Below are 115,343 nucleotides of genomic sequence, written 5' to 3' on the forward strand. Positions count from 1 at the left end.
TTCCCGAACTCAGAAGTGAAACCTCTTTGCGCTGATGGTAGTGTGGGGTTACCCATGTGAGAGTAAGTCATCGCCAGCTCATTATTCAAAATCCCCCTGCTAAAAAGCAGGGAGATTTATTTTTTTATAAAAAGAAAAATAAAAATCAATCTGCCAGGTCTTCTAATTAACGTTCTCGCTGCTCTTTTTTTATTTTCAGTGTTAAGTTAAAAGCCAAGATAAAAACTAAAAGAGGGAATATAAAATGTCGGTACAGGTTTACAGAAAATGTCTGATCAGTTGCTGTGCTTTAGTATTGGTAGGCTGCCATGCAGAGAATCCTTCACCTTCAGGCAGAGCTACTGATTCTGCTACCGTAAGGTCCAATGCTGCTCAATCTGCTCATCCCATTACGGTTTCCCCGTCCTACACAGTCGAAAAAATTGCGGAGTTTAATGAACCTTGGGCCTTGGTTGAATTGCCCGATCAGCGTTTATTGATCACTGAAAAAGCAGGACAATTAAAGCTGTTTAATCCAAAAAATCGTAACAGCCAAACGATTCAAGATCTTCCCAAGGTCGCTTATGGTGGACAAGGTGGTTTGGGCGATGTTGCCTTGCATCCTGATTTTGCCAAGAACCAGTGGATATATCTCAGTTATGCCGAGCATGGACAGGGCGGATATGGTGCAGTGGTGATTCGTGGCCGGCTGGATTTAAATCAAAACCGGCTGACAGAAGTGAAGCGTATCTGGACTCAAGTACCTAAATTTAAAGGACAGGGGCATTATGCGCACCGTCTGTTATTCGGATCGGATGGTAAACTCTGGATCAGTTCTGGTGAGCGCCAGCAATTTGATCCCGCACAGGATCTGCAATCCAATGCTGGCAAAATAATTCGCCTGAATGATGATGGATCTATCCCTAAAGATAATCCATTTATGAGTCAGGGAACGATTGCACAACAAATTTGGAGCTTAGGGCATCGTAATCCCTTAGGTATGGCATTTGACCCACGAGGGAAACTCTGGGTGATTGAAATGGGACCTAAGGGGGGAGATGAGCTGAATAAAGTGATCAAAGGTAAAAACTACGGTTATCCTCTGGTCTCGAATGGCGACCATTATAATGGTAAGCCGATCCCTGATCACCATACCCGTCCGGAATTTGAAGCCCCTGTGCTGGACTGGACGCCTGTGATTTCTCCTTCAGATCTGCTGTTTTATACAGGCAATATGTTTCCAGCCTGGAAAAATAAAGCCATTATTAGTGGTTTGTCTTCTAAAGCCATTATTGTGGTAGATACTGCACAGTCTCCAGTGAAGGAAGTCCAACGTCTGGATATGAAACAGCGTATACGCGGTGTTATTCAGGCTAAGGCAGGTCATTTGTGGGTAATTGAAGATGGTCAGCGAGCGGGCCTGCTCAAGATGAAAACACCTTAATTTTTTTAAAACTAATGATATTTTCGATACTCAAGTATCAGCTATCTGCTTCACCACTCAACTTATTCCTGTTGAAGGCGAAAATACCTTTTCTACTCTCAAGATCAAAGAAAAAGGCCCTTACTGTTGTTAGGGCCTTTTCAGATTTTGAAGGATCACTGCTGTGATACTGCATAGCCTTTTGCTAGTGCTATTTTTATTGTTATTGCAAGACGCCTTGTCTTGGTAGGTTCTCAATATAAGTCTCTGCTTACTCTGCTAAATACTGCAGTTTGGTAAATACTGTGGTAGGTCAGAGCAGAGTTCGGCATCGACCATTCACTTAAGCACTGACATATTGAATCAGCTTATCCAGTGCAGATTTCAGGTTTTTAGTATCAAACTGATTGCCTTGGAAAGAATAATCCTTATTTCGGTTAAAGATGTCACGGATTTCGATCACAGCATTGGTATCTATCATACCGAGCTGGGTGGCCACTTGGCGAATCTGGTCAATCGATCGTGAACCATTGGTGGCACCATAACTCACGTAGGCAGCAGGTTTGCCTTGCCATTCTTTAGCGAGATAATCCAGTGCATTTTTCAGGGCAGGGCTATAACCATGATTATATTCCGGACTAATAAAAATAAAGGCATCAGCAAGTGCAATCTTATCGGCCCAATCCTGCTGTTTAGGCTGGTCATAAATTCCGGTCAAAGGCAGATTGGCACCAGCAAACAGAGGTAAATCCCATTCTTTTAGATCGACAATTTCAGCTTCTACCGTGCTAAACCCTTGGCTTTTAATTTCCTCTAAGGCCCAGTGAGCGACTTTAATGGCGGTACGGCTTTCACGAATGCTGCCCACAATAATATAGATTTTCATGGTTTTTCCTTTTCTTATGAGGAGAGAGTGCCACCCTAATCGATTTTACCAAGATGCAGTAGCAGAAGTTTGTATGGATTTTAAAAAAAGCTCCTTCAGGAGCTTTTTTTAAATATTAGAGAAGGAGGGAAGTTTTACATCAATTTGACACCCTGCTGGCCTGCAGGTGTGACCTTGAATATTTCCACTTCAAACGTAATATTTTTGCCAGCCAGTGGATGGTTGAAATCCACCTCGGTAATATCATCATTGACCGATTTTACTACACCGTACAGGGTAGTTTTAGCCTTGTCTTCAAACTCGATCATATGGCCTTCGATTGGACGTTCGCCAAACTTGACGGTATCGAATTTTTGTACATTTTCCGGGTTCCATGGACCAAAAGCATCCTCTGGTGGCAGACTGACCGTACGGCGGTCACCGGCACGCAGACCAAACAAGGCCTTTTCAAAGCCTGGTAACAGATTGCCATCTCCAATCGTTAGGCTTACCGGTGCTTCACGGCTGCGGGTATTGTCAATTTCTACGCCATTTTCAATAGCGACCGAAAAATGAAGCTCGACTTTAGAGCCGTCTTCAACACGAGTTTCCTCGTTAGGATGAATAAAATCAGTCATGTTGCGCCTGTGCACGTTGAATTCGGTGTTTTTCCAGGAAAAACGTATCGATCAGCATCAGAATCGTGCCCAAAGTAATGGCACTATCTGCAATATTAAAAGCAGGGAAATGGCTATTTTGGTAATACACGTGAATAAAATCGACCACATAACCCAAATAGATACGATCAATTAGATTCCCGATGGCACCGCCTAGAATCAGGGCAATAGCCAAGGGTAATACCTTCATGTGTTTAGGCATACGCATCAGCCAGAACACGAAAATGATAGACACCAAAGCTGCCAGTGAAGTAAAGAAATAACGTTGCCAACCACCTGCATCGGACAGAAAACTAAAGGCAGCGCCATAGTTATGCAGCAATGTCCAGTTTAAAAAGGGCAGCACCGGAATCGGATCTGCGTAATTCAGATGCGTAACGGCAATCCATTTAGTCCATTGATCCAGAATAATGGCCAGAATTGCCAGTCCGATCCACCACAAATTGTGCGGATAGAACTGGAATAAGCCCTTTTTATGCTGTGGATTAGGCATATTTTCTCTCTTCGCCTTGGCCTGTTGGAAGGTTAATAATACAACGACCACAGAGACCTGGATGTGACGCATGGGTATTCACATCAGGCAGTACATGCCAGCAGCGTACACATTTCTCTCCATCGGCAGCTGAAACTTTTACATTCAGCCCTGCCAGATCAGAAGCTTCGCCCTGTGCAGCATCAAAGTCGTTGACGATCACTTGTGAGGTAATCAGAACAAAACGCAGTTCATCATCCAGTTTATCCAGGACCGCTTTCAGTTCATCATTGGCCCACAGCTCAACTTTGGCCGACAGGTTTGAACCTACAGTTTTCGCGCCGCGTGCAGCTTCAATAAACTTGTTCACCGCAGATTTTACTGAAATCAGGGTCTGCCATTCTGCTTCTGTTATCAGGTTGGCAGTTGATGCCACTGGAATCTTATACCATTCCGCTGTAAACACATATTTTTCTGCCTGCTCTGGAATCAGAGGCCACGCTTCTTGCGCAGTAAAGCTTAAGATCGGTGCCATCCAGCGTACAAAGGCTTGGACCAGATGATACAACGCAGTTTGCGCCGAATGACGGGCCTGTGAATCAGCTTTGGTGGTGTACTGACGATCTTTGATGATATCGAGGTAGAAACCACCTAAGTCATTGATACAGAAGTTAGTCAATGCACTGGTCACGATATGGAAATTCATATCTTCATAGGCTTGCTGAATAGTTTTTTGCACGTCCGTCGCACGTTGCAGAATGTATTGATCCAGCGCGATCAATTGATCAATAGGCAAGGCATCCGTTGACGGTTGAAAGCCATTCAGGTTGGCTAATAAGAAACGCAGGGTGTTACGGATACGGCGGTAACCATCAGATGCACGGCTAAAGATTTCTTTACCGGCAGTCATTTCATAACGGTAGTCGGCAGAGGCAATCCAGAAACGTAAACCGTCTGCACCCATATCTTTAATGATGTCTTGTGGGGTAATGATGTTGCCCAAAGATTTGGACATCTTGCGGCCTTTCTCATCAACCACGAAACCATGCGTCAACAAACCTTTGTAGGGTGCACGTTCATTGATGGCAATCGAGGTCAGCAATGAAGACTGGAACCAGCCACGATGCTGGTCTGAACCTTCCAGATACAAGTCAGCAGGATCAGTCAGTTCTTCGCGTTCACGTAGCACGGCAAAGTGCGTTGTACCAGAATCGAACCACACGTCTAGGGTATCGCGAACTGCATTGTAATGTTCTGCATCGGCGCCGATGAATTCAGAAGCATCCCGGTTATACCAGCCATCAATGCCTTCTTTTTCGATCAGTTGAGCCACTTCCTCAATCAGCTCAGGCGTACGTGGGTGCAGTTCATTGGTGTCTTTATGCACGAAGAATGGAATTGGCACGCCCCAGGTACGCTGACGTGAAATACACCAGTCTGGACGGCCTTCAATCATTGCTTCAATCCGGTTCTTGCCCCAGTCCGGCACGAAACTGATTTCATTTTCAATTGCATTCAATGCTTTTGAGCGCAAGCCTTTGGCATCCATGCTGATAAACCATTGCGGTGTAGCACGGAAGATAATTGGGGTTTTATGACGCCAGCAGTGCGGATAGCTGTGTTTGATCGGTACATGGGCCCACAGTTGCTGGCTCTCAGCAAGGGCAGCAATAATTTTTGGGTTGGCCTTATAGATGTGTTCACCTGCAAAAATAGGTGAAGTAGGTAAATACACACCATTGCCGCCCACCGGGTTATCCACTTTCAGATTGTATTGCAAGCCGACTTTATAGTCGTCTACACCGTGGCCAGGCGCAGTATGTACTGCACCGGTACCGCTGGTGGCAATCACGTGTTCACCTAAAATAACCGGTACTTGGCGTTCAGCAATTAAAGGATGCTGTAATTGCAGGTTTTCCAGTTTTGCACCGGCAAAGTCTGCCAGAACTTCCACTGTGCCAAAGCCATAACGTTCTGTTGCAGACTCCACCAAGTCTTTTGCCAGAATGAAGTTTTGATCTGCTTTTTCTTCGCCGCGGGCTTTGACCAGTTGATATTCAATTTCGGCATGCACTGCCACCGCCTGGTTGGCCGGCAGTGTCCAAGGTGTGGTGGTCCAGATGACGATATCAGTTGTATCAGCAACTTCAATGCCTAAACGTGCAGACAAATCCGCTAAATCCACTACGGTAAAACCGACATCAATGGCGTCAGATTTTTTATCTTCGTATTCAACTTCAGCTTCAGCCAATGCTGAGCCGCAGTCCAGACACCAGTTCACCGGTTTCAGACCCGGTTCGATGTGACCGGCTTTGGCAATCGCACCGAGTGAACGAACAATATCGGCTTCCTGTTTGAAGTTCATGGTCAGGTACGGATTGTCCCAGTCACCAAACACGCCCATACGGATAAAGTCTTTTTTCTGTAATTCGACCTGGGTATACGCATATTCACGGCAGTGTTTACGGAAGGTTGCCGCATCAACTTTGACGCCGACTTTTCCGACTTTTTCTTCGACTTTGAGTTCAATCGGCAGGCCGTGACAGTCCCAGCCCGGTACATACGGTGCATCAAAGCCGTCCATTACACGGCTTTTAACGATAATATCCTTCAGGACCTTGTTGACCGCATGGCCCAAGTGAATTTGGCCATTGGCATAAGGAGGGCCATCATGAAGCACATATTTTTTCTTGCCAATACGCGACGCACGAATCTGCTGATAAATGTTGTCGGCATACCACTCTTCTAACCATTTCGCTTCACGTACTGCCAGATTTGCCTTCATTGCAAAGTCAGTACCTGGGAGGTTTAGCGTGGCTTTATAATCCACTGCATTTTCAGGAGTTTGCTTATCGCTCATGCAAGTTGTCTTCCAATTTAATCCGTTGTTTTAACAGACACGTTTTACAATAAAAATATGAGATATTAAAAGGAAAATGTGGGGTGATTTCGACGAAACTCAAGCAGTTTCTCGACATCATCATCAATTCCAGCTTTTAGGGCTTCAAGCGAAGGATAATTCTTTTCGCCATGTAAATAGGTTAAGAATGTCACCCGCATTAACAGGCCATACAGATTAGCAGAAACATCAGGGAAATGTACTTCTAATCGCCATTCCGGATCTGCTTGCTGGATGGCTGGACGGGTGCCGACATGACCTGCGCCAAACAGAGCTGTCGGGTTATAGCCGGTAATACCGGTTTTGCTGGCATCTGCTGCCTGGACTCTGGCTTTCAGGGATTCTGTTTCACACACCACCTCTACACCATAAATACCATGCAGACACGGCTTATGCCGATTCAGGCGGACATTAATCGTGGGAAAATCAATGGTACGGCCGATTTGATCGCCATATTGCACCCGTCCGCTAATGCTATAGGGACGTCCCAAGAGTTTGGCTGCCTGTGCCAGATCGCCAGCTTGTAGCCTTTGACGGATGCGGGTGGAACTGACACGTTCACCATCCAGCACGACGGTATCGAGATTGCTTACCTCAAAACCAAATTCACGTAAAAACTCACTATTACCTTGACGGTTTTTACCAAAATGGAAATCATCACCTAAGACCAGATGATCGGCATTGAGTTTGTCTTTTAAAATCGTGGCAAATTCTTCTGCACTCAGGCTGCGAAAGCGTTCATCGAATTTCGCCACCGCAATATAGTCGACCCCAAGTTCAGTTAGATACTCAACCTTTTCACGTAAGGAGGAAATACGCGGTGGAGCCTCATAACCTTTAAAAAATTCAAGAGGTTGTGGCTCAAAAATCATTACCACTGTTTTAAGCTGGTGCTGTTCTGCGACAGCTTTGAGCTGCCTGATCATGACCTGATGCCCCAAATGCACGCCGTCAAAATTACCAATGGTCACGGCAGTTTTGGCTAATTCAGTTCGAGGCGTTAAGGCATTAAGACGGAGCAGCTTCATGGGCAAATCAGGTGCTTAAAATGTGAAGAGGCTATATATTGCCATAATCTTTAGCTTTCGTCTTGTTGTGTTTTTAGGCAAAGTTTTTCGTTAAAATTCTTTTGAAATAAGTTAAATCGCTGTATTTCAACAATCCACTCCATTTTTCTTAGAACGGATGATGCTGAAAATAATCTCAATGCCCATATATAGCCCTTCAAATATCACGCTTGCTTCAACCGATAGCATCAGCGATTAAGCGGATTTTTATTCTGACCTGTTGAACATCTTTAGACAGAATATTGCGCCTGCTGCTATGACGCTGGCCTGAGAGTAAGTCTGCTTTACCCGGGTCTAGATGTGATGGCTGAACATTGCATTAAAAGAGGATCAGGAATCACACATTTTGGTCTCCCCAAGCGTTCATTCATCTCACCTGACCCAAATATAAAAAATGGTCTGGAAAAGGTGCAGCTTTTTTATTTGCAGCGTTCAAGTATTTACTTTTTAATAGCGGCCATCTATAGAAACTGAAATTGAGTGTTTTATGTCCGAGCATGCATTGGTTATGGCCTTGCCAAGCGAATCCAAGGGTTTGTTTGAGGCAGAAGGAATTGAGGTGCATTACAGCGGTATTGGTAAGGTCAATGCGGCATTTAAAGCTTTTGAGGTGATTCAGACAACCGGCTGCAAGACTTTAATCAATTTGGGGACAGCGGGCAGTTCCCATTTTGATGCCCATGAACTGGTGGAAGTCAGCCACTTTGTACAGCGCGATATGGATGTATCGCCACTCGGGTTTGAAGTGGGCATTACCCCCATGGATCAGCACTTTCCAGGTGCAATCAAGCTGGCACCTTTTTTCACCGATTTACCGCAGGGCATTTGCGGAACCGGAGACAGCTTTGCAACAGGACAGCCTAAAGTTGCCTGTCAACTGGTCGATATGGAAGGCTATGCCTTGGCCAAAGTGTGCAAAAAACTGGACGTACGCCTGATTTCGGTGAAATACATTACTGATGGTGCCAATGACGCAGCACCGCTCGACTGGGAAGACAACTTATTGCTCGGTGCTCAAAAGTTATTATCTTTATATCAAAAAATCAAATAAACGGCAGGTCGGCGACCATAATTATTATGGTCGTATGCCAATCAATTCAAGCCCTGACAATCAGGCTTCATTACGGGGAATTACGCCATACAGCATCATGTGGACAGTATGCTGGACCACACGCTGGTGCATGCTACGATTCCGCAGGGTTTTGCCTGTGATCATTTCTATCTGGGTGGCAAAATCAGCATAGTTTTGCGTCAAGGCCCAAATATTCAAAATCAGTAATTCAGGATCAATATCTTTAGAAATTTTGCCCTGTTCCTGCCAGTTTGAAATGACTTTGGCTTTGCGCTTGACCAGCTTTTTTAGCGGTCCTTTCAGAATTTCCAGAATATGCGGCGCTCCCTGAATAACTTCCAAGGCAAATAAGCGCGAGGCTTTGGGTTGAGTACGCGATACCTCAATTTTTTGCATCAAATAATTGGTGATCGCTTCTTCTGGCTCCAGATCAGCCTCCAGCATTTGCAGGGGTGCGAGCCATTTTTGTAAAACTGTAGTTAACACCTCAACATACAGTGCTTCTTTATTTTCATAATAGTAGAAAATATTCGACTTATGCATTTCCGCAATTTGTGCGATTTCATCCAGACTTGCGCCATTGAAACCATATAAGGAAAAGACATCGAGTGCAGCATTCAGCAGCTGGTTGCGTTTTTGAGTACTCTTTTTTTGTTCCATCAGTAATATTAAAACAATTAAAAAGGGGGATTTTTCATTGTACGTCAAATCATCAGATTTGTGCATCAACTACAATGCTAATTTTTTGAATCATGATGATTTATTCTGTAGATAAGCGATGTAATCAGCATTGACTCGCGCGCCAATGATTAAAATACTAAGGGTATGAAATTATTTAAATTATCACTTAATTAATATAATAGTTTGATTTAAGCCGCTATGGGAAAGATTATTTAAAATTAATTAAGAAAAAAGTGCAAATCAAATCATGAAACCTGTTTAAAATACTCGGCCAATATTATTAAATACTCTCTTAAAATACATTTAAACACTCAACATCAGTTTGAATTTTAGGACAGAAACTCGGGTTAAGAAGATCAGCAGCATATGTGGTATCCACGGTTCCAGTTTAGTCAGCCAGATACTTTTTTGGGGGGTGGCTGGCGCCAAAGCTCGACTATTCGCTTCTGTCATTTAATAACAGATCATGGACTTCAGCCTTGATACAACTTTAGTTCCTAAACTGACCGGATGCTAACGCCTTTTCGATACCAAAACTAGCTTAGCTTTGAGAGCGTTTGACTGATTTATCCCCCTAGGTCTGTGAGCAAAATAGGCCGTGCTTGAGCGACAGAGAAGCTGACGACATTGAGACCTGTTGGCTGTTGGTCGTAGTCGAGAGTTCAACTCTATTTTCCGGTGTTCTTTTGAATGAAAATGCGATTTCTTGCTGGTTATCCTAGAAATAAAATGATGACTAGCAGTCAATAGCCTAGGGGCTGTCCTCATTTGATAAATAGTTCAAAAAATGACTATTTAGATGCTTAAAATTGAATGTTTAATGAAGGAGTTGCTGATTTATTAAACAAGATACAGAGTAATTTGCTTCGTTAAATGAAATGAGGACACGCCCTAGTGGATAGCCGCAATAAAAAAGCCACTTAAAGTGACTTTTTGCAAACAATGGAGCTACGCTGATAATTATAAAAAGCCTGCCGTGCGTCCGGTAAATCATCCACTGAGGCCGGTTCATAACCGTGTTCCAGAAACCAGTGGGCTGTACGGGTGGTCAGAATAAACAGCTGCTGGATTCCGAGGGCTTTGGCTTTACCTTCCAGATAATGCAGGATCTGACTGCCCCGGTTGGATTGCCGGTACGCTGGATCTACTGCAACACAGGCAATTTCTGCAGAACGTAATTCATTGCCTGTGGTTGGAATCGGATACAGGGCTGCACAGGCCAGAATCATGCCATCCCGTTCAATCACGGCAAACTGTCCAATTTCATTTTCCAGACGTTCGCGGGAACGATAAACCAGAATCCCTTCTTCTTCCAGGGGGCGTAGCAGGCGAATCAGACCACCAACATCCTGAATATTGGCCATCCGAACCTCTTCATAATGTGCATCGGTAATCATGGTGCCCGAGCCATCCCGGGTAAACAGTTCTTCCAACAGGGCACCATCATAACTATAGGAAATCAGATGGACACGCTTGACCCCATTTCTGGAAGCTTCCTGTGCGGCTTTTAATTGCAGTACCATGGCCATACTTTGTTCATCCTGACTGGCCGGAACAAGGTAGTCATCTAGCTGCTGCGGAGTGACTTCACGTTTCAGCTGACCCTGGCTATCGAGCAGACCATGCTGTTTCCCCAGAATAATCAGTTTGTCCGCCTTTAAACGAATAGCAGTGTTAGTGGCGACTTCTTCAGCCAGCAGATTAAAGACCTCGCCTGTGGTGGAATAACCGGTTGGGCCTAGAATCACAATATTATGATTATCCAGATGGCGTTGCAGGGCATCAGTATCGATGGCACGGACTTCACCGGTCAACTGAAAATCGACCCCTTCACGAATACCATAGGGCTTGGCGGTCACAAAGTTACCTGACACCGTGTCAATCCGGGCACCATACATAGGCGAGTTGGCCAGACCCATCGACAATAGAGCTTCAATCTGTAAACGGATCGACCCCACCGCATTCAGGACACAATTTAAGGATTCGCGGGTGGTGACCCGGCGCTGCTGATAAAAAGGTGTGTGCAGGCCACAGCTGGCCAGATTCTGGTTAATCTGTGAACGTGCACCATGTACCAGAATCAGACGGATGCCCAAAGAGTGTAAGAGGGCAATATCATGAATAATATGCTGGAAATTTTTATCCAGAACTGCTTCGCCATCAAACATGATCACAAAGGTCTTGTTACGATGGGCATTGATATAAGGCGCAGAATGGCGAAACCAGTGCACATATTGCAATGTAGTACTTTGCGAAGTGTCTGCTGAGTTCATGCCCGGGCCTATTTCAATATACAATTCTCTTTGATTCTAATGAAAAAAAAATGAAGTGGAAGTAGAGAGACAAAAAAACACCTGAAGCCAGGCTTCAGGTGTCTGCAAGACGAGCAGAAAATGGAGCGCGTTTAGCCAATAATTCGGACGATTTTGTTATTGCGTTCGTTCACCAGTACATAGTCATTATTTACTTTGTACCATTGCTGGTAACGGCCGGTATTAGGCAGACGGCGTGCTTCACGGTCGCTGATCTGGAAACGTTTTGAATCGTATTGACGTGGCAGGGTTTGACCTACACGCCAGTCACGGCTCGGGTTGACCATACGGTTATGGTGACGGCGATCATCCTGCCATTTTCTATGGTCTTTTGAATTCCAGTGCGGTGCCGGTTTAGACGGCTGCGAATGGTAAGGTGAATCATAATGGGATGGTGCTGCCATTGCAGAAGTTGCAACCAGAGCACTAAGGGATAACGCGAGGGTAGTTAAAACTTTTTTCATGGCTTTTACCTAAAGAATTTATATCTGTTTTCGATGAAGTTAAATTAACGAATAAGTGGATAGAAAGCGTGAGGCTCATTGAGTGAAATTGTTAAATTGATGAAGAAATTTAGAAGAAAAACAGATAAAAAACCGGCAAACCTTACAGCCCCTCAAAATATAAGCCCAATCAAATAAAAAAATCCCAACAGGGTTGGGATTTTTAGAAGATTAATAGGCTATCTTCGATCAGTCAGTAATGATCCGGATAATATTGTTGGTTTCAGAGTTTACCAAAATATAATCGTCATTTACCTTGTACCATTGTTGCTTGCGGTCCGGTTTGGGCAGGCTATGATTTTTGTATTCAACTTTATAACCATTACCCCGATAATGCTGCGGCATCACATAACCCGGTTGCCAGCGTAATTGCTGCAGGCGTTGTACGCCACGCTCTTCACGCATACGGCGTTTATCATACTGGTCATGCTTATCTTGACGCGCCTTTTTGCCATGACCGCGTGATTCTGTCCGTGGTTCATCATCAAAATGAGGGGCTGCATGGGCAATATTGGTCAGCATGAATGTACAGCAGGAGATCGCGAACGCTACCAAAACCTTTTTCATGTTGAACCCTCACTTAATTTGTTCATTTTCTATAGTGACTAATGTACGGAAAAATTGCAGAGAAACTGTGAAGACCTGGCAGATGTTTTATAACAAATGCTGAGAAATTATGATCATGCCGTGATTTTGCTTCATGTTAGAATAGCTTATAGTTGTCTGATAGCTCAGATATTCACACCCTAACATCTCCTTTTGAACAAGGCAAATGTGCATAGATCCACTCCTTCTATCTGCTGATTCAACCCAGTAAAATCTAGCCAGGGGACTTCGATTTCGTTGCATTTAATTCATTGAGCTGATCAGTTCCATTGTTGGCTTAAACCTCGCAGAAACTGCACTGCTTCCACAATCGACTCGGCCTGTCTTGTATCTTCTAGCGCCACAATCAAGGCGTCAGATAATTGTAAGCTTTCAATATGACGAATCATCTCGATCTTCGATTTTTGATCTTTCATCTGCTTTGATCTCTTAACTAATTTTCAATAAAAACAGTGTATAAGGTCTACAGTTATTTGTAAAACCATTTAAATTTATAAAATTAATTCAAAAATACGATTTATATGTAAAAAAATAGGAAAGCAAAAAAAAAGAGTCCTTATCGGGATAAGTACTCTTGTGTTAACTCAGGGTTGATCCGGCTCAATAGGCATAGTTTAAATCGGTATAATCATTCAGAGATTTCTGAATATGGGCCTGAATAAAAGTCCGTACATCTTCCGCCGTCATGGCCTTGCCCTGATTGCTGATCACATGCTCAATGTCCGGTTGACCTTCAATTTTAATGCGGTACACAAAATGCTTGGCCACCTGATAACGCTCCTCCTGTTTTTCGAGGCCAGTGACGTAATGATAAGAATGTTCAAAATTCAGGTCGGTATGCGAGAACACAAACTGGTCGAACAGTTTCAGCTTTTGGCCGTTTTGGAGCGCCTGAATATCATCAACAATACTGGCTTCAAACTTCATGCCATATTTGGCAGAAATTGGCTGCTGGTCAATCAGGAGAGTGACCATGCCATCTTCCAGGGGGGTCACGGTAATATTGCTTAAGTCAGTCATGGAATACTCACATCAGAATCTGTTCGGCCTAGTATAGGGGAATTTGCAGCAAATCGGCGTCAGGATACTGCTCAGAAGATCGGGTGTTCCGGATCGACTTCCTGTTGTAGGGCAAGGTTTGGGTAGAAATATGATGCAAGTTTCGACTTAATTTGAAAAAACAGGTCAGAGGAGGATGCTGCCAGACCGGTCAATAAGATAATCGCCCGAATGTGGGGGAGCTTAAATTAAGCTCAGAAGCAGGCTAAGTTTAAATACTCATCTTAGAATAAAAAAAGCCAATGCAGGCATTGGCTTCTCAGAAAATAGCTATTCCTGCTCAGTCCTGGGCATCAATGCTTTGACCGTTCATGTGCAAGCTGTCATCACCCATCAGATACAGATAGGCCGGCATGATAGAGTCCGGTGTAGGTAAGGTCTTCGGATCTTCATACGGGTAGGCTTTGGCGCGCATTGCAGTGCGGGTTGCTCCCGGGTTGATGCAGTTATAGCGGATATTGGGATGAACCTGTTCCTTGGCAAATAGCTGGCTGACCGCTTCAATGGCAATCTTGGAGACTGAATAAGCGCCCCAGCGTTCACGTGCCTCACGTCCCACTCCTGAACTGGCAAAGACCACAGAAGCATGTTCGGATTTGGCCAGCAGCGGCAGCAGCGCCTGAGTCATGACAAAAGGCGCACGCAGATTCACGGCCATCAGGTCATCCCAGACTTCTTGCGGATAGTGCGCCAGTTCTACCCGTTCACCTAGAATACCGGCATTATGCAGAATGCCGTCGAGACGTCCAAACTGGCGGTCCAAGGTATTGACCAGCACTTCATAATCCCGTTCGGAGGCACTGGATAACTGTAGGGGCAGGATGGCTGGCTGTGGTGCACCCAGGCTTTCAATCTCATCATAAATGACTTCAAGCTTGTTCAGGGTACGTCCGTGCAGTACCACCGTCGCGCCATGCAAGGCATAGCTGATTGCGGCTGCACGACCAATGCCATCGCCCGCACCTGTAATCAGGATAATACGATCTTTCAGCAGATCGGGGCGAGGTTGATATTCTGAATATTTCATGATCTACCTCCTTATTTGTTATTGTTCAGCGTTTTAGAGATGTTTAGCCCTCAGGACAGCACACTGGGCTGTTGCAATACCAGTTTCTGGATATGCTGATGTAATTCAGCTACATCCTTCACTATATAGTCCGCCTGCCAGGCTGTTAAGTCATCTTTGTATTGCAGTGGTAAATAGCCATAGGCCGCCAGAATAGTATACATTCGGGCATGACGGCCAGCATCAATATCACGAGGATGATCCCCGACATAGATACAGTCTTCAGGCGCAATATTAATCTGCTGGGCTGCCAGATACATCGGTTCCGGATCCGGTTTGGTCCGGGTCACATCTTCCGGGCAGACCAGTACGGCACAGCGTTCAGTCAGATTGAGTGCCTTGAGCAGCGCTTCACTTAGCCAGCGCGGTTTGTTGGTCACAATGCCCCAAGGAATCTCATGTTCTTCTAGCTCTTCCAGCAGAGCATACATGCCTGCAAACAGATCGGTGTCGACGGCAATTTCTGCACCATAGCTGTCCAGAAAATGCTGGCGATGTTGCTGAAGCAGTGGATCTTCCACTTGCAGTTCCGGATAAACCAGCTTGACCATGGCCCGAGCGCCTTCTGATACCTGCGCCCGGATCAGCTCGGCATCGACCAATGGACGGCCTGCCTCATGGCACATCTGCTGGATAATGCGGATAAAGTCGGCAGCTGTATCAATCAGGGTGCCATCCAGGTCAAATAAAACTGCTTTCATGGGGTCGCCTCAGCCGCTTCTTTCACTGTATATACCATGTAGTTCACATCGACATTTGGTGCGAGCCAGTAGCGCTTGGTCAGCGGATTATAGTGCAGACCGGTCATGTCTTTGAGCTTTAAGCCCGCGTTACGAATGTCATGAGCCAGTTCAGACGGCTTGATAAATTTACTGTAATCATGGGTGCCCTTGGCCAGCATACGCAGGATATATTCTGCACCAATGATGGCAAACAGATAAGATTTCGGATTGCGGTTAATGGTCGAAAAGAAGACATGCCCCCCTGGTTTGACCAGTTTGTGGCAGGCCTGAATAATCGAAGCCGGGTTCGGCACATGCTCCAGCATTTCCATACAGGTCACGATGTCGTACTGACCTGCCTGCTCATCGGCCAGCTGTTCCACCGGAATCTGGCGATATTCAATATTGCTGACACCTTCCTGCTCGGCATGAATGCGCGCTACATTTAGCGGTGCTTCGCCCATATCAATTCCCAGCACTTCAGCACCACGGCGTGCCATGCTTTCGGACAAAATTCCGCCACCACAGCCCACATCCAGCACTTTCTTGCCACTTAGTCCGCCCGCATGTTCATCAATCCAGTTCAAACGTAGGGGATTGATCATATGCAGCGGGCGGAACTCGGAATGCTGATCCCACCATATAGCTGCAAATGCTTCAAACTTGGCAATTTCTTGTGGATCAACATTCAATTGCGACATCGGTGTTACCTCAATCAGTTGTGATTATGTAAAAATTTAATTCGCCATAGGGCCAGATAAACTGATTTAAATTCTTGTAAATCAGTACACTTGTTTAGTGTAGCGTTTCTGGCAAAAAAAGCGATAAAAGCCGTAAAAAAGTTCACAGAATAAAAACGAACACGGCATAATTGCTTTATAGTGAACCCATAAACTAAAGATAATGATTTAGAGGACGATAATCCCAATGAAAAAATTTATTTTAGGTACTGTAGCCGCATCTGTTTTGGCATTTTCCGGCAGTGCCATGGCCAATTTTGTGGCAGGTCAGGACTATCAAGTTCTGGCAAATCCAGTCAAAGTTGAAAAACCGGGGAAAATTGAAGTACGTGAATTCTTCTGGTATGGCTGCGGTCACTGTTATACGCTTGAGCCGCATCTGCAAGCCTGGTTGAAAAAACTACCTAAAGATGTGCGTTTTGTGCGTACTCCGGCGGCCATGAATCCGCTTTGGGAGCAGGGCGCACGTGCTTATTATACCTCTGAGGCTTTAGGGGTTCGCCAGAAAGCGCATTTGCAGCTGTTTCATGATATTCACGCCAAGCAGCAGCCAATTCTGGAACAGGCACAGCTGGCAAAATTCTATACCCGTTATGGTATTCCTGAAGCAAAATTTAACAGCACTTATAAATCATTCCCGATCTCATCAAAAATCGCTCAGGCTAAAAATCTGGCTGCTGCTTACCAGTTGAGTGGTGTGCCTGCCGTAACCGTGAATGGTAAATATGTGGTGCAAGGCGACAGTGAAAAAGTGGTTCAAGTGGTGAACTATCTGGTAGACAAGGAACGTAAGGCCAAATAAGCCGGCCCTGATTGAATTGAAAAACCTGCATCCAGATGCAGGTTTTTTTAGATCTTCCAAAATTTATATTTTATTGAAGGTCTGTTGTGCGCGTAGACGGACTGGATAAAACGCCACAGAACAATAACTGCAGCTGTGTCAGGCATTGGGCTTTAAAATGCGCGAATGCTGCCTGATCTGATGCTGGATGGATCTGGGTCTGAAGATGAATCCAGTCCATGGCCCAGTTGAGTGCCAAAGGCAGCAGAATCTGGGCCAGCGCCCTCAGTTCAACCGGAGACTGGAGCGGCTGCAGCGCTGGGATCTGTTGCAGGCCATGCAGCAAATCTTCTACCAGATAATGAATTTCGCGTTCGATTCCCTGACGTAAAAACATACAGCCCCCCCAACGTTCTGCACTTAAAAATATCCAGGCTTGGGGATACGCATCGACCTTCTGAAAAAACAGTTCGACTTTGTCAGCTAGCTGGTTCAGGGAAAAATCAGTCGGTCCGAGCTGGTGCAGCACCCCTTTAATATGCAGTGCAGCCTGATCCAGCAATTCCAGTCCGAGCTGATCCATGTTTTTGAAATGTCGATAAAACGCGGCCGGAACCAGTCCCACAGCCTGCGTAATTTCACGCAAACTGATACTGCTAAAAGCACGGCCTTGACTGCTCAATACTAAGGTGGCGTCCAGCAGTGCCTGACGACTTTGCTGCTTGCGTTCTTCACGTAAAGACATAGAAAACTTCCTGGGCGGATCGTGCAGTGTAGCAAAAATAAAATTCAATCATAGGGTTATCCGCATCTGTCAGATCAGAGCCAATTCAGGCTGAAATACTGCTAATAATTTGATTTTGTAAATGATTACTTTGCTGTCCTGATCTTGGGAGAAGGCTTCTGTTATACTGGACCCCCATTATTTTTAGCCAACAGCAGGACTTATTATGCGTATCGACCAGCGAGCATTAGATCAATTACGTGAAGTAAAAATTACCCGTAACTATACACGTTATGCGGAAGGCTCCGTATTGGTTGAATTTGGTCATACCAAGGTGCTGTGTACGGCCAGTATTGATAATTCAGTACCTCGTTTCCTGAAAGGCAAGGGACAAGGCTGGGTCACTGCTGAATATGGCATGTTGCCGCGTTCGACCCATACCCGTAGTGACCGTGAAGCAGCCCGTGGCAAGCAAAGCGGCCGTACTCAGGAAATCCAGCGTTTAATCGGACGCAGTCTACGCTCTATGGTTGATCTGAAAAAGCTGGGTGAAAATACCATTACTCTGGACTGTGACGTGATTCAGGCGGATGGCGGTACACGTACAGCTGCAATTACCGGTGCTGCAGTTGCCTTGGTGGATGCCATGAATGTTTTGCTGGAAAATAAAAAAATCAAGCAAGATCCGCTCAAAGGTTTGGTGGCTGCCATTTCAGTGGGCATCTATAAAGATGAAGTCCTGCTCGACCTGTGCTATGAAGAAGATTCTAACTGCCAGACCGATTTAAACGTGGTAATGACTCAGGCTGGTGAGTTTATTGAGATTCAGGGAACTGCGGAAGATAAACCGTTTACCCGTGCACAATCCAATGCCATGCTGGAAATGGCCGAAAAAGGCATCCAGGAGCTGGTCAAGAAACAGCAGGAAGCGCTGGGCTGGTAAGTTATTTATTTTATTCATTAAAAAGCACATCTTCGGGTGTGCTTTTTTTATCTGTCATGGTTCTGTAAGCAAAGTATCATCTTGGGGTCACAATTATTGTTTATCTCTGGGGGCGCATAAAATATAAGGAATTTTCCATGCGTTTACTTTCTCTCACTTTTTTGCTGAGTTTGGGCTTCCTGCTCAGTGCCTGTAATAATGATGAAGACAGTCAGAGCAACTCTCCTCCATCACCGCAACCAAGCTGTAAAGTGCATTGCGCGCCTTAATTAAAATAAATCAGAGGAAAGTGAAAATGAACCGTCGTGACTTTATAACTCATTCAGCAAAAACATTATTAGGGGCAACTGCCTTATCCAGTTTTCCTTTAAGTATTCAAAAAGCATTGGCGGTAGATGCCAAAGTTGAAACCGGAACCATTCAAGATGTGAAACATGTGATCATTTTGACCCAGGAAAACCGTTCATTTGACAACTACTTTGGTACCTTAAAAGGCGTCAGGGGATTTGGCGACCGTTTTACGATTCCACTGGCGGATGGCCGTAAAGTCTGGGAACAGTATGACAAGAAAAAAAATAAAGTATTGCCTTATCATCTGGATAGCAGCCTGGGAAATGCACAGCGGGTTTCAGGCACACCACACTCTTGGGTAGATGGTCAAGCGGCATGGGATACAGGCCGGATGGGCAACTGGGTAGAACATAAACAGACCCAGTCAATGGGCTACTATAAAAAGGTCGAGGTGGAATACCAGTTTGCTTTGGCGGATGCTTTTACTCTGTGTGATGCTTATCACTGTGCCATGCATGCGGGAACCAATCCAAACCGTAAGTTTATCTGGACAGGAACCAATGGGCCTACCGGGGCAGGGGTCGCCAGTGTAGTCAATGAATTTGATGGGATAGGTTCATCTGCACAGGGTTATGACTGGACAACCTATCCTGAGCGCCTGCAAGAAGCCGGAGTGAGCTGGAAAGTCTATCAAAATATGCCGGACAACTTTACAGACAACCCGCTGGCCGGATTTAAACAATACCGCCGCGCCAATGAGCAGTCGGGCAAGCCCGTCAGCCACTCCGATCCTGTCTGTCCTGCCTATGATGAAGCCATTGATGCCAAGGAGCCGTTATATAAAGGCATTGCCAATACCATGCCCCATGATGGAGGGTTACTGGGACAATTGAAGCAGGATATTGTGGATGGAAAGCTACCCCAGGTAAGTTGGGTCGTGGCACCGGCTGCATATAGTGAACATCCGGGGCCTTCCAGCCCAGTACAAGGGGCATGGTATATTCAGGAATTGCTGAATGCTTTGACTGAAAATCCTGAGATCTGGAGTCAAACCGTACTGTTGGTCAATTTTGACGAAAATGATGGTTTTTTTGACCATATGCCTTCGCCTTCTGCGCCTTCACGTGAAATTAATGAGCACGGGGAAATTATTAAAGTCCATGGTAAAACTACCCTAGATGATGATCTGATTTCTTCTGAATACTTCAACCATCCACGCATTGAAGGTTCAACCCGTCAGCCGCTGCTGCAATATGTAGATGGTGAAAATAAAAACTTTTGGCATGGCGTCTATGGACCTGGGGTTCGTGTGCCCTTGTATGTCATATCTCCATGGAGTCGAGGAGGATGGGTAAATTCCCAAGTTTTTGACCATACTTCGATTATTCGTTTTCTTGAAGAGCGTTTTGGGGTAGAAGAACCCAATATCAGTCCTTACCGCCGTGCGGTGTGTGGAGATTTGACCTCTGCATTTAACTTTAAAACCCCGAATATGGATATTTTGCCGAAATTGGCTGGGCAAAAGACCAAGGCGGAAGCAGATGCGATTCGGGCAATACAGCAAAAATTGCCGCAAGTTCCGGTGCCATCTACACAAAACTTCCCTCAGCAGGAGCTGGGTATCCGCTATTCTCGGGCATTGCCTTATATTTTACACAGCAGTGCCAAAGTCCTGGCCAGTGAAAATAAAGTGAAACTGCTATTTTCCAACACCGGACAGCAAGCGGCAGTATTCCATGTCTATAACAAACTGGATTTAAACGCGATTCCACGACGTTATATGGTCGAAGCAGGCAAGCAGCTGGATGATGACTGGGCGCTGGTCGATGGAGCATATGACTTGTGGATCTTGGGGCCAAATGGTTTCCATCGGGCCTTCGTGGGTGATCTCAAGCAGCCTGCACAAAAAAATTCCCTGCCTGAAATTCGGATCTGTGTCGAGGAATGTGACCCGAAAATTTATCTTAAAGTACGACATGATGGTCAGCAGGCGGTAGATCTGCTGGTCAAAGCCAATGCTTATCTGGATGGACAAACCTGGAAAATCCCTACTACCGCGACTGAGAACGAATTGATTTTAGATATGTCGGCTGTATATGGCTGGTATGACTTTAGTGTCAGCATCGTGGGAGATGAGCAGTTCCAGCGACGTTTTGCTGGCCGTCTGGAGATTGGTAAAGACAGCTATTCTGATCCATTTATGGGAAGTGCCATTTAAAACATCCAGTATCGTGCCATCTTATGGATGCGCTTATATTGACAATAGAAGTTTAAGAACAATAAAAGGGGCCTAGGCCCCTTTTGTTGCATTATGAATTAGGCATTAAAGCGCATGGATAAATCAATCGCTTTCACATCTTTGGTTAAAACGCCCATAGAAATATAATCCACGCCGGTACTGGCCACTTCACGTAAATTTTCAATAGTAATATTGCCTGAAGCTTCCAACTTACAACGACCTGCGACATGTTGCACCGCCTCAATCATCTGCTGCTGGCTAAAGTTATCCAGCATCACAATATCCGCTTTGGCTTCCAAGGCTTGATTGAGTTCATCCCAGGTTTCCACTTCGACTTCTACCAATTTACCTGGGGCAATCTTGTGGGCTTTGGCAATGGCCTGAACAATGCCGCCTGCTGCCATAATGTGGTTTTCTTTAATCAGAAAGGCATCAAACAAACCCAGACGATGGTTCTGCCCGCCACCAATGGCAACAGCATATTTTTGGGCAATCCGTAAGCCGGGCAAGGTTTTACGGGTGTCCAGCAACTTGGTATTTAGACCCTCAAGTTCCTTGACATATAAAGCGGTTTTGGTCGCCACAGCAGAAAGCGTTTGGATGAAGTTAAGGGCAGGACGTTCCACGGTCAGCAGGCTGCGTGCCGAACCGGCCAACTTTAAAAAGACTTCATTGGCCTCTACCCGTTCACCGTCATTTTTCAGCCAGGTCACTTCAACCTTTGGGTCATAGGCATGAATCAGGGCATTCACCCACGGCTGACCAGCCAGCACCATATCTTCACGGCTAATGATGGTGGCAGTGGCCTGTTCATCTTCAGGAGTGAGCAGGGCCGTAATGTCGCCGTCTCCGATATCTTCCGATAAGGCCTGTTGGATATTGATCTGAATCGACTGTTCTAGCAAAGCCTGAGATATGCTCATGAGTATTTCCGTATCTTTTTTAGCCGTGAAAAATTGCGCATTATCTTAACACTGTTACATAAAAATAAGCGATTTTTCCTCCCCGCCATGAGGATGAATTGAGATTTGCCTTTGAAAGTTTTAGCATTAGGCGGGCTGCAATCCGGGTATTGCAGGTTTTATTTTGCAACAGGACAGGATTATGCAACAGGCGGCTGAGTTTCACATCAAGGATGGGCAATTGCTGGGCGCACGTCAGCTGGCTTCTCCGAATTTTAACCAACGCCCCGAGCAGACCGAAATTCAGCTGGTGGTGATTCACAATATCAGCCTGCCGCCGTCGCAATTTGGCGGTACTTATATTGAACAGTTTTTCCAGAATCAACTGGATTGCTCTGTGCATCCGTATTTTCAAACCATTGAAGGGATGCAGGTTTCGGCCCATCTGCTGATTTTACGTTCCGGTGAAGTACTGCAATTTGTCAATTTTAAGGATCGGGCTTGGCATGCCGGGCGCTCGACTTATCTGGCCAAAAAAGAATGCAATGATTATTCAATCGGAATTGAGCTGGAAGGCAGCGATGACCTACCGTTTGAAGCGGCACAGTATGCTGCTCTGGTGCAGGTTACGGCATGTCTGCAAGCCCATTATCCTAAAATCCAGCAGCATATTGCCGGGCATTCAGATATAGCCCCAGGCCGTAAGACCGATCCGGGACCGTATTTTGACTGGGCTGGGTTCCGCAGTCAGCTCCAGTACTATAAAACAGCAATCAATGCTGCAGAGTCAGGGGATTAAGTCATAAACTTCTTTCCTGAGTTTGATTACAATAGCCACAAATTAAGATTAGGTGAATAGGATGGCGCTTTGGCGTTCGACCGTGATTGTCAGTGCAATGACCATGTTGTCACGGGTTCTGGGTTTGATCCGGGATGTGGTTTTACTGAATGTATTTGGTGCCGGTAAAGATTTTGATACCTTCGTGGTGGCCTTTCGTATTCCGAACTTTTTCAGGCGACTGTTTGCAGAGGGGGCTTTTTCCCAGGCCTTTATTCCGGTCCTGACCGAATACAAAACCGGTCGGGCCCATGCTGAAGTTCAGATTTTGATTAGCCGGGTCTTTGGCTGTCTGGCCACAGTGATGACCACCTTGACTATGCTGGCGATTATTGCTGCCCCTGCGGTAATGTATGTCTATGCACCGGGCTTTCATAGTGATCCGGAAAAGTTTGCGCTGGCCACCGACATGTTCCGGCTGACTATTCCTTATCTGCTATTCATGTCTTTGACGGCATTTGCCAGTAGTATTTTAAATACCTATGGCTCTTTTACCACGCCAGCTTTTGCACCGGTTTTATTAAATGTGGCCATGATTGCCGGTGCCTTGTGGCTTACCCCGTATATGGCCGAGCCAATTATGGCACTGGGCTGGGCCGTGATTATTGCCGGTATTTTACAGCTGGCCCTGCAGATTCCAGAACTGTGGCGTAAAAAGCTGCTGATTCCGCCTAAAGTTGATTTTAAACATGAAGGTGTAGAGCGCATCATGAAACTGATGCTGCCGGCTTTGTTTGGAGTCTCTGTCACCCAGATTAACCTGCTGCTGAACACCATCTGGGCTTCCTTTATGCAGGATGGTTCAGTCTCCTGGCTGTACAGTGCCGAGCGTATGACCGAGCTGCCGCTGGGGCTAATTGGTGTGGCGATAGGTACGGTGATTTTGCCTTCTTTATCGGCACGGCATAGCGAGCAGAATCCGGAAAAATTCAAAGCAATGATGGACTGGGCTGCCAAAGTGATTGTTATGGCGGGTCTACCGGCCAGTATTGCGCTGTTCATGCTGTCGACCCCGATTATTCAGGCCCTGTTTGAACGCGGTCAGTTCACTTTTGAAGATACCCAGATGACCGCACTAGCCCTGCAATGTATGAGTGGTGGGGTCATTGCCTTTATGCTGATCAAGGTCTTTGCACCTGGTTTTTATGCCCAGCAGGATACCCGTACCCCGGTCCGGATTGGCCTGATGGCTGTGGCAGCCAATGCGATTTTAAACGTGGTGTTTATTGGCCTGTTCAAGCTGATTAACTGGGAAGCTGAACATATGGCGCTGGCACTGGCCTCGACTGGTTCGGCTATGGTAAATGCGGGCCTGCTCTATTTCTACCTGCACAAACGCAATATTTTCCGCTTTGGCGCTCACTGGAAAAAGATCTTCCTGCAATTTCTGTTCGCCAATGCAGTGATGATTGCGGCCTTGGGCTATGCATTGACTTGGTATGATGCGGATGTTTCCGCCTGGATGCGGGTGGTGGAAGTACTTATCCTCTGTTTGGTGGGGATGCTGGCCTATGCAGTAGCACTATTAGCAGTGGGCTTTAGACCCCGTCATCTTAAACCCTAAGTCCATTTAATCTATAAAAAAAACAAGAGCCAAATGGCTCTTGTTTTTTTGAAGTTACTTTTTCTTGGCACTGTTCAGTCGCTAGACCTTGCCGCGAGAAAGAAAACCAACAATGGCAAGAATAACAGCAATTACCAGTAAGATAATCGCGAAATCCTTAGATAAGCCGGCTACTCCACCAAAACCGAGTAAACTGGCAATTAAGGCGATCACAGCAAAAATAATAGCCCAGCGAAACATAATATTCTCCATGTGTTTTTATTCTCAAAATCAGTATAGAAATAATCAATTTTTGGCACTGTTAGTGTTTTGTTGATGAACTGTCTATGATTTAACAATAGTTTACGTGCTGATAATAAGAGACGCCCGCTGCATTTCGTCTGTTGAGACTTGGTATAATAAGCTGACTTTTACCATACTTATTGCTTATGTCTGATGTTCTGCGTCCGCATTTCTGGAAACATTATACCCTGACTGAACTGACCTCAGCCGAGTGGGAAGCGCTCTGTGACGGCTGCGGACTCTGCTGCCTGATCAAGCTGGAAGATGAGGAAACGGCAGAAGTCGCCTATACCAAGGTGGCTTGCAAGCTACTGGACTGTCAGACGGCACGTTGTGCGGATTATTCCAACCGTCTGGACTATGTGCCAGATTGTATTCAGCTCACGCCTGAAAAATTGCAAGAGATTCACTGGCTGCCGTCCAGCTGTGCCTATCGCCGTGTGAATGAAGGCAAGAGTTTGCCGTCCTGGCACTATCTGAACACGGGTTCACGGCAAACTATCCTGCAGGCCAGAAAATCTGCCGCGGGTCGCTGTCTGAGTGAGACTGATATACACGAAGATGAAATTGAAGAATATATAGTCCGCTGGGTACGCTAGACTGCAAGGTTCAGCTTTTTAACCAGTGGAACGTAGCAGCTGCTGGGCTGACTCGCCGGACATGGGACGATAAAAATAAAAACCCTGTCCGATCTGGCAATCACAACCCATCAGGGTATCTAGCTGTTCGGTATTTTCAATGCCTTCCACGAGAATATCCAGCGAGATGCTCGAACCAATCTGGGTAATGGCTTTGACAATGGCCAAGGCAGACGGATCTGTGTTCATGCGTTCTACAAAGTTACGGTCAATCTTGATGCAATCGACCGGATATTCCTGCAAGCGGGTGAGCGATGAATGTCCGGTGCCAAAATCGTCCAGTGAAATATGAATTCCGGCCTGCTTGAGCAGATTTAAGGCACGGACCACATAATGGGCGCCACTTTCTGACAGGCTCTGTTCGGTAATTTCCAGTTCGACCTTATCGGTTGGAATATCAAATCTGGCCAGACGCGCCAGCAGTTTTTCGGCATAGTTGTCGCGCAGAAACTCAACTGGTGCTGCATTGATTGAAATTGGCAAGAGTTCCAGACCTTGAGCCTGCCAGCGGCTCATATCTGCAAAGACTTTAAGCTGCATGGTTTCACTAATCCGCGAAGCCAGCTCATAGTCCTGAAATGCACCGAAAATATCCGAGGGCAGCTGGATCTGCTGGTGCCGGTCCTGCCAGCGTAACAAGGCTTCAAAGCCAATGACTGCACCATCTGACAGCCGAACTTTGGGCTGATAATAAGGCACAATCTGATCGGCATGAATAATCTTGCGGGCCAGCGTCAGCTGTCGGGTAATTTGATTTAGAGAGGTCGACATCTCCTGATTAAACATACGGATACCGCCACGACCACTGTTTTTTAGATCATTCAGGGCAATGTCGGCAGACTTTAATAGATTGGAACTACTTAAGGCATCTCGCGGATAAATGGCGCAACCGATACTCATCGCACTGCGCATGCTATGTCCCAGATAACCCACCGGCTGCTTAAGCTGCTGATAGGCCAGCTGCGCCGTCGCAATCAGCTGTTCCTCACTTTTCAGATCTTGGACCAACACTGCAAATTCATCACCGCCGAGACGGGCAACCAGCGTATTGGCAGCAAAACAATTCTGGAAACGTTGACCCAGAATATGCAACAAATGATCTCCCGCCAGATGTCCCAGCGTGTCATTAATATGCCGGAAATAATCCAGGTCAATCAGCAATAAGCCGAGTTTCTTGTTGTGGTGTTTGGCCTGGAACAAGACCTGTTTGAAAGTGCGATAGAAGGTATTACGATTATATAGGCCAGTTAATTCATCGCGTTTACTCACGCTATTCAATTGCATTTCTGCCAACGTCTGCTGGCGGATCTTGGCCGGGGTACACCGGTCATTTTGCGGGAGCGGATCAATCCTCAGGATTTGATGGCCAGAATGATAGATCTGGCCGGTTTTTCCTGCCGGGCCATCCGGCATGTTGTGCTGGCGAGATACGCTCTGAGCGAGCTGTTGCTGAAGTTCAACATAGTCCTGTAGATCGGTCAGGGAAATGGACCATTGCAGCAGATGTTCCGGCTGAGGACAGTATTTTATCTTCAGCCTACACATGTGGTAATTGCCTTCAGGCTGCTGGATACGGCATTGGATGTCAATATTCTGCTGCTGGCTGAGCGCTATATGCCACTGATCGAGAACAGCTTGCAAATCATCGCTATGGATAAAATGATGCCAGTCGAGGTGGTGGCTGTCATTCAGGTTAATACCCAGATACTCGATCATGGCTGTATTAAAATACTGCTGCTGGTCTTTACTCATCACCCAAAGGGGATGAGGCAGATCATCAATGAATTGCTGTATGGCAACGGTATTGGACGGATGCAATAGCCCAACAGAAGTAACCTGGGATTCCGTAGCTTCTGCAGGTATTGATCTAGATTTGCCAGGCTTCATGCATTCACCGCCATAACCTCTAAAGTGTGCTGCGAGGTTGCTCCGATTATTTTAATTAGAATAAAACAATATGGAAGTTACAATGTAATTAATTCATAATTTACTAGCTTTAATTTGCTTGCTTTTCCATAGATACGTGGATGGGAAATTAAAAAATATATTACTTCTCTTGGGCTTTGAACAAGACGCTGCTTCATTTGCGCTTATGGCACTGATACTGGCTCAGATTGCGTTATGAAACTGGGCAGTCTGGCTATTCCCTGTATTTCACGCCTCATTTGCCCCAGTTTTAGCAGAGCGCGCAATCTTTTGATGGAAGATCAACAGACCCTGACGAATCTTTTATAGTTTTAACGTTGAATGTTGGATTCAAAACTGCGAATGTTAGAATGAAATCAGTTCTTATGTTGAGCCTATTATCCGATGTCAGACCACCATATTCCGCTTCCCGAACGCCTACGGCCACGTGACCTTACTGAAATTATCGGACAGGAACATCTGCTGGGGGAAAATGCACCTTTACGCCAAATGATTGATCAGGGGCATTTGCCTTCCATTATTTTCTGGGGACCGCCAGGAGTCGGAAAAACCACGATTGCCCTGCTGCTGGCGCAGGCAGTTGATCGGCCATTTATTAGCTTGTCTGCACTGAATACCGGAGTCAAAGAACTACGGGAACTGATTGCCGAAACAGGAGACCTGCTTACACCGGTGGTATTTATTGACGAGATTCACCGTTTCAATAAATCCCAGCAGGACGCGCTGTTAAATGCGGTTGAAAAAGGCAAGATTACCCTGATTGGTGCGACCACCGAGAATCCCTCATTTGAGGTCAACAGTGCTTTGCTGTCACGCTGTCAGGTTTATACCTTAAATGCACTTAGTCCTGAAGCGATTCAGACCCTGCTGGGCCAGGCCATCGAAAAAGACAGTTTCCTGAAAGAACGTTATCTGCAGATTGAAGAATTTGATGCCCTGATCCAGTTTGCCGCAGGCGATGCACGCAAGGCACTGAACCTGCTTGATCTGGTGGCCAGTACTTTTGAAGCTGAGCAGGAAAATGTCATCACCAATGCAGTGGTGGTCAAAGTCGCACAGCAGAATATTGCTCGTTATGACAAGTCCGGTGAGCAGCATTATGATCTGGTCTCGGCTTTTATTAAATCGATCCGTGGCAGTGATCCGGATGCTGCATTGTACTGGATGGCACGCATGCTCAAAGGCGGGGAAGACCCGATCTTTATTGCACGCCGCATGCTGATTGCAGCTTCAGAAGATATTGGCAATTCTAACCCAAATGCCTTGTTGCTGGCTGGTGAATGTTTCCGCTCGGTACAGGCTGTTGGCATGCCGGAAGGCCGGATTATTTTGGGGCAATGTGCGGTATATCTGGCGACCAGCGCCAAAAGTAACAGTACCTATCTGGCGATTAACAAAGCCATGGAGCTGGCAGAAAAAACCGCAAATCTTGCAGTGCCTTTACATTTACGCAATGCACCGACCAAACTGATGAAAGCCCAGGGCTATGGGGTGGATTATCTCTATCCGCATCATTATCCGGAACATTTTGTTTTGCAAGACTATCTGCCGCCTGAGCTAAAAGGCACCAAATTGTATGAATCGGCACGTAATAAGCGTGAAGTGGAAGCGGAACGTTTGCAACAGCGCCGTTGGCAGCAGGAACAGCAGCAATAGTTAAAAAAAGCCCAGTTCGAGGCGAACTGGGCTGAAAACAGAAGGTTTTTTTCGGGGAGATAACATTCTCGAGGGGAGGGGGGGAAATCTGGTCGGCTAAAAAGCGATTGAACGCTCTGAGAATTCTGGTTTAGCTTGCTATAAAAAAATCTAATAGAGACGTTACATACAGTAAAAACAATGATTTTTATCAACAGAATTATTTTTTACAATCATCTTATCCAAAAAAACCGGACTGATTGTCCGGTTTTTTAAAGCTCAGCGTCAGCTAGGGCTTAGATATCTTCAAGATTGATACCCAAACGTGCCGCAACTTCTTCATAAGCTTCTACAACACCGCCAAGACCTTGACGGAAACGGTCTTTATCCAGTTTTTTCTTGGTGTCTTTGTCCCACAGACGGCAACCGTCTGGAGAGAACTCATCACCCAACACAATACGGTCATGGAAAACACCAAATTCAAGCTTGAAATCCACCAGAATCATATTGCCAGCATCGAACAATGCTTTAAGCACATCATTCACCTGATAAGTCAATTCTTTCATTTTTTCCAATTGTTCAGCATTGGCCCAACCCAAAGCAATCGCTTGCGATTCATTGACCATTGGATCGCCCAGCGCATCATCTTTAAAGAACAATTCAAATGTTGGTGGAGTCAGTTCTTTACCTTCTTCTACACCCAGACGGCGGCATAAAGAACCCGCGGCATAGTTACGGATGACGCATTCTACCGGAATCATGTCCAGTTTTTTGACCAGAACTTCATTCGGTGTTAACAGTTTTTCGAAATGGGTTTCAATACCGGCTTCGGCCAGTTTTTCCATGATGAAGGCGTTAAAACGGTTGTTCACCTTACCTTTACGATCTAGTTGTTCGATTTTTTCGCCATTGAATGCGGACGCATCGTCACGAAAAACTAAAATCAAGTGGTCTGAGCTGTCCGTGGTATAGACAGATTTCGCTTTACCAGTATAGAGCAAGGTTTGTTTTAACATGAGGGAACCTTCTACAAAAAAAAATGCCTAGAACTGTCTAGGCTGGCCAATTTTGGTAAATCTGATTGAGCAGTTCTGCGGCTTTTTCACGGTCTGCAAAACTGTTATCGGTATTGAACACAGCGAGGTTATGACTCGAACCGACAGGAGATAGTCTTAATACATAGGTCTGCTGGTCGACTTTGATCGTCACTTCATGACGATTTGGGTTCTGGCCAACGATGGAATAGTTAAGGCTGCTGAGGGTAGCAAGTGTGTATTGCCAGATTGTAGCAGAATTTCCATCGATTTTAAGTAGTGGATTTTGATTTCCATCCACAACCAGTTGTGGTTTTCCGATCGGAGCCGTCTCAGTTGCATCAGTTTGGGTTGAATCCATACTCTGAGCAGGTGGACGTGGTAGGGCAAAACGGTTTGCACGCTGGTTTTCCAGCTTGGGCGCATGCTCGATCGCCAGCGGATCTACAATAGGAGCAGGGTACAATGGCGTTGCAGGACGTACCATGGCGCCTTCAGGATATTGTAAGGGTTCGAGAGTAGTCGTTTCTTTATAATCTAAAGTGCCATTATTAAAGGCCAGTGAACTACAACCTGCCAGACCCAATACTGAAAGTGCGAAGGTAAGTCCTAAACGTAAATGCATAATTGTGCTCTTTTATTGAATGACGCCCGCTACCACCAGTGCTTCATGAAGCGGAGCGCGATATTGTTCTGCAAGAGGGGTTAATGGCAGGCGAATACCTGTACCGATTAAGCCCATATCGTGAAGTGCCCATTTCACAGGAATCGGGTTCGATTCGCAAAATAAAATATTGTGTAAATTTGCAATCTGCGAATTCAGCTCTTCAGCACGTGCCATATCGCCTTGAAGTGCAGCCGCGCAGACTTCACTCATGGCTTTGGGTGCCACATTGGCAGTCACCGAAATATTACCTTTAGCCCCATGACCCATCAGCTGATAAGCCGTTGCATCATCACCTGAATAGACGGTCATGTTCTTGCCAGTCAGGCCCTCAAGCAGAGCTGCACCACGCGCAACATCACCGGTTGCGTCCTTGATGCCCACAATTTGCGGAATATCTGCCAGACGAATCACTGTTTCATTGGCCATGTCTACGCCCGTACGGCCCGGCACATTATAAAGAATCTGGGGAAGATCAACTGCCTCAGCAATCGCCTTATAGTGCTGGTATAAGCCTTCCTGGGTCGGTTTATTATAATAAGGTGTCACCAACAGGGCAGCATCAGCCCCCAGTTCTTTGGCTTCACGGGTTAATTGAATGGCTTCATGGGTCGAGTTTGCCCCCGTACCCGCAATCACAGGAATACGTTTTTTTGCCACACGGATGATTTCTTTGATCACCTGCGTATGTTCACTCATGCTGAGCGTAGAGGCTTCACCGGTAGTACCTACGGCGACAATTCCATTTGTACCCTCTGCAATATGCCACTCAACCAGCTTCTCGAGGCTCTTCCAATCTACGCTGCCATCTTCAAACATTGGGGTGACGATTGCGACAATGGAACCCTGAGTGGTCTGTGCTTGCTGAGTCATTTTGAAAAACTATCCTATTTGTCCATCCGAAGAGAATGAGAAAACATAAATTTGGATGGGTTTGTATTCTGATTGAGAACAAATTCAATCAATCTGGGCTGAATTGAATATTGCTTATGCAAATTATGACTGATCAAACGCATAAGAACAATATGCTTTAGTCAAAGCCACTGATTCTTTATACAAAGCCTATGTAAAACAATCAAGACCCGAGAAGAGGTGTTTGACTGCCCATTCAAGCTAGATAGAAGGTAAATAAAACTTGCTATAAAGTTTTTTTTGACCAATTTGTTTTATAACCCTGCGACTAAAATACTGCTATAAAAATATTCAACCTTCTGATTTTTTAAGTTTTTTTAAATAGAAAATTGCACTTTGATATGAACTAATATTTATATTCGATGAATTGAGATGTGAAAAATATAGAAATAGAGCGAAAAATCAGCCTGTTAAATAAAAATAACGTCTGATTAAGCTGTTTAAAGTATTAAATTTAAATCATTTATTTTTCTAACTGGTTAAATCTTAGGGCTGATTTATAAGTCTTATAGATAAGAGACTGAATTTTATATAATTTTAATTAATCGTTTTTAAGACTTTATTGCAAGCAATGCGAAAGTCATCAAAATTTCTCCTGTTCGGAAATCCAACCAAAGCGTTCAACTTTTTGATAGTTAATTCTAATTGGCCACTCATAGATGATGGGCTCTCTTTTTGAACGCTGATTAAACAAGGATATTCCAATGGAAAAATCAGACAATAAGCATGCCATCGTCACGGTCGCGATCTGCTTTCTGATTGCCGTGATTGAAGGCTTAGATATTCAGGCAGCAGGGATTGCTGCGGCGGGTATACGTGAGCATTTTGGTCTTGATAGTTCACAATTGGGGGTGTTTTTTAGTGCAGGGATTCTAGGCTTATTGCCGGGTGCACTGGTCGGCGGTCGGTTTGCAGATCGTATTGGCCGTAAGAAAGTCCTGATCTGGTCGACAGCAATATTTGCTCTCTTTACCTTATGTACCGTATGGGTCAACAGTTTTCATAGCTTGCTGGCCGTACGTTTTCTGGCAGGCGCTGGTCTGGGTGGAGCCATGCCGATTCTGATTACTCTGGCATCTGAAGCTGTATCGCCACAAAATCGTGGTCGTGCGGTGGGATTGATGTACTGCGGTATGCCGGTTGGTGCTGCCATTTTATCTTTAGTGGCTGCAACTGAATTTGGGGCGAACTGGAAAAACGTATTCTACCTGGGTGGTTTATTACCGATTATTGCAATTCCACTCATGATGGGGTTTCTGCCAGAGTCGAAGGAATATTTAAAAGCGCAGCACAAAACGGCTACAGAGCTGGCGACAGCATCACAAGGCTCCTTCAAGGACCTGTTTAACTCGGATAACCTGTTTCGTACTGTATGTATCTGGGTGAGTTATTTCTTTACCCTGATGGTGGTGTATATCATGCTGAGCTGGTTGCCATCACTGTTTATGGAACTGGGCTTTACTCGTAAGAATGGTTCAACAGCCCAGTTCTATTTCATGGTAACTGCGACCATTGGTACCATCATTCTGGGTATGTTGACGGATCGCTGGAAGAAAGCCTATGTGATTGTATTGATGTATGGTGGCATTTTGGCAGGTTTGCTGGCATTGAATGGTGCCAGCTCACTGAACCAGATGTATATAGCAGCAGCCTTGGCCGGTGCCTTCGTTATTGGTTGTCAGGGGGTACTGTATGCTTTCGGGAGTATTGTGTATCCAACTGAAGTACGTGGTACAGGGGTAGGGGTCGCTTCTGCTGTAGGCCGTGTTGGCGCAATGCTTGGGCCTGCGATTGCAGGTCAGCTTCTGGTAGCAGGTTTTGGTGCCGCAGGGGTCATCTCGGCAGCGATTCCATGTATTCTGATCTCGGCGGTATGTATGCTGATTCTGGTCAACCGCACTAAAGTTTGATCAGTCCCTATTGAAAAGCCTGCACATGCAGGCTTTTTTATGTTCATTTTGACTGGATAAAACCAAGGGATTGATTACATATTTAAATCATTGCCAGCAGCAGTTTTTTCAGAATCGGCCGTTATTCTATTTTAGTAAAGAGAGTAAAAAAAATCTTTCGTTTTGGGCTATGCTTGGGTGCAAATTCAGTTTTTAAGGAATAAAAATAATGCACAATGCAGCTTTGATCGTGGTGGATGTACAGCGAGGATTTACACCGGGAGGCAATCTGGCGGTTGCACATGCAGATCAGATTATTCCAAATATCAATCGATTGGGACAGTATTTTGACAATATTGTCCTGACCCAAGACTGGCACCCGGCAGATCATGTTTCTTTTGCAAGCAATCATTTTGGCAAAGCGGTTTATCAAACCATTCAGCTGGACTATGGTCCTCAGGTACTCTGGCCAAGTCATTGTGTGCAGGGTACTCCAGATGCGGAGCTGCATCCGGATTTACATCTGCCTCAAGCCCAACTGATTATCCGCAAAGGATTCCATCCCCAGATCGACAGCTATTCTGCCTTTTTGGAAGCGGATCAAAAAACCACTACAGGTCTGGCGGGTTATTTGCGCGAACGTCATATTGATACGGTTTTTATCGTCGGGATTGCGACAGATTTTTGTGTGGCCTGGACCGCGATGGATGCCCGCAAGCTGGGGTTTAATGCCTATGTGATTGCTGATGCCACCAAGGGTATTGATCTGAACGGTTCCTTGCAACATGCCTGGCAGGACATGCTGGCACAGGGCGTTAAACGGATTTATCTAAAAGATATACTGGATGCTGCCTGATTCTGGCTGTATAGAAGTAACCTGGGAATCTGTATAGACTGCCTGTAATGTCGAGGTATCAAGCGATACCTTTTCTCTTTGTTATTGATGGGATTAGCCCATGTCAGCACTGCTTCAATTTAGCCAGTTTGTCCAAAAAACCTTTGCTTTGTGGGTCATCCTGTTTTCAGCGATTGCCTTGATGCTGCCTGATCTCTTTGTCTGGTTACGTGCCTATATTCCGTGGATGTTGGGACTGATCATGTTTGGTATGGGCATGACCATGACCTTGGGCGATTTTAAAAGCGTCTTGCAGAGTCCGAAGGCTGTCGCGATTGGCGTTGTGGCCCAGTTTCTGGTAATGCCCGGGCTGGCTTTTTTGCTCTGTCAGTTGTTCCGGCTTCCTGCTGAAATTGCAGTCGGTGTGATTCTGGTCGGCTGCTGTCCGGGAGGAACGGCCTCGAATGTCATTACCTATATGGCCCGAGGCAACACAGCGCTGTCGGTGGCCTGTACCTCAGTTTCAACCTTATTGGCACCGATTCTGACACCGATCATGTTTTATCTGCTGGCAAGTCAATGGATTGAGATCAATGCCTGGTCGATGCTGATCTCGATTTTGCAGGTGGTGTTATTTCCAATTTTCTTGGGCTTGATAGTTCGGGCAGTGTTAAAGACCAGGGTTGAAGCCTATATTCAGGTTATGCCACTGGTTTCAGTACTGGCGATTGTGGCGATTGTGGCTGCAATTATTGCCGGCAGTAAAACCCAGATTTTGGAATCCGGCTTGATGATTTTAGGAATTGTGGCTTTACATAACGGACTGGGCTATTTACTGGGTTATTGGGCCAGCCGCCTGTTTAAGCTGGCAGAAATAGACTGTCGCGCCGTTGCCGTTGAAGTGGGTATGCAAAATTCCGGGCTGGGCGTGGCTTTGGCTGCTACTCATTTTGCAGCGTCTCCGGTCACTGCTGTACCGAGTGCTATTTTCAGTTTATGGCACAATATTTCTGGACCGGCTCTGGCGACTTACTGGGCGTCAAGACAGGCTGAAACAACCACCCATAAGCTGGACTAGATGAACATCATCCTTTCAAGAAACTTGAGTTTCTGATAAGTATTTCTTCCCATTAAAAAAGCCGTATATACAACGCTAAACGGCTTTTCTTAGGAAGTATTTCAGTCGCTATTATGATGCTTTGGACTGCTTGGATTTTAGAATTTCAGTCCTGAACGTTTGGGCCAGCTCGGCTGTTTCAGCATCCATGCCATTGACTACAAAAGCATGACGGGTCAGTACATTGGTTGGATTAGGCATGCTGACCAGCTCAAAATGATCCGAGATATTTTTCAGTAAGCTATTTGGAACATGCAGAGCGCTTTCTTTGGCCATCAGTTGCTGGACCAGACGTTCTGCTGCCTGTACCGAGTTCAACTGCATTTCCTCCACAGTTGATGAAATGGCACTACGGGTTTGCAGGACAAAACGTTTTTCTTCACGGTAACGTTTATACAAGACCTCCGAAAGCAGCTGAAATACAGCACTGATCATGGTCAGGCAGGCCAAGGCATCCGGTTTGTCTGCTGCAATACTGATGGTTGCGCCTTTTTCATTAAATTTCTGTACGGTAGAAATATCCTGACTGTTCAGCTTGTAATGTTGTACACAGAGCTCAGTGGCCTTGTTCAGGAAAATCTGGCACAGATTGAAATAAGGTACAGACACAGTTTTATTGACGCTATCCAGTAACTGTTTTGGATCATAGAACTGGATGTTCAAAGACAGACTGTCATGATCCAGCACCACAGCCGGTTGCTCTTTTTCTTTGGGTTTATGTTTAAGAGCCTGCTGAGCCTGGGCAATCGCCAAAGCGGCATTGTGCTTTTCCTGCTCCAGTGCCTGGGTCAGGCTCTGGATTTCAAACTTGAGGCGGGATTCATTGTTGATGCGCGCCAGATATTCGGTCCGGCTTGGACGCGCTACTGCACGATAGGCTACCCAGAGCAGGCCATGAATGACAAAAGAGAACAGGATCGCCAGCCATTGGGTACGGAGGATTTCCCCAATACTTGGCTCAATCAGGGTGATTTCAATGACCCCTACTTTTTTCTCGTTTTGCAGGGCATCACGAACAAAAACTTCACCCTCACGAGTTTTAGTCAGTCCGCCAGTGGCCAGAACCTGACCATTCGCATCCAGGATACGGATAGAGGTTACACTGGGGTTGGTGGCATAGCGATTGGCCAGAAGCGCCAAGGAAACACGGTTGGCGGGTTCAAGCTCTGCCAGGCTGTCAGTGACCAGCTGACTGGTCATCAGCTGCCCTTGACTGGCCCGGTTGTCATTCAGTTGGTGAGTGGTTGCCAATACCAGTAAAAAGGTATGTAAAGCAAAACTTACAATCAGTAGGCTAGCAAATAGCCCTTGTCTAGGCGCATTCAACTTAAACTTCCAAGGCAATTCTGTTCAATTTCGATTATGATTCTAACAATTGTTGTCGCTCAGATCAGACCCGAGTCAATTCATGCAAGAAATCATTCTTATATCATTTTTAGGACCCGACCAGCCTAATCAATTTACACGATTAATGCAGGTTTTGTCCGCCCATTCCTTACAAATTTTAGATGTAGGACAAGCGGTCATTCATAATCAACTGACCTTAGGAATTGTGGTCTCGTCTAATGACCAGACTGCAACAGCATTAGCCATGAAGGAAATCCTGATTCTAGCACATGATATCGGGTTAACAGTGCGCTTTAAACCGATCTCTACTGCTGAATATGGGCAATGGGTGAAAGAAGGTGGACGCACACGTTATATCGTAACGGCATTGGCTCCGGAATTAAATGCCTCTCATCTTCAGGCTGTGACCCATATTGTATCCAGCCAAGGTTTTAATATTGAAACGGTCACACGTCTTTCCGGCCGTCCCGCCCTGGATGGCTCCAGCAAAGGTCCGAAACGTGCCTGTATCCAGTTCGGTTTAAGTGGGCAGATGCTGGATGCTGCGGCCATGCGTGCAGCCTGCCTGAGCCTGTCGAATGAACTGAATGTGGATGTTGCGGTACAGGAAGATAATGCTTATCGCCGTAACCGCCGTCTGGTCTGCTTTGATATGGACTCGACCCTGATTGAACAGGAAGTCATTGATGAACTGGCGATTGAAGCCGGTGTTGGCACCCAGGTTGCAGAAATTACCGAACGTGCCATGCAGGGCGAGCTGGACTTCCAGCAAAGTTTCCGCGCCCGTGTTGCCCTGCTAGAAGGCATGGATGCAGCAGTATTGCCGAAAATTGCCGAACGCCTGACAGTCACGGAAGGGGCAGTGCGCCTGATTTCAACTTTAAAAGCTTTAGGTTATCGCACGGCTATTCTGTCGGGTGGTTTTCAGTATTTTGCAGAATATTTGCAAGCCAAGCTGGGGATTGATGAAGTACATGCCAACTGTCTGGATGTCCGGGATGGCAAGGTTACCGGTGAAGTCAAAGGCCATATTGTAGATGGTGCCCGTAAGGCACTGCTATTAAAGCAGATTGCAGATGAAATGGGGATTTCTTTAGAGCAGACCATTGCGGTGGGTGATGGGGCCAATGACTTGCCAATGTTGTCGATTGCAGGTCTTGGCGTGGCTTTTCGTGCTAAGCCCCTTGTTCGTCAGAATGCCACACAGGCCATTTCTAGTGTCGGTCTGGACGGTGTGCTGTATTTACTCGGCATGCATGATAAAGATCTGAACCGTGCTTAAATAATTTTATTAAGCAACGCGGCCTTAGGGCCGCGTTTTACATTTCTGTGCGGGCTTTTTTTCTGCTTTTTGCACCTGTCGCATAGAAAAACAGCAATCCGCTGAAACGGAAAAAATAATTTTTTAAGCCAAGCACAGCCCCGATGATTTTGTAATGACACGCCAACATTGGCACAGTCATTGATCCACAAAAACGATAGAAATAAAAAATGTAATGACAAAAGAATATCGCGACAAAGTATGTCGTAAAGTCGAAAAATGGGACTTTTCTTATGCTGAAAACTCATCATAATGCTGACATAGAAATTCAAATCAATATATTCCACTTGATGGACTTAACAGAATTCAATGCTTAGAAGTGTGAGCTGGTCAACGTATACATTATCTTGTTGGATGGAGGGGTTTTTATGGTAACAGCGAATCTGGCAACGATTGTAGGCTTGAGTTTAGTCGCTGCGGCTGTGCTTGCTGTGTTCTTCTCGCCTTATCGTCGCTGGTTAAGTTTTATGGCTGCGGGCATGCTGACCTGGGGTCTGATCGAAATGATTCGCAGTGGGACACAAGCCCTGTTTGAACTCCCGATGACCTATAGCTACCTGACTGCACTGACGATTGTCATGGCCATTGTCACCCTCTTGCTGTTGCGTGAGGACCGCCGTGCAGAACGTGCGTTGGCTAAACGCCGCTATATCGAACATACGCCGGTGTATGAAGATGACCAGCAGCAGTTATCCAGTCGTTAAGTCGCCAGAAAGACACAGAAAAATGCACCGCTGGGTGCATTTTTCTGTGTTAGAAATATGATACAAAGTCATTCCTCAGCCTGGCTTCGATGTATGCTAGGATATTTGTCAATTTTCATACAATTAAAATAGGCATAACTCCATGAAACTGTCCTCCATTCCTGTGCTCAAATTTCCTCTGGTCGATCTCAGTACAGATCCCCTAGATTTGCTGGTTGCCGGTCTTGCGCTACGTATGAAGCAGCTGGCCCGTACCAGCCCGAAATTTATTGAACTGGTCCATGAGCGTCAATTCCGTATCCAGATTGGCACAGATGAAGGGTTTGCACGTCAGATTATTGTGAATAATGGTCAGATTGATACAGTTTCAGGTGATGCAGAAAAGGCGGATTTTGTCCTGCAATTTGCTGACAGCGAGCAGGGGGTTAAAACCTTGATGAAAGGTGATCCTACTGCCTTTATGACCGGCATGCAAAGCGGTACCATCAAGATGGAAGGTGATTTTAGTTTGTTGGTCTGGTTTAACCAGGTGGCGAAAATGATTCCACCAAAACTGCCAAAGCCTGTTAAAGAAAAAGTGAAAATGGCACGTCAGTTTATTAAAGAGAAAACTGGTAAATAAGATTTAAAAATTTCTAAAAAACAGGAAATGCTGGCCGATTTAAAAATGGCTGGCATTTTTTATGGCGTTGAAAAATATTGAAGATGGCTAAGGTTTATTGGCAACCATTTGAGACCGAATAAGCAAAAATAGTTCTACGGTCTATATATGGGTTGCTGATATTAAAAGAAATTTTGCTAAGAAGCAAAGCTTCGTCCCCTGGTGTGGAAGAGATCAAAGTAATCAAGCGCGATCCTGAAACAGAGTTTCTCAAGGAAAAACATTAAGAACAATAGATCAGGACAACCAAGTTGATAATGATCTATCCATAGCCGGGGTAACTTTAAGTTCTTTCTTTATGCTGCACATTATTCAACTTCTAAATTAAAGGTCACTGGTCCGTCATTGACCAGATGCACTTTCATGTCTGCCGCAAAAATACCGGTTTGTACATTGTCAAACTGGCTTTGGGCATATTCTACCAGTTGCTCATACAAAACTTTTGCTTCAGTCGGCGGCATGGCCGGACCAAAATCCGGACGCAAACCTTTCTGGGTTTGAGCCATCAAGGTAAATTGAGATACCAGAAGTAAACCACCTTTGGCCTGACTGATATTCCAGCCCATTTTGCCTTGTTCATCATCAAAAAAACGGTATTTCAATATTTTATCAATCAGCTTTTTGCCTTTTTCCAGATTGTCATTTTTACCTATACCCAGAAAAACCAGAATACCTTGTTCAATTTCACCTGTGATTTCTCCCTCAACCACGACTTTGGCTTCCAGAACCCGTTGCAATAAAGCGCGCATTTCACCTATAAACCGATAACTATATGAAGTGAGGTAATTGTAGCAAGAATGGCCTCTATGAAAATCTCCATTCTGAGTTTTAAACTCTTTAATTGTATGCTCGCTTTTGACTTTACCTTGCCGTCTGGAAGCCTTGTTTAAAAAATGGAATCTGCGATTGTTAGTTAGCTGCGCCAAGTCGACTATAATGCTCAAACTGAACAACCGGGAGCAAAAGCTGCGGCTGAATCTACCAAAGGAATTGGTCAGCAACAGCAGTTGCAGAGCATCATTCAGCAACAGGAGGCAGTACAGAACGGCGCTGGATAACTGCTGCCGAGCCATTTTATTTTGTTAAACTTTTATCGATAATTCAGCTAGCTGTACGTAAATCCTGCAATCTTGCCTAAATATTTATGCTTTAATGCAGAAAAGCACAGCGATATTTCTCTTCATTATGGCGCCAATCATCCAATCTTTGTTAGATACTGACTTGTACAAATTCACGATGCTACAAGTGGTATTGCACAAGTTTCCCCAAACTCATAGTGTCTATCATTTCCGTTGTCGTAATCTGGAAGAGACGGTATATCCACTGACGGATATTCTGGATGATCTGAATCATCAACTGGATTTGCTGTGTCAGCTTAAATTTAAAGAAGATGAGCTGCAATATCTCCGTGGCCTGCGTTTTATCAAAAGTGACTTTGTTGACTATCTGGAACTGTTCCAGCTGAAACGCCGTTTTATTCAGGCCAGCATTGACAGTCAGGGCCGTCTGGACATTATTGTAGAAGGTCCGATGGTACAGGCGATGATGTTTGAAATCTTCGTACTGGCCATTGTCAACGAACTGTATTTCAGCCGTATTCGTAGCCCTGAGGTGCTGGCCGAAGGTGAACGTCGCTTAACTGCCAAAATTGAACTGTTAAAGCAGTGTGATGCTGCACAGGATCCAAATGATCCACCATTTTTGGTCTCGGATTTTGGTACACGTCGTCGTTATAGTTTTGCCTGGCAAAAGCATGTGGTCGAAGAATTTAATAAGGCTGCGCCGCATGTATTCCGTGGCACCAGTAATGTGCTGCTGGCCAAAGAACTCGGCATTACCCCGATTGGCACCATGGCGCATGAATTCCTGCAAGCCTTTCAGGCGCTGGACGTACGTCTGCGTGACTTCCAGAAAGCGGCGCTTGAAACCTGGGTACAGGAATATCGTGGTGACCTAGGCATTGCTTTAACCGATGTGGTCGGCATGGATGCATTCCTGCGTGATTTTGATCTGTACTTTGCCAAATTATTTGATGGCCTGCGTCATGACAGTGGCGATCCCTATGAATGGGGCGATAAAGCGTATGCGCATTATAAGCAGCTTAAAATTGACAGTAAAACCAAGATGCTGACCTTTAGTGATGGTCTGAATCTGGAAAAAGCCTGGAAATTGCACCAGTACTTTAAGAACCGTTTTCAGGTCAGTTTTGGAATCGGGACGAACTTGACCAATGATATGGGGCAGACACCCTTGAATATTGTACTGAAGCTGGTGGAGTGTAATCGTCAGTCTGTGGCTAAAATTTCTGACAGTCCGGGCAAGACCATGACCGATAACGATACTTTCCTGGCTTATTTGCGTCAGGTCTTTGATATTGCAGAACCTGCTTAAAATTTTCTACAACCGTCTGAACCCAGACGGTTTTTTATTGGGGTGCTTTGCCTGAACTGTAGCTTATTTAAAATGATGCTAAGGATCTTTAGAAAAACCACATTAGTGAAAAAGTGAGCTGTGTTAAGATCACAGAGATTTGATCAATTCTATTGATGATAACCATGACAGCTTCCGCATTTAATTTTGGCCTGCTGATTGAGGCTGAAGATTTAGTTCCACATCTGGGTAATGAAAAACTTCGTATTGTCGATTTGAGTCGGGCCTCGGTATATGAACAATTACATATTCCGCATGCTTTGCACTTGCTGCCTAAACTTTTACTGCGCCAGGAAGAAAATGCGATGGGTTTGTTGCCGGATATGGAAGGTTTGAACGCATTGATCGGTTATCTGAATATCTCTCCAGAGCATCATGTGGTGGCTTATGATGATGAAGGCGGTGCTTGGGCCGGTCGTCTGCTGTGGAATTTGCATTGTCTGGGCTTTGAAAATACCAGTCTGCTCAATGGCGGAATTCATGCCTGGCTGGGTGCGGGCTTACCGACTTCTTCTAGGCAGGAACAATTTCTCACAGTTGAGCATTTGCTTCCGGTTCAGCTGGAAAATAAGGCCGAGTTTCAGATTGGCTATCAAGATTTAAGACAACTGGTTGAAAATAAAAAGATTCAGATCTGGGATTGCCGTACAGAAGATGAATATACCGGCTTGCGTCTGGCTGCACGACGCGGCGGTCATATTCCGGGAGCACGTCATTTTGAATGGAGTACTGCCCTTAACCGTGAAAATCATTTAAAATTACATCCCTTACCACGTACCCGACAGCGTCTGGAACAACTCGGCTTTGATCTGGATCAGCCGGTTGTGGTGTATTGTCAGTCACATCATCGTTCAGGTTTGGCGTATATTCTGGGCCGTTTACTGGGCTGGAAAATCCAAGTCTATGATGGTGCGTGGAGTGAATGGGGCAACCGCCTCGATAGTCCAATCGCTACAGGGGAGGTGCTGTCTTGAGCATCACATCGCGTTTAAAGCAACAATTATTTATTAAGGCACAAGGTCTGGTGCCGCAGCATCGTCTGTCTCGCGTGGTGGGTAAAATTGCCGCCAGTGAAAACCCGATTGTGAAAAATGCAGCGATTGCGGCGTTCAAGGCACAATATGGCATTGATATGAGTATTGCAGAGCAAGCCAATGCGCTGAAATATAAATCTTTTAATGAATTTTTTACCCGTGGCTTAAAAGCAGGTATTCGCGCCGTAGATACCGATACTCGCAGTATTGTATCGCCTGCGGATGGCGCCATTTCCCAATTGGGCAAAATCGAAAATGGCGATGTGTTTCAGGCCAAAGGCCAGAAATATACCGTGGAAACCCTGATCGCTGATCCGCAACTGGCAGGACCATTTAAGAATGGTCAATTTGCTACTGTATATCTGTCACCGCGCGATTATCACCGTGTGCACATGCCATTTGCTGGAACTTTAACTGAAACCTTATATGTCCCCGGCGAGCTGTTCTCAGTCAATCAGGTGACTGCGGAAAATATTCCGGGACTGTTTGCCCGTAATGAACGCATGGTCTGCCTGTTCGATACCGAAGTGGGCCGGATGGCAGTGGTGCTTGTTGGTGCCATGATTGTGGCGGGTATTGAAACGGTGGCGACCGGTAAAGTGAAACCTTCCGGCCGCATTGAGCTGAACCAGCATAATCTGTTTCTGGAAAAAGGCGCTGAACTGGGACGTTTCTATCTTGGCTCAACAGCGATTATCCTGTTTGAAGAAAACAAGATGCAGTGGGATGCCGCCTTTAAAGCTAATTCATTGGTGAAAATGGGTGAAAAATTAGGTCATTTACTGTAATTTTTAACCCATAAGGCTAAAATGAACCCTCATTAAAAACAGATGTATTCAGCTATGAAACGCATCAATTATAAATTTAGAGGGTTCAGCTAGGGGGAAATTAATTTTATTTGTCTTGGCTTGAATCTTGAGGTAGAGACTCAAGTACCGCAACACCATGAACATTTTTTGATGTAATGCCGAAATAGATTTTTATATAATTGAAGTTAGTACAACCCAGCCTCACTACTTTTCTCCCGACTCGCTAAGTTTTTCAATCTACGGTGTCTTTTCATTTGAAGATGAGGGCAAAACAATCAGCTCGGTGGAATTAATAAAACGAATCCCTGTATCTGCCTTGACTGGATGGAAAAAATAACTCAAATCTCATAAGTAGTGTGGCATGATTTTGATAACGGGGGAGAGCTTAACAGTTTGAGAAAAGTGGCGTTTCAGAATAGAACAATCATGGGCGAATAAAAAGACTCGGCTTGAAAAGTTCGGGTCAGGTATTAGGGCGACCACGGGGTATTTCACTGCAAATGCCGAGCTAAGATATACCTCATAGTCTTAAGGTGAATAAAAAATCCCAGTCACGACCGACTGGGTGTTTTGATAGATTTATCAGCTTGTATGCTTACTCTTTGCTCACTATTCGACAGGTTTATGCAGTTTTTTTTTACCCTGCTCCCTAAACTAGTTTTATATTTGCCCCCTCTTACCCTCTCTTATAAGTCTCTTGCATTCTTTTCATTGATTTTTATACGATCAATCTTAGTGTTAGGGACGAGTTTTGCTATAGTAAGAATAATTTTAAATTTAACATCAGGACTAGGTTATGTCAGCGACACCACGCATTGGGATTTTAGGTGCAGGCGGCCGTATGGGACGCATTCTTATTCAGGCGGTTAATGAAGCCGGCTATCAACTGGCCGCTGCCGTAGAACGCCCTGAAAGCTCGCTGATCGGTGCGGATGCCGGTGAACTGGCGGGTGTGGGCAGCCTGGGCGTCAAAGTCGTAGGCAATCTTGAAGAGGTCGTCCAGGACTGTGACGTCGTGATTGACTTTACTGCACCTGCGGCTACAGTCCAGCATTTAAAAATTTGCCGTGAACATGGTGTAGCCATCGTAATTGGCACGACCGGGATGAATGACGAGCAAAAAGCCTACCTAGATGCATCGGCACAAGAAACACCGGTGGTATATGCAGCCAACTATTCAGTCGGTGTAAACGTTTCTATTAAACTCCTTGAGCTGGCGTCCAAGGTTTTTGGGGATAGCGTAGATATCGAAGTCATTGAAGCGCATCACCGTCATAAAGTCGATGCACCGTCAGGTACGGCCTTGATGATGGGTGAAGCGATTGCAGATGCTTTAGGCCGTGATCTGAAAAAAGATGCGGTTTATCATCGTGAAGGACATACGGGTCCGCGTGAACGTCAAAGTATCGGTTTCCAGACTATTCGTGGCGGTGATATTGTTGGTGAACATACCGCCATGTTTATTGGCGAAGGGGAACGTGTAGAAATTACCCACAAAGCCACCAACCGTATGAACTTTGCTTCAGGGGCAGTACGTGCAGCAGCATGGGTCGTGGGCCGTGAAGCACGCAAATATGATATGAAAGATGTGCTGGGTTTTAATGATATAAAGGTTTAAAAATCCGTCAAAATCATTTATAAAAAGATTAAAACTAAAATAAGATGAATCCTACAATGCAAAAAATGATATTGATGTGCTGTGCTATGGCATTCATTGCCATGGCACAGGCAAAATCTATAGACAATGCCAAACTCTCCATTCATAAAAATAATATCAAGGTCTGGACCTATCAAGATGAACGTCACCCGGTCTTTTTGTATAAAGCTGAAACCTCCTATGATGTACCGATTGAGAAAGCAGTTTCCCTGATTCTGGATGTCGAGCAGGCAGTGAAATGGGTTCCCTATATGGGCAGTATCAAGCTCTTGTCACGCGACAATATCAAAGGTGATTTTACCTTGTATATGGTGCTGGATTTCCCCTTTCCTCTCAAAGACCGCGACCTGGTGGTACAGGGCAAAATGATCAAGAATGCCAATGGTCAGATCACCATCAGGAATAAGGCGATTTCAACTGGCTATGCCCTAAATCCAAACTATGTTCGTTTAACCGATTATCAGGGCGACTGGACCTTCCAGAAGCTAGGCAATCATAAAGTCAAGGTTTCAACTTATGGCTATGCCAATCCGGAAGGTTCTATTCCTCTGACTTTCGTGAATATGTTTGTCCAGCAGCAGCCTTATCAGATGCTACAAAAGATGAAAACCGAGCTTGCCAAACCTGTATCCAGCTCTGTTTTACCCGAAGCTTTACGTTAAACAGGCCATAAAAAAAAGTCCGCTTGAAGCTGGCTTTAGATGGAAGAGTTAAGCCTCATTCTGAAATAAACTGATAGCTTAGAGAGCGGGTGTATGCAACACCCAGCCAGCCCCAGAGTGAGCATATCCAACAGAATGCTGTATTGCCCTTGAATATGATGATCCTTATGTAGTGAAGAGGTGATGGATCACTTTAATCAAAGAGCGAAATTGAGCTAAATTACTCCCCACTCAAGTGCGAGGCCTGCTGGAATATACCACTGCTGTCACAATCCGCTTTGGCGAGTGATATGATTCCAGTCTGTATGTCAGATGATTCTATCGTGGCCTATTGCGTTAAATAATTAGAAATCGGCCTTGAGTACAATCCGGTAACGTGCCTGACCAGAATGCAGGCGTTCAATTGCAGCATTAATTTCTGACATCGGGAAAAGTTCAATCTGGGGGGCAATATTTTTACGTGCAGCGAACTGGAGCAACTGACGCAAGGCCGCCGGAGAGCCTGTTGGTGAACCGGTGACGGATTTAGCCCCCCCAATCAGGGAACTGGCGGAAATCTGCATCGGCTCCAAAGGCAGACCCAGCATATGCAGAGTGCCCTTGGGTGCCAGTGTCGCCAAGTAAGCCTTCCAGTCTAAGGGCACATTGACCGTACTGAGCAGCAAATCGAATTTACCTCGCAGCGCTTTAATGGCGGCAGGATCACGGTTATTGACTACATGATCGGCGCCCATGGCATGCAGCTCTTCTATTTTATCCAGGCTGGAAGTAAAGGCCGTAATCTCACAGCCCCAGGCTTTGAGCAGCTTGATTGCCATATGCCCCAAACCGCCGATACCAATCACCCCCACATGATGAAGGGCCTGAATCTGATGCTTGAGCATCGGGTCAAAGACCGTAATACCGCCGCAGAGCAGCGGGCCGGCACTTTCCGGGTCCAGATCCTGCGGAAGCGGAATCACCCATTGCCAGCCGGCACGTACTTTATCGGCAAAACCTCCAGCATGACCGACGATGGTCGCCACCTGTCCACCCGTACACAAGACCTGCTGACCTGAAAGACACGGATCACAATACTGGCAGCTTTCTGCAGTCCAGCCAATGCCAACGCGCTGGCCTATTTTTAACCCTTTGGCTTCAGCACCCAGCTGACGAATGGTGCCGATGATTTCATGTCCGGCCACCACCGGATAGACGGAAGAACCCCAGTCATTATTGATCACTGAAATATCAGAGTGGCAGAGACCACAATATTCTACCTGGACTTCGACCTGATGGGGTTGCAGTTCACCGGCATCAAACTGATAAGGTTCCAGTGCGGCACCTGCAGACATGGCAGCATAGGCTTGAATGGTATTCGACATATTTTTAGCTCTTATTGGAAGGGGAAGATAGGATTTTAAAGTCACAGTGATTTTCATGATCATTGACCATGCCGACAGCCTGCATAAAGGCATAACAAATGGTCGGGCCGACAAATTTAAAACCTGCCTGTTTTAAGGCCTTGGACATCTGCCGGCTTTGGCTGGTCTGTGCGGGTGCTTGTCGATAATCTGGAACATCATGGCTGATTTGCGCTGACTCGACAAAAGACCAGAGCCAGTCCACCATATGGATGCCCTGTTGGCAGAGGCGTTGCCAGGCGCGGGCATTATCACGAATCGCGGTGAGCTTGCCGATATGCCGTATCAAGCTCGCATCTGCAAGTTTGCTCTGGAGTTGTTCCTCGGTAAACAACGCGATAGTCTGAATGGAATATTGAAAGAAATGTTGACGATAAGCTTCACGTTTTTTGAGCACCGTGATCCAAGCTAAACCGGCCTGCTGGCCTTCCAGGCACAACATCTCAAACAGACGCTTTTCATCATACAGCGCTTGCCCCCATTCCTGATCATGGTAGGCCATGTAAAGCGGATCATTGGAACACCAGCTACAGCGTTGAAGGGTCATGCGACGCTCCTGATTTTTATAATAACGTTGCCAAATACCTGCCAAATTGCCTTTAATCCGGCTTGCTTTGGTCATGATTCAATAGGCTACACTTTAACTAAACTGCATAAAACTTCTTTTCAGGATTAAAATCATTTTGAGAACTTAAGCAATAAAATACGACTTTTTATTGCTTTCATTCCTGTCTGCTGCCCTTCATTTCAGTATCCTGAATGAAATTGACAAAAAAATCTTTTATCCCCATCTTAAAGAAATGAGATATTGCTTCAATTATAAGCGTTTTTATTGATAGCCATTGTACTTGAACAGCGCCTTAAAGATGCTGTTTGCTTGGCTCAAGCACGCTATCACTAGAAGCCTCCGTTTTTTGATAAATCGCTGCACAACTTCGGGAGAATAATAAAATGACAATTTTTATAAAAAGAATTTATAGTGAAGCTTCCGCTCAGGATGGTTTAAGAGTCTTGGTTGACCGCTTGTGGCCACGAGGAGTAAAAAAGGAAGAGGCTAAAATTGATATCTGGGCCAAAGACCTCACCCCCTCGAATGCTTTGAGAACATGGTTTCATGAAGATATGGAGCAGCATTGGGATGAGTTTCAACAGAAGTATCAGCAAGAACTAGAAAGTCAAACTGCGCAGTTGGATAAAATTAGAAGTTTAGCTCAAGAAAAAGATATTACTTTAATTACTGCTGCTCAAGATAAAGAGAAAAATCATGCTCTGGTATTAAAGAAGATCCTTGAACGGCGATGAAGCAGAATATGTGAGTCTGATCAGACATAAGAACTAGAGTTCCGGGTTGCATGTACCCACCTCCAGCGCGCTCTAGTCCTTGGGATTGTTAAATTCGGGTTCTATCCGTGATTTGAAGGATTGTTACAGTTTAAAGGCAGCCCACTGATCCTGCTGATTATCCCAGTAGGACAGTTCTGCCTGTGCCAGATCAGCAAACGGAATCCACATGTCTTTGCCGGTTTTGTCTGCATAGCCGGTAGTGATCAGAAGCGCTTCTTCAGTAATTTCCATGACCCAGCCCTGATAGCTTTGACCATTCAATACAATTTTTTGTTGATTGCCTGACTCAGCAAATTCGACCAGACGGTTGATCAACGCTTCTGACATGTAAATTTCCTAAAATTAACGTAAATAGGGGTAGGGATTAACCACACCACGCCCTTTGCCATTCAGATAAAGGCCATAGTGCAGATGCGGTGCGGTATGGCGAGCATTGCCACTATTACCGACATAACCGATAACATCGCCTTTTTTGACATAATCACCGACTTTCAAGCCACGTTTATGACCATCAAGATGCGCATAATAATGCCAGGTCCCGCTGGGACCCAAAATCCAGACTACTTTACCACCCAAATTGTTATTTCGTAAATCTGCAATCAGCCCCGGTGTCGTGCTACGAATTTTGGTTCCACGTGGAGCCAAAATATCAATCCCTTCATGCAGACGACCCCGACTACGAGAAGCCCCCCAAGTATCTTGGAGTTCTGATGGCCGGATTCGATCCACCGGAATTGGCAAGGAGGCGGGCAGAGACATGCCATTCAGCTTTTGTACCAGTGCAGGATTTAGCTGTGCAGCAGAAGGGTGTTTCGGGGCACTACTACAGGCCGCCAAAAATAACATGCTCAGCAATAGCCAGCAGAAGGCAAGGGCGTGGCGCAAGATCTTCATCCTTAAATAAGGCCAGTATGGTTTTTCCTGCTTTAGACTATGTCATAGATTTACGGTAGAAATCAATTTTTTCATGGCGGTCGGAATACCCGCATGGATGGCCGCTTCGGGGCTCATCCAGCTACCTTGCAGCTCAAGCGACAGATGCTCCTGCTGGTCTGCTTCGACCATAAAGATGACTGCTTCAAGCTGCCAGGTGAAATGGGTAAAACTATGACTGATCCGGACTTTTTGAATGACACTTTTTAAGCCAAGCTGTTGGCAGCGCTGCTCAAGCTCATGTTCAGTTTCAATAATTGGCAGACACCAGAGTCCACCCCATAGCCCACTATGAGGACGCTGTTGCCAGAGCCATTCTGCATTTGCCTGAATCAATAGGACCTGAGCCGATCTGACAGGAACGGGTTTCTTGGCTTTTTTAAAGGGTAATTCATTTTCCAAGCCCTGCTGATGCGCCTTGCAATGCTGCTGCATCGGACAATACAGACACAAAGGCTTTTTAGGGGTACAGATGGTTGCACCGAGATCCATAATGGCCTGAGTATAGTCATGATTCCGCTCCACAGGACAGAGCCGCTCTGCCAGTTGCCAAAGGGCACGTTCATGAACGGGTTTGGACAGGTCATCTTCAATGGCAAAAAAGCGTGCCAGCACCCGTTTGACATTGCCATCCATGATCACGCCGTATTGTCGTAAGCCCAAAGACATCAGGGCACCGGCGGTTGAGCGGCCGATTCCGGGCAATGCCATCCATTCTTCGAGTGTAGCGGGGAAATGTCCCTGTACCGTGACCATGCCGGCTGCCTTATGTAAATTACGGGCGCGGGCATAATAGCCTAACCCGGCCCAGTAAGGCGCGACTTCATCCCAAGAGGCTGTACCCAAGTCCTGCACAGTCGGGAAGCGCTGAATAAAACGCTCAAAATATTGCAGTACGGTTTTCACCTGAGTCTGCTGAAGCATAATTTCAGAGACCCAGACCTTATAAGGATCATCTGCGATCTGCCAAGGCAAGTCATGACGGCCATGCACATCAAACCATTCTAACAGGGCATTTGAAAATACAAACATGAAAGCAAACAAACAGGGGGAAAGGAAATGATGCCTAGTATAACTGAAGAGCGGGAGCTAAAAGTTGAAAAGTCGGCGAAACTGTGCTGCTTGAAACAAAGCAAAGCAATGAAAGGCAGAATCAAAGTGAACACTTCGCGAAGCGTTCACTTAGCAGAGATTCAGGCTTTATTTTTCAATACCCCAGCGTTCATCCAGCTTTAAGGCCTTATCTTCATAACGTGGAATAATATGAATATGCAGATGATCCACCTTTTCGTGAAAGACTTCACCATCATTAAAGCCAATATGAAAACCGGTAGGCTGGTAGCGAATTTTCAGCTCATTGCGTGCCTGTTCCAGTAAAGACATCATGGCTTTTCGTTCTTTATCGGTGACTTCAAAAAATGAAGAGACATGACGCAGTGGAATAATCACACAATGGCCTTTAGACAATGAATGCGGCTCCGGAATGACCACACTATATTCATTTTGGGCAATGACATCATATTCATCATAATTACAATAAGGGCAATGGACTTCAGTCATGATGAGTATCTCCTCTGGTCGGATTTATTTTATATTCTTCAAGCATAAGACCGATTCCCTAATCCTGTTTTAAGCCGGGTAGGGACACCGTCAGCGAAATAGGTATTAGCCTAGACGACGCGCAAGTAGCTCATACATGGCAGCTAGGCTTTGCTTTTCTGCTTCTGCGTTATAGCCCAGATCGACAGCATTGGCTTTGGCACGTTCATCGGCCAATGGATTGCTAAAGCCATGTTTGGCATTTTCAAACACGATCACTTCATGCACTACTTTGGCTTGCTGCATTTCATGTTTAAAGCTTGCCACATCATCCAGCGTGACCATGCTGTCCAGCTCACCATGCATGACTAAAATTTCGGCCTGAACCTGGCCTTCCTGCGCCGGTGCCTTAGGTGAAAGGTTGGCATGGAAGGTTGCAACTGCTTGGAGCGGCGCATTCGAACGTGCCAGATCCAGCACCACTTTACCGCCATAGCAGAAGCCTATCGCAGCAAGTTTTTCTGGATTGACTTCAGCCTGTTCAGCCAGTACTTGTAAGCCAGCCGCAGCACGGTTAACAATGGTATCCGGATCTTCAAAGGTCTGCATCATCCATTCATAGGCCTGATCAGACTGGGTGGTCACTTTTTTCTCGCCGTACATATCAAGGGCCAAGGCCGCATAGCCATGTTCTGCAAGTTCGCGGGCACGCTGTTCGGTATATGCATTCCGTCCCCACCATTCGGGTGCCACAATAACGCCAGCGACAGGAAGATCGGCCTCAGGTGCAGCAAAATAACCAATAAGTGACTGCCCATCCTGAGCAGTATAGTGAATTTCGCGAGTCTTGATGGTGGCCATACTCAGCTCCTTTATTCTTGTGAAGTACATTGATTAAAGCATAAAAATAGCAAAACTAATGTGAAGATGACATGAAAACAGCAGATTAATTCATGGCTACGCTTAACAAAGGGAAAGGCCAATCATGCAAATCCGGCCTTTTCATTTTTTAAGTACAGACGTTTTTTATTTAATCACTTCAATCAGTTCAATATCAAAAATCAGGGTGCTATTTGGTTCGATTACATCCCCTGAACCTACTTGTCCATAGGCCAGTTCCGCAGGAATAAAAAAGCGGTATTTGGCACCTTCTTTCATGAGCTGCAGGCCTTCAGTCCAGCCGGTAATAACTTGTGTCGTCCGAAATACCACAGGCTGGGTGCGGGCAATCGAGCTGTCAAACACGGTACCATCCAGTAAACGGCCTTCATAATGCACCCGGACATTGCTGTTGGCAGTCGGTGACTTGCCTTTGCCTTCCTGTAGCACTACATATTGCAGACCGGATTTGGTGGTTTTCACTCCAGGTTTTTTCGCATTTTCTTTTAAAAAAGCCTGACCTATCTTGGCATTTTCATCTGCCTGCTGTTTTAGCTGAATCAGCTCTTTGGCTTCGCTCTGGCGTTTGAACTGGCTGAGTACTCGTGCCATCTCTTCATCGCTGATACTGGCATTCTGGCCAGCCGCCGCCGCTTTTAATCCCTGGCTAAACGCATCTAGATCAATCCCTTGCAAGGCGTCAATATTGCTACGTCCAATCAGATAGCCAAAGCTATAGCCGACCTGTTCGGCTTGGGTACTTTTTGTTGTAATTTCTTTGGCATACAGGCTACCCGAGCATAACAGCAGGGCAGCAAGGCTAAATTGTATTTTCATTCTAGTATCTCAAAAATAAGGGAGAGCCAATGCCCTCCCTGAACCGTATTATTTTACTTCGATCAGTTCAACATCAAAAATCAGGGTGCTATTCGGTGGAATGGTGCCCGGAACACCTTGTTCACCATAGCCCAGTTGTGAAGGGATATACAGGGTCGCTTTCCCACCTTCTTTCATCAGTTGCAGGCCTTCGGTCCAGCCTGGAATCACCTGATTTAAAGGAAATTCAATAGGTTCACCACGTTCAACTGAGCTGTCAAATACCGTACCATCGACCAGTTTGCCGCTATAGTGAACTTTAACCACCGAGCTGGCTGCCGGAGATTTACCGTTACCTTCCTGAGTAACCCGATATTGCAGGCCAGAAGCAGTGGTTTTGACCCCCGGTTTTTTTGCATTTTCAGTCAGGAAAGTATCGCTAGAAGCTTGGGCTTCTTTGGCACTGTTCAGCTGTTTTTCCTGCATTTCTTTCTGGAACTGCTCATAAGCCGCCTGTAATTCTTCTTCTGTATAAGCCGGTGCAGTACGGGCATGTCCTTCACGTACACCGGTCACAAAGCTATTAATATCAAGTTCAGGTGGCGTTTGATGGGCCACTTCATAACCGAGTGCATAGCTGATTTTGGCAACCGCAGAGGCATCTTTAGATGCTTTTGTAGTTTGGGTCGCGGGGTGTTGAGATGCATAGTAAACAGGTACTAGCGCGGCACCGCCCAGAAGAACAGCGACAGCAATCGGTAAGGCCTTACTCATGTATTATTCCAATCTAATGTTATCATTGAAGTTCATTCCATCTTAGCAGAAAATTTTAAGAAATCTTGTAGAGTGCGTGGATTTTTAGCAAGCAAATGCACCCGCTGTGTTTAAAATAAAAGATAAAAAACCAGCAATTGCCGGTTTTTTAATTGTTTGGATTTTAATCATGGTTGGAGAATGTCTAGACACAATGATTGCCCAACCAAAATTATATTTTGCCAAGAACCTAGTAGGAAAATAAGCCTTTTTCTAAAGGAAATTCAATCCCAATTGAGGCACCGCCATCATTGCCATGGAGGTCTGAATCACTGATCCAGCCATTTAATTTCAGAGGAATATCGGGGCGTAAATAATGGGTCCAGCTCACATCAACAGCTTTTAATTCATCCTGCACTGGAAAAGCTAAATTGGTAGTTCGGTTAGATTCATTCAACTTGGCAAACAGCACCCGAGCATTAACCCGATTGAGGCGATCGAAACGAATATCACCGCCTACTGAAATCATTTGACCATCCCCACCCATGGCATGTGCCAAGGGATAACCATGCTGATAAAACCCATCGGTATATACACTGTGATTATAGGAAACACCTCGGGCCTTGCCATTGGTACGGGTATCCGCCCATTCGGTATATAGCTGGAAGGGCATATTCTTATAGCTAGAAGAATAATCGACCCCAGCCAAATACATTTTTTTTGCTGGTAAGCCACCGGCTTCATCTTCACCAATATATTGTGCATACATCCCCATTGGGACGTGCACCAGCGGTTGTAGATTTAAGCGCGCATCAAAACCGGCAATTTGATTGGATGGATCAGGTTCACCTGTGCCGCCATTGTCTTTATTACCGACAAAAGCATCCCAAAGTGAGCTCAGGCTTTCAGGTCGTCCTTCACCTCCCCACTGAATAGCACGCGATGCACCCAGCTCTAAATAGGGTAAAGGTTGTGCGGTGACACGTAAGCCAATTAATTTAGCATCAGGTACAGCATCGTAGTCATCCAGTTGTCCGGCAAAGGCTTGATATTGCCAAGGCCCAATCCAGGACAGCCATTGGTTGGCAAAAGCATTCTGTTCGGCACGCTGCATGGTCACACCATATACCGGACGACTGGCATCACCCCGAATTAAGCTGCCATCATGACCGGGTCCCCAGTAGGTCGGAATTTGTCCAGCAATCAGCCATTGATTCCATAATTTACCTGCAATATAAGACCCTTCAACATTCACATCTTGATCATGATCAATCTGCGGATCTTTTTCTGCATTCACGCGAAGTCTGGCATCCCAATTTTGACTGCCTGCATTTAATTCTAAACCCGCTTGGTATTGAGCTTTTTGCTGGTCGCCAAAGGCTTGAGGAAGATGTTTTTGATCTGTCTCTGCAAACAGGGATGCTTTGAGTAACTGGTTACTGGCATTCAAATGAGCCATGACAGAATCAATGACTTTTTGCTGATTATTATTGCTGATTTTTGCCTGAGAAAGCGCGCGTTGAATTTCATCACCACTCATTGGCCAGGTTGACGTGCTGATTTGAATCACACCTTGCTGATTTAACCAGTTTAAATCGGTGCGCAGGTCTTGGTCATTTAAAACGATGCCTTGGGCAAAGGTCAGTGAGGAGCTTAATGCCAAGCTGGCAAGCAGTGTTTTTGATTTAAACATTCTTGTATATTCTCAGGAGTTTTAAACTGTAACCACGATAGGGTTTTTAGTTGATTTTTTCAACAATGATCATTTGGAATAAATGTAATAGAAGGTGATTTCACACCTTGCTTGAAGCAGGATGTGAAATCTAAGTTTAGACTGAATTAGTCCTGGTCTTTATTTGCGGTATAAGCATAGGCATAGTTATAACCATAACTATAACCACCATTGGCTTTTTGTACATCATTCAGAATGACACCATTGACTTTGACATTGGCCTGTTCAAAGCGATTGACCGTGATTTCCAGTTCTTTGATTTGTGTTTTGGCATGACGGGCAACCAATAAATTTACACCCGCATATTGCGCAATAATAATCCCGTCAGTCACTGCAAGCACAGGCGGGGTATCAATCAGTACATGATCAAATCGGGTAGATACCTGATCCAAGAAATTCTTGAATTGATCAGTACTTAATAGTTCAGACGGATTGACCGGACTTTTACCACGTGTCACAAAAAACAGGTTTTCCACGCTTGCACTTTGAACGACATCGTCGTAGTTGTTTTGATGATTCAACAATTCAGCTAAACCTGGTTGTACCTCGGCATTAAAGTACTTATGTAAATAGCCACGACGCATATCACCATCTATCACTAATACCCGTTTCCCCCCTTGTGCCAGAATCGTGGCCAAGTTCACTGCAATAAAAGACTTACCGATTTCAGGCGCAGGGCCACTCAGGGCAATAATATTATTCTCGGCGCTGCTAAGGGCAAAGTGAATCGCGGTACGCATACTACGCAGGCTTTCAATGGCAATATCACCGCTATCCTTCACCGCAAGAATTGGAATATGCTTTTTCTTCTTCAGAAGTTTGATACGACTCTCTTGAATCAGTGAACGAGGAACAGTGGCATAAACCGGCAGATCCAGTTCGTTTTCAATTTGTGCTGCATCTTTAATCCCTGAACGCATCATATTGCGCAGCAGAGCAAGCAGTGTTCCGAGAAAACCGCCCAGGAAAATTGATAAAATCAGGATCTGAAGCTTTTTCGGTTTAATGGGTTCAATGGGCGCCACTGCAGTATCGACAATCCGCACATTCCCAATTTCACCGGCTTTGGCGATATTCAGCTGTTGATAGGAATTGAGCAGCGAGGTATATAACTGCTGTTTGACTTCTACTTCACGGTAGAGCTGTAAATAGCGACGCTGCAAGTCCGGGAGCTGCTTTAAGGTGCTGCTGAGTTGTTCAATCTTTTTATTGATTGCGCCTAACTGGGCATTCATTTGCTGCATGACCGGATGTTCTGCCGTATAACGTGCAGACGCTTCAGCGACTTTCTGTTCAAGTTCCGCTTTTTGAGTTTCTAACGCAATGCTTTGAGTTAAATATAATTCAGATTCTTTGGTCACATCGACGGTATTATATTGCTGACGGAACTGGTTGAATTCACGTTCTGCAACATCCAGTTCTTGACGTAACTCAGGAAGCTGCTCATCCAGAAATTTTAAGGTTTGAGCTGATTCAGCAGAGCGGCGTTCGATATTCTGCTGGCTATAAGCCGATAAAATAGTATTCAGGACTTGGGTAATATGCTGTTTGTCTTGACCCTGATAGCTCAGTCCCAGTACACCGGTCATTTTACCTTTTTCGGCCACCGAATAATTATTCAACAGCGTTCGTACCGCAGCAGGCAAGCTCTGCTTTTGGATATAATAACTCGCTGCTGGATGATCCTGACTATAAATCGCAACTTTCCATAGGCCATATGCCGACTGGGACTGGCTAAGCTGGTTCAGTGAAGCTGAAAAAACAGTCTCGTCTGTATTTGGATCAGTCAGGCTATACTGGTTGTTTCTGAACGTTAACAGCAGGCTTTTGTCCCTAAAGTAGGCAGGGACCTGAAACTGGCGTACATCAAAGCTTTGCTGATTATCCTTGAAAAGAACAGAATTTTTGGAATATTCCACATCATATTCATGTTTTTTTAATAAGCGATTCCAGGTGTTATCTTCTGCACTTGCAATCACCACGTCTAAATTGAGGTCGTTGATTACTGAACCTAAAACCAGACGGGATTTTAGAATTTCAATTTCTGCCTGAGCAGGGGACTTCTGCTCAATCATAGTAGATAAATCACCCAGTAGGGCAGCAGAAGCGCCTTTACTATCTTCCACCTGTACCAGCGCATCTACCGCATAGGTGTTGGGGGTAATTCTTAAATAGAAGAGTGCTGCAATCAAGCTCAGCAGTACACAGAGGGCGATCAGTTTCCATTGAGCAATTAAAGAGAAAAATAACTCTTTTAAATCAATAGTATCTTCAGTATTGGTATTTTGGCTCATAATTGTCATTCAAAAAATTAAATATGTTTTTTCCAGTCAGCAACGCATTGCTGGATTTGCTGACAGGTGCTGTCAAAAAATGCCTGATCATGTTGATAAGGATCGGCGATATCTTTTGACTGCCAATGTCCCAAACGGAAAGTTTTGCCTTTGGCAAAAGGCCAGGTTTTTTCAATATGCTGTTGCTGGTTTTTGCTCATGACCAAAATCAGATCCGCCTGTTTGACCATCTCGCTATTCAGCTTTCGGGCAACATGACTCTGCATATCAATGTCAAAACCCTGCATGCAGTGTTGAGCCTTTGCATCAGCCGGATAGCCGACCATGCCTGAGATTCCTGCTGAATGAATAGTCAATTCAGGAAATTCTTGTTTTAAAAAAAACTCCGCCATAGGACTACGGCAAATATTACCAATACACACGACGAGAATATTACGAAACTGCATTATTGCCCCAGACGATCAAGATTATACAACGCATTTGAGAATGGAATAATCTGGTTCACGACACGTTGCCAGCGTGCCAAACCTGATGCATCGACATAGACAATATCATTGCTGCGCATTTTAAACTGGTTGGCCAGACCAAAGTCACCAATACTGCTCAAATCTAGATGATAGATTTCGGTCATGGCATGGTCTGAGGCACTACGCACCACATAAATTTTGCTGCGACTTGCAGAAAGTGGATTTAAGCCCAGGCTTTCCCCAATCACATCACTCAGGCTCATGCCCTGATCCCGCATTGGGAGAGACTGATTTTTACCAGATTCACCCATGACATAGACTTTCTGGTTTTCACGGCTGTTCACATACAGGGTGTCATTGGGCTGAATCAGCAGATTGTGCAGAGACAGACCTGCTTTTTCCAGTTCCACTGTATTCAAGTTATAGGTACGCCCCTGACGTACCAGGCTGATTGAGGCGTTATCGCCTTGCTGGGCGTTTACCCCACCTGCCATACCTAAAGCTGTATAGACACTGACTGGCTGATCACTGAGATAGAATTGACCGCCCTGCATCACATTGCCTTGTACTGAAAAGCGCTGACCTTGATAAGACAAGACCCGTACAATGACATCGGGGGTTTTTAAATAGCGTGCAAGCTGGCTGCGCAGTTCTGAATACACCTGAGCAAGTGACTTGCCAGCAGCCTTGTAGCGACCAATAATCGGGAACTGGATATAACCCTGTGAGTCAATCTGGTAACCATTCGACTCGACTGCTTTTTCATTGCTGATGGTATTGGTAGGAGGGGTAATTTCAGGATAGGCCCATAAATAAATAGAAAGAATATCGCCAGCGCTTAAACGGTAGTTTTTATGAGGGGTATTAAATAAGGCGGTCAAATGGGCTGGACTGGCTTGTGCGGGCTGAAGCGCAAATAAATTATCTTGGGTCAGTCGAATGACATTCACTCGAGTGCCGGCCTCGGTCTGATAGATACCTTCACTCGGCAGGTCAGAAGTTTGTAAGCCAGAGGTGACCGCACAGCCAGTGGTGGCAATGCCACATGCCAATAAAATAGCCAGTTGAAAGTGTTGCACACGAAATTCCATTATTAAATTTTTTAAAAAGTTTTAAATAAATTGCGGCTATTTTACCGAACTTGTCAAATAGGTATATAGCATTTTGTAATCAATTTTCCTGTTTGATCAAACCCTTCGGGTGAGCATAATAATGAGAAAAGTGAGTATGGCGCTAAGTTAAATTGAATTATGTGAATTTTCACAAAAAGCCTACATCATAATTGGCTTTTCAAGAGGATGAACATAAAACGTCATAGAAATTCCTTGATTTTCTGCTAGTATTCCTGCCGAAAGATTTAATCTTCATAAGTACAGTACATAAATAAGGCGTTAAAATGCTATCTATTGTAGATTTAAAAATTGCGGTGATTGGTCTAGGTTATGTGGGCTTGCCACTGGCGGTTGAATTTGGGAAAAAAGTACCTGTAGTCGGTTTTGATATCTACCAAAAACGAATTGATGAACTTAAAAGTGGCCAAGACCACACCCTTGAGGTTTCCCCAGAAGAACTCAAACAGGCAACCCAGTTGAGTTATTCAGCAAATTTAGAAGATTTAAAAAGCTGTAACTTTTTTATTGTGACTGTGCCGACGCCGATTGACCAAGTTAATCGTCCTGATTTGAAACCTTTACAGAAAGCCAGTGAAACTATTGCTAAGGTCCTTAAGGCTGGAGATATCGTTGTCTATGAGTCTACGGTATACCCGGGTGCAACCGAAGAAGTGTGTATTCCGGTGTTAGAGCAAGTGTCAGGGCTTAAATTTAATGAAGACTTTTTTGCCGGTTATAGTCCAGAGCGGATTAACCCAGGTGATAAAGTCAATACACTGACCAAAATCAAAAAAATCACTTCTGGCTCTACTGCGGAAGTTGCCACTTTCGTTGATCAGGTTTACAACACCATTATTACAGCTGGAACGCATAAAGCTACCAGTATCAAGGTGGCTGAAGCAGCAAAAGTTATTGAAAATACGCAACGTGATTTAAATATTGCTTTAGTAAATGAGTTGTCGGTAATTTTCGAACGCCTTGAAATTGATACCTTGGATGTATTAGAGGCCGCAGGAAGCAAATGGAACTTTTTACCATTCCGTCCAGGGTTGGTCGGTGGTCACTGCATTGGGGTTGATCCTTACTATCTGACGCACAAAGCGGAAGAGGTTGGTTATCATCCTCAAGTGATTTTGGCGGGTCGTCGCATTAATGACAACATGGCACGTTATGTAGCCCGAACAACCATCAAGAAAATGGTCAAAAATAATATTGATGTGACGAAAGCAACAGTTGGGATTTTAGGGGTTACCTTTAAAGAAAATTGTCCAGACATTCGAAATAGTAAAATTGTAGATCTGATTAAAGAATTTGATCAATGGGGTGTGAAAGTCGCAGTGTGTGATCCTTGGGCAGACGTTGAAGAGGTCAAACGTGAATACGGAATTGAACTGGTTGAAGTAAATGCCGAACATCCTGTAGATAGCCTGATTATTGCTGTAGGCCATAATGAATTTCGTAATTTAAGTCCTGAACAATTACGTGCATATACCCAGGGTGAGAAGCCAGTACTTGCGGATGTAAAAAGCTTGTTTAACCGTGATGATATGGTTGCCCAGGGCTTTACAGTATTCCGTCTCTAAGAGTAATTGATTTTTAAAAGTGAAAAACATGAAAAAATTTGCCTTGATTGGTGCTGCTGGTTATATCGCTCCACGTCACTTAAAAGCGATTAAAGAAACAGGTAATGATTTAGCGGTTGCAATGGATGTCAATGACTCTGTAGGGATTATGGATAGTCATTTTCCTGAAGCTGAATTCTTTACTGAATTTGAAGAGTTTGAAGCGTATGTTGAAGATCAGAAGCTGAAAGGTCAGAAATTAGACTACGTTGCGATTTGCTCACCAAACTATTTACATGCGCCTCATATGAAATATGCCCTAAAAAATGGTATTGAGGTGATCTGTGAAAAACCATTAGTTTTAAATTCAGAAGACTTAAATCTGTTAGCTGAATACGAAAAACAATATGGTGCAAAAGTAAACTCAATTCTTCAATTGCGTCTGCATCCATCAATTATTGCTTTACGCGATAAAGTGCAGGCTGCGCGAGCAGATAAAGTTTTTGATGTAGATTTAACTTATCTGACATCACGCGGTAAATGGTATTTAAAATCATGGAAAGGTGTAGATAAAAAATCTGGTGGCGTAGCAACCAATATTGGTGTGCATTTTTATGACATGCTGCATTTTATTTTTGGCAAAATCGTTAAAAATGAAGTGCATTATCGTGATGAGAAAACAGCATCAGGTTATTTGGAATATGAACGTGCCCGCGTACGTTGGTTCTTGTCTATCGATGCAAATAACTTGCCGTCGAATGCTGTAAAAGGTGAAAAGCTGACTTATCGTAGTATTACTATTGAAAATGAAGAATTAGAGTTTTCAGGCGGTTTTACCGATCTACATACACAAAGTTATCAGCGTATTTTAGAAGGTAAAGGTTACGGTGTGGAAGAAAACCGCGCAGCAATTGAAACAGTTGAAGTCATTCGTGTTGCTCCTATTGTGGAAAACCCTGCGAACCCACATCCACTATTAGCTAAAGTAAAATAAATCAGGGAATGATTATGAGTTTTTATCAACATGAAACAGCGATTGTTGATGAAGGTGCGCAAATTGGAAGCGATTCACGAGTTTGGCATTTTGTTCACGTATGTGGCGGTGCCAAAATCGGTCAAGGCGTATCTTTAGGACAAAACGTATTCGTTGGCAATAAAGTCGTGATTGGTGACCATTGTAAAGTCCAAAATAATGTATCGGTATACGATAACGTGACCTTGGAAGAGGGTGTCTTTTGCGGACCGAGCATGGTTTTCACCAATGTATATAATCCACGCTCATTGATTGAACGCAAAGACCAATATCGCAATACTTTGGTCAAAAAAGGTGCAACGCTGGGTGCAAACTGTACTATTGTTTGTGGTGTAACGATTGGTGAGTATTCATTTGTGGGTGCAGGTGCAGTGGTCAATAAAGATGTACCGGCTTATGCATTGATGGTGGGTGTTCCTGCAAAGCAAATTGGTTGGATGAGTGAGTTCGGTGAACAGTTGGATTTACCTTTAACCGGTCATGCAGAATCTGTGTGTTCACATACAGGTGTGATATACCGATTATCGGGTAGCACTGTAATCAAAGAACAGGCATAAAAATGATTGAATTTATTGATTTAAAAGCGCAGCAAGCTCGTTTAAAAGATAAGATTGAAGCGGGTATTCAAAATGTATTAACCCATGGTCAATATATTTTAGGCCCTGAAGTTGCTGAACTCGAAGAAAAACTTGCTGCTTATGTAGGTGCAAAATACTGTATTACCTGTGCCAATGGTACCGACGCCTTGCAAATTGCCCAAATGGCATTTGGGATTGGTCCGGGTGATGAAGTGATTACGCCTGGATTTACCTATATTGCCACTGCTGAGACAGTTGCAATATTGGGTGCGACGCCTGTCTATGTCGATGTAAATCCAAAAACATATAATTTGGATGTTAAACAATTAGAGGCAGCGATTACCCCACGCACCAAAGCGATTATTCCTGTTAGTCTGTATGGTCAATGCGCAGATTTTGATGCAATCAATGCAATTGCAGCGAAGTATAATATTCCTGTTATTGAAGATGCAGCGCAAAGCTTTGGTGCAACGTATAAAGGTCGTAAAAGTTGTAATTTGACTACAGTGGCTTGTACGAGTTTCTTCCCAAGTAAGCCTTTAGGTTGTTATGGGGACGGTGGTGCGATTTTTACCAATGATGATGAGCTCGCCAAAGTGATTCGTCAGATTGCACGTCATGGGCAAGACCGACGCTATCATCACATTCGTGTAGGTATGAATAGCCGTTTAGATACATTGCAGGCTGCAATTCTTTTACCAAAACTTGAAATTTTGGATGAAGAAATGCAAGCACGTCAGCGTGTTGCAGAAACCTATACTAAACTGTTTAGTGTAGCGGGTATTGATACTACGCCATTTATTGAAGCACATAATCAAAGTGCATGGGCGCAATATACGATTCAAGTGGAAAACCGTGATAATGTGCAAGCAAAGTTGAAAGAGCAGGGTATTCCTACAGCAGTGCATTATCCAATTCCATTGAATAAGCAGCCAGCAGTTGCAAATGCGAATATAAGCTTGCCTGTTGGTGATGCAATTGCAGAGCGTGTTATGAGCTTGCCTATGCATCCTTACCTGAATGAAATGGATTTGAAAACCATAGTAGTTGGAGTGGTGGGTTGAAAAATATAAAACTTCTTACATCAAGATACCCATATGGTGTTGGGGAGCAGTTTCTTGAAGAAGAGATCATTCATTGGGCAAAATGGGATAGCGCATGTACTTTAGAGGTGATGCCTTTTGTAAAGGATGGTAATCTAAGGTATTTACCAGAAGAAATAAGGGTAAATGAATCTTATTCATTTAAAATTAATTATATTTATTTCTTTGCATTAATTACTTTCTCATTTTTTTGGAAAGAAATTATATATTTGATAAAAAGTAAAAAATTTAGCTTTAAAAATTTATTAAAGTTAATTAAATATGGGGTTTTAATAGTACAGTCATATAATCAATTAAAAAAAAGTGGTTTAGGGACGGATTATATATATAGTTATTGGTCTAATTTTAGCTCCTATGGTGCATTATTGTATAAAATGAAAAAAAATAATGTGAAAGTTGTAACTAGAATTCATCGTTTTGATTTATATGAAGATTTATATGAAAAAAATTATATGCCATTTAAAAGGCAGTTTATTAATGAATATGATGCTATATTTGTTTTGTCGCAAGAGGGAAGGAGTTATTTAACTGATAACTTTTCGGTTTTAGATGCTAAAATTATTCTAATGCCATTAGGTGTTAAAGTGGATGAAGCGATCATAAATTACGAAAAAGTAAGTGAATGTATTAAGATAGTCAGTGTATCAAATTGCATAAAAGTAAAGCGAATTGATAAAATTATTGATGCATTAAAGAAATTGGAAGGAGTAACTTCAAAAAAAATAATTTGGCACCATTATGGAGATGGTATTTTAAAAAATAAACTAATAGATTATGCGAGTCGTCAATTAGAAAAAATTGAATTTGAGTTTAAAGGTAATATTGAAAATTCAGAACTTCAGAAGAAACTTGTTATAGAAAAATATGATTTGATTATAAATGCAAGTGAGAGTGAAGGCGTGCCTGTTTCATTGATGGAAGCAATGGCAAAAAAAATTGTCCCAATAGCACCAGATGTTGGAGGAATACGATTTCTTGTAAATCAACAAAATGGATTTTTATTAGATAGTTCGTGTGAAGTTGAAGATATATATAATTCTGTAATAAATTATTTGAATCTTTCGGAGAGTGAGCAGAATTATATCCAGTCTAATGCATTTAATATCATTAACACTAATTATAATTCTGAAAAAAATTATAATAAATTTATTGAGTATTTTGTGCGATAAATATGAATAAAATCTTACAATATGCAATTGGACCAGTGGGTGTTGGTATTCTCTCGCTTGCAGTAGTACCAATTTTAGCTTGGTCATATGATGAGAAGGCAATTGCTGGGTATGCTATAATACAAGCTCTAATGGCTTTTTCAACATTGATTCTCACATTTGGTGTGGATCAGTCATTTGTAAGAGAATATTTTGATTCGGAAAATAAACCGCAACTATTTAAAAATACAGCAATAGTAATATTCATGCCAATGGTTTTAGTATTGTTGTTACTGAATATAATTTTTTATAAAAAAATTAGTTTTATTTTGTTTGGTGTAGAGTCACAATTAATCACTATTTTAATAATGATTTCATTTTTTTTAGTGGTGTTAAATCGATTACTTTCACTAATTCAACGCATGGAAAACCAAGCTTTACTGTTCTCTTTAAGCCAAATATTACCTAAGTTTTTTTTCCTAATTATTATTTTATTACCTTCATTTGGTTTGTTTTCTCCAAGTTTTCAAATATTGATGTTTGCTTATTTCTTTTCAATTTTGATGGTAAACATTTACTTTATACTTGTTAATAAATCACTAATTTTAAGATCATTTAAGGAGGAATTGAGTCAAAAAATAATTATTAATTTATTGAGATATGGTTTTCCTTTGTTAATATCAAATTTTTTATTCTGGGGTTTAAGATATTTAGATAGGTTTTATGTTAAAATATTTTCAAGTGATTATGAGTTGGCATTATATACAATCGCAATAAGTTTAGCTGGAGGTGTTGCAATTTTTGGTAGTATTTTTAATACAATTTGGACACCAAAAGCTTTTCTTTTACATAAAAATGGGAAACTAAATTCTCATATTATTAATAAGATGGTAGTAGCTGTCAGCTTAATAGGTTTGTTGTTTGTAAGCATTATATTTGTCTTGAGTCCAGTTCTTTCTTTATTTTTTCCACAAAAATATATTTCAATTATTTATTTACTTCCATTGCTTGTGCTCCCAACTTTATTTTATACAGTTGCCGAAGTATCTGGAATTGGAATTTCAATCACTAAAAATACTACTAAAATGATTTATGTTTCTTGTATAAGCCTTATATTACATTTTATATTGAGTATGCTTTTAATAGTCAAGCTTGGTGCTTTGGGTGCTGCAATATCCATCGCAGTAGCATTTTATTTTTATTTGCTATTAAAAACACTTTTTTCGGCAAAAGTATGGAGTAAGAGTTTTAGTAAATTAGGGTTAGGTATCAATTTGATATGCCTAATGTATTCATTGGCTATAGGTTTTCGATGGATATGATCTTTCATTTTGTCGAGGAATTATTTGTATGATACTTAATGCTAATAAGTTAATACCAATCTTTATTTTTTTTATTTTGTGTGGTTCTTTTTTTTATATCATAGTGCCTGCTGTAAGTCTATCATTTATAATCACTATTATTTCTATTTTATTTGTATTGAAAAATAAGATAGCCAAATATAATGTTGATATTTTATCAATAGTAGTTTTTAGTTATTTTGTTTTTTTAGCTACAGTTGGTTTATTAGTTAATCCTAGTTATGAAAACTTACAATATTTAAAATCTTTTGTATCAATCTTGATTGTTTTTATGTTTTTTTTGGGTCTAAGGAATAAAGGATTTTCTTTTTTTAATAGTATATTAGTTTTTACTTTTTTTATTTTTTCAATAGCGTTACTTCAATTTTCTTTTTTGATGACTGGTTATGGGATTAATCCTGTTATAAAATCTTTAGAAGGTTATGACTTAAACTTAAATACTTATGGGGTTAGGTCTATTTTTTCAAATCCTAATGACTTTTCTGTAATATTGATTTTATTATCAGTCTATTTTTTTATAAGCCAAAAAAGCAATTTACTAATTTTGAGTGGTTTTTTTGTTTTTTTTGCAGGTTCAAGGACAGCAATGTTTTTGTATAGTCTTTTACTTTTACTATTTTATTTCAAACAGATCAATATAAAAAAAATTATAAGTCTTATTTCACTCATGGTTTTTTCTTTCATAATTTATGTTTTTTACCTAAAAAATAATGCTGATTTATATTCGATTAGAAGGTTTTCTAATATTTTTACAGATTTGGGTGGTGATGGCTCTATTCAAGTTAGATTTAGTAATATAGTTGTTTTCTTTGATAATTTTTCATCTTTGTATTTCGGGGGATGGGCTGCTAAGAGTTACTCTATTTATTCTGATCCAATTTTTTATGTTAATCCACACTCTTTTATCATAGAAATAGTACTGTTGTATGGAATTTACGGATTAATATTTTTAACTGGTATCTTTTTTACGGTGGCTCTCTATTTGTCTAAAAATAGTAATATTTCAACATTGGAAAAAATAATTTGTGGATTTATTTTTTTTATGATTACTTTTGTGCCATCTTCTATTCTTAATTTTCCGACATTTTGGGCATTACTTTTTATTATTTTGGTAAGCCATGAAAAAAAAGGTAGTATCAATGTATAAAATAGCGCATTTATCATCAGCTCACCCTAGATTTGATACTCGTATTTTTGTTAAGCAGTGTTGCTCGCTTGGTAAACAATTTGATACTTATTTAGTTGTTGCGGATGGTAAAGGTAATGAAAATATTCATGATGTTAATATTGTCGATGTTGGTATTTATTTAGGACGTAAAAATAGAATTTTAAATGCTACTAAAGCGGTATATACAAAAGCGGTAGAATTAAATGCAGATTTATACCATCTTCATGACCCAGAGCTTATTCCAATTGGTTTAAAACTCAAAAAATTAGGAAAAAAAGTCATATTTGATGCGCATGAGGATTTGCCTAACCAGATTCAATCCAAACATTACTTAAATTCTATTACAAAAAAAATTTTATCTTTTTTAGTAAAAAAATATGAACAATATGCTTGTTCAAAACTAGATGGTATTGTGGCTGCTACACCATTTATTCGTGATAAATTTTTAAATATTAATACTAATACAATTGATATTAATAACTTTCCTAAAACTGAAGAATTCATAAAAATTAAGCATTCAAATGTAACAGACAATAATCATGTTTGTTACATTGGTGGTTTAGCGGATGTGCGTGGAATTACTCAAATGGTAGAAGCTCTTGATTTTGTAGATGATACGCGATTACTTATTGCTGGTAATTTTGCTGATGCTAATTTGGAAAGTAAAGTAAAGCAAATGAACGGTTGGAAAAAAGTAGACTTTCTTGGCTATGTAGATAGAGAAGGTATTCAAAATACATTGTCTAAATCATTTGCTGGGCTTGTGGTACTACACCCGACACAAAGCTATCTCGATTCTTTGCCAGTTAAAATGTTTGAATATATGTGCGCCGGTATACCTGTAATTGCTTCTGATTTTCCATTATGGCGTAGCATTGTAGATGAAGCACAGTGTGGGCTTTGTGTTGATCCATTGAATCCATCTGCAATTGCTAGCGCGATTAAAACTTTAAATACAAACCGTATTGAAGCTAAAAAAATGGGTGAAAATGGTCGTATAGCTGTTCTTGAAAAATATAATTGGAATATTGAAGAACGAAAGTTGTTTGAATTTTATTCTAAAATTTTAGGTTAATAATATGTCCTCTTTAGAAACCATTTGGCTCATTAACCAATATAGCTCAACACCTGAAACAGCTATGGGCGGAAGGCATTATTATCTTGCGCAAGAATTGGCAAAGCAAGGTCATCAGGTTTATGTGATTGCTGGACGTTATAGCCATCTTTTAAGAAATCCAAAGCAATTTTCTGAAAAATATTTAATTGAAGAAATTACGCCTAATTTTTCCTTTGTATGGGTGAATTTACCTGAATACCAAGAAGCTCACAGTAAACAACGTGTGCTAAATTGGTTTAAATTTTCTTGGGCGCTGACAAAATTGCCATCAATTATTACAGACCGACCAGATGCAGTTTTATATTCTTCTCCGTCACCTATTGGCTACTTAGGAGCTAAATTTCTCGCAAATAAATTTAAGGCTAAATTTATTTTTGAAGTCCGAGATATTTGGCCTTTAACATTAATTGAGCTGGGTGGGCATTCTCCTAAGCATCCATTTGTTCGATTCATGCAATGGATTGAAGATCGAGCATATAAACAGTCAGATTATGTATTCTCCAATCTATTCAATGCCGTAGAACATATGACGAGTAGGGGGTTAAACCCCAAAAAATTTCATTGGATTCCCAATGGAATATCAATAGATGAGGTGATGTATAAGGAAGACTTATCTCTAGAAGTTCTAGCACAGTTACCAAAGAACAAATTTATTGTTGGCTATACAGGTACAATAGGGGTAGCAAATGCGATAGATGATCTAATTGAGGCTGCTAAATTATTATCAGCATATAAAGATATTCATTTCGTACTTGTCGGGGCAGGGAAAGAGAAACAGCATTTAGTTCAAAAATCATTAGATTTAGAATTGGATAATATTACATTTATTGATGCAATTCCAAAAAAACAAATTCAGTCTATGCTAAATACATTTGATATTTGCTATATAGGCTGGCAAAAAAATTCTCTTTACCGTTTTGGTATAGCGCCAAATAAGCTGCCTGAATATCTTTTTTCAGCTAAGCCTATAATTCATGCTTTTTCTGGAAAAGGCGACATTGTTGAAATTGCGGATGCTGGTTTAACTATTAATGCTGAAAATCCAGCATTAATTGCGGAATCAATCTTGCAGCTATACCATTTACCTGAACATGAGCGCCAAGCAATGGGACAACGCGGAAAGGCATACGTCTTACAGCATTTAGACTATTCTAAAATAGCAACAAAACTTGAAACTATTGTCTTGCAAAAGTGATTGAGATTAATGAAAAGATTACTCGATATTATCATCGCCTCCATTGCCCTGATCCTGCTTTCACCATTTTATGCCTTTGTCGCTTACAAAGTGAAAAAAAATCTGGGTTCTCCGGTCTTGTTTCGCCAGGTACGTCCCGGCTTACATGGCAAGCCTTTTGAGATGATCAAATTCCGAACCATGAAAGATGCTGTGGACGAGCAGGGTAATCCATTGCCAGACAGTGAGCGTTTAACGCCTTTTGGCCAAATGCTGCGCTCTACCAGTCTGGATGAAATGCCGGAACTCTGGAACGTGATTAAAGGCGATATGAGTATTGTCGGCCCACGCCCATTACTGATGGAATATCTGCCACTGTACAGCCCTGAACAAGCCAAACGCCATGATGTAAGACCGGGCATGACTGGTCACGCGCAGGTCAATGGCCGCAATGCGATTGGCTGGGAAGAAAAATTTAAACTCGATACCTGGTATGTCGAAAATCAGTCGATTTGGCTCGACTTTAAAATTATGTTTAAAACGGTACATAAGGTTTTAGCAAAAGATGATATCAGTGCCGAGGGAGAAGCGACCATGACACGCTTTACTGGCTCACAACGCAAGGACGAAATATAATGAAAGCTTTATTTATTGCTGTGTATGGTGCAAGTGGTTTTGGTAAAGAAGTTATGCCATTGGTTCGCCAGCAATTTCCTACCTTAGCCAAAGAAAACTTCGTTTTCATCGATGATGGCCAAGCTGGCAATAATTTAAATGGCTATGCTGTTCTAAGTTATCAGGATTTTCTCGCCAGACCACATACCCATAAGGCTGTAACCATTGCTATCGCAAATAGTCAAGTTCGTGAAAAACTGGTTCAGCGTTTAAATGAGGACCAGATACAGCATCTAGATATTCATGCAGGCAATACAGTTATTCTAGATGAGGTCCATATTGGTGAAGGGAGCTTACTTTGTCCTTTCACTTGTCTGACATCCAATATCAAAATTGGAAAATTCTTTCATGCCAATATTTATAGCTATATCGCTCATGACTGCATCATTGGTGATTATGTCACCTTTGCTCCTGGGGTGAAATGCAATGGTAATATCCATATCGAAGACCATGCCTATATTGGTACAGGTGCCGTGATCAAACAGGGTACACCTGACAAACCTTTGGTGATTGGCAAGGGTGTCGTAGTCGGTATGGGCGCAGTAGTCACCAAAAGCGTACCACCGGGCGTCACGGTGATCGGTAATCCGGCACGAATTCTAGAGAAAAAATAAGCTTTTCAATTTTAAAAATTCAGGACACATCATGTTAAATACTGTATTTGAACCATGGCCAAGTTTTACTCAGGAAGAAGCGGATGCAGTTTCCCAGGTTTTATTGTCGAATAAGGTCAACTACTGGACCGGACAGGAATGCCGTGAGTTTGAAAAAGAATTTGCCCAGTTTGCAGACACCCGGTATGCAGTGGCATTGGCCAATGGAACCGTGGCGCTCGATGTGGCTTTAAAAGCACTGGGTATCGGGGCAGGGGATGATGTCATTGTCACCTCACGTACCTTTCTGGCTTCAGCCAGTTCTATTGTGACCGCGGGAGCAAATCCAATTTTTGCCGATGTTGAACTGGATTCACAGAATATCTCGCGCCGTACCATTGAAGCAGTCATTACGCCGAATACCAAGGCTATCATTTGTGTCCATCTGGCCGGCTGGATGTGTGACATGGACCTGATCATGCAACTGGCTGCCGATAAAGGCCTGTATGTGATTGAAGACTGTGCACAGGCGCACGGCGCGAAATATAAAGGCAAATCTGCCGGTTCAATCGGACATATCGGTGCCTGGTCTTTCTGTCAGGACAAGATCATGACCACAGGGGGTGAAGGCGGTATGGTCACCACCAATGATGAAGAGCTGTGGAAAAAAATGTGGTCCTATAAAGACCATGGCAAGAACTTTGACAGTATTTATAATAAACAACATCCGCCGGGTTTCCGCTGGCTACATGACTCCTTTGGTACCAACTGGCGCATGATGGAAATGCAGGCGGTGATCGGTCGTATCCAGTTGAAAAAGATGCCGGAATGGACGCGCAAACGTACTGAAAATGCTAAAAGAATCTTGGCTTGTTTTGAAGATAGCCCTTATTTTACAGTACATACACCGGATGCTGACTATACGCATGCTTGGTATAAATGCTATGTGCAGGTCAATACAGAGGCTTTACCCGCAGACTGGTCACGTGACCGGATTATGGCAGAAATTAATGCTCTAGATGTACCATGTTTTAGTGGATCTTGCTCAGAAGTGTATTTGGAGCGTGCATTTGATGGCACAGCATGGCGTCCTCAGGAGCGTCTCAAGAATGCCCAACAACTGGGTGAAACCAGCTTAATGTTTTTAGTTCATCCGACCTTAACAGAAAATAATATTCAGGCATCTGAGCACAGCATTCGTCAGGTGATTAGTCGTATATAACTTTTTAACAGCTTAAATATATAAAATGTGCAATCAACAGTGCATTTTATATATTTGTTTAGCTTTTAGCCTGCTTTTTAGCTAAGAGTTGCTTAAAACTTATAAATAAATTTGAGAAGACATCTCACGTGAAATCAATCATCCTACCTTTAGTCGAATCTCCTCGTACTGCCAAAAAGATCTTCCTGGTAGCACTTGATTTTTGTATTTTCCCTGTGCTGATCTGGCTATGTTATGCCATTCGCCAGTTCGATCTGGGCGCAGAAGTGGTTCCCAATATCCCTTTTGGTGCGCTTTGGGTAAGTGCAATTGCTGTCGTGGCCCTCTTGGTGAGCGGAAGCTACCAGTTTATTGTTCGTACGTTTAATGAATTTTTTATTGTTAAACTCGGGCTGGCGACCATTCTGACCGTAACAGGCTTGTATTTACTGGCTTATAGCACCCATGCTTTTATTCCAACATCCATCCCCCTGATGTTTGGCTTTATGATGTTTGCCTGGGTCTGGTTGAGTCGCGGGGTAATTCGCCTGATTGTCCGTTCCTATTTACAGTCCGGTATACCCAAAAAAAGAATTGCGATTTATGGCGCAGGGGATGCCGGGCAGCAAGTGGCAGCCACCTTGTACCGTTCCGATGAGCATTTACCGGTATTTTTTATAGATGATAATCTTTCTTTAAGTGGGCAGAATATTGGCGGAATACCCGTCTATACGCCCCAGGTTGCGCTCAAATGTCTGGCTAAACTGGGTATTGATGAAATTCTGGTTGCCCTGCCTTCGGTTGGGCGTAGCCGTAAAAGTGAAATTATCAAGTTTCTGGAACCGGCTCATTTAAAAATTACAGAAATTCCCGGGCTAACCAAGCTGGTCAATGGTGAAATTCGCGTTTCTGATATTCAGGAAATCGATATTATTGATTTGTTAGGCCGTGATCCGGTACCTCCTGTGGCCGAGTTACTGGAAAAAAATATTAAGCATAAAGTCGTGATGGTCACCGGTGCTGGTGGATCGATCGGTTCAGAACTCTGCCGCCAGATTATCAAAAATCAGCCTGCCAAAATTGTGATTTATGAACTGACTGAATTCGCCCTCTATAGTATTGAAAAAGAGTTACGCCTCACCGCCAGCTGTGAAATTATTCCAATTTTGGGTTCAGTCTTAGAAGAAGCCAAACTGGAACGCGTCATCGAGCAGTATCAGGTACAAACGGTTTATCATGCCGCTGCCTATAAACATGTGCCACTGGTTGAGTGTAATCCACTGGCGGGCTTAAAAAATAACGCCGTTGGAACTGCCTTTAGTGTGAATGCTGCGGTGAAGAAAGGCGTTGAAACCTTTGTGTTAATTTCAACCGATAAAGCCGTACGTCCCACCAACGTGATGGGGGCGACCAAGCGGATGGCCGAGCTATATTGTCAGGCCATGGCGGAAGCTCAGGATCAGACCCAGATCAGTATTGTCCGTTTTGGTAATGTGCTGGGGTCTTCGGGCTCAGTGGTGCCGTTATTTAAACAGCAGATTTCCAAAGGTGGCCCGATTACGGTCACTCATCCCGATGTCACCCGTTTCTTTATGACCATTCCCGAAGCCTCTCAACTGGTGATTCAGGCCGGTGCGCTGGGGCAGGGCGGAGATGTCTTCCTGCTGGATATGGGCGAGCCGGTACGGATTCAGGATCTGGCCCGTCAGATGATTGCTCTCAGTGGCCTGAAAGTGCGAGAAGCTGGCAGTCAGGCGGGCGATATTGAAATCCAGTACTCGGGTTTACGTCCTGGCGAAAAACTTTACGAAGAATTACTCATTGATGCAGATAATACCGAAGTGACACAACACAGCCGGATTTTACGTTCTTATGAAAAAATGTATCCTCTGGATGAATTATTGCAGGTTTTTGAGCGCTTTAATGCGTTAACTGCAGTGCAATCGGATATTGATTGGGCATTAAGCCAGCTGGAGCACTATGTTGATGGTTATCAACGTGGTAAAGAAGTGAAAGTGAATTAAAATATTGAGGTCAGGTTATTCCATATGATTAAGAAGGCGATTTTACCTGTTGCAGGTTTAGGTACCCGTTTTTTACCGGCCAGTAAATCAATTCCAAAAGAAATGGTCACGGTGGTTGACCGTCCTGCAATTGAATATGTGGTGAAAGAAGCGATTGCTGCCGGGATTGAACAGATTATTTTAGTCACTCATAGTTCCAAAGCATCGATTGAAAATTATTTTGACCGTAATTTTGAACTTGAAACCACCCTGGCGCAAAAACAGAAAACCGATTTGCTGAAGGAAATTACTGAAATTTTGCCGGCGGGCGTGAGTGTGACGAGTGTACGTCAGCCACAGCCCTTAGGTCTGGGCCATGCGGTCCTGTGTGCCAAAGCCGTGATTGGCGAGGATGATTTCGCGGTATTGCTGCCTGATGTACTGGTCAAAGATCAGCAGCAACACAATGATCTGTCCCGTATGATCCAGCATTATGAGCAGTCACAGGCTGCCCAGATTATGGTCGAGGCTGTGCCTGAGCATCTGGTCGATCAGTACGGCATTGTGGATGTCGCGCATTCGCCAGCAGAAGGCGAAAGCATCGTGATGCAGGGGATTGTAGAAAAACCGGCCATCGGAACGGCTCCCTCTAATCTGTCAGTGGTTGGCCGTTATATTCTGCCGGCAAAAATCATGCAGCTGCTGGAGCAGACTCCCAAAGGTGCAGGCAATGAAATCCAGCTGACCGATGCGATTGCCCTGTTACAGCAAACTGATCCGGTTGAAGCTTATCGTATGCAAGGCCAGACTTTTGACTGCGGGAGCAAGCTGGGTTATCTCAAGGCGGTTTTACACTATGGGGTTGATCATCCTCAACTTGGAGCTGAGTTTAAGGCACTGATTCAGGAACTGGCACAATAACAAAGGAAGATTATGAAGGTCGCAATATTAGGAAGAACCCTGTTTTCAGGGGTATTTGCTGCTCTTTTGTCTGAATGCGGTCATCAGGTGGTGTGGTGTAATAGCTTTACGGCCGATGAGCCGCCGCCGAATTTTCAGGATGAGTCCTTAAATTTTCTGCTCCAAAAGCAGGAGCAATCCCGGTTTTTAAATTATTGTGACTTTCAGCACCTGGATTTTAATCAGGATGTGTTTTTTCTGAGTTTTAATCCGACTGAAGAAACACTGGCCCTCCAGGTGGTCGATACCTTAAGCCATGCCTGTTTGGCGCATCCGAAACTGATGATTAATGCATCTACCTTGGGCTTACAAGGCACACAGCGTTTTCAGCACTCTCTTCCCAATGATGATTGGGTTTATCTACCTGATATTATTCAGGAAGGTAATGCTGTGCAGAGTTTTGTACAGGCTAGCCAACTGATTGTAGGCTGTGACCGTCAAGAAGTGCAGCTCAAAATTAAAGAACTGCTCAGACCTCTATTTCCGCGTGCCCAGCAATACCTGTTTATGCCGATTCTCGATGCAGAATTTACCAAGCTCAGTATTTCCGGCATGCTGGCGACCCGCATCAGTTATATGAATGATCTGGCCCGGGTTGCCGAAAAACTAGGCATTGATATTGAGCAGGTCCGTCAGGGCATGACCGCAGATAGCCGGATTGGGGCTGCCTACCTGTTCCCGGGCGTGGGCTTTGGCGGTGAAAACTTTTCTCATGATATCCGCACGCTCACCCATGCTGTAGCAGACTCGGGAGTGAAGAGCCAGTTGCTGGGGCAGGTCTGGGAAATTAATGAGCAGCAGAAGGAGTTTTTATTTCGCAAGCTGTGGAATTATTTCCGGGGAGATTTACAAGGGAAAGTGATTGCGATCTGGGGGGGGGCCTTTAAGGAAAATACCCCGAGTATCCAGCAGTCTCCGGTGCATGCCATGCTGGAAGCCTTATGGGCACAGGGAGTGACGGTGCAACTGCATGATCCTCAAGCCTTGGCCAATATCCAGTCTCGATATGGTACACGAGATGACCTGATTTTATGTGAGGATCAATATCAGGCCGCTGAAGGAGCACATGCCCTGTGTTTGCTGACTGCCTGGAAACAATACAGCAGTCCGGACTATTTGCACTTAAGTAAACTGATGCAACATCCCCTGATTCTGGATGGACGTAATCTCTATGATCCTGCTTATAGCAAGGCGCGTGGTTTTAATTATATCGGGGTGGGACGCTAATGTTAGATCAGCTGAAAAATCCTCAAACAGAAGACCTGTATAAAAAACTTTATGCAGTTAAAAATGAAATTGAATCGCTACATTTAAGACAGCTGTTTGAAGCAGATCCGACACGCTTTAAGCAATATTCCCTGCAGTTTGAACAGGTCATTTTTGACTATAGTAAACACCGGATCAATCCGCAGGTAATGCAGCACCTGATTCAATGGGCAGAAGCCAACCATCTGCGCTCCTGGATTGGAGACTTATTTTCAACCCAGAGCATCAATTATACTGAACAGCGTGCTGCTATGCATTGGGCTTTACGCCTGCCCAAAGACGATTCGCGACATGCCGAGCAGGCCGCAGAAGTGCATGAGCAACTGGACCGCATGTATATGCTGGTCGAGCAGATTCATGCAGGACAGCGCCGGGGTGCCACGGGTGAAGTCATTCAGGATGTGGTGAATATTGGCGTCGGTGGATCAGACCTGGGACCGTTAATGGTGACGCATGCCCTGTCCGACTTTAAATATCCGTCTGCCCGGCCGCTAAATGTACATTTCGTTTCGACCATGGATGGCAGTCAGTTATCGGACCTGCTGCATCAGCTGCGTCCAGAAACCACCCTGTTTATTATCTCTTCCAAGTCTTTTGGAACGATTGATACCTTATCTAATGCCCAGACGGTGCGTTTATGGCTGGAAAAGGCACTGGGACAGCATCCTTATATTTTGAAGCATCATTTTATCGGGGTATCTACCAAGCCTGAAAAAATGACCGCATGGGGGATTGCAGCAGAGAACCAGCTACTGTTATGGGATTGGGTCGGTGGACGTTATTCTCTCTGGTCCTGTATCGGTTTGCCTATTGCCTTAAGCATCGGGGTCGAGGGTTTTAAACAGCTGCTTGCCGGTGCTTATGCAGTGGACCAGCATTTTCAGTATCAGCCCCTGGAACAGAATATTCCGGTGCTGATGGGACTATTGGGGGCCTGGAATACCAATTTTCTGAATATTCAGACCCATGCGATTCTGCCTTATGACGGACGCTTAAAATATTTTGCCTCTTATTTACAGCAGCTGGAAATGGAATCGAATGGGAAATCGATTCAACGCAACGGCGACAAGGTGCAACTGGATACCTGCCCGATTATTTGGGGCGAAGTCGGACCGAATGCCCAGCACGCATTTTATCAGTTACTGCATCAGGGAACCCAAGCGGTCAGCTGTGACTTTATTGCACCCATTCAGCGTTATAACAGCCAGCAGTTTACCTATGCGGATAATGCAGAGTCCTTAATTGAACAGCATCATCTGGCGCTGTCTAACTGTCTGGCCCAGTCGCGCTTATTGGCCTTTGGCAATGATGCTCTGGATCAGACCGAGCTACAAAATCTGCCAAGCTACAAGCAGTATGAAGGCAACCAGCCTAGCAGCACCCTCTTATTACAGGAACTTAATCCTTATAGTCTGGGGATGTTGATTGCATTGTACGAACATAAAGTCTTTGTGCAGTCGGTGCTCTGGAATATTAATCCATTTGACCAGTGGGGCGTTGAAAAAGGCAAGGAGATTGCCAATCAGCTCCTGCCGATCCTGAATGGGGAGCAGACGGGTTTGAAGGGTCTAGATGGTTCGACTCAAGGTTTAATTCAGATTTTATTAGGAAAGCAGCATGGCTAATATTTTAGTGACGGGTGGGGCGGGTTATATCGGCTCACATACCTGCGTAGAGTTATTGACTGCCGGACATGAAGTGATTGTGCTGGATAATTTATCCAATAGTTCTGCTGAATCTTTAAGACGTGTACAGCAGTTGACACAAAAAAACCTGACATTTGTTGAAGGCGATATTCGGGATAGCCAGTTACTCGATCGGCTGTTTCAGGACAATCCGGTCGATGCAGTAATTCATTTTGCTGGTTTAAAGGCGGTAGGCGAGAGCCAGCAAATTCCACTGGCCTATTTCGATAACAATATTGCCGGATCCATCAGCCTGGTGCAGGCCATGCAGCGCGCCGGTGTATTTAAGCTGGTGTTTAGTTCATCAGCCACCGTCTATGATGAAGCGAATAGTTCTCCTTTAAATGAACAGATGCCTACCGGTATGCCCAGCAATAACTATGGTTATACCAAGCTGATAGTCGAACAACTATTACAAAAAGCCGCAATTGCAGATACGCGCTGGTCGATTGCCTTGCTGCGTTATTTTAACCCGGTGGGTGCCCATAAAAGCGGGCAGATCGGTGAAGATCCTCAAGGAATCCCCAATAATCTGATGCCGTATGTGACGCAGGTGGCGGTCGGGCGTCGGGACAAACTGTCTATTTTCGGTCATGATTATGACACTATTGATGGAACAGGGGTGCGCGACTATATTCATGTGGTAGATTTGGCCAATGCGCATTTATGCGCATTAAACAACCGTTTGAATGCACAGGGTTGCCGTGCCTGGAATATTGGTACAGGTAACGGAATTTCTGTTCTTCAGGTCAAAAATACTTTTGAACAGGTCAACGGGGTCAATATTGCATTTGAATTGGTCGGGCGTCGGGAAGGTGATGTCGCGATTTCATTTGCTGACAATACCCGTGCTGTACAGGAATTGGGCTGGACACCGCAATACACTCTGGAGGATATGCTCGCAGATAGCTGGAACTGGCAAAAGCAGAATCCAGAAGGCTACCGGTAAAAGCTGGAGCTTGAATAAAAAATGGGAGTCATAAAGCTCCCATTTTTTTTAACCCTGAATCAGCTGGGTTAGTTCATCAATATAACTTTGCATCGGGCGTGGATTTTGATCACGGCGACTTTCAATATTTAAACGCAATAACGGTTCAGTATTGGATGCCCGGACATTAAAACGCCAGGTACCAAAATTTAGGCTGACTCCGTCGGTTTGATCAATTTCAGGTTTTTGCTCAGCATAATGCTCAAAGATTTTTTGGATCGTGGCCTGAGTATCTTCGACTTTAAAGTTAATTTCTCCGCTACACGGGAATTTGGCGATCATCTCTTCCACCAGCGAAGAAAGAGATTTTCCGGTTTCCGAGACAACGCTGATGGCGAGCAACCAGGGAATCATGCCACTATCACAGTAGGCAAAATCACGGAAATAGTGATGGGCACTCATCTCACCGCCATAGACTGCATTGTGTTCGCGCATCACATCCTTAATGAAAGCATGGCCTGATTTAGACTGGATCGCAGTTCCTTGATACTGGTCGACCACATCAAAGGTATTCCAGACCAGACGGGGGTCATGCACAATTTTTTCACCCGCCTGTTTGAGCAAAAAGGCCTGTGCCAGTAAACCGACAATATAATAGCCTTCAATAAACTGGCCTTTTTCATCAAAGAGGAAGCAACGGTCAAAATCCCCATCCCAGGCAATCCCCATATCTGCCGCATGGGCTATGACTGCATCACGGGTACTGGCACGATTTTCCACCAGAATCGGATTGGGAATACCATTGGGAAAGTTGCCATCGGCTTCATGATGAATCTTGATAAATTCAACAGGAATATTGAGCGCTTTAAACTTGATTTCAAGGGCATCAATCACATGGCCTGCAGCCCCATTACCGGCATTGACCACCAGCTTCATTGGACGGAGACTGGCCGGATCAATATAAGTCATCAGGTGATCGATAAATTCAGGCAGAATATTGTATGTCTGAACCGTGCCCTTGGTCGCAGTTTCAATAAACTGGTTGCTCTCGGCCAGCGCTTGAATGTCTTTTAGGCCGGTATCTGCACTGATTGGACGAGCATTTTCACGCACCAGTTTCATGCCGTTATAGTCCATCGGATTATGACTGGCGGTGATTTCAATCCCACCCTGTACATCCAGATGGAACGCGCCAAAGTAGACTTCTTCCGTGCCGGTCATCCCCAGATCCAGCACATTGACCCCTGCATCATTTAAGCCACGGATGGTCGCCTGTTTTAAGTCTTCGCTGCTTAAGCGGATATCGCAACCTACCACCACTGTCTCAGGCTGATAAATCTGTCCATAGGCACGGCCAATTTTATAGGCGATTTCGGTATTCAGTTCAGTCCCTAATTTGCCGCGAATATCATAGGCTTTGAAACAGGTCAGTTTAGTCATTTCTATATTCTCCATGGAAAGAAAAAGGCCAGTTTCTTGTACGAGAATAATAAATTTTCATACTGGGCCATCTTGGTCGCATTGATATTTATAGTTCCATAATAAGAGAAGAAAAAATAAAGTTTCATACTCAGACAAGAAATCAATAGTTAAATTCTTCGAAGAGCGTTCATTCTATCTCTATTTTTTCTGGAAGTTCACCATGCTGAGCTAATTTTAAAGAATAAGAAGTGAGATTGCCTTGATTGATCACCGAATCAATACTCATCCAAGTCATACAATAGCTTGAGTTGATCCGTATAAACCTTAAGAAAAAGAGCCTTCTTAAGGCTCTCACTGACTGACTAGCTTCCCATTTTTTTCAAAAAGTTCAAAGCCTGCTGTGTATTTCCTTCAGTCAGGGGGGAATGCTTGGGATTAAAATAGCGCATACCTGCTTTCAATAACATCTGGGCTTTCGGTACTCGGTCTTGACGTGCAGCCCGTAAATAATCGCGGATTTTAAATGGTTGAGGAAATTCAGTATCTTTCTCCATAATTTGATAAATACCCAGGATGGCGAGTATCGAAAAAAGTGGAAATATAAAAACGGCTGAAGCTGTTCGCAATGTAATGCTATTGCTCATAGATCTAAACATGGCATCAGCAACTTCGCGGTGTTCAACTTCCTCTGCACCATGCCACTGTAATAACCTAAACAGTTCAATTTCTATCGCAGATTTTTCAAGGGTTTCCGCATTTAATACCCAGTGACCCAACACACCCGTTATATGTTCAGCGGCTGCAACCATCCCTAAACGGGTTTTTAACCAGTGTTTTTTTAATTTTTCATTTTTAAGTTTGATCCCCAAGGGATTGGAACCGATCATGTCATCAAAAATCCAGTCGAGCAGTTTCAGATAATCCTGTAAATGCTGTTCAACGATGTGTAATTGGCGATTGACCAAGGTATGACCGTAGCTATGGCTGGCTTCTTGTTTGATAAAGGCAATGGCTGCTTGTTTGAGTTTTTCATCTTGAATATAAGGCAAAGCCTCACGAAAAGTCTGACAGAACCAACGCTCAGGTGCAGGTGTGATGGGATGAATCACATTCAATATATTGGATGCAATCGGGTCATCCTTGATCCAGTGTAAAGAGCTTTTGGAAAAATCAAAAGCTGGACGTCTGGGGGTAATGCTATGCGTTTCGCTAATCAGACTTTTCATGGTGAAGTCCTTTTATTATTTTTGCGTAAGGATATTCAGTCCCATTTGAGGACCAAAGCGTAGGAATGTTGGAATCAAACCCTTACTGCCTTTGGGGTTTAAACCCTGGCTGATCCGCTTAAATTGCATCGCATGCCAAGCCAGCTGTAAATAAGCATCGACAGGTTTATAACCAATAGAGGGTACACTGGTTTGAGCTTGTACCGATTTACCTGCCAGCACCTGTTTTGCCAAATCCGGTTGCATTGCAAAAGGGCGTGCCATACCGATCAAATCAACGGTATTTTCGGCAATCAGCTGCTGCATAGTACTGTTTTGACGGATTCCACCCGTAAGCATCAAGGCAAGCTGACTTTGCTGCCTTAATGCTTTTGCATAATCAATAAAATAAGCATCTTTTTGTGCCTGACGGTCCGCTGCATAACCCAATTGTGCCGGTGATTCATAATTCCCACCTGAAATTTCGAGAAGATCAATGCCTTCTGCTTCCAGAGCTAACGCAATTTCTAAAGATTCCTGTTGGCTTAATCCACCTTTTTGAAAATCTGCTGAATTCAGTTTGACGCTTAAAATCCTGTCAGCGCCAATTTCCTTACGAACGGCTCGTACAGTTTCAATCAGGATACGACGACGATTTTCAGCAGTCCCGCCCCATTGATCGGTCCGTTTATTTGCCAAGGGGGATAAAAATTGCGAAATCAGATAACCATGCGCTGCATGGACTTGCACACCGTCAAAGCCCGCTTGTATCGCCAATTTTGCAGTTTTAGCAAAGCGTTGAATCTGCTCCAAAATCTCAGCTTCGGTCATGGCTTTTGGAATACGGATAATATTCATTGCAGGCAGGTCTAAACCTACAGCTGATGGTGCAACAGGACGTTTCAGCAAAGGTAACACCGCAACACGCCCCGGATGGTTAATCTGCATGATGATTTTGCCACCATTGGCATGTACTGCTTTTACCCATAAACGATACGACTGTAAGTGTTGATCATTTTCAAGAATGACATTACGTGGCTCAACCAGACCTCGATGGTCAATCATGACATTGCCGGTGACCAACAGACCTGTACCGCCTCTTGCCCATACTGCATAAAGTTGCTGTAAATCGGTAGTCGGTACCCCAAAACGATCAGCCAATTGCTCACTCATGCCTGCTTTTGCAATACGGTTTGGAATACTGATCCCACATGCCAGTTTTAATGGTTGGGCCAGAACATTAACTTCTACATTTTCTTTTGCATGCTGATTCATAAAATTCACCTGTTTATAGTCGTTTTTTTCAAAGAATACGTGGGTTAAATTGTCGTAGTAAAAACAGCGGTGTTCTTAAGCGTGGCAGCTGGATTGGTGGAATGAAACCACCCGATAAGTCCACCCGGTGCAAGCGTGCCTCAACCACATTTCCCAATCCCATATCATGCAATGGATCATTCTCATTGCCATTGAATTGAAGCTGCATTTTGACTTGGCGGACTTCAATAGGATGTTCGATGGGAGTAAAACGGATTTCTTTGGGAATGCCTAAGCCTAAACCGCCTGAAATATTGCGATGTGGTAAACCTAAAATGGGCGGGGCATGAGCTAATATAGCGCCCAACTCCGCCTTCATTTCAATTAAAGTAGAGCCTCGGCGTGTCGCTTTGGTGACAATATGTGTACCCGTATTGTGCCAGTCGATTTCACCGATTTTTTTCGGATAGCCTAACAGTTCACGGCCAATAATCATCGCTCTGTCATCGTCCAAAATCATCCACGGACAGAAAATGCCGTATTTTTTACCGACCTTGATATGCACAAATAAACCGGCCTCGTGATAGGCGCCTGTATACACATTGTCAGGAAAATAAGCGCAGAATAAATCGGCACGATAGGGTTTTGCCAAAGTCATGCCAGAGGGTAACCATTTCGCCATTTTCTTCGGATCGACTTCAACCACTGCAGTCAGATATTGGGCATTGTGGTAAATTTTCTTGCCTAAACGGGCCAATGCCAAAGGCGTTTTTATATCCTGAATAAACTGCTTCATGATTTTAATCTCGAAAAAACGTGTTTGAGAATCGGCAATAAGATCACGCGGGGGGTATAACGCCCGCCAACAGTTTGGACTTGAGCCAGTAAGCCCGGAATCACAATCCGTTTATTACAGCGCATGCCCTCAATGGCCTGTTTTGCCACGCGATCAGCACTGACCCACACCAGTTGACCACCAACCCCCTCAATTTTGCTGATGCCTGCTGTTTCGGTAAATTCTGTACGGGTCGGTCCCGGGGCAAGTAAAGTACAACTGACACCGGTGCCTTTTAGTTCACTATGTAATGATTCAGCAAATGAGTTTGCAAAGGCTTTGGTTGCTGCATAAGTTGCGTTGGCCGGTGTGGGTTGATGTCCAGAGGTTGATCCCACAATTAAAATTGCGCCTGATTTACGTGCAATCATTTGGGGGAGTACAGCGATGGTTAAATCATGGACGGTGACGGCATTGACTTCTACTTCTTCTGCTTCACGTTCAGGATCGAGTTCCTGTAAGGCACCAAAGGTCGCAAAGCCTGCGTTATTGCATAAAACTGAAACCTGAATGGTAGTTAAAAACGCCTTCAATTTACTTCTTGCCTGACGATCAGCCAGGTCACATGGATATAAATCGACTTCGACGGCGTGTTTTGTTTCAGGCTGTGGGCCAGTTGTTCAAGCTTGTCAACGCGACGAGCCACCAGAAGCAATGAATAGCCCATTTTTGAAAATTGTTTGGCCAGCTCCTCACCAATCCCTGATGAAGCACCGGTAATCACCACTCTAAAATCTGAATTTGCTTTTGGCAGTGCCATAAGAATATCTCTTCAAAATAATAGATAGAGTATTCATCGAACAGAACTTGAGCGTGAGATGGACTTGAGCCATACTACTGATCAATTTGGGACAAAAAAAATTAAAAGCAAAAAGATGAAAGATCCTTTTCTTCTAAATAGTGCCAGTATTCCAGTTTCCTATGCTGTTATTTTGCTTGAAATCATGGCGAAGAAAGGGATAGACAGTACCGACCTGCTCAGAAAAAGTAGAATTCCACACCAAGCTTTACTACAGGATAGAATTACCCCGAGACAATGGTCACGATTGGTTTGGGAAAGCCTGCAACTCACTGATCATGATGGGCTGGGTTATGAATATGGGGTAGCACTTCGGTTGACAGCTCATGGTCCTATGGGATTTGCCCTAATGAGTTGTGCGAATTTAAAACAGGCCATTGAACTGGTTTTACAGTTTTTTACGATGCGTTTGCGACATTATCAAATTACTTTTCATGAGAACTCAAATCAGTCTTCTTTAGAAATTAAAGAATTACATCCCATCATGGCGAGTCAAGCGGAGCAGATTTTTATATTAAGACGTTTTTTTTATGAATGCATAATGATCGGGGCTGTACAGGCTGCTAAGTTTCTAACACATGAGGATTATTCAAAAGTAGGTATAGACTTTGACTGGTCTGAACCCAACTATCACGCTAAATACCGGCAGATGCTCCCCACTATTCAATTTAATCAGCCGAATAATATGATTCATTTTGAAACGGAAATGTTATATATACCAATCTACATGGCCGATCCAATTGCCTATCAGCAAGCATTGCAACAATGTAAAATCGAGCAGCAATATTTCGTCCTGAAAATCAGTGACATAACTTTACAAGTAAAGTCTAAACTCATTTTAACGCCAAGAAAAGGTTATCCAAGTTTAGAGGAAATTGCAGAAAGTATGGCGGTTTCAAGTCGTACACTTAAACGAAACTTACACAATGTAGGGACAACCTATTCCAGTCTTTTGGATGAAATTAGATTACATGATGCAAAAGACTTACTGACGAAAAGTGATATGAGTATTCAGCAAATTGCCGAATATTTAGGTTATGAACAACCCACCAATTTTACACGTGCTTTTAAAAAATGGGTGGGGATTTCACCTTCGGAGTTTAGAGAAACTAAGCATTCTTTGATATCTATATGACTGGTACATTTGAAAGCTAGGCAAAAGCGAGCCGAGCCATTTAATCAGACATTGCTTCATTCTATCTTTTCTATTGCACGTAGGGCATTGAGAGTATTTGAATATGTGCCTTGGACTACAAGTTTAGGTGTTATTGAATTATGTGTATCCACTAAAAAATCGCTGGTCATGATTTGATCGTGCTTCTCAAATCTAGGGTGAGGGATTCCAATCGACTCAGCAGTATGATCATGAGCCTAAGTAGGATCGAAAGTTTTGACAGTCTCATAAGCGCGCAGCGAATAGCGCTAGGTTCACAGCAATCTAATTTAAAACCTTATTAAAACAAGTGAAAGCTGTGAACTTCGCGGAAATCGTTGTGCTACTTCACTCAGGTTAAATCCTTCACCTGATGGCTTTAGAAGATCATTCTCAGGCCTGCGCCATACCACCAGCCTTGTTCCGAGTCTGTACTCTCCTGACAGGCTGTTTTGTCATCTCCCTTAGCGTACTGATAGGCAATATCTACATAGGGCATGACTTTTTTATTGATTTCATACCGGGTCTCCAGCCCAAGAACTGCGTGACTTAGGCCAGTCTTTTTGGCATTACGTGCCTGATCCTGCAGCACCACATCCAGTTCGGCATAAGGTTGTATAATCAGCTTCTGGCTGAGTAGCAGATCACGCGTTGTTTCCAGGCTGAGACCGACAAAATCATCTTCGCCAATATACAGATATGCCTCAGTTTCAAAAAAATAGGGTGCCAAGCCATGCAAGCCAAAGACAGCATCCAGACGTTCTACCTGCTGGCCTGTAGAAGGAGCAGCCAGATTTTCCTGACGATAGCGTAAGCCGGCCTGAGCATCCCAGAAGTCTGAAATATTGCGACTATATAAAGTCTTGATATCATATTCGGCCTGTGCAGACTCGGCTTTGTCTGCATGGAGCTTGAGTACCAACTTGTTTTCATCAGTCCCGATCCGCAGTTCGTTGTCTGATTTTAATGCGCCATCCCCATCTGAGTTAAGTTGCCATTTCTGGTCCAGTACCAGCCGGCTATAAATCTGCCCACCGTGTTCTTGACGGTGATCATGTGTGCTATCCGAAGCGTTGATCGCCGGCTGCCTTTCAGGTTGCTGCGGTAAGGTGACCAGAGGAGCATGAGCTGTCTGCCCGTGATGATGAGGTTCATTGGCTGCCATGGTGGCGAAACTGGCCAAGCTAAGGGCAGTGCTTAACATAGATCTTAACAAGAGGTTAGTGATGTGCATGGTTCTCTCCTTGCTCGGCTGCCAGTTTAACTGTGGACTTCGGGGAAGCAGTGGGCGCTGATGCTATAGTGTCATCGACCTGCGCCACAATCAGCTTGTTCATCATCCCGGCACTCATGTGATAGAGCAGATGGCAATGAATTGCCCATTCTCCCAGTTCGTCAGCAGTTAATAAGGTGGTCACCGTTTTTCCTGGCGGTACGACTACCGTATGTTTGTTGGGCATCATCGAGGAAGACTGGCCATTTTCCAGCTGCATAAACATGCCATGTAAATGCATGGGATGTGCCATCATGCTGTCATTGATAAACTTCAGGCGGATCCGTTCACCAAACTTGACCTGCAGTGGTTCAGCCTCATTGAACTTTTTACCATTAATGGTCCAGATATAGCGCTCCATGGTTCCACCCAGACGAATGACCAGTTCACGCTCTGCGGGGCGGGTATCCGCTTGGGGGGTCAGGGATTTTAAGTCACTATATTGCAAGGCTTTATGCCCAACAGGTGTGGAGGCATTGGCCCAGCCATAGACCGGTTGTGATTCTGGGGCAGAAGCCGGAGCATCATGATGTTGGCTGTGTTGGCTGTGTTGATCAGCGTTAGCTACAGTATGTTGCATAGACGAGTGTTCACTGCCTTGCATGTTGCTGTGTTCCTGGCCATGCCCCATATCTTCCATCGTGAGTAAAGCGCGTGGGCGTGAGGCTGGCAGATGCATCGCTGTATTGGCTGGAAATGCAGCATTATGCAGGCTACCAATCGCAAAACCAGAACGGTCAATAGATTCGGCCTCAATCTGGTAATGGGCAGCTGTAGGCTCGACCACCACATCATAAGTCTCTGCCGTGCCGATACGGAATTCATCGACTTCTACTGGCTGTACCGGTTGGCCATCTGCACTGATCACAGTCATTTTCAGATGCGGAATACGCACATCAAAGAAAGACATGGCGGAGGCATTGATAAAACGTAGCCGGACTTTTTCATGCGGTTGGAATTGTCCCGTCCAGTTTTGTTGCGGGGTTTTTCCATTGACCAAAAATGTATAACCCGTGACATCTGAAAGATCGGTTTTTAGCATGCGCATCTGGTTCCACATTTTGCGGTCCGACCAGGTTGCTTTAAGGCCATCACGTTTGACCTGTTTCCAGACATCGCTCAGGGTTTCACGCTGGTTTTGATAATACTCGGCCGATTTTTTCAGGTTATTCTGAATTTGCTGGCTGCCCTGTTCATGAAAGTCTGACAGCATGACTACATATTCGCGTTCGTTTTTTTCATGTGCAGGAAGCGCTGTTTGGGCTTGGGGATAAATCACCAGAGCACCATATAAGCCGTCCTGTTCCTGACCTTTGGAATGGGCGTGATACCAGTAAGTACCATGCTGGCGAACCTTAAAGCGATAGGTAAATTCCTGCTTGGGCTTGATGCCCTGAAAACCGTTAAATCCAGGCACACCATCCATCAGGCCAGGCAAAAGCAGCCCATGCCAGTGAATCGAGCTATCCTGATGTTTCAGGTTATTTTTGACATGAATCACCGCGTCATCGCCTTCTTCAAACTCAAGCAGTGGCGCAGGGAACTGGCCATTGACACTAATCCGCTGCACGGTTTTACCCGTGAGATTGACCGGACTTTCATCAATCACCAGATGATATTCTTTCACGGCTGCAAATATGGCAGACGGCGACATCAGCGAGATGCCCAGACACAGGTATTGGGAAAATTTAATCAACATAACTTTATCCTTCATTTAATAAAAAATTTAAAAAATCAGGATCAAGCTTTGGGTGGACGTAAAATTTCCTGCCAGTAACCGGCGAGATGCTGGGCGCTATAAATGGGGAGGGCGGTTTTTTCTGCGAACTGGATATTAAAGCTGTGCAGTTCAGGCGGATGCATATTTAAGCCCGTGATCAGGCTTTGACAGGCACTATAGCCACAATCCAGACAGTCCTGGTGCGTGGCGATTCCAGAGTCACAGTGGCTCGAGGCAAAGGCCTGCGATTCATGAGCTGAATCCAGAAACTCATGATTGGCTGCTATTGGCATCGTATGGGTGGTGGTTTCAGCAGGCAAGATCAGGTGCATGGTTTTGGTGGATGCTACAGACACACCGCTCCAGCCGATGGCAAATACCATCAGCAGCATCAACCAGAGCTGTTTTACAAACCGTGTGCCGAACATTGACCTTATCTTGCTGCATACTGAAGCCATAAAAGCATAAGCATAGTTCTGCAAATTAGCAAATCTGGAATTGCATGATTTTTGTGAGCATTGGCAGGGGAGAGAGATTTTAGGTTTTTCTCTTAAGCCATTGAGCCGGTTTCCTCACACTTTTTGCAGTCTAAGAGCAGCCCCAGTTTTTCCTGACGGCCCTGCTCGGTTATTACCCAGGGACGGTTTTGCCAGGGGGGATTGTGGCGTACATGCTGCCCATGCCCACATGCCAGTTCTGCCACCCAGTGATGATCTTCATCCAGGTGAAAGCCGATAATTGCCTGCTGCATTGCTACTTTCCTTTTATCCCAAGAACTCTTTGTATTTATACAAAACAAGTCATGCAAAATCACCATAAACAAAAGAATTCACACAGGCTATACTGCTCGCCAAGTCATTTTTAAAAAGAGCATAGACACATGCGCGTACTTGTTGTGATGGACCCCATCGAAAATGTAAACCTGAAAAAAGATTCCACCATGGCGATGCTATGGGCTGCGGCACGCCGTGGGCATGAATTAGGGTATGCATTACAGCAAGATTTATATATCGATCAGGGAAAAGCCTTTGGCCTGATCGCGCCATTACAGGTGTTTGAAGACTATGGGCACTATTATGAGCTGGGCGAAAAACAAAAAGAATCGCTGGCCAGCTATGACGTGGTGTTAATGCGTAAAGACCCGCCATTCGATATGAACTTTGTTTATACCACCTATATTCTGGAGCAGGCAGAACGTGAAGGGGCGTGGATTATCAACAAGCCCCAAAGCTTACGTGACTGTAATGAAAAGCTGTTTGCGACCCAGTTCCCGGAACTGCAGGTTCCTACTTTGGTGACTTCACAGCAAAGTTTGATCCGTGATTTCCTGAAGCAGCATGTGGATGTGATTGTAAAACCGCTAGACGGGATGGGGGGCACCGGAATTTTCCGTCTTTATCAGGATGGGATTAATATTGGTTCAACCATTGAAATACTGACCAATAATGGCACCCAGCCGATTATGGCACAGCGCTATATTCCGGAAATTGTCGATGGTGATAAGCGTATTCTAATGATTGATGGTGAACCGGTGCCGTATTGTCTGGCCCGGATTCCACAAAATGGCGAAGTGCGCGGTAATCTGGCTGCAGGCGGCCGTGGAGAAGCCCGCCCACTTACGGACAATGATAAGGCCATTGCAGCGAAAGTTGGTCCATTTTTACGTGAAAAAGGACTGGTTTTTGTTGGACTGGATGTAATTGGCAATTATGTCACAGAAATTAATGTCACCAGTCCCACCTGTATTCGTGAGATTGATGACCAGTTTGGCACGTCGATTGCGGACGATCTGTTTGCCGTACTTGAAGCCGGTCGGGCCAGTCAGGTTTAAATGCGAATCTAGGAACTTAAAAAGAGCCTGAAATCAGGCTCTTTTTTTATGGGGCAGAGCGCTTAACTCACCCCCACTAACCGCAGCGTTGTTAATATGCCTAGCAGGGCAAGACTGGCTGTAATTATGGGCCCTGTTAAAATTTAGTGTGTCCGGTGGGCGGATGCGTTTTAAAATAGCGGGTGCGTATACAGCAAGGCTAAGAAATCCGATCCCTTCAATAAGGCAGAAAAATTATAAAGCTGCGGTTGGTTGAATCCAGCCTCCTGTCATACTGTTCCGCCTAAATGATCAAAGCCAGCATTAGACCGCGTTTGAAGCGCAATTTCTCTGCAAATGTCTCACTCCCAGAGCAAATAGCCATCGCCCTGTGCCAGAGCCAGCGAGGAACCGGCCTGAGTAAAGCTCCCGCCTAAATCCTGTTGAGGGATGGGAATGACTGCAAAAAGTTTGCCTACATATACGGCCGCCAAATAGCCGGCCAAAATAATCCATACATCACGAATTGATAGTGTTGACATCGCTAATGCGTTAATCCATTTAGGGTCTGTTGGCAATTCATTTATGCTCGTTCTCTATTGGGCGGTGCACCAAGCGATGCTTTGTTTTTGTTCTTGTAACCAAAACTCTCTCAGATTTCGCTATGAAACTTGCCCCTGGTCTCTTCATTTTAGGCCTATCTGCTCAGGTTTAGCTTATTGCGTAATCTATGTATGAACTGCGAACAAACCCTAAGCAATCGAGGAGTGAGTTGAGAAAAACTGATGACGTATGAAGAACATGAAGTATGAACGAAATTTATATTTTTTTAAGCCTTAGCGCAGCAAGCCACTAGGACGGCAGAGAGGATCAACTGTCCAGAGAAAACCTTGCAGAACCAAGTCATCGTCTCTTTATACCTATAACTCTCTTCGTCAGAAAACAGTTTAAAATGATCATGATACTTCACTGAAGTCTATGGAAAAGTGCAGACCTGATAATAAAACTAGTTTAAACTTTCAATTCGCATGAAAAAAACAATTAAAGGCGTGTTGAAATAAAGTAAATATCCTTTCAAGGCCTGACGATTGTGATTACAATTGATTGCTTAAAATCAGATTTCCTGTTCCATTTTTAGTATTGAAGAATTAGACCGTGACTGACGCTCAACAAAAACAGCCTAAACATGTCATGATGATGGCCGCAGGTACGGGTGGACATGTGTTTCCAGCGTTAGCCGTTGCAAAAGATTTACAACAACAAGGCATTCAAGTGTCTTGGTTGGCGACCCCGGCAGGCATGGAAAACCGTCTATTAAAAAATCATCACATTCCTATTTATCAAATTGATATTCAAGGGGTACGTGGTAACGGTTTTGTTCGTAAAGCCCTGGCACCTTTTAAAATTTTAAAAGCTACTTTAAGTGCCATGCAGCATATGAAGCGTCTGAAAGTCGATGCAGTCGCTGGCTTTGGCGGCTATGTGGCCGGACCGGGGGGGCTGGCGGCACGTCTTCTGGGGATTCCGGTACTCATTCATGAACAGAATGCGGTCGCTGGCTTTACCAATACTCAATTATCGCGTGTGGCGAAAACTGTATGCCAGGCCTTTCCCGAGACTTTCCCGGCACAACTCAAAGTGGTGACCACAGGCAATCCGGTACGCAAGGAAATTACCGAAATTTTAAATCCGTCCTGGCGTTATCAGGAGCGGGAAAAAGCCGGTCAGCCGCTACGGATTCTGATTGTTGGCGGCTCTTTGGGGGCACAGGCCTTAAATGAGCGGGTACCCGAGGCCCTGAAACAGTTGCAGATGCCTCTAAACATCTATCATCAGTGTGGCCAGAATCAGGCCGAGGCGACCCGGGCACGTTATGCCGATGCACCGGCTCATCTGCAGGTTGACGTCCAGCCTTTTATTGAAGATATGGCCCAGGCCTATAGTGATGCCGACCTGATTATCTGCCGTGCGGGGGCCTTAACGGTGACGGAAATTGCAACTGCCGGTGTGGCGGCAATTTTTGTGCCATTACCAAGTGCCGTTGATGACCATCAAACTGCAAATGCAAAATTCCTGGCCAATCTGAACGCAGCTAAAATCTGTCCACAGGCCAGTATGACGCCAGAAAGTTTAACAACCTTATTAGAGTCGATGCTGAACCGTCAGTTATTGATGGAGATGGCGGTCAAAGCACGTTGTCAGGCTCAACCCGATGCGACCCAACAAGTGGTCCGTTTCATTCAAGAATTGTAATCCGAGTAAATTATGTCTCCAACCACGCCAGCTGAACAAGCAAAGAAATTAATTAAAGTGCCGGAAATGCGCCGTATCAAACACATACATTTTGTGGGGATTGGCGGTGCAGGCATGTGCGGGATCGCGGAAGTACTCAAAAACCAGGGTTATAAAGTCTCCGGTTCAGATATTAAAGCGTCTAAAACCACCGCTCAGCTGGAAGAAAATGGCATCAAGGTCTATATCGGCCATACAGCGGACAATATCAAGGGTGCCAATGTCATCGTGGTGTCTACAGCGATTGACCAGGAAAACCCGGAAATTAAGGCGGCGATTGAGAATCGTATTCCGGTAGTGCGCCGTGCAGAAATGCTCGGTGAACTGATGCGTTACCGTCATGGGATTGCAGTCGCAGGTACCCATGGCAAAACCACCACCACCAGTCTGATTACCTGCATGCTGGCTGAAGAAAACATGGACCCGACCTATGTGATTGGCGGTCTGCTGAACCGTACGGGGGTCAATGCTGCTTTGGGTGCGAGCCGTTATATCGTGGCAGAAGCAGATGAGTCAGATGCTTCTTTCCTGCACCTGGAACCGATGGCAGCCGTTGTGACCAATATTGATGCCGACCATATGGATACGTATGGGGGCAGTTTCGATGTGCTCAAAGATACCTTTATTCAGTTCCTGCACAAGCTGCCATTTTATGGTCTGGCCGTGGTGTGTGGCGATGATGCCAATATCCGGGAAATCATGCCGCGTATTGCGCGTCCGGTGCTGACCTATGGTTTTAATGAAGATAACGACATTCGTGCAGTCAATGTCAATCAGGACGGGATGCGTACACATTTTACCGTGCTGCGTAAAGACCGTGAACCTTTAGACGTTACCGTCAATCAGCCCGGTCTGCATAATGTCTTGAATGCCTTGGCCGCGATTGGCATTGCAACGGACGAGGGGGTCTCTGATGCCGCAATTTGCCGTGCTTTGGAAGGGTTTAGTGGAGTCGGTCGTCGCTTCCAGGTGCAAGGTGCATTTGAGATCGACGGTGGTGATGTCCAGCTGGTCGATGACTATGGTCACCATCCCAAAGAAGTGGAAGCCACCATTAAAGCTGCACGTCAAAGCCACCCGGACCGCCGTCTGGTCATGATGTTCCAGCCGCACCGTTTTAGCCGTACCCGTGACTGCTTTGATGACTTTGTCGATGTATTGTCGCAGGTCGATCAGCTGTTATTACTGGATGTCTATCCTGCCGGAGAAAAGCCGATTGTGGGGGCTGACAGTCGTGCCCTGGCGCGCAGTATCCGTTTACGCGGTGAAGTTGAACCAATTTTAATCGATACGGTTGAGGGGAATCTGAGTCAGGTGATGAACAAGGTCTTGCAAGCAAATGACTTGTTATTAACCCAAGGCGCAGGTAATGTGGGAGCCATCTCGCTCGAACTTGCCCAGAATCATTTATATGTAAAATAATCCGTCTGATGTGGCGAGATTGAATAGATCAGATTGAAAAAAGTTTAAGGATATAAACGTGTCAAATGCTTCAAAATTTGGAAAAGTAGCCGTATTGCTGGGTGGTAAATCTGCAGAGCGTGAGGTTTCTCTAGATAGTGGTACAGCTGTATTTGAGGCACTTGTGCGTTCAGGTGTTAATGCTGAGCGCTTTGATCCGCAGGAACGTAGCATCACAGAGCTGGTCAATTATGATCGTGCTTTTATTGTGCTGCATGGCCGCGGTGGTGAAGATGGTCAGATTCAGGGTGCGCTGGAATGGCTAAATGTGCCTTATACCGGCACAGGGGTGCAGGGTTCTGCCATCGGTATGGACAAGGTCAAGACCAAGCAGGTCTGGCAGGGTTCGGAGCTGCCGACAGCACCTTATCGTATTGTGAGCAAAGACTCGGATCCTGAAGAAATTGTGGCGGCTTTGGGTCTGCCGCTGATTATCAAGCCGGTGCATGAAGGTTCCAGTATCGGCATGAGTAAGGTCGAAAAAATTGAAGACTTTAGCGAAGCTATTGTGAAAGCGACTGAGCACGATGCAGTGGTCATGGCAGAAAAGTGGATTATGGGACGTGAATTTACCATTGTTTTACTCAATGGACAGTCTCTGCCAGTCATTCGCCTGCAGCCTCCTAAGGATGTGGCTTTTTACGACTATGAAACCAAATATAACCGCAATGATGTGGAATATGGCATTCCGTGCGGCTTGACAGAAGCAGAAGAGCAGAACTTGCAGGTGCTGGCACTTCGTGCTTTTCAGGCAGTGGGTGCAAGCGGCTGGGGACGTATTGATGCGATGCAGGATGAACAAGGCAATTTCTGGTTGCTAGAGGTGAATACTGTCCCGGGCATGACCAGCCATTCTCTGGTGCCTAAAGCAGCAGCAGCAGTCGGCTACAGTTTTGATGAGCTCTGTGTCGCGATTCTGGAACAGACTTTAACCGGTACGGCATACTAGACTATGGCTCAACTTCCTGCATCCATGCGCCGTAAACGTGCTGCGATTACGTCAATTCACGATAAGCCACCAACGCCCAAAGAAAAGCTGACCAACTTCGGAGGCTGGGTATTCTTGTTGGTGGCATTGGTGGTCTTGGCTTGCGGGATTTTCGGGCTGTATAATGTAATGACCCATGCCGAAACTGCTGAACTGAAGGTGGCCGGCACCCGTTCAGCGGCTGAGGAACGCCAGGTCATGCAGCATATTGCACCCTTGATGACCGAAAACTACTTTAGTTCAGATCTGGAGAAAATCCGTGATCAGGCCTTGGAACTATCTTGGGTCGATCGGGTGGTGGTCTCACGTGCCTGGCCGGATGCCATTCGGGTACGGGTCATGCCGCATCATGCGATTGCGCGCTGGGGTACCGGACGTCTGCTGAGTGACAGTGGTATCATTTTCTCGGAAGTCACGCCAAAGAATTATTCTGAGTTACCGTTGCTGCATGGGCCCTCTACACATGCCAATACCATGATGCGCCGTTATAATGAAATTAATCAGTTATTCTTACCCCAGGGTATTCGTCTAAAAGAACTCTATTTAACCGAACGAATGACCTGGTTTATGCAATTTGATTCCGGCTTGCGCGTCATTGTTGACAAAGACCAGACCATGAGTAAGCTGCAACGTTTGAGCCAGTTGGCTCAGAGTGACTTAAAGCCGGTGTGGTCCAGAATTTCTGCCATCGACCTGCGCTATCGTAATGGATTGGCTATTCAGTGGAAAAATTCGTCACCCCCTAAAATTGTAAATGGTGACTTTATTGTAACCATTAATGACACGGGCGTTGAGAATTAGCTCACACTAAAGCCATAATGATCGGCTTTAAAAATTAGAGGCCTTAAAGCCATAAATCTAACAAACACGTAATGGTAGTAGTTAATAATGAATGAAGCTGTTCCCTCGGTTGTGGCGATTGACATTGGGACACACAAAGTTTCAGTTTTGATTGGTAAGGTACATGCGCCAGACAATATCCAAGTTATTGGTATGGCGACCGCTCGTAACCGAGGCATGAATAAAGGGAAAATTGTTAGTCTCGATAAAGTCATTACCGCCATTAAAAACGCCGTACAAGAAGCAGAAGATATGGCCGAATGTCGTGTCCACTCTGCCTGGGTCTCAATTCCGAGTGCGGAATTAAAAAGTTTTTATGCATCAGGCCGTACGAATATCGATAATAGCGAACACTCGATTACCACCAGCGAAGTAGTGCGGGCGCTAGAACTGGCCAAAGCCAGTCATGTCACCTCAGACTATTATCTGGTCAGTGCGGTGCCGCTCGGCTTTGAGCTAGATGATTCCCCGGAATGGGTACTGAATCCGATCCGTATGTCTGCACACAAAATGGTCGGACATTACCATTTAATGATGTTGCCAATCAGTACTATGCAGAATATTGATCGCGCGTTAAAAGGGGCCAATATTGGTGTAGAAAAAATGGTGATTTCATCTTTGGCGACAGCTGAAGCCAGTCTGCTTAAGGATGAAAGAGAATATGGCGTATGCTTGGTAGATATTGGCGCAGGAACCACCAATATCGCCGTCTATCTGGATGGGCGTCTGGCTTTAACGCATACCTTCCAGCGTGGCGGAGAACATGTTACCCGTGACATTGCTGCCGTATTGCAAACTACCACGGAAGAAGCCGAACGCCTTAAATTGTTATATGGCTGCGTGGATCTGAAAGTGGTGAAGCCGGAACATATGATCCAGTTCCAGGGGATTGATGGCCCGCAGACCATTAGTCGGATTGAACTGGCAGAAATTATTATTGCACGTTATGAAGAAATTATAGGCATGGTTCGCGAGGAACTGGTGAATAGCGGTGCATTACAAGGCCTGTATCATGGTGTGGTACTAACCGGAGATGCCAGTCATATTGAAGGCATGGTGAGTTTCGTCCGCCGCAGTATGGGCGTCTCAGCGCATCTGGGTAATCCGCCAGTCCAGGTTTATGCCGATGAGCAGCATCAGGCTGCACTACGCCGTTCGCAATATGCCTCGGCAGCGGGTTTGCTGATGTTTAGCCAGAGCGATACGCAAGATACCATCGTTGAACCGGACGAAGCAGAACAATTATCACTGGCACGGCGTGTCAAAAGAGCTTGGTTTGGTTTTAACGATACTTTGAAGTCTATTTTTTAAGTCGACTTTTTTTGTGAATATTGTTGAGAAGTTGTAGCTAATCGGGCAGATACTTGACAAGTTTAAGCTTGAGCAGCATTCTTAAAAACAATTTTATTAAGATTAAGGCAGTGTACGGGCTTAGTGACTGCCAATTATGAATTAGGAATTTTATAGGTCATGGCCTCATTTGAATTTTTTGAAGACGATCATAGTGATAGCAATGGTCAAGCCCGTTTCACTGTATTTGGTGTAGGTGGCGCGGGTGGTAATGCTGTTCAGCACATGTTGCAGTCAGATATCCAAGGCGTAAAGTTTGTTTGTGCAAATACAGATAAGCAAGCGCTTGACCGCATGGAAGCCGAATTCAAGATTCAGCTGGGTGAGCAAAGTACCCGAGGTCTTGGTGCTGGTGCAAATCCGCAAGTCGGCCAGACAGCAGCAGAAGAAAGCCGTGAACTGATCCGTCAGCAGCTTGAAGGTACCGATATGGTATTTGTCACAGCCGGGATGGGCGGTGGTACAGGTACGGGTGCAGCACCGGTGGTGGCTGAGATTGCCAAAGAAATGGGTATCCTGACGGTAGGTGTGGTGACCACGCCCTTTAACTTTGAAGGTAAACGCCGTCTGCAATCTGCCGAAAAGGGTATTGAAGCGCTAGAGCAGCATGTAGACTCCCTGATCATTATTCCCAACCAGCGTCTATTGAAAGTCTTCCGTGATATTTCAATGAAAGATGCATATAAAAAAGCCGATGATGTCCTGCTCAATGCAGTACGCAGTATTTTTGATTTAGTGGTACGTCCAGGTCATATTAACCTTGACTTTGCCGACTTGAAAACCGCTATGAGCACCCGTGGTTATGCCATGATGGGTGTCGGTCTGGGCCGTGGCGAAAACCGTGCACGTCAGGCAGCAGAGCAGGCGATCCGCAGCCCATTGCTTGACAACGTGACGATCATGAATGCTAAAGGCATCCTGATTAACGTGACTGGTGGGGATGATGTAACCTTCGGTGAAATTGAGGAAATCACAGATGTAGTGAACCAGATCGTTGATCTGGACGAAGGTCAGGTATTCTATGGTACGGTCTTTGATCCGGATGCGCGTGATGAAATTAGTGTGACTGTGATAGCAACGGGTTTAACACGTAACTCTGCTGACTCGGTAGAACCGGTAAAACGTAGCACGGCACAGGCTACACGCCCAAATGCTGCGCCACAGGCTGTAGTTGAAGATGATGATGTTCCTGCGATTCAGCGCCAGCATCAAGAAGGAGCGGCAGTGGTGAATACTTCTTCAGTTTCCAGTCCACGTCCTACCCCAATGAGTATTCAGGATTATCTTAAAAATCAACAGCGTAAGTAACATGTAACATTATGTGTTTACGATGTTTGCACATAAAAGGTGGCTTTTAGGCCACCTTTTGTTTTTTATCAATGGCCAAATATGCTAACGTATAGCGGTTTTGTTGATGAACAGATGAAAGAAGCATGTTGAAACAGCGTACCCTGCAACGTATCGTGAAAGCGAGCGGAATCGGTCTTCATAGTGGGCAGAAAGTCATAATTAACTTTGTGCCGCACCATGCCGATGGGGGAATTGTGTTTCGTCGTATTGACCTGAATCCGCCGGTCGACATTCCTGCTGATGCTTTATTAATCCAAGAAGCCTTTATGTGTTCTAACCTGGTGCAGGAAAATGCCAAGGTGGGCACAATTGAACATGTGATGAGTGCCATTGCGGGGCTGGGAATTGATAACTTGATTATTGAAGTTTCAGCTTTCGAAGTGCCAATTATGGACGGAAGTGCAGGACCTTTTATTTATCTGCTCATGCAGGGCGGTCTGCAAGAACTGGATGCGCCAAAGAAGTTCATCAAGATTATCAAGCCAGTAGAAGCTTTGCTGGATGATAAATGGGCAGTTTTTAGTCCACACGAAGGTTTTCAGCTGAATTTCACCATTGATTTTGATCATCCTGCCTTTAAAAAAGAGCATCAGTCTGCCAGTATCGATTTCTCCACAGAAACCTTTGTCTATGAAGTTAGTGAAGCGCGTACTTTCGGCTTTATGAAAGATCTGGACTATTTGAAAGCCAATAATCTGGCACTTGGTGCCAGCCTGGAAAATGCCATTGGTGTAGATGATACCGGGGTGGTTAATGAAGAAGGCTTGCGTTTCTCGGATGAGTTCGTGCGTCACAAGATTCTGGATGCAGTGGGAGACTTATACTTGCTGGGGCATCAGATTATTGCCAAATTCGATGCTTATAAATCTGGCCATGCCTTAAATAATCAGCTTTTACGCAATGTAAAAAGCGATCCAGGTTGCTATGAAATTGTAACATTTGATGACGCAACTCAATGTCCAATCCCCTATGTCCAGGTCACATAAGTCGTTGTCTTTATGTTAGTGTGTAAAAAAATAATAATGCTATTGTGATGGCGGTCACATGAATTTCAGCGACAAAATTATTACATTTAATTGCGATGTTACTTTTTATTGCTTGCCAAACGTAACAAAGCTTGGCTAAGCTTAGGGTCGCTTATAAAGTCGGCAGCATTACGAAGTAATTCTTGTGTTTCCGGATTTAAAGTTTTTTTAGATTTCTCTAGTACCGGCTCCGCTTGCACAGGACTTCGCAGGCAGACCTGAATTTTAGTTAAATCTTTTAATTCATTTATTTGAGAGAGTTGTGAAACATACTGTTTTTGAAGATAAGCCAGTTGACTGATCATGGCTTGGTTCTCTCCAGTAATTGTTAACACACCATTTTGATAGCAAGCAACTTGCCATTGTTCCGGTTGAGGCAATAAGGGTTGTATGAGTTTCGTAAGTTTCTGCCATGCAGTTACTTGGGTTGAGAGAAACGTAAAGTTTCCTGTTTTGATCTGTTTTCTTGTTTTTTGAAAGACGTTGACGGGTTCTGACATATACATAATTCCTACATGTTTATGGCTTAATCTTATGCGCTTCTTAAAGTGGATATCAAGGAAGAGAGCTTCAAGAAACTCGATTAAGCAGTTTAGAGAGGTTTTTTATGCATACGCGACGTATTTTGTTGGCATTTTCTTTAGCGGCATCGGCTGCTTCGGTAGCATTCGCAGACTTGGTGGACTTAAGTCAGGAAAATAGCTCAACAGATCGTATCGAGCAATTGACGCGTACTCTTGCACAGGGCACTTATACTCATCCAGATGACATTGATGTTCCTGCTCAGACCAAATTAAATATTCAGCTGCGTGAAAAGCCTGTCGAGCTGAATAATCAAACCATTGCACAAAAATATGGTCGCTCTTCGGCTCCATCCAGAGCAGCTTCTGTCAGCAATCCGTATTCCTGGTTAATTGCCCATCCCCTTCCAAATGCACGTGTAAGCTCAAACTATGGCGGTCGTACCATGGGAGGGCGTGCTGAAAATCACTCAGGTTTAGATTTGGCAGCGCCAAGCGGTACACCCATTTATGCCACAGGTCCGGGTATTGTGACCAAATCAGGCTGGGGTACAGGCTATGGTCAATATGTGGAAATTAATCATGGCAATGGTTACCTCACTCGTTATGCACACGCATCGCGTCTGATTGCACGCGTGGGAGATCGCGTAACAGCAGGTGAACATATTGCAAACGTTGGCTGTACAGGTCGCTGTACGGGTCCGCATTTACACTATGAAGTGGTTAAAGACGGTCAGCGTAAAAATCCATCTACTTATTTGGCAATGTTACCCTAAGTCTTTGACTCGCTTGTTTTAGCTTAATCTAACTTACAGTTCGTTCTGCCTCCAAAAAGCGGTTAGCTCTCAAAGTTCTTCAATATAAATTGAATTGAGAAACTTTAGGCTCATCGCTTTTATGTTTTATATTATCATCTGAAATGATACGTGCAGTATATTAAATGCACGTTATTGACCATTTTTTGTTGTATTGTGTAATAAAACGTCAATAGGTATTTAGCTGCTAAATAGTAGCTCTAGGGCGCATTCAGCTAGGGCCATACCTGCCCAAGTCTAAATTATGATACATATAAGTAATTAGGTTAGGCTTTTAGGAACGGTAGAATTATGGCGTTTTATGGCGATACAGACGCGCAAGAAACCCAAGAATGGCAAGAGGCTTTTGATTCGGTTTTACAACATGTAGGCACCGAGCGCGCAGCATTTTTATTAGAAAAACTTTATCAGCGTGCAATTGCAAAGCATGTTCCTATCCAGCGCTTGAATACTCCTTATTTAAATACGATTTCGGTGGAAGAACAACCTGCCATGCCGGGCGATGCGGACATGGAGCGTCGTATTCGGGCCCTGATTCGCTGGAATGCGCTGGCGATGGTTTTACGTGCCAACAAGAGTGGTGATGACCTGGGTGGCCACTTGGCCAGTTTTGCTTCCTCAGCAACTTTGTATGATGTGGGCTTTAACCATTTTTTCCGTGCCAGCAGTGACCACTTTGGCGGCGACATGATTTATTACCAAGGCCACTGTGCGCCTGGTATTTATGCGCGTTCTTTCCTGGAAGGCCGGTTGACTGAAGAGCATCTGAATAACTTCCGCCGCGAAGTGGGCGGTATTGGTTTACCGAGTTATCCTCATCCGTATTTGATGCCAGATTACTGGCAGTTCCCGACCGTCTCGATGGGGCTGGGGCCAATCATGTCCATTTATCAGGCACATATTCAGAAATACCTGATGAACCGGGGGCTGATTAAAGAAGAAGACCGTAAAGTGTGGGCTTATCTAGGCGATGGTGAAATGGATGAGCCGGAAAGCTTAGGCGCAATTTCTCTGGCTGGTCGTGAAAAACTGGACAACCTGATCTGGGTGGTGAACTGTAACCTGCAACGCCTAGATGGTCCGGTGCGAGGGAATGGCAAGATTATTCAGGAGCTTGAGTCGCTATTCCGCGGTGCAGGCTGGCGTGTAATTAAAGTCGTGTGGGGCCGTCACTGGGATCCATTACTAGCGAAAGATAAATCTGGTGCACTGAAAGCCGTGATGGAAGAAGCGGTGGATGGCGATTTCCAGCGCTACCAGGTAAAAGGTGGTGCTTATGCACGCGAAAAGTTCTTTGGTAAATATCCAGAAGCCAAAGAGCTGGTGAAAGATTTAAGCGATGAAGATATTGATAATCTGAACCGTGGCGGTCACGATCCGTACAAAGTTTTTGCCGCTTATGCTGAAGCATGTACTGCCAAAGGTCAGCCGACCGTGATCCTGGCGAAAACCGTAAAAGGTTATGGTTTGTCAGAGGAAATCGAAGCGGTTAATAAAACACATCAAATCAAGAAGATGCAAATCAATTCTTTGAAATATGTGCGTGACCGTTTCAATCTTCCTTTCACTGATGAACAGCTGGAAGAAGTGCCATTCTATCGTCCAAGTGAAAACTCTCCTGAAATCAAATATATGAAGGCTCGTCGTGAAGCGCTGGGTGGTTATCTGCCTGCACGTCGCAAGGATAGTGAACAACTGGCGATCCCTGAGCTTTCCGTATTTGATTCGGTGCTGGCGGGTTCAAATGGCAAAGAACAGTCCACTACGATGGTCATGGTGCGTTTAATCTCTGCACTTCTGAAAGAAAAAGCAATTAAAGACCGCGTGGTACCAATTGTACCGGATGAAGCACGTACTTTTGGTCTGGAGGGTATGTTCCGTAAGTTGGGTATTTATGCGGCACATGGTCAGAAATATACTCCGGAAGATCAAGAACAGCTGATGCATTATCGTGAAGCCAAAGACGGTCATATGTTGCAAGAAGGGATTAACGAAGCCGGTGCCATGAGTGCCTGGGCAGCTTTGGGCACCAGTTATTCAACCAATAACCTGCCAATGATTCCGATGTACATGTACTACTCGATGTTTGGTTTCCAGCGTATCGGTGATATTGCCTGGGCGGCAGGCGATGCACAGGCACAAGGGTTCTTGCTGGGTGCTACCGCAGGCCGTACCACACTGAACGGTGAAGGGTTGCAGCATCAGGATGGTCATTCACACATTCTGGCCAGTACCATTCCAAACTGTGTTGCTTATGACCCATGTTTCGGTTATGAACTGGCTGTGATCGTGCATGACGGTTTGAAGCGTATGTATGTGAATCAGGAGCGTGTGTTCTATTATCTGACCGTGATGAATGAGAACTACGAGCATCCTGAAATGCCGCAAGGTGTGGAAGAAGGAATCAAGCGCGGTATGTACCTGCTTGAGGAAGACGAGAAAGCCAGTGTACAGCTGCTGGGTTCTGGGGTCATTCTGCGTGAAGTGATCAAGGCAGCGAAGATTCTGCGTGAGGAATACCAGATTCATTCTAATGTCTATAGCGTGACCAGCTTTAATGAGCTTGCCCGTGATGGCATGGCCTGTGAAGAATACAATCGCCTGCATCCACTGGCAGAAGAGACCAAAGAGCCATGGATCTCCAAACAGTTGCGTGGTACAGACGGTATCGTCATTTCAGCAACCGACCACATGCGCGCATATAGCGAACAGATCCGGGCTTATCTTCCAGATAACCGTCCATTTGTTGCTTTGGGTACCGACGGTTATGGTCGTTCCGATACGCGAGCCAATCTGCGTAGTTATTTCGGTGTCGATGCGGCTCATATTGTGGTCGCAACCTTGAAAAAACTGGCTGATGAAGGCGAAGTTGATGCACGTTTAGTGAAAGATGCGATTTCTAGCTTTGAACTTGATACCGACCGTCCGGTCGCTTGGGCACCACAGATCACGCCTGAGTTACATCCTGTGGCTGATTATAAAGAGGAGAACTAAGCATGCAAATTACGACTCCTGATATTGGGGTGGACAAGGCAACGGTTGCCGAGATTCTGGTCAAAGTAGGGGATAGCATTGCAATTGATGAAAGTATTGTTTTGCTGGAATCTGATAAAGCCTCAGTTGAGGTGCCCAGTACTTCAGCGGGAATAGTTAAAAATATTCTGGTGAGTCAGGGTGATGAAGTTACTGAGGGTACTCTCCTGATTGAACTGACCGCAGAAGATGCTGCTTCAAATGTGGTTGAGTCGCAAAAGGCCGAGGCTACTCAAAAAACTTCAGAAAACACCCCAACTTCTTTGCCCGATCAAGAGATCATGCAGGAGCTGGCATCGCATCAGCCAAAAACGTCTGCTACGTCTGAGGCTCAAGCAGGCTCGGAAGTGGTCGATGTCCAGATTCCAGATATTGGTGTAGAAAAAGCCACTGTCGGTGAGATCTTGGTGTCTGTCGGCGACCAAATTGAGCTCGATCAAAGCATCGTGGTGGTGGAATCAGACAAGGCAACAGTTGAAGTACCCAGTACGGTTGCAGGCACAGTAGAGTCCATCGACATCAAAGAAGGCGACACGATTAAAGAAGGGGTGGTGATTCTTAAAGTGAAAACTGCGACTTCGGCAGCGCAGGCACAGACAGAACCAGCTCAAGCCGAAGTCACTCAACCGGAAACTCAGGAGAAAGCCGTCGAAGCGCCGCAAGCTTCAGTAGCACCTGCTGGTGATGTGGAAGTGATGGTGCCTGATCTAGGTGTCGATAAAGCAGCTGTGGCTGAAATTCTGGTTCAGGTCGGTGATACGGTTGAAAAAGACCAGAGCATCATCGTGGTTGAGTCGGACAAAGCCACAGTCGAAGTGCCAAGCACAGCCGCAGGCACGATCAAGGCCATTCATGTTGAGCTGGGACAAAATGTCTCTGAAGGCGTTGCACTGCTGACGATTGAAGCTGAAGCGCAAGCAGAAGCTGCTCCTGTTGCAGCCAAGGCAGAAGTAGCAAAAGCAGCAGAAGAATCAAAAGTGCCTGCTACAAATGCAGCACCAGCGCCAGCTGCATCTTCTAATCAAGCAGTCGCGACGTCTGATAATGCAGACAAGCTGACCAAAGAACAGAATGCTGCCAATGCTCAAGTTTATGCAGGTCCTGCTGTACGCAAGTTGGCACGTGAATTGGGCGTGGTGTTGGCCGATGTCAAGGCATCCGGTCCGCATGCACGTCTGATGAAAGAAGACCTGGTGGCTTATGTGAAAATGCGTTTGACTACACCACAAACCGCTTCAGTTGCGCCAGCTGCTGCCGTGGCGTCTGGCTTGCCAAAGCTGCCAAGCTTTGATGCTTTCGGTGGGGTAGAGGAGAAGGCGCTGACGCGATTACAGCAAGTATCTATTCCACAGCTGTCACTCAACAATTATATTCCGCAAGTGACGCAATTCGACTTGGCTGACATTACTGAACTTGAAGCATGGCGTAATGAACTGAAAGGCAACTTTAAGAAAGAAGGTTTAAGCCTGACTATTATGGCATTCATCATCAAGGCAGTAGCACACCTGCTACAAGAAGAGCGCGAGTTTGCAGCTCACCTGTCAGATGATGGCAAATCGATATTGCTGCGTAACGAAATTCATATGGGGATTGCGGTCGCCACCCCTGAGGGCTTGACTGTACCTGTGCTGCGTCATCCGGAGCAGAAATCCATTAAGCAGATTGCAGTCGAGCTTGGTGAGCTGAGTCAGAAAGCCCGTGACAAGAAGCTGTCTCCAAAAGACTTGCAGGGGGCAAACTTTACCATTACCAGTCTGGGCTCAATTGGAGGTACGGCATTCACACCATTAGTCAACTGGCCGCAGGTGGCTATTCTGGGGATTTCTCCAGCTACCATGCAGCCAGTCTGGAACGGAGAAGGTTTTGATCCACGCCTGATGTTACCGTTATCATTATCCTATGATCACCGTGTGATTAATGGTGCAGATGCCGCCCGTTTTACCCATAAGCTGACCAAGTTGTTAAAAGATATTCGTACTCTATTACTCTAGAACATAGCTTAAAACACTAACCCTGCTTCGGCAGGGTTTTTAATTTGTAAAACAGCCAGTTCTTGCTTATAATCACAGCACTTCATTGGGGAGTAGCCGCCTTTGGCGCAAGTTCAAAGGGTGATGGTCAACATATTTGTCCTAAAACGGGCATGGTCATCATAGCAAAACACCAAACCAGCTTTTCTAAGCTTCTTTTGTTGGCAAGACCTTTGATTTACCCTCTGCACATTTTGGCTGGCAGGAGCGGTAAGTCATCGGTAAAACATGCCAGCCAGAGAAAAATCACATGTACGAATTCCTGCTTTCGACTGTTATTGTTGCCTTGGCCGAAATGGGCGATAAGACCCAGCTGCTTGCACTACTTCTTGCTGCACGTTTTCGAAAACCCGCTCCTATCCTGCTTGCCATTTTATTGGCGACTCTCATTAATCACGGTCTGTCTGCTGTGTTGGGGCAATGGGTCACCACAGTCATCGGGCCTGAAATCCTGTTATGGATTGTCTCGATCGGCTTTATTGCGATGGCTGTCTGGATGCTTATTCCCGATGAGTTGGGAGATGAAAACGACAGTATCAATAAATGGCAAAAATTTGGCGTTTTTGGGGCAACTTTTGTTTTATTTTTTCTGGCAGAAATTGGAGATAAAACCCAGATTGCGACCGTTGCATTGGCAGCACGTTTCGATAGCGTTTTCTGGGTCATGCTAGGCACTACTTTAGGGATGATGCTGGCCAATGCACCGGCTGTCTTTATTGGAGACAAGCTGGCACATAAATTACCAATTGAATTGATTCATAAAATTGGCGCGGCAATTTTTCTGGTTATCGGGGTGGGCACACTGGTCCAGCATTATTTTTTCTAGGCCCAACAAAAATTGTATGAATCCTGAGCTGAAAACTCAGGATTTTTTATTGCCAAATTTATCTCAAAATATTGATAAATAAAGTGATCTGTCGAGTTTTTTTGATTGTAAGTTTAACTTATTCCTTATATGTTATACGAGTTAAGAAAAAGTAATTTTAAATTTTAAAATTGGGGATTATGAATGGCCTTCGAGCGCACCACATCGCAAGTCTTGTTTGATAATGGAATACATAAATGTATTAGTTTTACCAGTCTTGTTAAAGGCGAAGGTGTCCAGGCCAATCAATTTTTGATTTTGGACAATGAGCGCGCTGCCGTGCTGGATCCAGGCGGTGATTTAACTTATGTTCCGCTGACCATGGAGCTGAACAAATACACCCGTTTGACCAATCTGGATTATGTGATGGCCTCGCATCAGGACCCGGATATTATTACCTCCATGCCGCGCTGGCTGGTATATACCGATGCCAAAGTGGTGGCTTCTAAGCTTTGGGCGCGCTTTTTACCGCATCTGAACTCGGCCTTTATGAGTGAGCGAATGAAAGGCAACTGGCTGGATCGTCTGGTAGAACTGCCAGATCATGGTCAGGTGATTACGCTTGGTCAGTCGAAGATCGTGGCTATTCCTGCACATTTCTTGCATTCGGTTGGAAACTTCCAGTTCTATGACCCGATCGCAAAAATTTTATTCTCGGGAGATATGGGGGCCTCGATGGTGGAGGATGCATCTCGGCCGCTGGAAAATTTCGCCGCGCATATTCCAAAGATGAAAGCTTTCCATCAGCGCTATATGTGTAATAACAAGATCATCCGTTTGTGGGTGAATATGGTGCGCAAGATGGATGTGGAAATGATCGTACCGCAGCATGGCACACCATTTGTTGGAAAAGAGCAGATCAAACAGTTCTTGGACTGGATTGAAACTCTGGAATGTGGCACGGACCTGATGGACGAGACTGTATTTACCTGTCCTGAATAGGGCAAGAAAATACAAAATTTTTCTTGAGTAGAAAAACAACATTTTTTATATTTTCTCTTCACAAAAAAAATTCATGACGAGAATTTATACGAAATGTTATCTCAAGTTCCAACACAGGATGCATGTCTGAGCTGCGGCGCATGTTGCGCTTATTTCCGGGTTTCTTTTTATTGGGCAGAGGGGATTCCGATGCCGGAGCACTACACAGAACCGGTGACCGCAGTATATTCCTGTATGGCTGGAACCAATCAGAATAATCCGCGCTGCATTGCCCTTGAAGGCACGGTGGGTGAGCAGGTCAGCTGTGGCATGTATGAGCTGCGCAGTTCTTCCTGCAAAGAGGTGCAAGTTGCTGATGCCCAGTGTAATAAGGCCCGTCTGGCACATAATATGATTCCCTTTATCCAGATTGGGGCAGATGAAGCGGAAAATGACGACAGTTTCGAGCGCGTCGGTTAATACAACGGCCAACTGAAAAAGCAGGATTTAGGTCCTGCTGATTTTAAAATTCAAGCCAGTATGGAGGTGGTGAATAATAATTAACCCGTTGATTAAACAATAAAATTGAATATTTTTGTCAGATAATTAAAAATAAGTACAGATTGAGACGAATAAATTTCGCAATTACAATGAAATTTAGGGCAAGATTTGTTTATAATAGCGCACGGAAATTACCAGTGAGACTGTTATGTTGACCATCGTTCAAGACGCGTTAACCTTCGATGATGTCCTATTACTCCCTGCCTACTCTACTGTCCTCCCAAAAGATGTCTCTCTAAAGACACGCCTGACTCGCGGCATTAACCTGAATATTCCTCTTGTGTCTGCAGCTATGGATACGGTGACTGAGTCACGTATGGCCATTGCTATGGCGCAGAATGGTGGTATCGGTATTCTGCACAAGAATATGGATATTGCTGTACAAGCAGCCGAAGTACGCCGTGTGAAGAAATTCGAAGCAGGCATGGTGAAAGACCCGATTACAGTTACCCCTGAAACGACAGTACGTGAGCTGATTGCCCTGACTCAGGCGAATAATATCAGTGGTGTGCCTGTTGTTAAAAATGGCAAAGTGGTCGGGATCGTTACAGGTCGTGATACACGCTTTGAGACGAATCTTGAACAGCCTGTCAGCAATATTATGACGGGTCAGGATCGTCTGGTTACGGTTCGAGAAGGTGAGTCCAAAGAAAATATTCAGGCTTTACTGCAACAGCATCGTATTGAAAAAGTCCTGGTGGTAAACGAGCAGCAGGAATTAAAAGGCCTGATTACCGTTACAGATTTCCGTAAAGCCGAGCTTTATCCGAATAGCTGTAAAGATGATCTGGGTCACTTACGTGTCGGTGCCGCAGTGGGTACGGGGATCGAAACACCAAGCCGTGTGGAAGCCCTGATTGAAGCTGGCGTTGATGTGATTGTAGTAGATACGGCACATGGTCACTCTGCAGGTGTAATTGAGCGTGTACGCTGGGTGAAAGCCAACTATCCACAAGTTCAGGTCATTGGCGGCAACATCGCAACAGGTGATGCGGCACTTGCCCTTCTGGATGCGGGTGCGGATGCTGTGAAGGTCGGTATTGGCCCAGGTTCAATCTGTACCACACGTATCGTTGCGGGTATTGGTATGCCACAAATCTCTGCGATTGATTCTGTGGCGAGTGCCTTGAAAGATCAGATTCCATTGATTGCAGATGGCGGCATCCGTTTCTCTGGTGATATGGCCAAAGCGATTGGTGCAGGTGCAAGTACAATCATGGTCGGTTCATTGATGGCGGGTACTGAAGAAGCTCCTGGCGAAGTTGAATTCTTCCAGGGCCGTTATTACAAGGCATACCGTGGCATGGGCTCACTGGGTGCAATGGCGGGTGCAACAGGTTCTGCTGACCGTTATTTCCAGGACGCTAAAGCCGGTGCCGAGAAACTGGTACCAGAAGGCATTGAAGGCCGTGTACCTTATAAAGGCCCAATGGGCAATATCGTACATCAGATGATGGGCGGTCTGCGTTCTTCAATGGGTTATACCGGTTCAGAAACGATTGAAGACCTGCGTCAAAATGCGAAGTTTGTGAAAATTACGTCTGCCGGCATGTCTGAGTCGCATGTGCATGATGTGACAATTACCAAAGAAGCACCAAACTACCGTGTAGGTTAATTTTCCTGCAGGGTGGTTGCTAAAAAGGCCGTCATATTCATGACGGCTTTTTTGTTTTGGTGTACAGTGTTGCAGAATGAAAAAAGGATGATGTAAATCACCCGCTAAGATAAGAAGTGAGACAAAACATGAGTTATTTTGGTACCGATGGTATTCGCGGAAAATTTGGTGAATTGCCTATTACTCCTGAATTCGCCCTGAAACTGGGCTTTGCGGCAGGGAAAGTATTAAAGCGCTACAGCCAAAAAAACAAACCATTGGTGGTCCTGGGTAAAGATACACGTTTGTCTGGTTATATTCTGGAGTCAGCACTACAAGCCGGTCTAAATGCTGCTGGGGTCTACGTACATTTGCTCGGACCTTTGCCAACCCCTGCCATTGCCCATCTGACTCGTGCCCTGCACGCAAGTTTGGGGATTGTGATTTCCGCATCGCATAATCCCTATTTTGATAACGGTATTAAATTCTTCTCGGGCGAGGGGAAAAAACTGCCCGATTGCCTACAGGATGAAATTAATCAGGAGCTTGAAAAAGAGCTGGCAATTGAAGATAACGCCAACTTGGGTAAAAGTGTACGGGTCAAAGATGCCAATGGCCGTTATATCGAATTCTGTAAATCGACTTTTCCTTACCATCTGCATCTGAATGAACTAAAGATAGTGGTAGATTGCGCCAATGGCGCGGCCTACAACGTTGGACCAGCAGTGTTCCGTGAGCTGGGTGCAAGCGTGATTGCGATCCACAACACGCCTACTGGTCTGAATATTAATGCAGATTGTGGTTCTACCCATCCTGAAAGCCTGCAAAACGCAGTCGTGGAGCACCAGGCTGATCTGGGCATTGCCTTTGATGGTGACGCTGACCGAGTCATACTGGTGGATCAGCAAGGCAACTTGATTGATGGTGACCATATTCTGTATATCCTGGCGACTCAGGCATCGAAAAAACCGGCCGGGATCGTGGGTACACTCATGAGCAATATGGCGCTGGAACTGGCTCTGGAAAAAGCCAATATTCCATTCTTGCGTGCCAAGGTCGGGGACCGGTATGTCCTGCAAGGTCTGGAAGAAAATGGCTGGTCTATTGGAGGCGAACCTTCAGGTCATATTCTGACTCTGGACAAGAGCACCACAGGCGATGCCATTATTGCTGCCTTGCAAGTTCTGACCGTCATGGTTGAGCAGAAAAAAGCCTTGCATGAACTGGTGGCTGATTTTCAACTGTTGCCAAATGTCCTGGTCAATGTGCGTTTACAGGCGATGTTCGACCCCTATGCGGTCCCTGAACTGGCCGCTGAATTTGCCAAAGCTGAAGAACAGCTGAAAGGCCGTGGACGCTTGCTGATTCGTAAATCCGGTACAGAGCCTGTGATCCGGGTGATGGTCGAAGGCGAGAATCTGGAAGAAGTAAATACTTTGGCTCATTCGCTGGCAGATGCTGTACGTCAGCATGCAGCTTAACAAGGTGATGATATGACTGATGTGATCAAAGATCTCAGTGAACTGCGTCTGAATTATCAAAAAGGTGAATTGCACGAAGACCTCGTCAATCCAAATCCGCATCTGCAGTTTTTGCAATGGTTCAACCACGCTCTGGAAGCGCATTTGCATGAACCCTATGCGATGTCGCTTGCTACGGCAAATGCACAGGGTCGTCCTCATGTGCGTACGGTGTTGCTACGTGGTGCAACAGAGGCTGGTTATGACTTCTATACCAATTATGACAGTCAAAAAGGCCTAGATCTGGCAGAAAATCCGTATGCCGAATTATTGTTTTACTGGCAAGAGCAGGAGCGTCAGATTCGAATTTCTGGCCGTGTGTTGAAAATTGCCGAAGAAGAATCTACGGATTATTATCATAAACGTCCGCGTGATAGTCAGATCGCTGCGCATGTCAGTACGCCGCAAAGTGGCGCGATTGCCAACCGGGAAACATTACAGCAACGTTTTTGGGATCTGCACGATCAGCTGGCAAATCAGGAACAGCTGGATAAACCGGCATTTTGGGGCGGATATCGTGTGCAGCCCGATTATTATGAGTTCTGGCAGGGCCGGCCCAACCGTTTGCATGACCGCCTCAGTTATACTCAAACCGAGGAAGGCTGGACTTTACAGCGTTTAATGCCTTGATCATGTCAAAACTTGAAATCAAACAACGCCCATTTCTGGCACGTCCTGAAAATTTTCAGGGCGTACCGTCTTTTCTGGCTAATATTCTGGCACGTCGGGGTGTAGCGTCTGAACAGGAGCTCGAACTAAAACTAAAGCACCTGCTGGCTCCGACCATGCAAGGCTTGCCTGAAGCGATCCAAATAATAGACCGGGCCATTGATACCGGGCAGAAGATTGTAATTGTTGGTGATTATGATGCCGATGGCGCAACCAGTACTGCTCTTATGGTGCTGGCGCTACGTGATATGGGCGCGGATGTGCATTATCTGGTGCCGGATCGTTTCAAGTATGGCTATGGTCTGACTCCGGCGATTGCAGATCTGGCCTTTGCCAAATTCACACCGGATTTACTGATTACCGTAGATAACGGCATTTCTAGCCATGCGGGAGTGAAGCAGGCCCAAGCGCATGGCATGCAGGTCATCATTACCGATCACCATTTAACGACCAAGCCGACACCGCCTGCAGAAGCTGTGGTTAATCCCAACCAGTTGGGCTGTAATTTTCCGAGTAAGGCGCTGGCAGGGGTGGGGGTGGCATTTTATGTGCTGGCCAATCTTTCTACCCAGCGCAAGAAGTCAGGTAAATCTTCTACTGTTATTACCCATTATCTGGATCTGGTTGCGCTGGGCACCTATGCCGATGTGGCAAACTTAGACTATAACAACCGGATTTTAATTGATGCCGGCCTGAAGCGTATTCAACAGCAGCTGTGTCGCCCGGGAATCAGTGCCTTACTCGAAATCTCTGGCCGCGATGCAGCAACTTTAAAAGCACAGGATCTGGGCTTTGTGCTGGGACCGCGGATTAATGCCGCAGGTCGTATGGAAACCATGGACATCGGAATAGAATGTCTTATCGCATCTGATTTCGCGAGGGCCTATCCTTTGGCGGAGCAGTTGAATCAGCTCAATCTGGAACGGCGTCAGGTAGAAGGCAAAATTAAGCAGGAAGCGCTGGTTGAGCTGGAAAAAATCCAGCTAGATGCAACCGAACTGCCTGCAGCCTTAATCATGTTTGAAGAACACTGGCATCAGGGTGTGATTGGAATTGTGGCAGGCCGTTTAAAAGAGCAGTTCCACAGGCCAAGTATCGTGTTTGCTGCCGATGATGACGGCATTCATATCAAGGGTTCAGCACGTTCTATAGAGGGGATTCATATCCGCGACATGATTGAACGGGTGGCTGAACAGTATCCGCATCTGATCAGCCATTTCGGTGGTCATGCCGCTGCCGCAGGTCTGACGATTCAAAAGCAGCATTTTGCTGAATTTAAACAGGTCTTTGAACAGTTGATTGCCAGTCAGGATGAAAGCCTGTTTACGGCGATACTCTGGACAGATGGTGAGTTGGCATCGGCTGACTTCCATCTGCAAACGGTTGAACTGCTGGAGACGATTTCTCCTTGGGGACAAAAATTTCCACCACCAGTATTTGAAGGGGTCTTTAAGATCCTGGATTATCGCTGGCTCAAGGATATACATTTAAAACTGCGTGTGGCGTTGAACAATGGTCAGGTGGTCGATGCGATTGCCTTTAGTGCTGCTGATAAATACTGTTTTGATCCGATGCAAGATCAAGTGCGTTTGGTGTACGAACTGGATAAAAATATCTTTAATGGTAATATCAGTCTGCAAATGCGGATTCTGCACTTAGAGCAATAAAATTAAAAAACCGCTCCAATGAGCGGTTTTTTTGCTTTTAATCGCAGTGATTAGAAGCGGTATGCACCACGTACGCCAAAAATATTGCCTTCATCAGCAAAATCAATTGAACCTTCTAGACTAACTTGTTGAGTAAAGAATTTCTTCGCACGAATAGTAAATACATCACTATTTTCTAGGTCAGAATCAGAGAATCCTAGACCAACACTGAAAGTTTTGTCGAGGTATAAGTCCGCGCCTAGGTTATACGCATCTAGATCACCGAAGCTTGCGCCACCTTCAAAGTTCATATCGTATTGACCCACTTGTGTTACGTATTTTGCACGTAAAGTTGGATCGACATCATCGCCTGCATCATTGTCATAACCTGCCAAGCCAACCGCAACCAATAGACCAGGAACAGGTAAATAACCTAGTTCTGCTGAGTACAGAGTTGTATCATCATCACCAATTGGCGTATCAGTAGATGATTGACCAATATTACCACTTACATAAAAATCTGAATTTGGAACAAAATATTCAACACCTACATTAAATGTAGTGACATCAAATAAATCGTAATCAATATAAGAAACTGCTGCATTGATATTGCTTGCACGATTTAAAAATGCTGCTTCATTAAGAGGCGAATTTTTAACTTGAACTGGATTGAAGTAGTAAGTCCCATCAATTGCAAAACCAGTAGAAGTATCTCCATTATCTGGATCAACAAGAGCAATAGTACCCCCCACTTCAGCTTGATAAGCGTGAGCGGTTCCTAGGCTAGCAATAAGTGCTGTAGCAAGAGTAAGTTTCTTAAGCATTTAGATTTCTCTCTTTGTTATAAAAATATGACTGTTTGATGAACAGTTGTAACGAATTGTACAGATAATAGATGCTCAGTCAATGTACCAAAAAGATCTAAATACGGTCTGGAAACGCAAAAAACCCATCCGAGGATGGGTTTTTTATAAAAACTGGATTAGGGTTTAGCTTAGAAGCGGTATTTTGCTGCTACACCAAATTTGTTGTAGTCATTATTTCCTGCTTCACCAAAGCCCACTCGACCTTCCAGGCTGACTTGCTGGCTAATGAACTTACGCGCATTGATACCAAATTCGTTTTGATCCATTAGATCATTATTCTGATAATCAACACCCACGCTCATGGTTTTATCAATAAAGTAATCTGCTGCCAGATTGTATTCATCCAGATCACCAAAAGCTGCACCCGCTTCTAGATTAATATCTTTACCATTGCTGAGCGTAGTGACATATTTTGCACGTAATGTTGGATCTACGCCGTCATCATCATCATTGTCCCAGCCTTTTACACCGGCAGCAATTAACAGGCCTGGTGCTGGTAGATAACCGACTTCTGCAGCATAAGTGGTTAAATCATTATCCAAATCATCGTTGTCTTGAAGATCATGTCCATTGATGTTACCGCTCAGGTAGAAGTCTGAATTCGGTACAAAATATTCTGCTCCTACGCCATAACGATGCGCTTCAGAATCACCCACTTCATCATATTGATATTGAGCGCTGACGTTACTGGCACGATCAAGGAAAGCCGCTTCGGC

106 protein-coding genes, 1 pseudogene and 1 riboswitch (1 of these 108 running past the window's edge) are annotated in these 115,343 nt (G+C 44.6%); of the genes and pseudogenes, 58 read left to right on the forward strand and 49 right to left on the reverse strand.

All coding sequences use genetic code 11. The features are described 5' to 3' along the window. The first annotated feature begins 244 nt into the window (after positions 1 to 244). Positions 245 to 1,423: a PQQ-dependent sugar dehydrogenase gene (locus NI467_RS04960; protein WP_174660514.1), complete on the forward strand. Its 1,179-nt coding sequence runs from the start codon at positions 245 to 247 to the stop codon at positions 1,421 to 1,423. A 322-nt stretch (positions 1,424 to 1,745) separates the two neighbouring features. Here the strand turns inward: NI467_RS04960 and NI467_RS04965 are convergent, their stop codons facing one another. The 5 genes from NI467_RS04965 to ribF form a co-directional block, all read right to left on the reverse strand. Then, the gene (locus NI467_RS04965) at positions 1,746 to 2,288 is read right to left on the reverse strand and encodes an NADPH-dependent FMN reductase (RefSeq protein ID WP_151205316.1); all 543 of its coding nucleotides are present in this window, start codon (positions 2,286 to 2,288) and stop codon (positions 1,746 to 1,748) included. A gap of 134 nt (positions 2,289 to 2,422) precedes the next feature. Next, on the reverse strand, positions 2,423 to 2,905 hold the full coding sequence (locus NI467_RS04970) for a peptidylprolyl isomerase (protein ID WP_151205317.1): 483 nt from the start codon (positions 2,903 to 2,905) through the stop codon (positions 2,423 to 2,425). Beyond that, positions 2,898 to 3,437, reverse strand: a complete 540-nt coding sequence (gene lspA, locus NI467_RS04975; RefSeq protein ID WP_151208186.1) for a signal peptidase II — start codon at positions 3,435 to 3,437, stop codon at positions 2,898 to 2,900. The genes NI467_RS04970 and lspA overlap by 8 nt, the downstream gene beginning before the upstream one ends. After that, positions 3,430 to 6,276, reverse strand: coding sequence for an isoleucine--tRNA ligase (gene ileS / locus NI467_RS04980; RefSeq protein ID WP_151205318.1), 2,847 nt, complete (start codon positions 6,274 to 6,276; stop codon positions 3,430 to 3,432). The genes lspA and ileS overlap by 8 nt, the downstream gene beginning before the upstream one ends. A gap of 65 nt (positions 6,277 to 6,341) precedes the next feature. Further along, positions 6,342 to 7,343 carry a bifunctional riboflavin kinase/FAD synthetase gene (gene ribF / locus NI467_RS04985; protein ID WP_253151326.1) on the reverse strand — a complete coding sequence of 334 codons (1,002 nt, stop codon included), beginning with the start codon at positions 7,341 to 7,343 and terminating at the stop codon, positions 6,342 to 6,344. A gap of 526 nt (positions 7,344 to 7,869) precedes the next feature. On the opposite strand from ribF, the gene NI467_RS04990 reads away from it, so the two are divergent. Further along, the gene (locus NI467_RS04990; protein ID WP_151205320.1) at positions 7,870 to 8,433 is read left to right on the forward strand and encodes a 5'-methylthioadenosine/S-adenosylhomocysteine nucleosidase; all 564 of its coding nucleotides are present in this window, start codon (positions 7,870 to 7,872) and stop codon (positions 8,431 to 8,433) included. 60 nt (positions 8,434 to 8,493) lie between these two features. Here the strand turns inward: NI467_RS04990 and NI467_RS04995 are convergent, their stop codons facing one another. From NI467_RS04995 to ubiG, 9 genes are all read right to left on the reverse strand, one after another. Next, positions 8,494 to 9,123 (reverse strand): TetR/AcrR family transcriptional regulator, encoded by a 630-nt coding sequence (locus NI467_RS04995; RefSeq protein WP_174660611.1) that lies wholly within the window; start codon positions 9,121 to 9,123, stop codon positions 8,494 to 8,496. A 932-nt stretch (positions 9,124 to 10,055) separates the two neighbouring features. Then, on the reverse strand, positions 10,056 to 11,408 hold the full coding sequence (gene argA, locus NI467_RS05000; RefSeq protein ID WP_151208184.1) for an amino-acid N-acetyltransferase: 1,353 nt from the start codon (positions 11,406 to 11,408) through the stop codon (positions 10,056 to 10,058). 131 nt (positions 11,409 to 11,539) lie between these two features. Beyond that, positions 11,540 to 11,911, reverse strand: coding sequence for an RcnB family protein (locus tag NI467_RS05005; RefSeq protein ID WP_151205540.1), 372 nt, complete (start codon positions 11,909 to 11,911; stop codon positions 11,540 to 11,542). Between the two features lie 228 nt (positions 11,912 to 12,139). Beyond that, positions 12,140 to 12,517, reverse strand: a complete 378-nt coding sequence (locus NI467_RS05010) for an RcnB family protein (RefSeq protein ID WP_253151327.1) — start codon at positions 12,515 to 12,517, stop codon at positions 12,140 to 12,142. Positions 12,518 to 12,816: 299 nt separating this feature from the next. Next, positions 12,817 to 12,972 (reverse strand): hypothetical protein, encoded by a 156-nt coding sequence (locus NI467_RS05015; protein WP_253151329.1) that lies wholly within the window; start codon positions 12,970 to 12,972, stop codon positions 12,817 to 12,819. A 184-nt stretch (positions 12,973 to 13,156) separates the two neighbouring features. Then, positions 13,157 to 13,576, reverse strand: coding sequence for a hypothetical protein (locus tag NI467_RS05020; protein ID WP_151205542.1), 420 nt, complete (start codon positions 13,574 to 13,576; stop codon positions 13,157 to 13,159). A gap of 319 nt (positions 13,577 to 13,895) precedes the next feature. Then, entirely contained in the window at positions 13,896 to 14,642 is a 747-nt protein-coding gene (locus NI467_RS05025) for a YciK family oxidoreductase (RefSeq protein WP_253151340.1), read from the reverse strand. Positions 14,643 to 14,692: 50 nt separating this feature from the next. Next, positions 14,693 to 15,382 carry an HAD family hydrolase gene (locus NI467_RS05030; protein ID WP_253151349.1) on the reverse strand — a complete coding sequence of 230 codons (690 nt, stop codon included), beginning with the start codon at positions 15,380 to 15,382 and terminating at the stop codon, positions 14,693 to 14,695. Beyond that, positions 15,379 to 16,104 carry a bifunctional 2-polyprenyl-6-hydroxyphenol methylase/3-demethylubiquinol 3-O-methyltransferase UbiG gene (ubiG, locus tag NI467_RS05035; protein ID WP_253151352.1) on the reverse strand — a complete coding sequence of 242 codons (726 nt, stop codon included), beginning with the start codon at positions 16,102 to 16,104 and terminating at the stop codon, positions 15,379 to 15,381. Before ubiG ends, NI467_RS05030 begins: the two co-directional genes overlap by 4 nt. A gap of 226 nt (positions 16,105 to 16,330) precedes the next feature. On the opposite strand from ubiG, the gene NI467_RS05040 reads away from it, so the two are divergent. Then, positions 16,331 to 16,945: a thiol:disulfide interchange protein DsbA/DsbL gene (locus tag NI467_RS05040; protein WP_151204646.1), complete on the forward strand. Its 615-nt coding sequence runs from the start codon at positions 16,331 to 16,333 to the stop codon at positions 16,943 to 16,945. A gap of 70 nt (positions 16,946 to 17,015) precedes the next feature. Here NI467_RS05040 and NI467_RS05045 read toward each other — a convergent pair whose 3' ends face one another. Beyond that, positions 17,016 to 17,669 (reverse strand): TetR family transcriptional regulator, encoded by a 654-nt coding sequence (locus NI467_RS05045; protein ID WP_151206963.1) that lies wholly within the window; start codon positions 17,667 to 17,669, stop codon positions 17,016 to 17,018. 205 nt (positions 17,670 to 17,874) lie between these two features. On the opposite strand from NI467_RS05045, the gene rph reads away from it, so the two are divergent. The 3 genes from rph (at position 17,875) to NI467_RS05055 (ending at position 21,100) form a co-directional block, all read left to right on the forward strand. Next, on the forward strand, positions 17,875 to 18,591 hold the full coding sequence (rph, locus tag NI467_RS05050; RefSeq protein WP_151204644.1) for a ribonuclease PH: 717 nt from the start codon (positions 17,875 to 17,877) through the stop codon (positions 18,589 to 18,591). Positions 18,592 to 18,728: 137 nt separating this feature from the next. After that, on the forward strand, positions 18,729 to 18,860 hold the full coding sequence (locus tag NI467_RS14745; protein WP_258170013.1) for a hypothetical protein: 132 nt from the start codon (positions 18,729 to 18,731) through the stop codon (positions 18,858 to 18,860). A gap of 26 nt (positions 18,861 to 18,886) precedes the next feature. Then, entirely contained in the window at positions 18,887 to 21,100 is a 2,214-nt protein-coding gene (locus NI467_RS05055; protein ID WP_253151362.1) for a phosphocholine-specific phospholipase C, read from the forward strand. Positions 21,101 to 21,198: 98 nt separating this feature from the next. On the opposite strand, the gene nadC is transcribed toward NI467_RS05055, so the two are convergent. Further along, the gene (gene nadC / locus NI467_RS05060) at positions 21,199 to 22,044 is read right to left on the reverse strand and encodes a carboxylating nicotinate-nucleotide diphosphorylase (protein WP_253151368.1); all 846 of its coding nucleotides are present in this window, start codon (positions 22,042 to 22,044) and stop codon (positions 21,199 to 21,201) included. Positions 22,045 to 22,225: 181 nt separating this feature from the next. Between nadC and ampD the strand changes: the two genes are divergently transcribed. Beyond that, positions 22,226 to 22,822: a 1,6-anhydro-N-acetylmuramyl-L-alanine amidase AmpD gene (gene ampD / locus NI467_RS05065; protein ID WP_151206960.1), complete on the forward strand. Its 597-nt coding sequence runs from the start codon at positions 22,226 to 22,228 to the stop codon at positions 22,820 to 22,822. A gap of 52 nt (positions 22,823 to 22,874) precedes the next feature. Further along, on the forward strand, positions 22,875 to 24,425 hold the full coding sequence (murJ, locus tag NI467_RS05070) for a murein biosynthesis integral membrane protein MurJ (protein ID WP_174660502.1): 1,551 nt from the start codon (positions 22,875 to 22,877) through the stop codon (positions 24,423 to 24,425). Between the two features lie 81 nt (positions 24,426 to 24,506). Here murJ and NI467_RS05075 read toward each other — a convergent pair whose 3' ends face one another. Beyond that, complete coding sequence (locus NI467_RS05075) at positions 24,507 to 24,665, reverse strand: DUF1328 domain-containing protein (protein WP_004647174.1); 159 nt, start codon at positions 24,663 to 24,665, stop codon at positions 24,507 to 24,509. 188 nt (positions 24,666 to 24,853) lie between these two features. Here NI467_RS05075 and NI467_RS05080 point away from each other — a divergent pair, with 188 nt between their 5' ends. After that, positions 24,854 to 25,306 carry a YcgN family cysteine cluster protein gene (locus NI467_RS05080; protein ID WP_151204639.1) on the forward strand — a complete coding sequence of 151 codons (453 nt, stop codon included), beginning with the start codon at positions 24,854 to 24,856 and terminating at the stop codon, positions 25,304 to 25,306. An 18-nt stretch (positions 25,307 to 25,324) separates the two neighbouring features. Here NI467_RS05080 and NI467_RS05085 read toward each other — a convergent pair whose 3' ends face one another. Next, the gene (locus NI467_RS05085) at positions 25,325 to 27,232 is read right to left on the reverse strand and encodes an EAL domain-containing protein (RefSeq protein ID WP_253151369.1); all 1,908 of its coding nucleotides are present in this window, start codon (positions 27,230 to 27,232) and stop codon (positions 25,325 to 25,327) included. A gap of 423 nt (positions 27,233 to 27,655) precedes the next feature. On the opposite strand from NI467_RS05085, the gene NI467_RS05090 reads away from it, so the two are divergent. Further along, the gene (locus NI467_RS05090; RefSeq protein ID WP_253151371.1) at positions 27,656 to 28,927 is read left to right on the forward strand and encodes a replication-associated recombination protein A; all 1,272 of its coding nucleotides are present in this window, start codon (positions 27,656 to 27,658) and stop codon (positions 28,925 to 28,927) included. A 275-nt stretch (positions 28,928 to 29,202) separates the two neighbouring features. Here NI467_RS05090 and purC read toward each other — a convergent pair whose 3' ends face one another. The 3 genes from purC to dapA are packed head-to-tail and all read right to left on the reverse strand — an operon-like array spanning position 29,203 to position 31,477. Beyond that, positions 29,203 to 29,922, reverse strand: a complete 720-nt coding sequence (purC, locus tag NI467_RS05095) for a phosphoribosylaminoimidazolesuccinocarboxamide synthase (protein ID WP_151204636.1) — start codon at positions 29,920 to 29,922, stop codon at positions 29,203 to 29,205. A gap of 37 nt (positions 29,923 to 29,959) precedes the next feature. Then, positions 29,960 to 30,565: a lipoprotein-34 precursor (NlpB) gene (locus NI467_RS05100; protein ID WP_151206955.1), complete on the reverse strand. Its 606-nt coding sequence runs from the start codon at positions 30,563 to 30,565 to the stop codon at positions 29,960 to 29,962. Between the two features lie 12 nt (positions 30,566 to 30,577). Continuing rightward, on the reverse strand, positions 30,578 to 31,477 hold the full coding sequence (gene dapA / locus NI467_RS05105; RefSeq protein ID WP_151204634.1) for a 4-hydroxy-tetrahydrodipicolinate synthase: 900 nt from the start codon (positions 31,475 to 31,477) through the stop codon (positions 30,578 to 30,580). A 743-nt stretch (positions 31,478 to 32,220) separates the two neighbouring features. Between dapA and mhpT the strand changes: the two genes are divergently transcribed. The 3 genes from mhpT to NI467_RS05120 all read left to right on the forward strand — a co-directional run bounded on the left by mhpT (position 32,221) and on the right by NI467_RS05120 (position 35,318). Beyond that, the gene (gene mhpT, locus NI467_RS05110; RefSeq protein ID WP_151204633.1) at positions 32,221 to 33,426 is read left to right on the forward strand and encodes a 3-(3-hydroxy-phenyl)propionate transporter MhpT; all 1,206 of its coding nucleotides are present in this window, start codon (positions 32,221 to 32,223) and stop codon (positions 33,424 to 33,426) included. A 205-nt stretch (positions 33,427 to 33,631) separates the two neighbouring features. Continuing rightward, the gene (gene pncA, locus NI467_RS05115; protein ID WP_151204632.1) at positions 33,632 to 34,261 is read left to right on the forward strand and encodes a bifunctional nicotinamidase/pyrazinamidase; all 630 of its coding nucleotides are present in this window, start codon (positions 33,632 to 33,634) and stop codon (positions 34,259 to 34,261) included. Between the two features lie 100 nt (positions 34,262 to 34,361). Beyond that, on the forward strand, positions 34,362 to 35,318 hold the full coding sequence (locus NI467_RS05120) for a bile acid:sodium symporter family protein (RefSeq protein WP_253151373.1): 957 nt from the start codon (positions 34,362 to 34,364) through the stop codon (positions 35,316 to 35,318). Between the two features lie 111 nt (positions 35,319 to 35,429). Here NI467_RS05120 and NI467_RS05125 read toward each other — a convergent pair whose 3' ends face one another. Beyond that, positions 35,430 to 36,683, reverse strand: coding sequence for a hypothetical protein (locus NI467_RS05125; RefSeq protein ID WP_174660497.1), 1,254 nt, complete (start codon positions 36,681 to 36,683; stop codon positions 35,430 to 35,432). An 82-nt stretch (positions 36,684 to 36,765) separates the two neighbouring features. On the opposite strand from NI467_RS05125, the gene serB reads away from it, so the two are divergent. The 3 genes from serB (at position 36,766) to NI467_RS05140 (ending at position 39,351) form a co-directional block, all read left to right on the forward strand. After that, positions 36,766 to 37,986: a phosphoserine phosphatase SerB gene (serB, locus tag NI467_RS05130; protein WP_151206952.1), complete on the forward strand. Its 1,221-nt coding sequence runs from the start codon at positions 36,766 to 36,768 to the stop codon at positions 37,984 to 37,986. A 407-nt stretch (positions 37,987 to 38,393) separates the two neighbouring features. After that, positions 38,394 to 38,729 carry a ciprofloxacin tolerance protein AciT gene (gene aciT, locus NI467_RS05135; RefSeq protein WP_151205349.1) on the forward strand — a complete coding sequence of 112 codons (336 nt, stop codon included), beginning with the start codon at positions 38,394 to 38,396 and terminating at the stop codon, positions 38,727 to 38,729. Between the two features lie 142 nt (positions 38,730 to 38,871). Beyond that, positions 38,872 to 39,351, forward strand: a complete 480-nt coding sequence (locus tag NI467_RS05140) for an SCP2 sterol-binding domain-containing protein (protein ID WP_151205347.1) — start codon at positions 38,872 to 38,874, stop codon at positions 39,349 to 39,351. A 347-nt stretch (positions 39,352 to 39,698) separates the two neighbouring features. Here NI467_RS05140 and dtd read toward each other — a convergent pair whose 3' ends face one another. Next, a complete protein-coding gene (gene dtd / locus NI467_RS05145; protein ID WP_253151375.1) occupies positions 39,699 to 40,139 on the reverse strand; it encodes a D-aminoacyl-tRNA deacylase in 441 nt (146 codons plus the stop codon). Between the two features lie 436 nt (positions 40,140 to 40,575). Here dtd and pncB point away from each other — a divergent pair, with 436 nt between their 5' ends. The 5 genes from pncB to NI467_RS05170 all read left to right on the forward strand — a co-directional run bounded on the left by pncB (position 40,576) and on the right by NI467_RS05170 (position 45,982). Further along, complete coding sequence (gene pncB, locus NI467_RS05150) at positions 40,576 to 41,781, forward strand: nicotinate phosphoribosyltransferase (RefSeq protein WP_151205345.1); 1,206 nt, start codon at positions 40,576 to 40,578, stop codon at positions 41,779 to 41,781. Positions 41,782 to 41,945: 164 nt separating this feature from the next. Continuing rightward, positions 41,946 to 42,794 carry a sulfurtransferase gene (locus tag NI467_RS05155; RefSeq protein ID WP_253151377.1) on the forward strand — a complete coding sequence of 283 codons (849 nt, stop codon included), beginning with the start codon at positions 41,946 to 41,948 and terminating at the stop codon, positions 42,792 to 42,794. Beyond that, the gene (gene asd / locus NI467_RS05160; protein WP_253151379.1) at positions 42,791 to 43,642 is read left to right on the forward strand and encodes an archaetidylserine decarboxylase; all 852 of its coding nucleotides are present in this window, start codon (positions 42,791 to 42,793) and stop codon (positions 43,640 to 43,642) included. The genes NI467_RS05155 and asd overlap by 4 nt, the downstream gene beginning before the upstream one ends. Before the next feature lie 817 nt (positions 43,643 to 44,459). After that, positions 44,460 to 45,281, forward strand: a complete 822-nt coding sequence (gene dapB, locus NI467_RS05165) for a 4-hydroxy-tetrahydrodipicolinate reductase (RefSeq protein ID WP_253151381.1) — start codon at positions 44,460 to 44,462, stop codon at positions 45,279 to 45,281. Between the two features lie 56 nt (positions 45,282 to 45,337). Further along, entirely contained in the window at positions 45,338 to 45,982 is a 645-nt protein-coding gene (locus NI467_RS05170; RefSeq protein WP_253151383.1) for a hypothetical protein, read from the forward strand. Positions 45,983 to 46,326: 344 nt separating this feature from the next. Here NI467_RS05170 and NI467_RS05175 read toward each other — a convergent pair whose 3' ends face one another. Continuing rightward, a complete protein-coding gene (locus NI467_RS05175) occupies positions 46,327 to 47,346 on the reverse strand; it encodes an NAD(P)-dependent alcohol dehydrogenase (protein ID WP_253151386.1) in 1,020 nt (339 codons plus the stop codon). A gap of 4 nt (positions 47,347 to 47,350) precedes the next feature. Beyond that, the gene (locus tag NI467_RS05180) at positions 47,351 to 47,932 is read right to left on the reverse strand and encodes a DNA-3-methyladenine glycosylase I (protein ID WP_253151524.1); all 582 of its coding nucleotides are present in this window, start codon (positions 47,930 to 47,932) and stop codon (positions 47,351 to 47,353) included. A 404-nt stretch (positions 47,933 to 48,336) separates the two neighbouring features. On the opposite strand from NI467_RS05180, the gene NI467_RS05185 reads away from it, so the two are divergent. Continuing rightward, positions 48,337 to 48,687 (forward strand): DUF488 domain-containing protein, encoded by a 351-nt coding sequence (locus NI467_RS05185; protein ID WP_253151388.1) that lies wholly within the window; start codon positions 48,337 to 48,339, stop codon positions 48,685 to 48,687. Between the two features lie 123 nt (positions 48,688 to 48,810). Here the strand turns inward: NI467_RS05185 and NI467_RS05190 are convergent, their stop codons facing one another. The 11 genes from NI467_RS05190 to NI467_RS05240 all read right to left on the reverse strand — a co-directional run bounded on the left by NI467_RS05190 (position 48,811) and on the right by NI467_RS05240 (position 59,221). After that, complete coding sequence (locus tag NI467_RS05190) at positions 48,811 to 49,056, reverse strand: hypothetical protein (RefSeq protein ID WP_253151390.1); 246 nt, start codon at positions 49,054 to 49,056, stop codon at positions 48,811 to 48,813. Between the two features lie 15 nt (positions 49,057 to 49,071). After that, positions 49,072 to 49,575, reverse strand: a complete 504-nt coding sequence (locus NI467_RS05195; protein ID WP_253151527.1) for a M23 family metallopeptidase — start codon at positions 49,573 to 49,575, stop codon at positions 49,072 to 49,074. Positions 49,576 to 49,665: 90 nt separating this feature from the next. Beyond that, complete coding sequence (mutY, locus tag NI467_RS05200; RefSeq protein ID WP_253151392.1) at positions 49,666 to 50,694, reverse strand: A/G-specific adenine glycosylase; 1,029 nt, start codon at positions 50,692 to 50,694, stop codon at positions 49,666 to 49,668. Positions 50,695 to 50,862: 168 nt separating this feature from the next. Next, positions 50,863 to 51,222 carry an HIT family protein gene (locus tag NI467_RS05205; protein ID WP_253151396.1) on the reverse strand — a complete coding sequence of 120 codons (360 nt, stop codon included), beginning with the start codon at positions 51,220 to 51,222 and terminating at the stop codon, positions 50,863 to 50,865. A gap of 105 nt (positions 51,223 to 51,327) precedes the next feature. Further along, positions 51,328 to 52,062: a dienelactone hydrolase family protein gene (locus NI467_RS05210; protein WP_253151398.1), complete on the reverse strand. Its 735-nt coding sequence runs from the start codon at positions 52,060 to 52,062 to the stop codon at positions 51,328 to 51,330. Between the two features lie 165 nt (positions 52,063 to 52,227). Continuing rightward, the gene (locus NI467_RS05215; RefSeq protein ID WP_151206938.1) at positions 52,228 to 52,917 is read right to left on the reverse strand and encodes an FKBP-type peptidyl-prolyl cis-trans isomerase; all 690 of its coding nucleotides are present in this window, start codon (positions 52,915 to 52,917) and stop codon (positions 52,228 to 52,230) included. Positions 52,918 to 52,965: 48 nt separating this feature from the next. After that, a complete protein-coding gene (locus tag NI467_RS05220; protein WP_253151399.1) occupies positions 52,966 to 53,670 on the reverse strand; it encodes an FKBP-type peptidyl-prolyl cis-trans isomerase in 705 nt (234 codons plus the stop codon). A 229-nt stretch (positions 53,671 to 53,899) separates the two neighbouring features. Next, positions 53,900 to 55,342: a capsule assembly Wzi family protein gene (locus tag NI467_RS05225; RefSeq protein WP_253151401.1), complete on the reverse strand. Its 1,443-nt coding sequence runs from the start codon at positions 55,340 to 55,342 to the stop codon at positions 53,900 to 53,902. A 146-nt stretch (positions 55,343 to 55,488) separates the two neighbouring features. Further along, positions 55,489 to 57,675: a polysaccharide biosynthesis tyrosine autokinase gene (locus NI467_RS05230; RefSeq protein WP_253151404.1), complete on the reverse strand. Its 2,187-nt coding sequence runs from the start codon at positions 57,673 to 57,675 to the stop codon at positions 55,489 to 55,491. Between the two features lie 17 nt (positions 57,676 to 57,692). Continuing rightward, on the reverse strand, positions 57,693 to 58,121 hold the full coding sequence (locus NI467_RS05235) for a low molecular weight protein-tyrosine-phosphatase (RefSeq protein ID WP_151204299.1): 429 nt from the start codon (positions 58,119 to 58,121) through the stop codon (positions 57,693 to 57,695). Then, on the reverse strand, positions 58,121 to 59,221 hold the full coding sequence (locus tag NI467_RS05240; RefSeq protein ID WP_253151406.1) for a polysaccharide biosynthesis/export family protein: 1,101 nt from the start codon (positions 59,219 to 59,221) through the stop codon (positions 58,121 to 58,123). Before NI467_RS05240 ends, NI467_RS05235 begins: the two co-directional genes overlap by 1 nt. A 317-nt stretch (positions 59,222 to 59,538) precedes the next feature. Between NI467_RS05240 and tviB the strand changes: the two genes are divergently transcribed. The 17 genes from tviB (at position 59,539) to galE (ending at position 78,830) form a co-directional block, all read left to right on the forward strand. Then, on the forward strand, positions 59,539 to 60,837 hold the full coding sequence (tviB, locus tag NI467_RS05245; protein WP_253151408.1) for a Vi polysaccharide biosynthesis UDP-N-acetylglucosamine C-6 dehydrogenase TviB: 1,299 nt from the start codon (positions 59,539 to 59,541) through the stop codon (positions 60,835 to 60,837). Positions 60,838 to 60,865: 28 nt separating this feature from the next. Continuing rightward, the gene (locus NI467_RS05250) at positions 60,866 to 61,810 is read left to right on the forward strand and encodes a Gfo/Idh/MocA family protein (RefSeq protein ID WP_253151417.1); all 945 of its coding nucleotides are present in this window, start codon (positions 60,866 to 60,868) and stop codon (positions 61,808 to 61,810) included. Between the two features lie 14 nt (positions 61,811 to 61,824). Further along, complete coding sequence (gene wbpD, locus NI467_RS05255; protein WP_253151419.1) at positions 61,825 to 62,406, forward strand: UDP-2-acetamido-3-amino-2,3-dideoxy-D-glucuronate N-acetyltransferase; 582 nt, start codon at positions 61,825 to 61,827, stop codon at positions 62,404 to 62,406. Positions 62,407 to 62,408: 2 nt separating this feature from the next. Then, positions 62,409 to 63,491, forward strand: coding sequence for a DegT/DnrJ/EryC1/StrS aminotransferase family protein (locus NI467_RS05260; RefSeq protein ID WP_253151421.1), 1,083 nt, complete (start codon positions 62,409 to 62,411; stop codon positions 63,489 to 63,491). Then, positions 63,488 to 64,699 (forward strand): glycosyltransferase, encoded by a 1,212-nt coding sequence (locus NI467_RS05265; RefSeq protein WP_253151424.1) that lies wholly within the window; start codon positions 63,488 to 63,490, stop codon positions 64,697 to 64,699. The genes NI467_RS05260 and NI467_RS05265 overlap by 4 nt, the downstream gene beginning before the upstream one ends. Before the next feature lie 2 nt (positions 64,700 to 64,701). Continuing rightward, complete coding sequence (locus NI467_RS05270) at positions 64,702 to 66,000, forward strand: oligosaccharide flippase family protein (protein WP_253151427.1); 1,299 nt, start codon at positions 64,702 to 64,704, stop codon at positions 65,998 to 66,000. Between the two features lie 28 nt (positions 66,001 to 66,028). Further along, a complete protein-coding gene (locus NI467_RS05275; protein WP_253151429.1) occupies positions 66,029 to 67,186 on the forward strand; it encodes an O-antigen ligase family protein in 1,158 nt (385 codons plus the stop codon). After that, positions 67,158 to 68,282 carry a glycosyltransferase gene (locus NI467_RS05280; RefSeq protein WP_253151430.1) on the forward strand — a complete coding sequence of 375 codons (1,125 nt, stop codon included), beginning with the start codon at positions 67,158 to 67,160 and terminating at the stop codon, positions 68,280 to 68,282. Before NI467_RS05275 ends, NI467_RS05280 begins: the two co-directional genes overlap by 29 nt. A gap of 4 nt (positions 68,283 to 68,286) precedes the next feature. Then, a complete protein-coding gene (locus NI467_RS05285) occupies positions 68,287 to 69,519 on the forward strand; it encodes a glycosyltransferase family 4 protein (RefSeq protein ID WP_253151432.1) in 1,233 nt (410 codons plus the stop codon). Positions 69,520 to 69,528: 9 nt separating this feature from the next. Then, positions 69,529 to 70,134 (forward strand): sugar transferase, encoded by a 606-nt coding sequence (locus NI467_RS05290; RefSeq protein WP_253151434.1) that lies wholly within the window; start codon positions 69,529 to 69,531, stop codon positions 70,132 to 70,134. Continuing rightward, positions 70,134 to 70,787 (forward strand): NeuD/PglB/VioB family sugar acetyltransferase, encoded by a 654-nt coding sequence (locus tag NI467_RS05295; RefSeq protein ID WP_253151444.1) that lies wholly within the window; start codon positions 70,134 to 70,136, stop codon positions 70,785 to 70,787. Before NI467_RS05290 ends, NI467_RS05295 begins: the two co-directional genes overlap by 1 nt. Positions 70,788 to 70,818: 31 nt before the next feature. Then, entirely contained in the window at positions 70,819 to 71,988 is a 1,170-nt protein-coding gene (locus NI467_RS05300; RefSeq protein ID WP_253151446.1) for a DegT/DnrJ/EryC1/StrS aminotransferase family protein, read from the forward strand. 128 nt (positions 71,989 to 72,116) lie between these two features. Beyond that, entirely contained in the window at positions 72,117 to 73,991 is a 1,875-nt protein-coding gene (locus NI467_RS05305; RefSeq protein WP_174660469.1) for a nucleoside-diphosphate sugar epimerase/dehydratase, read from the forward strand. 24 nt (positions 73,992 to 74,015) lie between these two features. Beyond that, on the forward strand, positions 74,016 to 74,891 hold the full coding sequence (gene galU / locus NI467_RS05310; RefSeq protein ID WP_253151448.1) for a UTP--glucose-1-phosphate uridylyltransferase GalU: 876 nt from the start codon (positions 74,016 to 74,018) through the stop codon (positions 74,889 to 74,891). Positions 74,892 to 74,903: 12 nt separating this feature from the next. Continuing rightward, entirely contained in the window at positions 74,904 to 76,157 is a 1,254-nt protein-coding gene (locus NI467_RS05315) for a nucleotide sugar dehydrogenase (protein ID WP_253151459.1), read from the forward strand. Then, on the forward strand, positions 76,157 to 77,821 hold the full coding sequence (gene pgi / locus NI467_RS05320; RefSeq protein WP_253151461.1) for a glucose-6-phosphate isomerase: 1,665 nt from the start codon (positions 76,157 to 76,159) through the stop codon (positions 77,819 to 77,821). The genes NI467_RS05315 and pgi overlap by 1 nt, the downstream gene beginning before the upstream one ends. Further along, positions 77,814 to 78,830, forward strand: coding sequence for a UDP-glucose 4-epimerase GalE (galE, locus tag NI467_RS05325; RefSeq protein WP_253151463.1), 1,017 nt, complete (start codon positions 77,814 to 77,816; stop codon positions 78,828 to 78,830). The genes pgi and galE overlap by 8 nt, the downstream gene beginning before the upstream one ends. A gap of 48 nt (positions 78,831 to 78,878) precedes the next feature. On the opposite strand, the gene NI467_RS05330 is transcribed toward galE, so the two are convergent. The 5 genes and pseudogenes from NI467_RS05330 to NI467_RS05350 form a co-directional block, all read right to left on the reverse strand. Continuing rightward, on the reverse strand, positions 78,879 to 80,249 hold the full coding sequence (locus tag NI467_RS05330; RefSeq protein ID WP_253151466.1) for a phosphomannomutase CpsG: 1,371 nt from the start codon (positions 80,247 to 80,249) through the stop codon (positions 78,879 to 78,881). 344 nt (positions 80,250 to 80,593) lie between these two features. After that, positions 80,594 to 81,457: a metal-dependent hydrolase gene (locus NI467_RS05335; RefSeq protein WP_253151475.1), complete on the reverse strand. Its 864-nt coding sequence runs from the start codon at positions 81,455 to 81,457 to the stop codon at positions 80,594 to 80,596. Between the two features lie 15 nt (positions 81,458 to 81,472). After that, positions 81,473 to 82,711 carry an NADH:flavin oxidoreductase/NADH oxidase family protein gene (locus NI467_RS05340; protein ID WP_253151477.1) on the reverse strand — a complete coding sequence of 413 codons (1,239 nt, stop codon included), beginning with the start codon at positions 82,709 to 82,711 and terminating at the stop codon, positions 81,473 to 81,475. A 28-nt stretch (positions 82,712 to 82,739) separates the two neighbouring features. Further along, positions 82,740 to 83,486 (reverse strand): acetoacetate decarboxylase family protein, encoded by a 747-nt coding sequence (locus NI467_RS05345; RefSeq protein WP_253151479.1) that lies wholly within the window; start codon positions 83,484 to 83,486, stop codon positions 82,740 to 82,742. Beyond that, positions 83,483 to 84,285: pseudogene (locus tag NI467_RS05350) on the reverse strand (SDR family NAD(P)-dependent oxidoreductase). Before NI467_RS05350 ends, NI467_RS05345 begins: the two are co-directional and overlap by 4 nt. A 115-nt stretch (positions 84,286 to 84,400) precedes the next feature. Between NI467_RS05350 and NI467_RS05355 the strand changes: the two are divergent. Next, positions 84,401 to 85,459, forward strand: coding sequence for an AraC family transcriptional regulator (locus NI467_RS05355; RefSeq protein WP_253151529.1), 1,059 nt, complete (start codon positions 84,401 to 84,403; stop codon positions 85,457 to 85,459). A gap of 397 nt (positions 85,460 to 85,856) precedes the next feature. Here NI467_RS05355 and NI467_RS05365 read toward each other — a convergent pair whose 3' ends face one another. The 4 genes from NI467_RS05365 to NI467_RS05380 form a co-directional block, all read right to left on the reverse strand. Further along, on the reverse strand, positions 85,857 to 86,711 hold the full coding sequence (locus NI467_RS05365) for a copper resistance protein B (RefSeq protein WP_253151484.1): 855 nt from the start codon (positions 86,709 to 86,711) through the stop codon (positions 85,857 to 85,859). After that, the gene (locus tag NI467_RS05370; protein ID WP_253151487.1) at positions 86,698 to 88,449 is read right to left on the reverse strand and encodes a multicopper oxidase domain-containing protein; all 1,752 of its coding nucleotides are present in this window, start codon (positions 88,447 to 88,449) and stop codon (positions 86,698 to 86,700) included. The genes NI467_RS05365 and NI467_RS05370 overlap by 14 nt, the downstream gene beginning before the upstream one ends. 41 nt (positions 88,450 to 88,490) lie before the next feature. After that, positions 88,491 to 88,898, reverse strand: coding sequence for a hypothetical protein (locus NI467_RS05375; protein ID WP_253151490.1), 408 nt, complete (start codon positions 88,896 to 88,898; stop codon positions 88,491 to 88,493). 122 nt (positions 88,899 to 89,020) lie between these two features. Next, complete coding sequence (locus tag NI467_RS05380; protein WP_253151492.1) at positions 89,021 to 89,221, reverse strand: DUF3565 domain-containing protein; 201 nt, start codon at positions 89,219 to 89,221, stop codon at positions 89,021 to 89,023. 129 nt (positions 89,222 to 89,350) lie between these two features. Here NI467_RS05380 and gshB point away from each other — a divergent pair, with 129 nt between their 5' ends. Continuing rightward, the gene (gene gshB / locus NI467_RS05385; RefSeq protein WP_253151494.1) at positions 89,351 to 90,301 is read left to right on the forward strand and encodes a glutathione synthase; all 951 of its coding nucleotides are present in this window, start codon (positions 89,351 to 89,353) and stop codon (positions 90,299 to 90,301) included. A 341-nt stretch (positions 90,302 to 90,642) separates the two neighbouring features. Here the strand turns inward: gshB and NI467_RS05390 are convergent, their stop codons facing one another. Next, on the reverse strand, positions 90,643 to 90,822 hold the full coding sequence (locus NI467_RS05390; protein ID WP_253151496.1) for a hypothetical protein: 180 nt from the start codon (positions 90,820 to 90,822) through the stop codon (positions 90,643 to 90,645). Positions 90,823 to 91,435: 613 nt separating this feature from the next. Here NI467_RS05390 and murG point away from each other — a divergent pair. From murG to lpxC, 7 genes are all read left to right on the forward strand, one after another. After that, positions 91,436 to 92,533, forward strand: coding sequence for an undecaprenyldiphospho-muramoylpentapeptide beta-N-acetylglucosaminyltransferase (murG, locus tag NI467_RS05395; RefSeq protein ID WP_253151498.1), 1,098 nt, complete (start codon positions 91,436 to 91,438; stop codon positions 92,531 to 92,533). Positions 92,534 to 92,545: 12 nt separating this feature from the next. After that, entirely contained in the window at positions 92,546 to 93,994 is a 1,449-nt protein-coding gene (murC, locus tag NI467_RS05400) for a UDP-N-acetylmuramate--L-alanine ligase (RefSeq protein ID WP_151206907.1), read from the forward strand. A 58-nt stretch (positions 93,995 to 94,052) separates the two neighbouring features. Continuing rightward, positions 94,053 to 94,982: a D-alanine--D-alanine ligase gene (locus NI467_RS05405; protein ID WP_253151500.1), complete on the forward strand. Its 930-nt coding sequence runs from the start codon at positions 94,053 to 94,055 to the stop codon at positions 94,980 to 94,982. Positions 94,983 to 94,985: 3 nt separating this feature from the next. Next, positions 94,986 to 95,822: a cell division protein FtsQ/DivIB gene (locus NI467_RS05410; RefSeq protein ID WP_151206905.1), complete on the forward strand. Its 837-nt coding sequence runs from the start codon at positions 94,986 to 94,988 to the stop codon at positions 95,820 to 95,822. 87 nt (positions 95,823 to 95,909) lie between these two features. Then, positions 95,910 to 97,172, forward strand: coding sequence for a cell division protein FtsA (gene ftsA, locus NI467_RS05415; RefSeq protein WP_151205300.1), 1,263 nt, complete (start codon positions 95,910 to 95,912; stop codon positions 97,170 to 97,172). A gap of 159 nt (positions 97,173 to 97,331) precedes the next feature. After that, complete coding sequence (gene ftsZ / locus NI467_RS05420) at positions 97,332 to 98,519, forward strand: cell division protein FtsZ (protein ID WP_151205301.1); 1,188 nt, start codon at positions 97,332 to 97,334, stop codon at positions 98,517 to 98,519. A 125-nt stretch (positions 98,520 to 98,644) separates the two neighbouring features. Further along, the gene (lpxC, locus tag NI467_RS05425; protein ID WP_253151502.1) at positions 98,645 to 99,547 is read left to right on the forward strand and encodes a UDP-3-O-acyl-N-acetylglucosamine deacetylase; all 903 of its coding nucleotides are present in this window, start codon (positions 98,645 to 98,647) and stop codon (positions 99,545 to 99,547) included. 98 nt (positions 99,548 to 99,645) lie between these two features. Here the strand turns inward: lpxC and NI467_RS05430 are convergent, their stop codons facing one another. Further along, positions 99,646 to 100,086, reverse strand: coding sequence for a DciA family protein (locus NI467_RS05430; RefSeq protein ID WP_151206903.1), 441 nt, complete (start codon positions 100,084 to 100,086; stop codon positions 99,646 to 99,648). A 107-nt stretch (positions 100,087 to 100,193) separates the two neighbouring features. Between NI467_RS05430 and NI467_RS05435 the strand changes: the two genes are divergently transcribed. The 10 genes from NI467_RS05435 (at position 100,194) to recJ (ending at position 113,782) form a co-directional block, all read left to right on the forward strand. After that, positions 100,194 to 100,883, forward strand: coding sequence for a M23 family metallopeptidase (locus NI467_RS05435; RefSeq protein ID WP_151206902.1), 690 nt, complete (start codon positions 100,194 to 100,196; stop codon positions 100,881 to 100,883). A gap of 330 nt (positions 100,884 to 101,213) precedes the next feature. After that, entirely contained in the window at positions 101,214 to 103,916 is a 2,703-nt protein-coding gene (aceE, locus tag NI467_RS05440) for a pyruvate dehydrogenase (acetyl-transferring), homodimeric type (protein WP_253151504.1), read from the forward strand. A gap of 2 nt (positions 103,917 to 103,918) precedes the next feature. Further along, a complete protein-coding gene (locus NI467_RS05445) occupies positions 103,919 to 105,946 on the forward strand; it encodes a 2-oxo acid dehydrogenase subunit E2 (RefSeq protein WP_253151514.1) in 2,028 nt (675 codons plus the stop codon). Positions 105,947 to 106,021: 75 nt separating this feature from the next. Further along, positions 106,022 to 106,148, forward strand: a riboswitch (yybP-ykoY riboswitch). Positions 106,149 to 106,235: 87 nt separating this feature from the next. Then, the gene (locus NI467_RS05450; RefSeq protein ID WP_151206900.1) at positions 106,236 to 106,811 is read left to right on the forward strand and encodes a TMEM165/GDT1 family protein; all 576 of its coding nucleotides are present in this window, start codon (positions 106,236 to 106,238) and stop codon (positions 106,809 to 106,811) included. A gap of 183 nt (positions 106,812 to 106,994) precedes the next feature. Then, on the forward strand, positions 106,995 to 107,792 hold the full coding sequence (locus NI467_RS05455) for an MBL fold metallo-hydrolase (RefSeq protein ID WP_151204811.1): 798 nt from the start codon (positions 106,995 to 106,997) through the stop codon (positions 107,790 to 107,792). A 93-nt stretch (positions 107,793 to 107,885) separates the two neighbouring features. Then, on the forward strand, positions 107,886 to 108,251 hold the full coding sequence (locus NI467_RS05460) for a YkgJ family cysteine cluster protein (protein ID WP_151206899.1): 366 nt from the start codon (positions 107,886 to 107,888) through the stop codon (positions 108,249 to 108,251). Between the two features lie 229 nt (positions 108,252 to 108,480). Further along, the gene (gene guaB / locus NI467_RS05465; RefSeq protein WP_151204813.1) at positions 108,481 to 109,947 is read left to right on the forward strand and encodes an IMP dehydrogenase; all 1,467 of its coding nucleotides are present in this window, start codon (positions 108,481 to 108,483) and stop codon (positions 109,945 to 109,947) included. Positions 109,948 to 110,075: 128 nt separating this feature from the next. Continuing rightward, the gene (gene glmM / locus NI467_RS05470; RefSeq protein ID WP_253151516.1) at positions 110,076 to 111,407 is read left to right on the forward strand and encodes a phosphoglucosamine mutase; all 1,332 of its coding nucleotides are present in this window, start codon (positions 110,076 to 110,078) and stop codon (positions 111,405 to 111,407) included. A 12-nt stretch (positions 111,408 to 111,419) separates the two neighbouring features. After that, positions 111,420 to 112,076 (forward strand): pyridoxamine 5'-phosphate oxidase, encoded by a 657-nt coding sequence (gene pdxH, locus NI467_RS05475; RefSeq protein WP_253151518.1) that lies wholly within the window; start codon positions 111,420 to 111,422, stop codon positions 112,074 to 112,076. 2 nt (positions 112,077 to 112,078) lie between these two features. Then, the gene (gene recJ, locus NI467_RS05480; protein ID WP_253151520.1) at positions 112,079 to 113,782 is read left to right on the forward strand and encodes a single-stranded-DNA-specific exonuclease RecJ; all 1,704 of its coding nucleotides are present in this window, start codon (positions 112,079 to 112,081) and stop codon (positions 113,780 to 113,782) included. A 50-nt stretch (positions 113,783 to 113,832) separates the two neighbouring features. Here the strand turns inward: recJ and NI467_RS05485 are convergent, their stop codons facing one another. Next, the gene (locus tag NI467_RS05485) at positions 113,833 to 114,585 is read right to left on the reverse strand and encodes a putative porin (RefSeq protein WP_151206894.1); all 753 of its coding nucleotides are present in this window, start codon (positions 114,583 to 114,585) and stop codon (positions 113,833 to 113,835) included. Positions 114,586 to 114,755: 170 nt separating this feature from the next. Further along, on the reverse strand, positions 114,756 to 115,343 hold the 3' portion of the coding sequence (locus NI467_RS05490; protein ID WP_151206893.1) for a putative porin. Its footprint extends 192 nt past the window's final position; only the last 588 of its 780 coding nucleotides appear in the window; its start codon lies beyond the right edge, outside the window; its stop codon occupies positions 114,756 to 114,758.

Source organism: Acinetobacter sp. S4397-1, from assembly GCF_024129285.1.
In the GTDB taxonomy this organism is placed as follows: Bacteria; Pseudomonadota; Gammaproteobacteria; order Pseudomonadales; family Moraxellaceae; genus Acinetobacter; species Acinetobacter lwoffii_C.

What these genes read in the sequence shown, in the direction of transcription:
- NI467_RS04960 (WP_174660514.1), top strand. Translation starts at nt 245, where the DNA reads ATGTCGGTACAGGTTTACAGAAAATGTCTGATCAGTTGCTGTGCTTTA.
- NI467_RS04965 (WP_151205316.1), bottom strand. Translation starts at nt 2,288, where the DNA reads ATGAAAATCTATATTATTGTGGGCAGCATTCGTGAAAGCCGTACCGCC.
- NI467_RS04970 (WP_151205317.1), bottom strand. Translation starts at nt 2,905, where the DNA reads ATGACTGATTTTATTCATCCTAACGAGGAAACTCGTGTTGAAGACGGC.
- lspA (WP_151208186.1), bottom strand. Translation starts at nt 3,437, where the DNA reads ATGCCTAATCCACAGCATAAAAAGGGCTTATTCCAGTTCTATCCGCAC.
- ileS (WP_151205318.1), bottom strand. Translation starts at nt 6,276, where the DNA reads ATGAGCGATAAGCAAACTCCTGAAAATGCAGTGGATTATAAAGCCACG.
- ribF (WP_253151326.1), bottom strand. Translation starts at nt 7,343, where the DNA reads ATGAAGCTGCTCCGTCTTAATGCCTTAACGCCTCGAACTGAATTAGCC.
- NI467_RS04990 (WP_151205320.1), top strand. Translation starts at nt 7,870, where the DNA reads ATGTCCGAGCATGCATTGGTTATGGCCTTGCCAAGCGAATCCAAGGGT.
- argA (WP_151208184.1), bottom strand. Translation starts at nt 11,408, where the DNA reads ATGAACTCAGCAGACACTTCGCAAAGTACTACATTGCAATATGTGCAC.
- NI467_RS05005 (WP_151205540.1), bottom strand. Translation starts at nt 11,911, where the DNA reads ATGAAAAAAGTTTTAACTACCCTCGCGTTATCCCTTAGTGCTCTGGTT.
- NI467_RS05010 (WP_253151327.1), bottom strand. Translation starts at nt 12,517, where the DNA reads ATGAAAAAGGTTTTGGTAGCGTTCGCGATCTCCTGCTGTACATTCATG.
- NI467_RS05015 (WP_253151329.1), bottom strand. Translation starts at nt 12,972, where the DNA reads ATGAAAGATCAAAAATCGAAGATCGAGATGATTCGTCATATTGAAAGC.
- NI467_RS05020 (WP_151205542.1), bottom strand. Translation starts at nt 13,576, where the DNA reads ATGACTGACTTAAGCAATATTACCGTGACCCCCCTGGAAGATGGCATG.
- NI467_RS05025 (WP_253151340.1), bottom strand. Translation starts at nt 14,642, where the DNA reads ATGAAATATTCAGAATATCAACCTCGCCCCGATCTGCTGAAAGATCGT.
- NI467_RS05030 (WP_253151349.1), bottom strand. Translation starts at nt 15,382, where the DNA reads ATGAAAGCAGTTTTATTTGACCTGGATGGCACCCTGATTGATACAGCT.
- ubiG (WP_253151352.1), bottom strand. Translation starts at nt 16,104, where the DNA reads ATGTCGCAATTGAATGTTGATCCACAAGAAATTGCCAAGTTTGAAGCA.
- NI467_RS05040 (WP_151204646.1), top strand. Translation starts at nt 16,331, where the DNA reads ATGAAAAAATTTATTTTAGGTACTGTAGCCGCATCTGTTTTGGCATTT.
- NI467_RS05045 (WP_151206963.1), bottom strand. Translation starts at nt 17,669, where the DNA reads ATGTCTTTACGTGAAGAACGCAAGCAGCAAAGTCGTCAGGCACTGCTG.
- rph (WP_151204644.1), top strand. Translation starts at nt 17,875, where the DNA reads ATGCGTATCGACCAGCGAGCATTAGATCAATTACGTGAAGTAAAAATT.
- NI467_RS14745 (WP_258170013.1), top strand. Translation starts at nt 18,729, where the DNA reads ATGCGTTTACTTTCTCTCACTTTTTTGCTGAGTTTGGGCTTCCTGCTC.
- NI467_RS05055 (WP_253151362.1), top strand. Translation starts at nt 18,887, where the DNA reads ATGAACCGTCGTGACTTTATAACTCATTCAGCAAAAACATTATTAGGG.
- nadC (WP_253151368.1), bottom strand. Translation starts at nt 22,044, where the DNA reads ATGAGCATATCTCAGGCTTTGCTAGAACAGTCGATTCAGATCAATATC.
- ampD (WP_151206960.1), top strand. Translation starts at nt 22,226, where the DNA reads ATGCAACAGGCGGCTGAGTTTCACATCAAGGATGGGCAATTGCTGGGC.
- NI467_RS05075 (WP_004647174.1), bottom strand. Translation starts at nt 24,665, where the DNA reads ATGTTTCGCTGGGCTATTATTTTTGCTGTGATCGCCTTAATTGCCAGT.
- NI467_RS05080 (WP_151204639.1), top strand. Translation starts at nt 24,854, where the DNA reads ATGTCTGATGTTCTGCGTCCGCATTTCTGGAAACATTATACCCTGACT.
- NI467_RS05085 (WP_253151369.1), bottom strand. Translation starts at nt 27,232, where the DNA reads ATGAAGCCTGGCAAATCTAGATCAATACCTGCAGAAGCTACGGAATCC.
- NI467_RS05090 (WP_253151371.1), top strand. Translation starts at nt 27,656, where the DNA reads ATGTCAGACCACCATATTCCGCTTCCCGAACGCCTACGGCCACGTGAC.
- purC (WP_151204636.1), bottom strand. Translation starts at nt 29,922, where the DNA reads ATGTTAAAACAAACCTTGCTCTATACTGGTAAAGCGAAATCTGTCTAT.
- NI467_RS05100 (WP_151206955.1), bottom strand. Translation starts at nt 30,565, where the DNA reads ATGCATTTACGTTTAGGACTTACCTTCGCACTTTCAGTATTGGGTCTG.
- dapA (WP_151204634.1), bottom strand. Translation starts at nt 31,477, where the DNA reads ATGACTCAGCAAGCACAGACCACTCAGGGTTCCATTGTCGCAATCGTC.
- mhpT (WP_151204633.1), top strand. Translation starts at nt 32,221, where the DNA reads ATGGAAAAATCAGACAATAAGCATGCCATCGTCACGGTCGCGATCTGC.
- NI467_RS05120 (WP_253151373.1), top strand. Translation starts at nt 34,362, where the DNA reads ATGTCAGCACTGCTTCAATTTAGCCAGTTTGTCCAAAAAACCTTTGCT.
- serB (WP_151206952.1), top strand. Translation starts at nt 36,766, where the DNA reads ATGCAAGAAATCATTCTTATATCATTTTTAGGACCCGACCAGCCTAAT.
- aciT (WP_151205349.1), top strand. Translation starts at nt 38,394, where the DNA reads ATGGTAACAGCGAATCTGGCAACGATTGTAGGCTTGAGTTTAGTCGCT.
- NI467_RS05140 (WP_151205347.1), top strand. Translation starts at nt 38,872, where the DNA reads ATGAAACTGTCCTCCATTCCTGTGCTCAAATTTCCTCTGGTCGATCTC.
- dtd (WP_253151375.1), bottom strand. Translation starts at nt 40,139, where the DNA reads ATGCGCGCTTTATTGCAACGGGTTCTGGAAGCCAAAGTCGTGGTTGAG.
- pncB (WP_151205345.1), top strand. Translation starts at nt 40,576, where the DNA reads ATGGCGCCAATCATCCAATCTTTGTTAGATACTGACTTGTACAAATTC.
- NI467_RS05155 (WP_253151377.1), top strand. Translation starts at nt 41,946, where the DNA reads ATGACAGCTTCCGCATTTAATTTTGGCCTGCTGATTGAGGCTGAAGAT.
- dapB (WP_253151381.1), top strand. Translation starts at nt 44,460, where the DNA reads ATGTCAGCGACACCACGCATTGGGATTTTAGGTGCAGGCGGCCGTATG.
- NI467_RS05170 (WP_253151383.1), top strand. Translation starts at nt 45,338, where the DNA reads ATGCAAAAAATGATATTGATGTGCTGTGCTATGGCATTCATTGCCATG.
- NI467_RS05175 (WP_253151386.1), bottom strand. Translation starts at nt 47,346, where the DNA reads ATGTCGAATACCATTCAAGCCTATGCTGCCATGTCTGCAGGTGCCGCA.
- NI467_RS05180 (WP_253151524.1), bottom strand. Translation starts at nt 47,932, where the DNA reads ATGACCCTTCAACGCTGTAGCTGGTGTTCCAATGATCCGCTTTACATG.
- NI467_RS05185 (WP_253151388.1), top strand. Translation starts at nt 48,337, where the DNA reads ATGACAATTTTTATAAAAAGAATTTATAGTGAAGCTTCCGCTCAGGAT.
- NI467_RS05190 (WP_253151390.1), bottom strand. Translation starts at nt 49,056, where the DNA reads ATGTCAGAAGCGTTGATCAACCGTCTGGTCGAATTTGCTGAGTCAGGC.
- NI467_RS05195 (WP_253151527.1), bottom strand. Translation starts at nt 49,575, where the DNA reads ATGTTATTTTTGGCGGCCTGTAGTAGTGCCCCGAAACACCCTTCTGCT.
- mutY (WP_253151392.1), bottom strand. Translation starts at nt 50,694, where the DNA reads ATGTTTGTATTTTCAAATGCCCTGTTAGAATGGTTTGATGTGCATGGC.
- NI467_RS05205 (WP_253151396.1), bottom strand. Translation starts at nt 51,222, where the DNA reads ATGACTGAAGTCCATTGCCCTTATTGTAATTATGATGAATATGATGTC.
- NI467_RS05210 (WP_253151398.1), bottom strand. Translation starts at nt 52,062, where the DNA reads ATGGCCACCATCAAGACTCGCGAAATTCACTATACTGCTCAGGATGGG.
- NI467_RS05215 (WP_151206938.1), bottom strand. Translation starts at nt 52,917, where the DNA reads ATGAAAATACAATTTAGCCTTGCTGCCCTGCTGTTATGCTCGGGTAGC.
- NI467_RS05220 (WP_253151399.1), bottom strand. Translation starts at nt 53,670, where the DNA reads ATGAGTAAGGCCTTACCGATTGCTGTCGCTGTTCTTCTGGGCGGTGCC.
- NI467_RS05225 (WP_253151401.1), bottom strand. Translation starts at nt 55,342, where the DNA reads ATGTTTAAATCAAAAACACTGCTTGCCAGCTTGGCATTAAGCTCCTCA.
- NI467_RS05230 (WP_253151404.1), bottom strand. Translation starts at nt 57,675, where the DNA reads ATGAGCCAAAATACCAATACTGAAGATACTATTGATTTAAAAGAGTTA.
- NI467_RS05235 (WP_151204299.1), bottom strand. Translation starts at nt 58,121, where the DNA reads ATGCAGTTTCGTAATATTCTCGTCGTGTGTATTGGTAATATTTGCCGT.
- tviB (WP_253151408.1), top strand. Translation starts at nt 59,539, where the DNA reads ATGCTATCTATTGTAGATTTAAAAATTGCGGTGATTGGTCTAGGTTAT.
- NI467_RS05250 (WP_253151417.1), top strand. Translation starts at nt 60,866, where the DNA reads ATGAAAAAATTTGCCTTGATTGGTGCTGCTGGTTATATCGCTCCACGT.
- wbpD (WP_253151419.1), top strand. Translation starts at nt 61,825, where the DNA reads ATGAGTTTTTATCAACATGAAACAGCGATTGTTGATGAAGGTGCGCAA.
- NI467_RS05260 (WP_253151421.1), top strand. Translation starts at nt 62,409, where the DNA reads ATGATTGAATTTATTGATTTAAAAGCGCAGCAAGCTCGTTTAAAAGAT.
- NI467_RS05270 (WP_253151427.1), top strand. Translation starts at nt 64,702, where the DNA reads ATGAATAAAATCTTACAATATGCAATTGGACCAGTGGGTGTTGGTATT.
- NI467_RS05275 (WP_253151429.1), top strand. Translation starts at nt 66,029, where the DNA reads ATGATACTTAATGCTAATAAGTTAATACCAATCTTTATTTTTTTTATT.
- NI467_RS05280 (WP_253151430.1), top strand. Translation starts at nt 67,158, where the DNA reads ATGAAAAAAAAGGTAGTATCAATGTATAAAATAGCGCATTTATCATCA.
- NI467_RS05285 (WP_253151432.1), top strand. Translation starts at nt 68,287, where the DNA reads ATGTCCTCTTTAGAAACCATTTGGCTCATTAACCAATATAGCTCAACA.
- NI467_RS05290 (WP_253151434.1), top strand. Translation starts at nt 69,529, where the DNA reads ATGAAAAGATTACTCGATATTATCATCGCCTCCATTGCCCTGATCCTG.
- NI467_RS05295 (WP_253151444.1), top strand. Translation starts at nt 70,134, where the DNA reads ATGAAAGCTTTATTTATTGCTGTGTATGGTGCAAGTGGTTTTGGTAAA.
- NI467_RS05300 (WP_253151446.1), top strand. Translation starts at nt 70,819, where the DNA reads ATGTTAAATACTGTATTTGAACCATGGCCAAGTTTTACTCAGGAAGAA.
- galU (WP_253151448.1), top strand. Translation starts at nt 74,016, where the DNA reads ATGATTAAGAAGGCGATTTTACCTGTTGCAGGTTTAGGTACCCGTTTT.
- NI467_RS05315 (WP_253151459.1), top strand. Translation starts at nt 74,904, where the DNA reads ATGAAGGTCGCAATATTAGGAAGAACCCTGTTTTCAGGGGTATTTGCT.
- pgi (WP_253151461.1), top strand. Translation starts at nt 76,157, where the DNA reads ATGTTAGATCAGCTGAAAAATCCTCAAACAGAAGACCTGTATAAAAAA.
- galE (WP_253151463.1), top strand. Translation starts at nt 77,814, where the DNA reads ATGGCTAATATTTTAGTGACGGGTGGGGCGGGTTATATCGGCTCACAT.
- NI467_RS05330 (WP_253151466.1), bottom strand. Translation starts at nt 80,249, where the DNA reads ATGACTAAACTGACCTGTTTCAAAGCCTATGATATTCGCGGCAAATTA.
- NI467_RS05335 (WP_253151475.1), bottom strand. Translation starts at nt 81,457, where the DNA reads ATGAAAAGTCTGATTAGCGAAACGCATAGCATTACCCCCAGACGTCCA.
- NI467_RS05340 (WP_253151477.1), bottom strand. Translation starts at nt 82,711, where the DNA reads ATGAATCAGCATGCAAAAGAAAATGTAGAAGTTAATGTTCTGGCCCAA.
- NI467_RS05345 (WP_253151479.1), bottom strand. Translation starts at nt 83,486, where the DNA reads ATGAAGCAGTTTATTCAGGATATAAAAACGCCTTTGGCATTGGCCCGT.
- NI467_RS05355 (WP_253151529.1), top strand. Translation starts at nt 84,401, where the DNA reads ATGAAAGATCCTTTTCTTCTAAATAGTGCCAGTATTCCAGTTTCCTAT.
- NI467_RS05365 (WP_253151484.1), bottom strand. Translation starts at nt 86,711, where the DNA reads ATGCACATCACTAACCTCTTGTTAAGATCTATGTTAAGCACTGCCCTT.
- NI467_RS05370 (WP_253151487.1), bottom strand. Translation starts at nt 88,449, where the DNA reads ATGTTGATTAAATTTTCCCAATACCTGTGTCTGGGCATCTCGCTGATG.
- NI467_RS05375 (WP_253151490.1), bottom strand. Translation starts at nt 88,898, where the DNA reads ATGTTCGGCACACGGTTTGTAAAACAGCTCTGGTTGATGCTGCTGATG.
- NI467_RS05380 (WP_253151492.1), bottom strand. Translation starts at nt 89,221, where the DNA reads ATGCAGCAGGCAATTATCGGCTTTCACCTGGATGAAGATCATCACTGG.
- gshB (WP_253151494.1), top strand. Translation starts at nt 89,351, where the DNA reads ATGCGCGTACTTGTTGTGATGGACCCCATCGAAAATGTAAACCTGAAA.
- NI467_RS05390 (WP_253151496.1), bottom strand. Translation starts at nt 90,822, where the DNA reads ATGTCAACACTATCAATTCGTGATGTATGGATTATTTTGGCCGGCTAT.
- murC (WP_151206907.1), top strand. Translation starts at nt 92,546, where the DNA reads ATGTCTCCAACCACGCCAGCTGAACAAGCAAAGAAATTAATTAAAGTG.
- NI467_RS05410 (WP_151206905.1), top strand. Translation starts at nt 94,986, where the DNA reads ATGGCTCAACTTCCTGCATCCATGCGCCGTAAACGTGCTGCGATTACG.
- ftsA (WP_151205300.1), top strand. Translation starts at nt 95,910, where the DNA reads ATGAATGAAGCTGTTCCCTCGGTTGTGGCGATTGACATTGGGACACAC.
- ftsZ (WP_151205301.1), top strand. Translation starts at nt 97,332, where the DNA reads ATGGCCTCATTTGAATTTTTTGAAGACGATCATAGTGATAGCAATGGT.
- lpxC (WP_253151502.1), top strand. Translation starts at nt 98,645, where the DNA reads ATGTTGAAACAGCGTACCCTGCAACGTATCGTGAAAGCGAGCGGAATC.
- NI467_RS05430 (WP_151206903.1), bottom strand. Translation starts at nt 100,086, where the DNA reads ATGTCAGAACCCGTCAACGTCTTTCAAAAAACAAGAAAACAGATCAAA.
- NI467_RS05435 (WP_151206902.1), top strand. Translation starts at nt 100,194, where the DNA reads ATGCATACGCGACGTATTTTGTTGGCATTTTCTTTAGCGGCATCGGCT.
- aceE (WP_253151504.1), top strand. Translation starts at nt 101,214, where the DNA reads ATGGCGTTTTATGGCGATACAGACGCGCAAGAAACCCAAGAATGGCAA.
- NI467_RS05445 (WP_253151514.1), top strand. Translation starts at nt 103,919, where the DNA reads ATGCAAATTACGACTCCTGATATTGGGGTGGACAAGGCAACGGTTGCC.
- NI467_RS05450 (WP_151206900.1), top strand. Translation starts at nt 106,236, where the DNA reads ATGTACGAATTCCTGCTTTCGACTGTTATTGTTGCCTTGGCCGAAATG.
- NI467_RS05455 (WP_151204811.1), top strand. Translation starts at nt 106,995, where the DNA reads ATGGCCTTCGAGCGCACCACATCGCAAGTCTTGTTTGATAATGGAATA.
- NI467_RS05460 (WP_151206899.1), top strand. Translation starts at nt 107,886, where the DNA reads ATGTTATCTCAAGTTCCAACACAGGATGCATGTCTGAGCTGCGGCGCA.
- guaB (WP_151204813.1), top strand. Translation starts at nt 108,481, where the DNA reads ATGTTGACCATCGTTCAAGACGCGTTAACCTTCGATGATGTCCTATTA.
- glmM (WP_253151516.1), top strand. Translation starts at nt 110,076, where the DNA reads ATGAGTTATTTTGGTACCGATGGTATTCGCGGAAAATTTGGTGAATTG.
- pdxH (WP_253151518.1), top strand. Translation starts at nt 111,420, where the DNA reads ATGACTGATGTGATCAAAGATCTCAGTGAACTGCGTCTGAATTATCAA.
- recJ (WP_253151520.1), top strand. Translation starts at nt 112,079, where the DNA reads ATGTCAAAACTTGAAATCAAACAACGCCCATTTCTGGCACGTCCTGAA.
- NI467_RS05485 (WP_151206894.1), bottom strand. Translation starts at nt 114,585, where the DNA reads ATGCTTAAGAAACTTACTCTTGCTACAGCACTTATTGCTAGCCTAGGA.